Source organism: Sphingopyxis sp. USTB-05, from assembly GCF_023822045.1.
Classification (GTDB): Bacteria; Pseudomonadota; Alphaproteobacteria; order Sphingomonadales; family Sphingomonadaceae; genus Sphingopyxis.
On sequence record NZ_CP084712.1, the window covers coordinates 858,958 to 973,625 of the forward strand.

Here is a 114,668-nt window from a genome sequence, read left to right on the forward strand (position 1 = left end):
AAATATTTGAGCGTTTCGCGCGCCTCCTCCGGTCCCGATGGTGACTCGATAACCCCTTTTGCTCTTGTGACGGCATCGCGGGTCGCGTGCCCGTAGCGTTCGACTATCTCCTCGGCGCAGGCCCGATAGAGCCCTTCCTTGTTGCCGAAATAATAGCTGAGAGGGGGCAGCGTCGTATTGGCCCGTTCCGCTATGCGGCGCGTGGTCGTGGATTTGAAACCCGCCGCCCCAAACTCGACCAGCGCAGCCTCCAATATGCGTTGACGCGATTGGTCGCCTTTGCGCGAAGCGTTCGATACCGCGTCCCTTCCGGGTTGCGCAACGGGTGCCTCGACCGATTCTCCCATCGCCATGATCGACCTCGAACCCTCCGTCATTTTGTGCGCCCCTTGGGTAAAGCAAATCTCCGTCCCTTGGCAAATTTCTGATTTGTGCCGGATTTCCGTGGTTTTGATAGTTCTCAAAAAATACTTAGAATGCTATTGATCTTGCTCGGCTCAAAATATATCAATTGATACATAATGAAGACGGTCATGGAGTCGAGAAGCGAAAATGCGCCTTTCGACCGGTGGCTGCGAACGAGGGAGAGAGGGATGAAACGCCACCATCGAGCCGTAACGGCACTTGCCACCGGAGCCCTGATGATGGCTGCCGCCGTCCCGGCGGCGGCACAGGAAGCCGAAGCGACCGGCGCGAATGATGCGACCAGCGCGGCGGGCAGCGAAGATATCATCGTCACCGCGTCGCGCCGTCCGCAAACGCTGCAGGAAGTGCCGATTTCGGTCGGCGTCGTCACGGGTGCCGCGATCGAGCAGCAGGGGCAGCGCCTGTTCACCGACCTCCAGTCGTCGGTTCCCAATCTTCAGATCGACAATACCAACGGCAATTACGCGATCACGATCCGCGGGCTCGGATCGGGCGCAAACAATCTGGCATTCGAACAATCGGTCGGTCTGTTCGTCGACGGTGTCTATTCCAGCCGCGCGCGTTCGCTGCAGGTGCCGTTCCTCGACGTCGAACGCATCGAAGTCGTTCGCGGGCCGCAGGGCGCGCTTTTCGGCAAGAACACAAATGCCGGCGCGATCAGCATGGTGACGCGCCGGCCGACCCGGGATTTCGAGGCCGAGTTCCGCGCCGGCACCGAACTCGCCGAAGGCGGCATGAATTTCAGCGGCTATCTGTCGGGCCCGATCAGCGACACGCTGAGCGTCCGGCTGAGCGGCGGCGCAGGGCAAGCGGATGGCTATATCGAAAACCGGCTGACGGGGTTCGACGACAATGGCTCGAAATACCGGTCGGGGCGTGCCCAACTCTTGTGGGAGCCGAGCGACGATCTGGAGGTCCTGTTCAAGGTTGAGGGTTTCCGGAACGAGATCAACGGTTCGAACGCGGTCTACAACAATATCGGCAACGCCAACTGCAACCTGTGCAACGTCATTCGAAACGCCAGCGGCGGTGCGGCGGCGCAGGACAAGCCTGGTTTTTGGCGGTTCAGCCGCGGCTTTCCTAAGGAATATGACGTAACCAAATCGCGGACCGGCGCAATGACGGTCAACTGGACGCCGGGCGATTGGACGATCGGGTCGGTCACTGCCTATCAGGCCGTGGATTCGGAACGGACATTCAACACCATTCCGGGGCCGATCAATCTGCTCAATACGCTGCAGGCCGAGGAGAGCAGCCAGTTTTTCCAGGAATTGCGCGTCTCGCGCGACGTCGCGGCGGGCATCAATCTCGCGTTCGGCGCCACCTATACCGATGCCGATCTCGATATCCTGCAACTCATCAGTTACAACGGCAATCTGGTGGGGACGACGTTGCCTCAGGCCGAAGGGAAGCGCGGCTTCACCCAGACTTCCTGGTCGCTTTCGCCCTTTGCAATCGTCGAGGCGGAACTGACCGATGCGCTGACCTTCAGCGGCAGCCTGCGCTACAGCTACGAAAAAAAGGAAGCGCGCGGGACCAGCACCAACGTCGGCCCACGCATCCCCGCGAACAATCTCGACTTCGACATCACCGGCAAACGGACTGAAAAGCTTTGGGATTATTCGCTGCGTCTTCGCTATGAATTCAGCCCGCAGGTCTCGACCTATGTCAGCTATGCGACGGGAACGAAGGGTGGGGGCTTCCTGTCGAACGACGGCCTGCTGCTGTATAACATCCGCAACAACAACGGCCGGTTCGACTTCGACGACGAACGGGCGCGGGCATGGGAACTTGGCACCAAGATGCGCTTGTTCGACCGCCGGCTCGACCTCGACATCGCGCTGTTCCGCACGCGTTTCGCCAATCTTCAGGTCTCGTCGTATAACGGCACCGCCTTCATCACCGGCAACGCTGCCAAGGCGACCGCGCAGGGTGTCGAGGTCGAGGCCCGCTATCGTCCGAATTCGGTCGTCAGCCTCGGCGCGACAGGGGCGTATCTGGACGCGAAATATAATGACTATCCAGGCGGTCCCTGCCTGTACAACGCCCCAGCGACCTGCACGCCCGCGACGAACAACCTTTCGGGCGTGCGCCTGACGCGCGCGCCCGAATGGAAGGCGTCGGGATATGTGCAGTTCGACGTGCCGGTGAGCGATCACCTGATCGTCAGCGCTCGCGGCGCCGCCGACTACACTTCGACCTCCTATTTGCAGGGTGACATGAACCCGCTGAACGCGCAGCCGGGTTATACCAAGTTCGACGCCCGCCTCGCGATCCGCAAGGAAGACGGCGCCTGGGAACTTGCGCTGGTCGGGCGCAACCTGACGAACGAGGTGACGTTCAGCCAGGCGATCAACACGCCGCTGCTGAACGGGAACAGCCATGTCGTGATGATCAATCCGCCGCGGACGGTCAATCTCGAGGCGGTTCTTCGCTTCTAGCCAATATGGATTTTGACATGGAAAGGTCGCGAGATGGTCTGGACTGTTGATCGCCGCACATTTGTTGGCGGCATGGGCGGGGTCGGGGCACTCGCGGCGTCAGGCGCGCGGGCGAGCGCGCGCGGGGCGGACGGACGCAGGCTCAACGTCCTGATGATCGTCACCGATCAGGAGCAGAGCATCGCTAGCTTTCCGCCCGGATTGCTGGAAAAATTGCCAGGGCACCGCGAACTCATGGCGCGCGGGCTGCTCGTCGAAAATTATCATGTCCAGACGACGCCGTGCAGCCCGTCGCGCTCCACGATCTTCACCGGGCATCACACACAGCGCACCGGAATCTATCTGAATTCGAGCGGCGCCGACGATCCCGTGCTGCCTACCGACCTGCCGACGCTTGGCCATATGATGCGCGCCGCGGGATATTACACCAGTTACAAGGGCAAGTGGCACCTCTCGCCCATCAACGAAAAGCGGAACTGGAATCAGGTGTCGGGCATGATCTATCCCGCCACCGAGAAGGCCATGGAGGAATATGGTTTCGACGATTACGGTTTCGACGGAGAGGCGGTCGGTCTGACCTGGGACGGATACCGGCACGACCAATATATCGCGGCGGACGCTTCGCGCAGCATCCTCGACTTCAAGGGGCAGGGCAAAGCCGGGGGCAAGCCGTGGTTCATGGTGGTCGGTCTGCTCAATCCGCATGACATCATGTTCTATGACGCGACTGGAAAACAGACTGAGACGCGCGCGCACCCCTATCTTCTGGGCCCACTTCGCCGCGAACCGGGCGACCCGCTCTATGCCGAAGACAATGGCTTCGAACTTCCCGCGAGCTTCTACCGCGACGATCTGAGCGGAAAGCCCGAGGCGCACCGGGCTATCGCAGCGTCGAATGTTCGCACCTATGGAACGATGGATATTGACGACGAGGCATCATGGCGCCGCTTCCGTAACTATTATTACAACTGCATCCGCGACGTCGACCGCCGGATCGGTCAGCTTTTGTGGGCGCTCGAGACGAGCGGCCAGCTTGAGAACACGGTCATCGTCTACACCTCCGACCATGGCGAGCGTGCCGGGGCGCACGGGATGCGGCAAAAGGGCGGCACCATCTACCGCGAAGAGACCAACGTGCCGATGATCATCGTCCACCCCGACGTTCCAGGAGGCCGCCGTTCCCGCCGCCTGATGAGTGCGATCGATATCGCGCCGACGCTGCTCGCGCTCGGCGGCAAGGATGCGGGCTGGCGGAAAGAACATTATCCGGATCTGCCGGGCGTCGATGCGACGCCGCTGCTCGCCGATCCCGAGGCGCGGACGGAGCGCGACATCCGGGGACATCTGTTCAACTATGCGGTTGCCTATGGCTGGGCCCCAAAGGCAGGCCAACCTGCGACCGCTCCATTCACTGACCGTTTCGACCTGTCACGCCGACGTTTGCACCGCGGCGTCCACGACGGCCGCTGGAAGTTCGCGCGCTATTTTGCGCCCGAGCATCATCAGCACCCGCGAAACTGGAAGGAATTGTCGGGGAACAACGACCTGGAACTATATGATACGCAGGCCGACCCGAACGAATTGATCAATCTTGCGTCGCGTCCGGATCAACGGCGCAACCTGTTGCGCCTGAATGCCATGGTCAATGCGCTAATTGCCCGAGAGGTCGGAAGAGACGACGGAAGGGAATATCCGGGACCGGTGGATCTATATAATCGCGCCTTGCCCATCTGAAACGGCCGACCGCTACCTATCGATCAGACTTCATCGCCCAATATCTGCGCCCGAATTTCACGTTTCAGGACCTTGCCTACTTTCGATCGCGGCAGGTCGGGCCAGATTTCTAGTTCCTTCGGCGCCTTGACGCTGCCGATTGCCGTTTTGACATGCGCGATGATCTCGTCCGCACCAGCGCTTTGTCCTGTGCGGAGCTGGACGACTGCGCACACGCGCTCGCCCCATTTGTCGTCGGGCAGGCCGAACACCGCGCCGTCCTGAACCGCCGGATGCGACAGCAGCGCTGCCTCGACCTCGGCCGAATAGACGTTGAAGCCGCCGGTGATGATCATGTCCTTGGCGCGGTCGACGATATAGAGGAAATTGTTGGGGTCGAGGTAGCCGATGTCGCCGGTGCGGTGCCAGCCGTTCAGCGTCGCCTCTGCGGTGGCCTCCGGGTTCCGGTAATAGCCGTCCATCACCAGGCTGCCCTTGACGACGATCTCGCCGCGCTCGCCCTGCGGCAATTCGCTGCCGCCTGCATCGACGATCGCGACGCGGACGAGCGGCCCGGGCTTGCCCGCCGACGACAGGCGATGGCGCGCGACGGATCCGTCGGGGTTCAGGTGATCCTTCGGCGCCATCATCGAAATCATCATCGGGGCTTCGGTCTGACCGAAGAGCTGCGCCATCACCGGGCCAAGCTTGTCGATCGCTTCCTCCAGCCGCGCGGGCGATATCGGAGCGGCGCCGTACCAGAAGCACTGCATCGCCGAGAGGTCGGTAGCGGGCAGCGCGGGATGGTCGAGCAGCATGTAGATGAGCGTCGGCGGCAGAAAGCTGTGCGTCGCGCGGTGCCTTGACGCCAGCGCCAGAAATTCGCCGATATCGGGGTATGGCATGATCACGATCTCGCCGCCATGCGCCATGATCGGGAAAGCGAGCACCCCGGCCGCATGGGTGAGCGGCGCCATCGCCAGATAAACGGGCCGGCCCTCGAACGGATAGCCCATCAACGTCAGTGCGGTCATCGCCTCGAGATTGCGATTGGTGAGCATCACGCCCTTGGGATGCCCGGTCGTGCCGCCGGTGCCGGGAAGCATCGCAAGGTCGCTGACGGGCGCTGCCGTGAATGGGACGTCGGCGACGCCCGCCAGCCACTGGTCGAGCGATGGTGCGAAGGGCTGTTCGGCGTCGAGGCAGACGAGCAATTCGAGTTTCGGCAGCTCCCTTCGCAGCACATCGACGAGGTCGGCGAACTTCGAATGAAAGAACAGCGCCGCGCAGTCGAAATTGTCGAGCACGAAGGCGTTTTCGGCCGCTTCGTTGCGCGGGTTGATCGGGCACCACACCGCGGCGGCGCGCGAAATCGCGAAGACGCAGGCAAAGGCGACGGGGTCGTTGCCCGACAGGATCGCAACATGCTTGCCGGGCACGATGCCCGCCGCGTGCAATCCGCGCGCGACGCGGTGGGTCAGAGCTTGCACCTGCCCATAGGACAGGCTTTCGCCGTCCATCGTCAGGCAGGGGGCATCGGGACCCAGCGACGCCCCCTTGTCGAGCCAGTCAACCAGCCGCATCGCCACGCTCTCCCTCAATCGTCGACCGTGACGATCGGCTTGAGCACCAGTCCGAACTGGCGCAGCACGCCGAGGATTTCATGGTGACCGAACGCCTGACACGCCGATGCGAAACCGACGCGGCGTGGCGGCTGCTGGAGCAGGTTCATCGCGCACCAGGCCTGCATCAATCCCGTCTGCTTGTAATTGCTATTGCCGTGGATCAGCACATGCGCGCGGCCGAGCGGGCCGGAGGCGTGGACCGAATCGATGCTGGTGTTGAGCCGCGGATTTTCGCGCGGCGGCATGTCGCCCTGCACCGATTCCGCCATCTTCGCGAGCGCCGCTTCCTGTTCCTTGAAGGGGAGTGGCTTGATGTCGGTATCGATCATCTTGGTCATCGCGACGACATTGTCCATGACCTCGCGCGCAAAGACGCCGCCATAGACCTTCACGGTCGAAACGCGCGGATCCTGCTTGAACCAGATCGGGTGCGAGGTACCGCCCCACGGCAGGGTCAGCGCGGTGGCGTGCTGGCCCGGCACATGGCATTCGGTCGCGGTCAGCGTCGGCCATTGGACATATTGGTTGTTCTCGAGATAATACCAGTCGGCCTTCAGGATCGTGAAGATCGTCTGGACCGAGGCATAGGTCGGGAAGCCCTTCCACAGCACGAGCATGTCGAGCGTATCGAGCCCGGGCGCCTGTTCGAGTGCGATATTCGCCGCAATCTCGCCGGTCGTGTACATTTGCGCAACGCAGGGAGAGAGGAGCAATCCCTTCTTCGCAAAGGCGTCGCCCCATTTTTCCTGTGCCAGCAGCATCCAGTCCTGCTCGCCGGTGGTGTCGAGATAATGGACGCCGGCGGCAAGGCAGGCCTCGACCGTCTCGGGACCATATTTGATGAAGGGCCCGACCATGTTGCACACGACCTTTGCGCCCTTGAACAGCTTGGTCAGTGCCGCGACGCTATGCTCGACCTCGACGACCTCATAATCGGCGGTCTCGATGCCGGGGACCTTGTCCATCACCTCCTGCACGCGTTTCTTATCGCGCCCGGCGGCGATGAAAGGGATGCCGAGTTCGCGTAGATATTCGCAGACGAGGCGGCCGGTGTAGCCCGAGGCGCCATAGACGATGACCGGTTTCTTGCTCATTTCCCAAATTCCCTCTGAATGATTGGCCCTCAAACGGCCGTGTAGCCGCCGTCGACGATCAGTTCGCTGCCACACATGTAGGCGGCGTCGTCGCTGGCGAGGAAAAGCAGCGGGCGCGCAATCTCGCGCGTGGTCGCCATGCGGCCGAGCGGGATCGCGGCGGCTGTTGCGGCGGCGAAGCCCGCCGCTTCGTCGCCGAGCGCGCCGACCGCGTCGGCAACCAGCTTGGTCTCGCAATAGCCGGGGTGGAGCGAATTGATCCGCACCGGCCAGCCCTTGCGCGCGCAATCGACCGCGACCGCCTTGGTCAGCATCGCGACGCCGGCCTTGCTGGCGTTGTAAGCGGGGAAGAGCGGCTCGGCGACGTTCGCGGCGATCGAGGCGACGTTGACGATCACGCCGCCCTTATCCTTCATCGCCTCGATGCCGGCGCGAACGCCGAGGAAGACACTCTCCAGATTGACGGCCATCAGCCGCTGCCATTCGGCGAGATCGGTATCGACGACCGATTTCAGGAAGCCCATTCCAGCGTTGTTCACAAGGATATCGAGCTTGCCCTCGCGTGCGATGACGTCCGCGACCAGTGCGGCCCACCCTGTCTCGTCGGCGACATCCTGCTTTCGGGCTTCGGCCTTGTGACCGTCGGCGCGGATCGCGGTCGCCGCCGCTTCGGCTTCGTCGCCATCGATATCGGTGATCGTTACAGACGCGCCTTCGCGAGCGAACTCCTGCGCGGCTGCCAGTCCGATCCCGCGCGCGGCGCCGGTGATCAGCACGCTCTTACCGGTAAAACGCATCATGACATGCTCCAAAATTATGGGGTCAGCAACAAATCGGGGACGGCGGGCTGAGGGAGGGGGCGCCCGCCGGTCCCCTGGCGTCGGCGATCAGAACTTGAACGTCGCCTCGACGCCGTAAGTGCGCGGTGTCCCGCGGTTCAGATAATCGAGCCCGAAGACATCGATATTGAGGCCGTAGGTGTAATAATATTTGTTGGTCAGATTCTTGACCCACGCGCTGACCGACAGATTTGCGTTCGCCTGATAGGTCAGCCGACTGTTGACCAGCCAATATCCCGGATTGCCGCAGGTAAAGGCGACGCCCGCGGGGCGAACGGCCCCTGGCGCTCCGGGGCGATCGCAGGGATCGAGCCCGTAATCGCCAAAGGCGTCGAAATAATATTTGCCCATATAGCTCGCGTCGCCGCGCAGGGTCAGCTTGCTGTCGCTTTGCTCGAAAATATCCCAGTCGAACCCGGCGTTGAAGGTGACCTTTGGCGCGTTGGGGAACGGGTTGCCGTTCACGTTGCGCGTGAATTGGGTCGCCGGATCGTTCGGGTCGACGACATTGCCCTTATATTTGCTGTTGAGATAGCCGAAGGCCGCATTGAGCTGCAGCCCATCCATCGGAACGACGGTCAGCTCGGCCTCGCCGCCCCAGACGCGGCCGTTGGCGCTGCGCGTAAACGTCGTCGCGCCGACGACCTGCGTCGTCTGCTGGTTCGAATAATCATAATAGAAACCGGCGAGGTTGAGCTGGACGCGGCGATCGAGGAACTGGGTTTTGATGCCGCCTTCATAGGCGTTCACCTTTTCGGGCTTGATATAATAGACCTGATTGGTTCCCTGATAGGCGAGGCCGTTGTAACTGCCGCTGCGATAGCCGCGGCTATATTGCAGATAGCCCATGATATCGTCGGCGAACTCATAGCTGATGTTCGCGCGACCGGTCAGGCGGTTCGCCTTTTCCTGCATGTTCATCTTCGGCAAATTGGGGTTGTAGGTGGCCGAATAGGGGATCAGATTGGTGGCTGGCGTTACCCCGTCGAGCGCATAGATGAATGTGCTGCCGTTGCGGAACTGGACCTTGTCCATCGTGTAGCGGAGACCGACGGCGACGGTCAGTCTGTCGGTCGCCTTCCAGGTCAGGTCACCATAGATGGCCTTGGATGGGCGGCGGACGTCGAAATTCTGTTCGCCCAGGATCGGGCCAAAGGGTCCGGCGCCTGCGGCCAGACATCCTTGATAATAGGCGCCGCCCGCCGGAAAATTGCCCGTGTTGTTGATCGCGGCGTCGGTCTGGTACGCGACCAGCGTGCGGGCATCAAAAAAGCCGTTCGGGTTGACGACGACCGGGGCGCAGAAGCCCGGCGACGTCGGGGTGAGCGTCGGGTCGAGCGCGAAGGCAGGCAAGGTGCGGATGGAGTCTGGGGTGCCGATAGCGGCATTATTGTAACCGCCCGGAACGCCGAGCCCCAGCAGCATCGGCCGGAGCGCCCCAAAGAAGTCTGGTTGATTCCGGGTCTTGATGGTGTCCCGACCATAATAGAGCCCCCCGACGAAATCGATGCTGTCGTCGGAATAGTTCAAGCGCAGATCTTGGTTGAAATTCTTGCTCGTGCTATTGAATCGGATCGAGCACACGTCCAGCGGCGAACCGTCGCAATCATTGGGGGAAATGCTGTATTTGCCGGTGTCATATCCGGTGATCGAGGTCAGCGTGAAATAGTCGTTGAGTTCCATCGCGATGTTGAGCGCGACACCTCTGGATGAGGAGAGCGACTTGCCGCCCTGATCGGCGGATACCTCATTCTTCCCTAGCGCGCGGCCACCGTTCTGGGCCGGATTGAAGCGCGAATAGCCCACAATATCTTCGCCATTCGCGAACTGGCCGAGCGAATAGGCGTTGGCCGTCCACGGATCGTCCTTGGCGGCATAGGCCTTGAGGTTGATGTCGAGCGTGTCGCTGGGCTTCCAGCGCAGCGAAATGCGGCCCGCGATCGAATCGGTGGTAGCGACTTTTCGATCCTGCGCCGGATTATATTGCCAGCCACCGCCCTTCGCGACGGTTCCGGCCACGCGCACACCCAACACGTCGGGGATAAGCGTCTTGTCGAAGCCGCCTTCGATCGTCTTGGTGTTATAATTGGCATAGCCGAGCGTGAAATAGCCTTCGTCGCCCGACAGTCCCGGCCTTTTGGTAAAGAAGCTGATCGCGCCGCCGGTCGTGTTGCGGCCGTAGAGCGTGCCCTGCGGTCCGCGCAGCACCTCGACGCGGTCGATGTCGTAGAGCTGCCCACCATGGCTGGCGCGGAAGCTCTGATAGACTTCGTCGACATAGACGCCGACCGGGGACGCCGTGGACGCCGAAAACTCATTGGCGACCGAAATTCCGCGCAGCGAGAAGTTCGGCTGCGTCTTGCCATAGGGTGTCGAGATTTGCAGGCTCGGTACCGCGCCCATCAGGTCGGAGGTCTCGTTGATCCCGCGTGCCTCCAAAGCATCGCCGCCGATGGCCGAGACCGCGGCGGGAACGTCCTGAAGATTCTGCGCTCGTTTCTGTGCAGTTACGACGATTTCGGCGATCCCGCCGCTGTCAGAGGTTCCGCCGTCTGCGGGCGGCGCTTCCTGCGCCGACGCGGCAGCGGGCCATCCGATCAACATGGTGGTGGACAGGCAAGTCGCCAGAAAAGCCTTGTTGGTCACGCTTTCTCTCCCGTCGTTCGACCCCGTTCTGTGCGGCGTCTTCGTCAACGGACGCTATGGCGCGCGTCCGTTCGGCGACAGGCAAGGCGGCGGGGGGAGCGATGGGGGGGATGCGCAGCTCTGCTTGCCCCCGGAAGTTCAAGGCACTAGCCTTGGCGCAACAATTCGGAGGACAGCGAATGACCGTCCAGCCGGGATCGAGGACAGAGCCCACAGCCCTTTTGCGCGCGGTGCCGAGCGACGGCATCATGCCGCCGCCCGGCCGCCAGTTCGTGCCGCCGCGCTTTCCGGCCGACCTGGCCGGCCTCGACGGGCAGCGACGCTGGCTCGATCGACTGGCGGAGCATGAGGCCTGCGCGGTGCAGGCCCCTGCGGGCTATGGCAAGAGCGCCTGGTCTGCGGCGCTTTTCGCCGAGGCGCAGGCCGCTGGCTGGCGTACGGCCTGGTTGACGATCGATGCCGACGGCCATGCGGATGCCGCGGGGCTGCTGTGCGGGGCTTTTGCCTATGCGCACGATGAAACGGCGACCGCCATGGAAATTGCCGACGCTCTCGCCATGCGGATCGACGCGAGCGACCGGCCGTTTCTGCTTGTCCTCGACAATGCCGATCGGCTCATAGACGCACGCGCGCATGCTATCGTCGAATGCTTGATGCGACATCCACCTGCGCATTTGCGGCTGCTTCTGGCGAGCCGGGCACAGCACGGCATCGCGCTGGGCGATGCCCCGGCGCGGGGCGTGGTCCTCGCTATAGGTCGCGCCGAGCTCGGCCTGTGCGACGCCCATGTACAAGGCTTTCTCGACCGGGCGGGCGTGCCGTTCGATGCGCGCGAGGTCGCGGCGCTCAATCGCTTCATCGAGGGCTGGCCCGCCGCGCTGCGGTTGCTGGCCCGGCAGCCCGACCGGCTCGCGGCCATGGTTCGGGAAAGGCAGTGGGACGCGCTCGCGCGCTGTCTGATGCCGCTCGTCGATCCGCCGGTCGACGCATTGCCCGCGTCAGCGGCGCAATTGCTGCGACGTTGTGCCGTGGCGCCCCGCCTTGATGCCGATCTGTGCCGCTTGCTGGGTGGCGACGGCGCGGTGACATTGAGCGAGCTGAGTAGCCGAGGCGTATTTCTGGAGCCCTTGGAGGACGGAGGCTATCGCCTGCATTCGGCGGCGCGCGCCGCGATGGCGCAGCGTTTCGGAACCGACGAAGTGGCGCAGTTGTGCCGTGTCGCCGGACGCCATTACGCGAGCCGCGGGATGATCGGCGAAGCGATCGATCAGATGTTCGCCTGCTCCGATCTGGCCCAAGCTGCGGCGCTCGTTGCCGATGCCGCTATGCCGATGATCGAACGGGGCGATATCGGCCGGGTTCGTGACTGGATCGATCGTTTGCCGCCCGAGATGATTGCGGGATCGTCGGGGCTGGCGCGCGCTGCAAGCTGGCTGGCGGTGCTGCAGGCCGGCGATCTTACGAAGCAGGACGCTATGGACGCCGCAGAGGCGCGGGTGCTCCACCTGCTGCACCGCGCGCATGGCGGAGATAGGCCCGACGAGGTGATCGAGGCCTGCGACCGAATTCTGGCAGACCCCACCGGCTTGCCTGATTTTGCCGTGAACATCGTCCGTGCAACGCTTGCGCTCGGCGCGTTGCGGCGCGGCTTGTTCGGACTGGTCCACGATGCCGTGCGGCCGCTGATGCTGCACGGCGCTGGACGGACACTTGACCTGCCCGGAGCTCTCGCTGCAGTTGCGAAAGCGGGTGTTTCGCGCGCTCAGGGGCAGCTTGGCGAGGCCGAACGATTGCTACGCGAAGCAAGAGCGCGGCTGCACGATATCGGGCTGGCGTCGGCGCTGATCGACGCAGCGCTTGCACGCTCCTGCTACGAGCGTGACGCCTTCGAGGCTGCGGCGGACCTGGCCGCCGGCGCGTTGCCGCACCTTGAACGAAGCGCTTTTCAGGACGCGCTTGTCCATGCTTTTCTCGTCGCCATTCGCGTGGCGGCGGGAGCGGGGCGGGGCGATACCGCCGCCTCGCTGATCGACCGCGCCGAACTGATCGCATTCGCGCGCGACTGGGCACCGCTCAAGGCGCTGTGTATTGTTGAGCGAGCGCGGCTTCGTCTGCCGCAAACGATCGATGCCGAAGCGGTCGTTGCGATCGGCGACGAGGAAGGGGCGGCGCTCGACCCGCTCTCGGCGTCGGCGCGCGCCTTTGCAATCCTCTCCGAGATGCGCGCTTATGAAGCGATTGCGAGCGGCGACCGTCCGCGGTTGACCTCGGTCGCGGAGCGACTGCTACGGCTCGCGTCGAACGGCGACGATGCCGAACTGCGCGCCACCGCGACGCTGTTCAACATCCTACCGCAACTGAGTGGCCGCTGCGACAAGATGGTCGAACTCGAAACCGTGCGCTTCCTCAATCACGCCGCAAGCTCCGGATTCCGGCGGACGATCGTCGATGTGCTCGACGTCACCGGTGTCCGCGCCGTGCAGAATTTCTGCAGCGAAGCTTACATGTCCGACTGCTTTCTCGGGTTACTGAAACTGGCCGAACCGTCGCGCCGCAATCCCGCGCTCGAAGGCGGATACAGCGCCGCCCCGGGCGAGGCCTTCTCTTTCCTTACCGAGCGTGAGATCGAGATTCTGAGCGCGCTCAATGCGGGCGAATCCAACAAGGAGATCGCGCGGACGTTGCACCTCGCGCCCGAAACCGTGAAGTGGCATCTCAAGAACATCATGCGCAAACTGCGGGCGGGCAGCCGGGAAGAAGCGGTGGCGAATGCGGCGACGCTGGGACTGAAACTGATCGAGCACCAAAGCTGACGTTTTGGCGCTTTCATACAATCGAGAATCGAGACGTCCCGCTAATCGCGGCGTGCGACCCAGGAGAGCTCTTCCTCGCAAGAGGACAGAAATCTTCATCTGGCGCCCGCCGGTTCTTCTGGCGGGCGCTTTTTTTTTGAAGAAGATGAGGGCTAGCGAACGGGCGTTCGATCGATCCCCGCAACAATTCCCGCAGGTCGCTCTGTTCCCTGATCGCCGCAAATCGCCGCCTCAAGCCTGCAAATCAGGGGGATGTCGCTCGGGCGAGAAGCCCGCTTGTGTGTCAGCTGCTGGCTGACATCGACGAGTTCGCGCGATAACCCTCAACGGCGAGCAATAGGCCTTCGATTTCGGCCGCAACGATCTTGATGCGCAGATCGTCCTGACCGTCCGGCCGGCCCTTGAACTTGAGGTCCCAGCTTTCGCCGCGATCCGTGATGGCCTTGAGAAGGTCTTCGTCGACCGAGAACACTAGCTTCATCGTAAGTGCGCAGTCGCCGGTGAAGTCGCTGTTGGGGCACATGGTGTCGTCGCTGCGGAGGGCACGGTCGAGCGGGCGTGCGACGAGACGGCCGTCGCGATCCTCGAAATGGACCACATCATATTGCCTTTGCGAACCCCGATAGCGCAGCGATTGATGAACTTCGAACCGGATATCGCCAGTTCGTTTGTCGATGTGAGCTTCGACGTGGCCGTCGGCCCAGGTCGAGCCGTTGACGCGGCGTTCCTTACGGAAGCTGTCGCGGGTGGATATGATGGTCGAGAATTCGAGGTCGTCGTCATCGACCGTCGTGGTAGAGCGGAAGCCTTCGGCGTCCATTTTGGCGAGTTGGCTCGGCACCGGGGCGGCGTTTGCAGCAGCGGAGGGAGCCAGCAGCATCGCGGCGACACCGGAACAAAAACGCGAAAGGCGCACCAATATACTCCTCGACATCAGCCGGCCCGGTACGGAACGACGGTCGCGGTTCCGGGCGGATGCGCGTTTAGCTAGTGCTCCTACCATGCAGCCGCTTGTCGCAAATGTTACGAAATATTTCTGGCAAGAGCGCGGGCGCTTGGCATCAGCGTTCGTAACGATTTGTTTCTGTGACGATGAGGCGTTGCCATTCTGGGACAAGCTGCGGGGGCGACATTGACGTTGACGCATCGCCCCCTACGTGGCGCGCATGCTTTCTTGCTCTCCCTCGCTCACTCCTTCCTTTCTTCCTCAATCCTCCACGACCGCTCCGACCGTCCTCCTGGTGGAAGACGATCCGCCGCTCAGGACTTTGACCGCCCGCGCGCTTCAGGAAAATGGCTATGTCGTTCGGCCCGCCGCAACGGCCGCCGAGATGTGGGCGACGTTCGAGGCTGGTCCGATCGACCTCATCCTGCTGGACATCATGCTGCCTGGCACGAGCGGCATCGACCTTTGCAAAATGATCCGGCAGCGGAGCAGCGTTCCGATCATCTTCATCAGCGCCCGGGCGAGCGAAACCGACCGCGTCGTCGGCCTTGAACTCGGCGCGGACGACTATCTGGCCAAGCCCTTTGGAACGCGCGAACTCATCGCCCGCATCCGCGCCGTGCTCCGCCGGGGAGTGACCGAAGAGCGCCGTGCCGTGCCGTCCAACCGGGCCGAGTTCGACGGTTTGACGGTCGATTTCGCCCGCCGTCAGCTTTTTTCGCGCGATGGCGCGATGATTCCTCTTACCGGCGCGGAGTTTGACCTGCTCGCGAGCTTTCTCAGTCACCCGCTGCGCGTGATCGCGCGTGAGCGATTGATCGAATTGTCACGCGCCCGCATCGGCGACTCCTCTGACCGCAGTATCGACGTGCTCGTCAGTCGTCTGCGCCGCAAACTGACCGATGATGAGAGGCCGGCGCCGTTCATCACCGTGCGCGGCGTAGGCTATATGCTGAATGCCAGCGTCAACCGGATCTGATGGTCGCGCGCCCATCGCCAGGACTGATCGGTCGCATCGTCGGAATCATCCTGCTGACGGTGATGCTGGAGTTTGTCGTCAGCACCCTGCTGTATGAACGAGCCGGCGAGTTTTCGATCAAGGAGGATGAGGCGCGGCGGCTGGCCGAGCATCTGGTGATCGTGCAGCGCCTTGTCGACGAGCGCCCACCGACCGAGCGTCCGGCGATTGCGAGTTACCTTTCAACCGATCGTTATAAGGTCGAGTGGCAACGATCGGCACCCGATCGCCACATGCTTTCCGCCGAGTTACGGCAGATGCGTGACCAAGTGGTGGAATGGGAGCCGGCACTAGCGAGTGCGGGTTTGCAATTGCAACTGGCCTCGCCCGTCAGCAACGACAAGGTGGCCGGCCAGATCATTCTGGCGGATGGCAGCTGGGTTCATTTCAAGATGTACGGGCTCGAGACCGGCTGGGGCTTGAAGTTCAACCGCATCATGCTGGCGCTGATACCCGCCATCGCATTTGCCATTTTAGGCGGTTTGCTCGTTCGGCAAACGCTGCGCCCGCTTAGGACGCTGGGTCACGCGATAGAGAGTATGGGGCAGGGCGAGCGTATCGTCGTGCGCGAGGAAGGGACGAACGAGGTTCGTCACTTGATCCGAGCCTTTAACCAGATGCAGGATCAGATCAGCCGTATGATCGCGGATCGCACACAGGCGCTCGCGGCCGTCGGACATGATTTGCGTACGCCGCTCGCGCGGCTCCAACTTCGTATCGACGGATCGGAGGACACCGATCTGCGCCTCTCTTCCGAGCGCGATATTGCGGAAATGGAGGGGATGATTGCTTCGGTCCTCGCCTATCTTGGCGGTGACGAGGATTCGGACGCGTCGATGCGGGTCGATCTGGGCGTTCTCGTTGCGACGCTGGTGGACGACATGACCGATCATGGTCACCGGATAAGCTATCAGGGACCGGATCACCTTATAGCGATGGTCCGACCCAATGGGTTCAAGCGGGCGATCACCAACCTGATCGAGAATGCCATTCATTATGGCGAAGATGTTCGGGTGGGCCTGGCGAGCGAGCCGGACAGGATCGTTCTTCACGTCGAAGACAACGGTCCCGGCATCCCCGAGGAATCGCTTTTGGACGTGCTGGAACCTTTTGTCCGGCTCGACGCTGCGCGCAGCCGCAATACCAAGGGGCTTGGTCTGGGCCTCGCGATTGTTTCGCGGATGGTGGAGCGCGAGGCCGGCACGCTCACCCTGACCAATCGGGCCGAAGGCGGCCTGCGTGCCGAGATTGCCTTGCCTCATCCCAGATCAGCCAAGCCTGCGCCCCGCCAGCAATAATTCCTTACATTGATGCTGCGCCGCAGCAATCGACGCCGCTTATCTGCCTTCGTCCAACGGTCGGGACCTTGTCCCGCCGCCCCCCAGCGAAGGAGTATCGGAATGAACGAGCTGATCGGACGCGTCTTCCATTTTGAAAAGCAGGTTTTCCCCAGCAATCTCGATCTGTACGCAAAACTCGCCACCGACGGGCAGAGCCCGAAGGCCTTGATGATTTCCTGTGCCGATTCCCGCGTCGTGCCGGAACATATCATTCAGGCGCAGCCCGGCGATCTGTTCGTGTGCCGTAATGCCGGCAATATCGTGCCGCCCTTCGCGACCGCAAATGGCGGCGTTTCGTCGACGGTGGAATATGCCGTGCTCGCGCTCGGCGTACGCGACATCATCGTTTGCGGCCATTCGGATTGCGGCGCCATGAAAGCGCTGGTGCATCCCGAAAGCCTGGACACCATGCCCAATGTCGCTGCCTGGTTGCGTCACTCGCATGCCGCCCAGCGCGTCGCGGCGGAAGGGTATCCGGAGGCTGAAGACCATCAGCGCGTCCGGATCGTCGCGATGGAGAATATCGTGGCCCAGATCGCGCATCTGCGCACCCACCCGTCGGTGGCGTTGGGCATCGCGCGCGGCGAGATCTCGCTGCATGGCTGGTTCGTCGATATCCATGCCGGTGCGGTACTTGGGCTGGACGGCGAAACGGGCCGCTTCGTGCCGATGCGCGACGATCGCCCCCTGCCGGTAGCGCTCGCCGCCGGACCGCGCCGCGCCGCCGACACGCTGCCGCTGGTTGCTGCGGAGTGAACCCGATGACCGCTTCGCCCTTGCCCTCGAACTGGATGGCGCGGGATTTGACCGCGTCCGTCGTCGTATTTCTGGTCGCGATGCCGCTTTGTATGGGCATCGCTATCGCGTCGGGTGTGCCGCCCGAAAAGGGCCTCATCACCGGCATTATCGGCGGGATCGTCGTTGGCCTGCTCGCGGGATCGCCGCTGCAGGTCAGCGGCCCCGCAGCGGGCCTTGCGGTCATCGTTTTCGAGATTGTCCAGCGTCACGGTCTCGCGGCGCTGGGACCGATCCTCGTCGTTGCTGGCCTTATTCAGTTTCTGGCCGGCGTGATGAAACTAGGCGGCTGGTTCCGCGCCATCTCGCCCGCCGTCGTCCATGGGATGCTGGCCGGCATCGGCGTGCTGATCGTCGTTGGGCAGTTCCACGTGCTGTTCGATGCCCAGCCGCTTGCCAGCGGGCTCGAAAACCTGCTGGCGATCCCCGGGCGCGTGCTGGGGCTCGACGGACCGGCCGTTCCGGCGCTGTTTATCGGCATGGTCGCAATCGGCTGTACCCTCTTGTGGGACAAGATGCGCCCCGCCGCGCTTCGCCTGCTGCCCGGCGCATTGATCGGCGTCGTTCTTGCCACGCTGATCGCTTCGTTCGCGGGGCTCGACGTAGCACGCGTTAATGTACCCGAATCGATCACCGCGGCGATTACGCCGCCGACGATGGAGGGACTCAGCGCGATGCTGACCCCGACATTGATGGTGACGGCGATCGCGATCGCGTTCATCGCCAGCGCTGAAACATTGCTTTCGGCTGCGGCGGTCGACCGGATGCACGACGGCGTGCGTACCGACTATAACAAGGAATTGCGTGCGCAGGGCGTGGGCAACCTCCTTTGCGGTGCTGCCGGAGCATTGCCGATGACCGGCGTGATCGTCCGCAGTTCGGCGAACGTTCAGGCGGGGGCCGTGACGCGTATGTCAGCGGTGCTGCACGGGATCTGGATTCTTGCACTGGTCGCGGCGATGCCGTGGCTGCTGCGCCAGATTCCGATGGCCGCGCTCGGCGGGATCCTTGTCGTCACCGGCTGGAAACTAGTCAGTCTGCGGCATGTACGTCACCTCCTGAAATCGCACGGCCCGCTGCCGGCGGTGATATGGGCGGCAACGCTCGTCATGGTGGTCGCGACCGACCTTTTGACCGGCGTCCTTGTCGGTCTGGCGCTGTCGCTCATCGAGATCGTCCCCAATATGCGGCGGTTGAAACTCGACGTCGATCAGACGGAACATGACCATGGTCACGAACTCCGGCTCGCCGGCGTTGCGAGTTTCGTCTCGTTGCCCAAACTATCCTCGGCGCTCGACGCGCTGCCGGTCGATCAGCGCGTTCGCATGAACCTCGCAGGCCTTCGGTCGGTCGATCATAGCTGTGCGGAACTGATTTCCGAATGGTGGCAGCGTCGCCGATCAAGGGGAGGCGAGGTCGAGATTCACGGTGCACAGGGGCGCCTTGCTACCTTGCTCGCGCACTGAAGATAGTCCGGGCCATCGCGCTGACCGGTATCGGGAAGGCCAAGTCTGCGGCTGCGGGCTTGGCCTTTTCTCGGCCGCGCCTCGAAGTCTGTCGCAGCGGACTGAAATCGCCGCCCCAAACCCGCGGTTCACGCTCCTTGTGGCACGAGAACCCCTTTCCAAGCGCAGCCATGGCACAACGGCACTTTTGCCATGATTCCAATTGGCTCGTTAGCGGCCTGTCCATCCATTATGCGGCCCGCTTCCCGCACGCTTAAGATCGCCTGCTAAAAAATCGGTGATCGTCGGTAAGCGACGAGATGTCGTCGTCGAGGGTGCTATTTGTCCCACGTGGTGGATGCTCCTCGACCGCTCCGGCAATGAAGGCGCGCGATCATCCGGTCGAACTCATAAGCGAAGTCGACTTGGGCCTCGACCGCACGAAATCTTTGCTTCAGGTCCGCGATCCTCAGAAGCGAAGCCGAATTCGCTTCGCGGTCGCGCCCATCGAGATCGGCGCGATAGGCCATCTCGATGACGAACAGGCGGACAAATTCGGCAAGAGCCGGCAGCCTCATCTCACGAAACCCGGCCCGAGCCGCGCCCCAGTTCAGGACCTTCGCGTCGGGTGGCACCGCGATCCTGCGATCTCCGGTCATGAAGCTAACCACGACCGCCGTGTTCCAGATCAGGATGTCGGCATTGCTCATCCTGTCCGCGCCGCCCGCAGATATCCTCTGTGCGATGTCGCGTAGCGCCGCCTCCGCTGTGCCGGAACGGCCAGGGTCGGCGGTTGCCGGCGCCGGGGTGCGAGCGAGAGGTTGCGCAAATCTGCGCGCAAGCAACGCTAGCAGCATAGAGGCAGCGTTGGCACGAGCATGCCGGGAAGGACGGGTGCGGCGTGGGCGCTGCGCCGCACCAGCGCGTTGCTTCGCGCTAGCCGGGCTTGTTGCGATGCGTCCTGCCGGTCCGCGACGGTGACGCCGCGATAGGAGGTCTCCCCGCAAAGGAAAGCCTCGCGCGCGCCATTCGCCTCGATCGGTGCGGCGGCGGGCAGAAGCTGCCAGGGCAGCGCGTCCGCGACGTCGCCGCCCATGAGCCGCGTGATGAGCGGCACGAGGAAGAGGCGCGCGATCGTCAGGGCTGCGGCGGGATTTCCAGGCAGTCCAATGATGTGGGCCGCTCCGGCCCTTCCGTACCACACCGGCTTTCCGGGCTTTATGTCGACATCGGCAAATGCAATTTCGAAGCCGAGCGGAGCGAAGGCGGCGCGGCCAAAGTCGCGATCGCCGCGCGATGCGCCGCCGAGGACGACGATGATATCGGATGCCGTGTCATGTTTTGCGCGCGCGATAGCCCCAGGATCGTCGGCAAGTCGGGCCTTCGCAACCACGTCGGCGCCAGCCGATCGACATAGTAATTCAATCGCGGCGGTCAGGCTGTCCGGGATCGAAAAGGCCGCGTCTGCTGCAGAGCCGGGGGCAAGTATCTCGTCTCCCGTCGTGAGAAGCAGGATGCGCGGGCGCCGCGTAACTGTGAGCCGACTATAGTCGCCCGCCGCGGCAACTATCGCGGTTGCGGGTGTGATCTTAGCGCCTGGTCGCAGGAGCAACTGCCCCCGCGCAAAGTCCGAGCCGTGTCGCCGGATGTGCGGCTTGCCGCGTGGCGGGCCCTCGATCGTCACGACGGCATCGACCTCGCGGCAATATTCGATCATGACGACGCGGTCGGCGCCGCCGGGCAGGGGAGCGCCGGTCATGACGCGGACTGTCTCGCCCGCTCCGATCTCGCCAGCGTCGCCGCTGCCTGCATAGCTGATCCCGATTTGCGTCAGCGTCGACGCCCCATCGACGAGATCGCACGCGCGAACCGCGTAGCCGTCCATTGCCGCGCAATCGAAGCGGGGGGAGTCGAGGCGGGCATGGACGGGATCGACGAGATGGCATCCCCCTGCATCGACCAGCGATAGGGTGATCGCCTCGAGCGGGACCGCATGGGCGACCAGAATCGCCAGAGCCATGTCATAGCTGATCGAGGCGGCGCATTCGGTGGCGGCGGTCATGGTGCCGAGTTTAGTCATGCGTCGTCTGCGCCATATTCTCGAAACTGGCAGGGGTGAGTTCCGCCAAGGCAACGGCCGCGCCGATGAGGATTAGCGTCGGAGCATCGGCAGCGAAGGATTTGACCGCCAGGTCAAGCAGATCGAGCCGCGTCGCCAGTCGCCGTTCCTCGGGCGCGCTGACATGGCACGCGATCATCACAGGCATTGCACCGGGCATTCCCGCCCGCATGAGTCCGCGCATGATCTCGCCGGCCGCCTCGCGTCCCATATAGAAGGCGAGGGTCGAGGCGCCCTGCGCAAGCGAGGCCCAGTCGATGTCGAGCGCGGCACCGCGCTTGCTGTGTGCCGTGACGAAGCGGACGTCGCGCGCCACGCCGCGGAGCGATAGCGACATGCCGGCAGAGGCGGCGGCGGCGCTCGCGGCAGTGACGCCGGGACAGATGCGGACTTCAAAGCCTGCCTCATGCAGCGCAGATATTTCTTCGGTCGCGCGGCCGAACAGGGTCGGGTCGCCGCCTTTGAGGCGAACGACGCGCTTGCCCGCACGCGCGGCGGTTACAAGCAGTGTGTCGATGGTCGCTTGATCCTTCGAGTGGCGGCCCGAGCGTTTGCCGACGCTCACGCGCTCCACCTGCGCTGGGATCAGCGCGAGCACGCCGTGGCCGACCAGCGCATCGTAAAAGACGACGTCGGCCTGCTCGATCAGTCTGACGGCTTTCATCGTCAGCAGTTCGGGATCGCCTGGACCGGCGCCGACCAGCCACACCATCCCGGGTGCAAAGTCGTTACGCTGCATCGCTCTTCTCCTCGGTCAGAATGCGCGCGAGCGCCGGTCGGCATGAGCCGCAATTGGTCCCAGCGCCGATCGCGGCCCCGATCGCCGAAACTGCGGCGAGATTCTGGTCGCGGATCGCCGCGACGATCGTCTTCAGTCCGATGTCGAAGCAGACACAGATCACCGGGCCGCGGTCGGCCTGAACGCCGGGCGCGCGGCCCGCGAGCAGCGTCGGCGCGACCTCGGGAGCGGAGAGCTGTGCGATCAGCCAATCGCGCGGCGGCAGTTCGCCACTCTCGGTGACGAATAGGGCGCCCGCGAGGCGGCCGTTCGCGACGATGGCGATGCGGCGCGTGCCGCGCGCGGCGTCCTGCGCCTCGATGCGTTCACCTTTTGGAAGCAGGGCTTCGACGGATTTGAGGTCGCCATTTCCCGCAACTTCCCACATCACCCCCGACGGCACCGCAACGCGCGTTGCCCACAGGCAGCGTGGGGTGTCGGAAAGTTCGCGCGACAGGAGCAGGAATCCGCGCCATTTGGAGGTGACGGCGGCGATCGACGCCGGAGTGCGCTTGAAACCTGGCTGGCCCGATACCGGATCGACGAGCGGACGCGGGAGCAGACCGGTACGCCCGCCACTCGACGTGCGGTCCGTCCAGTGGATCGGCACGAATAGTTCGCCCGGTCGCTGACCGCTGCTAAAGGCGACGCGATACAGGGCGGCGCCCTGCGGGGTTTCCACCCGCGCGAGGCCGCCGTCGGAGAGGTCCAGGCGGGCGCCGTCGTCGGGGTGCACCTCGACGAGCGGCTCGGCGCGATGTCGCGCGAGCTTCGGCGCAAGCCCGCTGCGCGTCATCGTATGCCATTGATCACGATAACGCCCGCTATTGAGCGTCAACGGCCACTTGGCGAGCGGTTCGGGCAGCGGCTTTTGCGCGACCGGAACGAGACGCGCGCGGCCATCCTCGGTCGAGAAATGCCCGTCGGCGAAGGGGTGCTCGCCGCCCCAACGGAAAGGCTCCATCGCATCATAGGCGGCGTTGCCCCCTTGCGCCGCGCCGGGCAGCGCGAACATCCGGGTGCCGTCGTTATCATAGTTCGAGAGGCGGCAATGTTCGCGCCAGATATCGGCGGGCCGGTCATAAGCAAAGGCGGTCTTCCAGCCCATCCGCCGCGCGACTTCCTTGACGATCCACCAGTCGGGCATGGCCTCGCCGGGCAGCGGGAAAAGCGCACGCTGGCGGCTGATCGTTCGGTCGCTGTTGGTGACCGTGCCGTCCTTCTCGCCCCATGCGGCGGCGGGCAGCCGGACGTGCGCGAAGGCGCCGGTATCGGTTTGCTCGATCACGTCGCTGACGACGACGAAGGGGCAGGCGGCGAGCGCTTCGCGCACCCGGTTCGCGTCGGGCATCGACACGGCAGGGTTGGTCGCCATCACCCACAGCGCCTTGATGCGTCCCTCGCCGACGGCGCGGAACAGGTCGACCGCCTTGAGTCCGGGCTTTTCCGCCATCGTCGGCGCGGCCCAGAAGCGCTGAACGCGCGCGCGGTTTTCGGGGGCGAAGTCCATATGCGCAGCAAGCGTCGAGGCGAGCCCGCCGACTTCGCGCCCGCCCATCGCATTGGGCTGGCCCGTGATCGAAAAGGGCGCCGCGCCCGGCTTGCCGATGCGGCCGGTTGCGAGATGGAGGTTGAGAATCGCGTTGACCTGATCGGTCCCGGCGGTCGACTGATTGATCCCCTGGCTGAACATCGTTACCGTGCGCGGATTGGCGGCGAACAGCTCATAGAAACGCCTGAGGTCGGCGACGGGCACGTCGCAGGTGCGCGCCATCGACCACAGGTCGTTCCCCTCTCCAAGCTGGTCCCAGAAGTCGGCGGGCACCGCGACATGCGCAGCGAGATAGGCTTCGTCGACGATATTCGCTGCGCGGCAATGATGAAGCAGACCGGTCATCAGCGCGACGTCGCTGCCCGGGCGGATCGCAAGGTGAAGGTCGGCCTCTTCGGCGGTTTCGGTACGGCGCGGGTCGATGACGACAAGCTTCGCACCCGCTTCGCAGCGCGCGCGGATGCGTTGATAGACGATCGGGTGGCACCAGGCGGTGTTCGATCCGACAAGGATGATCAGATCGGCGGCGTCGAGATCATTATAGGTCGCCGGAACGATATCCTCGCCAAACGCGCGCATATGACCCGCAACCGCGCTCGACATGCAGAGGCGCGAATTGGTGTCGATGTTCGCGGTGCCGATGAACCCCTTCATCAGCTTGTTCGCGACATAATAATCTTCAGTGAGCAGCTGGCCCGAGACATAGAAGGCGACGCTGTTCGGGCCGTGGCGCGCGATCGTCTCCTTGAAGCGCTTCGCGACAAGGTCGAGCGCGCGGTCCCAGCTTGCGCGCTTCTTGCCGATCATCGGATGGAGCAAGCGCCCTTCCAGCCCGACGGTTTCGCCGAGATGGGTTCCCTTCGAGCATAGTCGTCCGCGATTGGCGGGATGGTCGGGATCGCCCGCGATCTCGACCGTCCGTCCGCCCTTCACCGTCGCGCTGATCCCGCAGCCGACGCCGCAATAGGCGCAGGTCGTGCGGATCGGGTCCATCAGGCTGCGGCCTTCAATGTGCTGGCACGGCAGATGAGGACACGGCCGCCGTCGATCTTCACCGGCACCGTCGGCGTGCAGCCCTTGTCGTCGCCAAGCGCTTCGCCGCTCGATAGGCTGATCCGCCAATTGTGCAGCGGGCAGGCAACTGCGCCGCCATGGACGATGCCCTGGCTGAGGCGCCCATGTTTGTGCGGACAGCGGTCGAGCAGCGCGAATATCTTGCCCTCGGCGGTGCGAAACACCGCGATATCGTCGCCGCCTTCGACCTGCACGGTGCGGCTGCCGCGCACCGGGATCTGGTCGACCCAGCCGATGTCGAGCCATTCAGCGGTCGTCATGTCTCCATCTCCTCCAAAAATGCACGTTCCTGCGGGATGAAGCGCGCCATCGGTGCATGATGCTCGGCCTCGGCACCCTCGGCGCGCTGCGCCCAGGGATCGTCCTGGCTGAAGCTTTGCGAATAGAGGAAACGCGCGCGGAGCGCCTCGCGGCCTGCTTCGTCATCGACGATGCGCGCCTTGATATAGTCGACCCCGACGCGCTCGATCCAAGGTGCGGTGCGTTCCAGATAGCGCGCTTCTTCGCGATAGAGCTGGATGAAGGCCGCGCAATAATCCATCGCCTCCTGCTCGGTCGCGACCTTGCAGAGAAGGTCGGTAACGCGGACGTGAATCCCGCCATTGCCGCCGACGTGCAGCTCATATCCGCTGTCGACGCAGACGATGCCGAAATCCTTGATCGTCGCTTCGGCGCAGTTGCGCGGGCATCCCGACACCGCGATCTTGAACTTGTGCGGCATCCAGCTGCCCCAGCTCATCCGCTCGACCTTCACGCCAAGCCCCGTCGAATCCTGCGTGCCGAAGCGGCACCATTCGGATCCGACGCACGTCTTCACGGTCCGCAGCGACTTGCCATAGGCATGGCCCGACACCATTCCTGCGGCATTAAGGTCGGCCCAGACGGCGGGCAGATCCTCTTTCCTGATTCCGAATATGTCGAGCCGCTGACCGCCGGTGACCTTGACCATCGGCGCGTTGAACTTTTCGACGACGTCGGCGATCGCGCGGAGCTCGCGCGGATTGGTGAGCCCGCCCCACATGCGCGGCACGACCGAATAAGTGCCGTCCTTCTGAATATTGGCGTGCAGCCGTTCATTGACGAAACGGCTTTGCTGATCGTCGACATAATCGCCGGGGAGCGCGCAGAGCAGATAATAATTGAGCGCTGGCCGGCATGACGAGCAGCCGTCGGGGGTGGTCCAGTGCATCTTCTGCATCACTTCGGGGATCGAGCGCATGGCCTGCGCGACAATCTCGCGGCGGACATCGTCGTGGCCGAAGCTCGTGCATTTGCACATCGTTTTTGGCCCGCTCTGCACATCGTCGCCGAGCGTCAGCGCGAGCAGATTTTCGACGAGGCCGGTGCAGGAACCGCAACTCGCCGACGCCTTGCAGGTGCCGCGCACCGCGTCGAGGCTATGCGCCCCCTTGGCGATGCATGACACGACCTGACCCTTGGTGACGCCGTTGCAGCCGCAGATTTCCGCATCGTCGGAAAGCGCCGCAACGGCGGCCTTAGGGTCCGCAGCGCCTCCTCCCGAGGCGAAGGCCTGACCGAAGATCAGCATGTCGCGAAGCTCGGACACGTCTTCCTGGCGTTTGAGCAGGTCGAAGTACCAGCCACCATCGGCGGTGTCGCCATAGAGCACCGCACCGACGATGCGGTCGTCGCGGACGATCACGCGCTTGTAGACGCCGCGGCTGGCGTCGCGGAGGACGATATCCTCGCATCCGTCACCGCCTGAAAAGTCGCCCGCCGAAAAGACGTCGATCCCCGACACCTTGAGCTTGGTGGACGTGACCGAGCCGCGATAGCCGCTCGGCTGTTCGACCAGCCCGTCTGCGAGGCTGCGGCACATGTCCCACAGCGGCGCGACGAGGCCATAGACTTGCCCGTCATGCTCGACGCATTCGCCGACCGCGAGCACCGCGGGATCGCTCGTCACCATATGGTCGTCGACCTGAATGCCGCGTCCGACAGCCAGACCGGCGTCGCGCGCGAGCGCGGTCGAAGGGCGGATGCCGACCGCCATCACGACCAGGCTGGCGGGGATCAGCGTTCCGTCCTTGAGCCTCACGCCCTCGACCTTACCGTCGCCGATGATTTCGGCGGTGTCGGCGCCAGTCAGGATCGTCTGGCCGCGGCCTTCCAATGCCTGTTTGAGCAGCCAGCCCGCGGCTTCGTCGAGCTGCCGCTCCATCAGCGTCGGCATCAGGTGGATGACGGTGACTTTCATGCCGCGCAGGGTCAGCCCATGCGCCGCTTCGAGCCCGAGCAGGCCGCCGCCGATCACCACCGCGTCGCCTCCGGCATCGGCCGCGGCGAGCATCGTGTCGACGTCATCCATGTCGCGGAACGCGATCACACCGGGCAAATCCTTGCCGGGCACCGGGATGATGAAGGGATCGGAGCCAGTGGCGATCAGCAGCCGGTCATAGCGTTCGGTGGTGCCGCCGCGCGTCGTCACCGTCTTGGCATGGCGGTCGATCGCGACGACCGGATCGCCTGCGATCAGCGCAATTCCGTTCGACGCATACCAGTCGGCGTCGTTGATCACGATATCGTCGAAGCATTTCTCGCCCGCGAGGACGGGGGACAGCATGATGCGGTTGTAATTGACGCGCGGTTCGGCGCCGAAAATCGTCACGCGATAGCGGGCAGGATCGCGCGCGAGCAATTCCTCGATCGCGCGGCACCCGGCCATGCCATTGCCGATGACGATCAGATGCTCGCGCGCGTCGGCGGCACGGTCGATTGGGCGGTGTTCCATCAGAGCGTCCAGTCCAGTTGAAGCCAGAATTTTTCCGTGTCGGTGGCAAAGCCGTCGGCGTCGTAATTGGCGTAGCGCGCCGACGCGGTGCATTTGCCGAGCTTCGCGCTCGCGAGCAGGTCGATCTCGTCGCCATAGGCACGGCTCGCCCGGTCGCTGCGATAGTCGTGATAGACGGCTTGCAGCGTCACGGCGTTCAGCGGGCCGACGGCCTTCCAGCTCCAACCGGCGCTTGCATAAAGATCGCGCACGCCGTCGGGCGGGGTGATCAGAAACTTGTCCGCCCATCCCTGAAATTTGAAGCCGGTGGCAAGTGGGGTCTGAAAGCTGGTCAGCGCGGCCCCGTCGTCAGCACCGAGTATCTCATATCCGGCGCCGACACGGGGGCCTCCGAGATCGGCGGTAATGTCGGCGAGCCAATAGTCGGCCGCATAGTCGCTGGGATTGCGGTGCCAGTCCGACTGGCGCGCATAGCTTAGCTGATAGGCGAGCTTGGCTTTGCCAACCGGCTGGCTGCCCTCGAACCGAAGGCCATAGCTCTGGCTCGACAGGCGATAGCCTTGCATCGCCGCTTCGTCCTGGTCGACGAGATAGGCGAAGGCGGCGAGTTTGCCCGCGGGTGTCGCGACGCTGAGATTGCCGAAGAGATTGTCGCCCGACACGGCCTGTTGCCGCGCGCCTGCGCCGTCGATCCCCCAGATCGTCCGCACGCTCCAGGCATAGGCGAGGTCGGCCTTCACCCCTTTCACCGGCGCTATTTCGGCGCGCACGGCGTCGAAGCTCTGGCCGTTCTGGCGGAAGGCGACCGAGCCGACGAAGCGCTCATCATCGAACGCGAGGCGTTGGCGTCCGGCCGTTAGTGTAAAGGCCGGCTGGCTGAAACGAAGCTGCGCGCGTGAGAGCGCAATATTCTGCGGATCGGCGATCAGCGGTCGCGCGGCGGGGCCGTGCAGCCCGTCGAAATAGTCGTCGGCGATCGCCACATTGCCTTGGCCTTCGATCAGCGCCGACCACGGACCGGACTTCGCTTCGATTCCGGCACGGACTCGAAGGGTGAGGGCATCGGCGTCCGCCGCGAGGCCGTCCTGACCAACGCTTTCATAACGCAGTCGCGCTTCGCCGAGCGGCTTCAGCGCGACGTCCTGCGCCTGCGCCGCCCCGGCTGGCGCGAGCGCCAGAAGCAGGATGAGGGTGCGGTCCATGTTTAGATCCGCACGCCTTCGGCGGCACCCCATGTCGCGCGCCATTGGCCTTTGACGAACATCAGCCCGACGAGTGCGAGCAGCGCGAGCCCGGCAAAGATGTAGAAGCCGGGAGCAAAGCTGCCGCTCCACTGTTTCGCGATGCCGAGCGAGGAGGCGAGATAGAAGCCGCCTACGCCGCCCGCCATACCGACCAGCCCGGTCATCACGCCGATCTCGGCCGAAAAGCGCTGCGGCACGAGCTGGAACACCGAGCCGTTGCCGGTGCCGAGTGCGAGCATCGCGATGACGAACAGTCCGAGCGCGGCGGGAAGCGTGTCGGCCTGCGGTACGCCGGCCAGCGCAAGCGCCGCGACGACGAACACCGCCATCAATGCGCGCACCCCGCCGACCCGGTCGGCGAGCGCGCCACCCATCGGCCGCACCAGCGACCCCGCGAAGACGCACGCCGCGGTGCAATATCCCGCCATCACGGGGGTCAGGTGGAACTGGTCGGTGAAATAGATTGGCAGCGACGCGGCGAGCCCGACGAAGCCGCCAAAGGTCACCGCGTAAAAGGCCATCAGCCACCAGGCATCGACCGTCTTCAGCGGCTCGAAATAATGAACGAGCTTCTTTGGGGCAGGCGCGTTCGGCGCGTCCTTCGCCATGGCGAGATAGATGAAAAAGACGATTGTCAGCGGGATGCACGCAAGACCGAGGACGGCATTCCAACCGAACAGCTTGGCGAGGCCGGGCGCGAACAGCGCCGCGAGTACGGTTCCCGAATTGCCCATGCCCGCGAGCCCCATCGCCTTGCCCTGATGCTCGGGCGGATACCAGCGGCTGGCAAGCGGCAGGGCGATGGCGAAACTGGCGCCCGCAAAGCCGAGGATGATACCGAGTGCCAGCGTCCCGGCGAAGCTGTGAACGCCCATCAGCCAAGCCGTGAACAGCCCGGCGATCACGATGATCTGGCTGATGGCACCCGCGCGCTTCGGCCCGATGCGATCGACGAGCAGGCCGTTGACGACGCGCAACACCGCGCCGGCGAGCGTCGGCACCGCGACCATCAGCCCTTTCTGCGCAGGCGTCAGTCCCAAATCTTCGGAGATTGCCGGAGCGAGCGGCCCGAGGATCACCCACACCATGAAGGCAAGGTCGAAATAGAGAAAAGCGGCGACCAGCGTCGGCCAGTGGCCGCTGGTCCAGAAGTTCGACTTGGGCGCCATCCCGGCGCCTCCGGTTGCTGTCGTCATCGTCCGTCCCCTTGTGCGACGGGCAATAAAAAAGCCGCCAGGACGGCGGCCACGCGGGCGCATCCTGACGGCTTCATTGCCTGTTGGAGTGCAGGGAAAGGCTCCCTGCCTGCCGCGCGGACCGGTCCCTCCGTTGGAACCGTAGCCGCTTTGTCTCGCCCCGGCATCCTTGCCGAGTGCGTCAAGACTGCCTGATTCGCTCTATCCGCGCAACCGGTTATTTCGCACGTGCAGCATAATCTCGAAACCTAAGGAAGATCAGAGATATAGCTGTTGATATCATCGGGATCAAAGGCGCGTCCGTCGAAGAAGCGGTCGCTGCCAAGCGTCAACCGGCCTTGGGTCGACCCCGCTCCGATCGGTTCATCCAGCCCGCCTTCAAGCTTCGAACTCGCACCGGGGAGAGGCGCGCCAGATCCGGCAAGGGCAGCACGATAAACATCGGGACGGAAGACATTGCTGGCCGCCGTGGCGGCCTGGTTGTCGAATGCCATATCGTCCCAACGGACCATCTGAGAATAGAGCCACGCCGCCTGACTGCGCCAGGGAAAATTCGCTGCCTCGCGGTACTGGAACATGAAGTCTGGATAGTGGATCGGCGCGCCACCCGGTACCACCCGTATGCGGTCGGTGATAGCGCGGAGTATGGCATCGCGCGGTGCGTCGAGATATTCGGGACGAGCCAATATGTCGGCGCTTTCTTCGGCAGCGCCCGGCTCAATGAAGTGCGCCGCTGCAGCGTGCAACGCGCGGACAAGCGCCTCGACAGCATCGCGCCGTTCGTCGAGCACCGTCTCGCGCATCGCGAGCACCTTCTCGACACCGCGTCGCCAGATCTGCGCCGTCGCGAGGGCGATATGGCCAACGCCTCGTTCGACCGCGATCGAGTTCCACGGCTCGCCGACACAGATGCCGTCCACTTCGCTCGCCGCTAGCGCATCGGCGGCAAAGGGAGGGCTGGTGACAACGATCTCTACGTCGAGATCGGGGCGGATGCCGACGCCTGCAAGCCAGTAGCGCAGCATATAATTGTGACTCGAATAGCGGTGTACGACGCCGAAGCGCAGCCGTTTGCCCGCCGCGATCCGCGCCTCGGCAACGTGCTTCAGGGCCGCGCCGATCAGGATCGGGTCGCCAAGTCCGTCGGCGAGGCCGACCTCCGACGCAAGCTTCGCCGAAAAGGTGACCGCATTGCCGTTGAGCCCGAGCACGAAGGGTACCGCGAGCGGGACCGCCGGACGGTCACGTCCCAGCGTCGTCGCGATCGCGAGCGGAGCGATCATGTGCGCCGCATCGGTATGACCGTAGAGCAGACGGTCGCGGACTGTAGCCCATGTCATGTCGCGAATCAGTTCGAGCTTGAGGCCCTCCGTTTCCGCAAATCCCAGCTCGTGAGCGAGGATCGGCAGCGCGGCATCGACGAGCGGCAAGAATCCGATACGGATACGCTCGATGGTCATTCCATGTCTCCCATCAGCGCTTCGCTGGTCACGATCGCCTCCGCGATTTCCGAGATGCGACGGTTAGTGCGCATCGCCTGGCCGCGGAGCAACGCATAGGCTTCGGGCTCGTCGATCTGGCGCCGCTTCATCAGGATCGCCTTGGCCCTGTCGATCACCGCGCGCTCGGCCAGTGCGTTCTTGGCATCGTCCAGCTCGCGTTGTAGCGACGAAAAGGCTTGGAAACGTCGCACCGCCAGGTCGAGCACGGGCTTGATACGCTGCTGCGAAAGACCGTCGACGACATAAGCGGAAACTCCCGCGTCGATCGCAGCAAATGTGGACTCCGTATCGCTTTGATCGACGAACATCGCAATCGGCCGCGAAAGCGCGCGCGACATGGCGAAGAAATCTTCGAGCAGGTCGCGACTTGGATTTTCAAGGTTGATCAGGACGACCTCGGGGGTCGCCGCCTCGATCTGCGCGACCAGAGGACCGGCGGGATCGATCAGCACGAGATCATCGAGGCCAGCCTCGCGCAGGCCGTCGGAGATGATGGCGGCGCGCGTCTTGCTTGTGTCGATGATCGCGATCCTCATGATCGCGCCTTTACGCTGCAGCGCACAAATCTGCTAGCTGGTTTCTTATTTGTGTATGTTTCAGGCTGGCGGATGACGGCTTCTTGAAATTATCGTCCGAAAGCTGACAGTCTCCAACCGGTCAGCATCTGTTTTGAACAAGCTAATCCGCGCATCAATCAAGCGCGCCTTTGGTTTGGACCCTTTCAGGCGCCTCACCTAGAAATCGCATCAACCTGGTCGCGTTTGGCGGCCGTTGGCGGTAATCGCAAAGGAGAGGCTTGATGGATCCGGTGGCAATGGGGCGGAAGTTGGGCGAGGGTTTGCTTTCCTTTCCCGTGACGCATTTCGATGCAAACGGTGCATTTGACGAAGCTCCCTATCGCGAACATTGCGCCTGGATGCTGGATCATGAACTTGCTGGCCTGTTTGCGGCGGGCGGTACCGGCGAGTTTTTCTCGCTGACGCCGACCGAGGTCGTGGACGTCGTTCGTGCCGCCGTTGCCGAAGGGAAGGGCAAGGTGCCCGTCATTTCAGGCTGCGGCTATGGTACGGCTATCGCGGTCGAGATCGCACGCGGCGCTGAAAAGGCGGGGGCCGATGGTCTGCTGCTGCTGCCACCCTATCTGGTCGGATCGAAGCAGGAAGGGCTCGCGGCCCACATCGAGGCGGTGTGCAAGGCCACCGGGCTGGGCGTCATCGTTTATAACCGCGACAATGCGATCCTCGACGATGAGACGCTGGCGGGCCTTTGCGATCGCAACCCCAACCTGGTCGGTTTCAAGGATGGCGTCGGCGATATCGAACTGATGACACGCGTCTATGCCCGCATGGGAGACCGCCTGACCTACATTGGCGGACTTCCGACCGCCGAGACCTTTGCGACGCCCTACCTCACCATGGGCGTGACCACATATTCGTCGGCGATCTTCAATTTCATGCCCGAATGGGCGCTCGACTTTTACAAGTCGGTGCGCGCGGGCGATCAGACCGAGGTCATGAATCAGCTTCGGCAGTTCGTGCTGCCCTATATCGCGCTTCGTAACCGTGGCCGCGGCTATGCCGTGTCGATCGTCAAAGCGGGCTGCCGCGTCGTCGGACGCGATGCCGGGCCGGTGCGCTCGCCACTTACCGACCTCAGCGCCGCCGAAGAGCAGGAGCTGCGCGCGCTGATCGAGCGCGCTTCGCCAAAGGCTCTTTCAGCGGCGGCTTGACCGGATTAGGCTGGGCCATGTTCGAACTCAGCCAACTTCGCTGCTTCGTCGCCGCTGCCGAGGAACTCCACTTCGGCCGCGCGGCACAGCGGCTCAATATGACCCAGTCGCCACTCAGCCGGCAGATCCAGCTGCTTGAGCGAATCCTCGACGTGACATTGCTCGAGAGAACCAGCCGCAATGTCTCGTTGACGCCTGCGGGGCGCGTGTTTCTGATCGAGGCGCGGCGGATCGTGCGCCTGGCAGAAAGTGCCTCGCTGTCGGCGCGCCGCGTCGCGAAGGGCGATGCTGGCAAGGTCGGTATCGGTTTCACCGCCGTGTCGGGCTATACGCTGGTTCCGCGTATCGTGACGCAGGCGCGCGCCACTCTGCCCAATATCGAACTCGAACTGCGCGAGATGGTGACCAGCGACCAGACCGATGCGCTGCTGACCGGCCTTATCGACATCGGTTTCGTCCGCCCGCCCGTTGAACGCGGCGAGTTCAACTCGATCCTCGCGCTCAGCGAACCGCTCGTCGTCGCGCTGCCGCTCGGCGATCCGCGGCAGGCGCAATCGGTGCTCGAACCTGCCGACCTCGATGACAAGCCGCTGATCATGTATTCGCGGCAGGGCGCAGGCTATTTTCATGACCTGCTGGCGCGTATCTTCGACGAGGCAGGCGTGTCGCCGCACTATGTCCAGCATGTGACGCAAATCCATTCGATGCTGGGGCTGGTACGCGCGGGGCTGGCCGCTGCGGTGGTCCCGCGCTCTTCGATGGGGCTGCATCCCGACGACGTGCAGTTCCGCGAGCTGACCACAACGCCTGAGCAGCCGGTCGAACTTTACATGGCTTGGCGCCGCGACAACGCCAATCCGGCGACCGAACCGATGCGACGCCTGTGCATGGAGGTCATGGCCGCGTGATCGCCCGCCGCCAACTGATGGCGGGTGCGGGGGCGGCGATGCTGCTGCCGCCGGCAGCGTGGGCCAAGGGAGGCGGCGACCCGGTTGCGATGACGCGCTACGGCCGCGTGCGGGGCCTTCGCGAGGCGGGTGTGCTGGCGTTTCGCGGTGTCCGCTACGGCGCCGACACCGCGCCGCGCCGTTTCGAACGCGCACTCGCACCGACGCCTTGGCGGGGCATTGCCGACGCGACGGTCTATGGTGCGGCGGCGCCGCAGACCAAGGCCAGCGAGCGCATCAGCGAGGACTGCCTGTTCCTCAACATATGGACTCCGGCGCTCGACGGCGCACGGCGGCCGGTGATGGTTTATCTGCACGGCGGAGCGCACGCACATGGGTCGGGGTCGGATCCGCTCTATGACGGCAGCAATCTCGTCCGGCGCGGCGATGTCGTCGTGGTGACGCTCAACCACCGGCTCGCGGCGTTGGGCTACGCCTATCTGGCCCGGCTCGGCGGGCCGGCGGAGTCGGGCAATGTCGGCAATCTCGACATCATTTTCGCGCTGCAATGGATCCGCGACAATATCGCCGGCTTCGGCGGCGACCCGGGCCGCGTGATGATCTTTGGCCAGTCGGGCGGCGGCGCGAAAGTCGTGACGCTGATGGCGATGGAAGAGGCGCGACCACTGTTCCACAGCGCCGCGACCATGAGCGGTCAGCATGTGACCGCGGCCGGTCCCAATCACGCGACCGAGCGTGCGAAGGCGTGGATGGCAAAGGCCGGTGCGGCGTCGTTCGACGATTTGCGTACCTTGCCCGTCGAACGCCTGATCGAGGCGATGGGGATGGCCGATCCGCTTGAGGGGAAGGGCGAAATAAGCTTCACCTCAACGCTCGACCATCATGTCCTGAAGCGCCATCCCTTTTACCCCGGCGCTCCGCGTGAGGCGGCTTCGATCCCCCTTATCGTGGGCAATACCCATGACGAGACGGGGTTGTGGATCGCCGAAACGCTCAAGCGCGGCGACACCGACTGGGACAATCTGCCGACCCGGCTGGAGCGCGAGATCGTCAAGGATGTCGACCCGGTGTGGCTCGCCGAACGATATCGTGCGCTCTATCCCGATCGGACGCCGGGGCAGATATTGCTCGCGGCATCGACGGCGGCGCGGTCGTGGCCGGGGCATCTGATCCAGGCCGAGGAACGCGCGCGAATTGGCGCGCCGACGTGGATGTATCAGCTCGATTTTCCGTCGCCCGAGGCGGGCGGCGTGCTTGGCGCATTCCACACGCTCGACATCGGGCTGGTGTTCGACAATGTGCAGCTTGCCGAGGCGCGCACCGGGAACAGCCCGCAGGCGCGGACGCTGGCTGGCCAGATGGCCGATGCCTTCGTTCGGCTTGCGCGGAGCGGCGATCCCAATGGCGGCTCGCTGCCCCTCTGGCCGCATTATGACCTGGACGCGCGGGCGACGATGATCTTCGACCGCGAGGTTCGGGTCGAGAATGACCCGCGCCGCGCCGAGCGCGAATTGCTGTCGGTCGCGCCCTATATCAAGCCGGGCGGCTGAAGCCTCAGCGATCCCAGGGAAAGGCCAGGGTGGGCCGATTGGCGTAACGCGCCATCGCAAGTTTGAGCTGCGTTCCGCATCCCGGTTCGAGCCGTAACGCAAAATCGCGACCGCCGACATGCCGCTTGCCGCCGTCCCATTCCACCGTGTCGATGCGATGTTCGGCGTAGGTGCCGCCCTGTATGATCAGGTTCCGCGGCGCGGCGCCGATGTTGATCAACGTCACCTCTGTCTGCGTGTCGCCGAGGCTGTGGACGAGCGCCGCCACATCGTCGGGAACGCCGGCACGCCGCCGGTCGGCGTCGAAATAGCGCAGGCGACAATGGAGCGGCACGCCCCCCTGCGGTGCGGTCGTCGGCGACCATGGCGGCCGGGCGATATGGAGGCCGCCCGTCATCGTCTGGATCAGCGCTTTCGCGGCCGCCGGGTTAATCCCGAGCGTCCAGTCCGCGAGCCGCTCGTCGGGCGCGGTCTTGTCGGCTTCGGCGATCGCGACGCGCTTTGCGACATGATCGAGATCTGCTTGCAGCGCCTGTTCGGGATAGGCCGCGTTCCGGCCTTCGAGGAAGTCGATCCACGGATGGCTGCCCGCTGCCTCGCGGTCGGCGGCTTCCTGCGTCGCGTACCAGATTTCGAAGCCGTTGGTGCGATAGGGGCCGGGCTTCCACCCGTACCAGCCGTCGGCATTATGCATCGTCGGCGCAGACATCACGCCATCGACCAATTTGCTCTGTTCGTTGATCCGCACGTTCATCTCGCGCCACAGGCGGAGGTAGTCGCGATCGCCGGAGAGCAGCAGGGCGTTGAAGAATGTCGTGATCGACCGCGGCACACGGTTGCGATTTTCGCGCTCGCCGGTTTGCGGAACGACGGGCGAGAAACCCCAACCATAAACACCCTGCCACCAGTCGGCACCGACGCTTCCATCGGCGGCAACGCGGCTCGGCAATATGCCGTTATTGGCGCGGGCGCGCTCGGCCCAGGCCGTCAGATAGTCGAGCGCCCAGCGCCGAAACCGGTCACCGGCACCGAGCGCATAGGCATTGAGGCCAAGTGTCGTGGCTTGCAGGTTCAGCGGATTGTCGCCGGCGACATCGCCATATTCGGCATAATGCGCCAGGAATTGCGCGTAATCATCCTCGCCATGTTCCAGGTGGAAACGCTCGGCGTCGAAGGGATCGCCCGCCCAGTCGAGCGCTGTGACCGCGCCGGGCGCCGGGCCGCGGCTGCCATTCATCAGGCTGCGCATGACGCGGTGGCGCGGGTCGTAATTGGCGACGCTGCGGTCGCGTCCCGTGTACAGATCGGCGAAACGGCGCGTGCGGTCGAACAGCTTGCGGTCGCGCGGCGCGCTCATGCCCATGACGTTGAAGGTCGTCAGCCCCTCGGCATTATGCTGCCAGTCCATCCGGACGGGGAATTCGCGATAATACATGCCCTGGCGTGCGATTGCGACGTCGACGGTCTTTGCGGCGGTATATTGGCGGATATGCCCGTCCCAGAAACGCTGCGAGAGGCTAAGCAGCTTGTCGGAGCCGCCGAGCGCGTGGAGCGTTATCCAGTCGTTCGTCGCCTCGGCCGCATCGTCGGGGCCGTCGTTGGCGCCCCAGCGTGCAAAGATTTTCAGCGCGTCGTTCGCATCGACATATTTCGCGTAGAACGCCTCGCATGCCTCGGCATTCGCCTTGAGCAGGCGGCGCTGCAACCTCGCCCAGCCGGGCGCCGCCATCGGCGTCGCAATCCGCACCGCACGGGCCGGCCCATTGGCGAGCGCTTTCGGCGCCGCGAGAAGAGTGCCGCTCGCTACAAGGAACGTCCGGCGCGAAAATGTCATACGGTCAGTTCCAGGCGGCGGATCGGACCGACGATCCAGACATAGGCGACGATCGTCAGCAGGCAGTGGATCGCGACGAAGGCGAGCGCGAGGTCGAATGAGCCGGTCGCCGCGACGATATAGCCGACCACGATTGGCGTCACGATCCCGGCAATGTTACCGAACATGTTGAACACGCCTCCCGACAGACCGGCGAGCTGTTTGGGCGCGACATCGGCCATCACCGCCCAGCCGAGCGAGGCCACACCTTTGCCGAAGAACGCTATCGCCATCAACGTGATGACCAGCCATTCCTGCTCGGCCCAGACGCAGGCGAGAATTGCGGTGGCGAGCAGCATCCCGATGACGAGCGGCGTCTTGCGCGCCTTGTCGAGGTTCCCGCTGGTCTTGAGGATGCGGTCTGAAATTACCCCGCCTGCGAGCCCGCCGATGAAGCCGCATGCCGCCGGCAACGCCGCGGCGAACCCTGCCTCCATAATGTTGAGGCCGCGCTCCTTGACCAGATAGATCGGGAACCAGGTGACGAAGAAATAGGTCAGCACATTGATGCAATATTGGCCGAGATAGATTCCCAGCATCATCCGGTTCGATAGCAGCAGCCGGAAATTGGGCCATGAGAAGGCCGGTGCCGTCTTGCTGCGATCTTCCATCGAAACCTGTCCGCCGCCCTCGCGGATATGATCGAGTTCGGCCTTGTTGACGCGCGGATGCTGTTCGGGGCCATGAATCTGGCTGACGAAAAGCAGCGCCGCCAGAATGCCGAGCGCACCCATCGTCCAGAATACCGAGCGCCATCCATGTTCGTGGACGAGCCACCCCATCAGCGGCGCAAAGGCGACGAGCGAGAAATATTGGGCGCTGTTGAAGATCGCCGAAGCGGTGCCGCGTTCGGCGCCGGGGAACCATGCGGCGACCAGCCGCGCATTGCCGGGGAAGGACGGTGCTTCGGCAAGGCCGACGAGGAAGCGCAGCAGGAAGAGCGTGGTGACGGCGGCGAGGCCGGGGATAAAGCCGACGAACCCCTGTGCCGCGGTGAATAGCGACCAGATGAGGATGGCCGAGGCGTAAACGCGCTTCGTACCGAACTTGTCGAGCAGTGCGCCGCCCGGAATTTGCGCCAGCGCATAAGCCCATGCGAATGCCGAGAGAATATAGCCGGTCTGGATCGGGCTCAGCGCGAGTTCGCGCGAAGCCTCTTCGCCCGCGATCGAAAATGTTGCGCGATCGGCATAGTTGATCGTCGTGATGACAAAGATCAGCGCAATGATCCAATAGCGCGTTCTCGTCGGCTTTTCGGCGTCCTGGATCATGATCCTCTCCCTGATGACCGGAAGCACTCGCGGCTTTTACGGTGGAGTGACGCTAGCGACTGCAGCTTCGCCGGTCCAAGCTGAAAGTTGGAACGATCCAGCCAAGTCATGGCTCGATCATTGCCGCAAAGTGCGCTTTGCAGCCAATCGGTGCGCGATCGGCAATGATCAATGCTTGATTGAGGTTGGCTTTATGGGGGCTACTGGCGTTAGCCGTTGGACATTCAAACCGTACGACTTGCCGCACGACGGCAAGCAGGAGAGGGGATTACCGATGGCAACTTCCGCAATGAGCAACATCAAGATCGGCCTTTTCGCAGGGGCGGCATCCTTGGCGCTCGTCCATCCGGGCGTGGCACAGGCACAGGATGCGGCCGCTGCCGAGCAGGCCGAATCGGCCGGTACTGCGGAAGCTGCCCCCGAAGGCGCCGGCGAGGAAATCATCGTCACGGGCTTTCGCCAGAGCCTCACCAGCGCGCTCAATATGAAGCGCAACGAAACGGCCTCGATCGACGCGATCAAGGCCGAGGATATCGCCGAATTTCCCGATCTCAACCTAGCCGAGTCGCTTCAGCGCATTCCGGGCGTCGCGATCAGCCGCGTGAACGGCGAAGGCCGCAACATCTCGGTCCGCGGCCTTGGCCCCGAATATACGCGCGTGCGCATCAACGGCATGGAAGCGATCGGCACGAGTGGAGGCACCGACAATTCGGGCGGGGTCAATCGCGGCCGCGGTTTCGACTTCAACATCTTCTCGTCGGACCTGTTCAACAGCCTTGCGGTCCGCAAGACGGCGAGCGCGGAGGTCGAAGAGGGCTCGCTCGGCGCCACCGTCGATCTGCAGGTCGCGCGCCCGTTCGACTTCAAGAAATCCACCGCGGTGCTTTCGGTCCAGGGAAGCTATAATGATCTCGCCCGCAAGCTGACCCCCCGCTTCTCGGGGCTCGTTACCGTCTCGAACCCCGACGAAACCTTCGGCGTGCTTGTCTCGCTCGCTTATGAAGAGCGCCGGATCCGCGAAGAGGGCGCGAATATCACGCGTTGGACCTATGGCGGTTTCAACGGCGGTTTCAGCCCACAGTCGACGCTGCAGGGGTACACGCCGGCGCAGATCAACAACGGCACCAACCTCGACACGGCGCTGTTCCATCCGCGCATCCCGGGTCTCGTCAGCTATGACATCAACCAAAAGCGGCTTGGCGCGGCGGTATCGGTGCAGTTCCGTCCGTCGGACAGCACGCTGATCTCGATCGACGGCCTTTATTCGCGTCTCGACGGCACCCGCGCTGAAAGCCAGTTTCAGGCGATTAGCTTCAGCCGGTCGGGCACCGGAAAGCCGCAGACGATCATCCGCTCGGGCGTCGTCGACGCGAACAACAACATCATCAGTGGCACATTCGACAATGTCGATCTGCGCACCCAATCGCGCTACGATGTCCTCAAGACCGACTTCCACCAGCTCACCGCCAACCTCGAGCAGGAATTCGGCGACAAGCTGAAGTTCACCGGCCTTGTCGGTCATTCGAAATCGGCGTTCCGCAACCCGGTGCAGACGACGGTCACGATCGACGCGGCGAACACCAATGGTTTCTTCTATGATTTCTCGTCGCGTTTCCCGACGATCAGGCCGGGCGTCGACGTCGCCAACCCCGCGACCTTCGCCTTCACCAACGGCACGTCCGAAGTCCGCATCCGTCCGCAGACGGTCGACAACAGCTTCACCACGGCAAAGGGTGCGCTGGCGTGGGAGGCGAGCGATGTCATCACGCTGAAGGCCGGTGTCGACTGGCGCCGCTTCACCTATGACTCGACCGAACGCCGACGCTTACAGGGCGAGACGGTCGTTACGACGCTTACCCCTGCACAGCTCGCGCCGCTGACGAGCGTCTATTCAGGGTTCGGCCGCGGGCTCAATCTGCCCGATGGCACGATCACCAGTTGGGTCGTCCCCAACCTCGACGCGTTCCTCGCGGCCCTCAATACGCCGACGAACCCGACCTACGCGACTGGCGGCATCGAAAATGCCACGGCGCGCGGTTCGTTCATCACGGTGGAGGAGAAAGACCTCGGCGCGTGGGGCATGGCTGAATTCAACCTGGAGAGCGCGGGGCTCCCGCTGCGCGGCGACATTGGCGTACGCTATGTCGACACCAAGCAAAACTCGACCGGCTATGCGAGCCAGGGAGCGGCAATCAACCTGGTCGAAGCGAACCGATCCTACGGTCGCTGGCTGCCGTCGGCCAACCTCGTCTTCGACGTGACCGATAATCTGCTCGTGCGGGTCGCGGCGGCGAAGACGATGTCGCGCGCAGGAATCGCCTCGATTACGCCGGGCGGCAATCTCAACGTGTCCGGTGGCAACCGCACCTTCAGCTCGGGCAACCCCGACCTCAAGCCGACCGAGTCCGACAATCTCGACCTTAGCGTCGAATGGTATCCGACGCCTGGCGCCATCTATGCCGTCTCGGGCTTCTACAAGAATATCGGGACTTTCGTTCAGTCGCTCAGCACCTCGGTGCCCTTCGCCGACCTCGGCCTTCCGGCATCGCTGCTGACCGGCACCACGGCGTCGCCGACCGACATCTTCATCGTCAGCCAGCCGGTCAATTCCAGCGGCGGCAAGCTGAAGGGTTTCGAAGTCAATGTGCAGCAGCCCTTCAATTTCTTCGATGGTTTCCTGTCGAACTTCGGCGTGCTGGCAAACTACACCTATGTCAGCTCGAATATCGAATATCTGACTTCGGCGAATGGCAGCACATCGGTGCGTGCGCCCCTGGTGGGCCTGTCGAAGCACGCCGCGAACGCGACGCTATATTATGAAGATTCGAAATTCTCGGTCCGTGGGTCGGCCTCCTATCGGTCGAAATATCTCACCGCGGTTCCGGGCACCGAAGGCAATGCGTGGAACGGCACGAACAGCACGTTGAATTTCGACGCGCAGCTTTCCTACGCGATCAACGACCGGCTCAAGCTGAGCCTCGAAATGATCAATCTGACCGACGAGAAGAATGATCAATATGTGGACGAGACGAACCGCCTGAGCGTGCTCACCCACAGCGGCCGGCAGTTCAACTTCGGCCTGCGTTTCAGCCTGTAACGGAAGGGAATGAGGGTGATCGACGGCAGCATATTGATCGGACGCGCGACGCGGCGGAGCAAAGAAAGCTTCCACGCCTATGATCCCGCGACCGGTGCCGTCGTCGGTCCCGCCTTTGGCATCGCAAGCGCGGCGGACGTTGCCGACGCCTGCGCGCTCGCCGCGGACGCCGCAGGGCCCTTTGGGTCGCTTACCCCCGCCGTCCGTGCCGATTTTCTCGATGCCGTGGCCGCTGCGATAACCGATATCGGCGATGTGCTGATCGAGACCGCGATGGCCGAAACCGGCCTGCCGCGTGCCCGCCTGGAGGGGGAGCGCGGCCGGACGACCGGCCAATTGCAATTGTTCGCTGCGGTTGTGCGGCAGGGCGATTGGCTCGACGCGACGCTCGACAGTGCGTTGCCCGACCGCGTCCCGCCGCGTCCGGCGCTGCGGCGAATGAACTTGTCGTTGGGGCCGGTCGCGGTCTTTGGCGCGTCGAACTTCCCGCTCGCCTTCTCGGTCGCTGGCGGTGACACGGCTTCGGCCTTTGCCGCCGGCTGTCCGGTCGTGGTCAAGGGGCACAGCGCGCATCCCGGCACGGGCGAACTGGTCGCGCGTGCGGTGCAAAAGGCGGTTGCCGACTGCGGTCTTCCCGAGGGCGTGTTCTCCTATCTGCCGGGCAAGTCGCACGCGCTGGGGTCGGCGCTGGTCGCCGATCCGCGGATCAAGGCGGTCGGCTTCACCGGATCGCGCGGGGGCGGACTGCACCTCGTCGAAATCGCGCGCAAGCGCAAAGAACCCATTCCCGTCTATGCCGAGATGAGCAGCGTAAACCCGGTAATCATCCTCCCGGGGGCACTTGCTGATCGCGGCATTGAACTGGCCGGCGCCTTTTCTTCCTCCCTTACACTCGGCGCCGGCCAATTTTGTACCAATCCCGGGACGATCGTCGCGGTCGACGGTCCGGCCCTTGATGCATTCGTCGGCGCGGCCGCCGCGGCCCTGGCCGATGTGGAGCCCGCCACGATGCTTAGTGCCGGAATCGCTTCGGCTTATGCCGACGGCGTGGCCGCGCTCGATCGCAACGCAGCGGTTGAGCGCGCCTCCGCAGAGCGCGGTGCCGGGCATAACCGCTGCGTACCGGCGCTGTTCGAAACGACTGCAGAGGCTTATGCCCGCGATGCGTCGATCGGCGACGAGGTGTTCGGAAGCGCCGCGATCGTGGTGCGCTGCCGCGACATCGCCGAGGTTGCAGCGGTTGTCGCGGGCATGGAAGGCCAGCTTACCGCGACGATCCATATGGACCAGCGTGACATGGAAATGGCGCGGCCGCTCGTGCCGCTGCTCTCCGACAAGGCGGGGCGTCTGCTGGTCAACAGCTGGCCGACCGGCGTCGAAGTGACCCATGCCATGGTGCATGGCGGGCCGTTCCCCGCAACATCCGACAGCCGGTCGACATCGGTGGGGTCACTGGCGATTGCGCGTTTCCTGCGCCCTATGTGCTTCCAGAACCTACCGGAGGACATGCTGCCGCCGGCACTTCAGGACAGCAATCCGTGGCACCTTTCGCGGCGCATTGATGGCGAATTGCGCGCCCCTGCTGCCACACTCGCAAACGCGTAAGTCGAACCGGATATCATCTCGTTTATACGGAAGAGGGCGTCATGAGCATTATTTTCGCACTGCTTCTCGCAGGCAATCAAACGGCGCCGATGGTCGTCGTCGATGAGGCGGATACGGTGCAGGAAGGGCCGGCCCCGCACGGCAAGATCGGGCAATCGACGGCATGGCGGATCAGCGATGCGGTTCCGTCGCCACGCAGCTTCGAATTCAGAAAGCGTCAGCTTCACGTGGGTGCAGCGATCGGGATCCATCCGATCGACCATGATGAAATCTATTATGTGCTGTCGGGCACCGGCACCGTCCATTCGGACGGAGAGGAGAGGGAACTGCGTTCGGGCATGGCGGCTTGGCTGTATAGCGGCGCCAGCGTCGGAATTCGCCAGACGGGCGATGTACCGCTCGTCCTCATAATTGCCTATCCTAACAGGCCGCAACGCTGAAGCGATTGGCCAGCGCTAGCGAGTGCCAAGCGAATTTACTGAAAACCTTCTACTTTCCTCATTCCCACTCAATCGTGCCCGGCGGCTTCGACGTGTAGTCGTACACCACGCGGTTGATGCCCTGGACCTCGTTGATGATGCGTGTTGCGCAGCGGCTCAGGAAGCTTGCGTCGAACGGATAAATGTCGGCGGTCATGCCGTCGGTCGAGGTGACCGCGCGGAGAGCGCAGACATGGTCGTAGGTCCGTCCGTCGCCCATCACGCCCACCGTCTTTACTGGCAGCAGTACCGCGAACGCCTGCCAGATCGCGTCGTAAAGGCCGGCATTCCGGATCTCCTCCAGATAAACGGCGTCGGCCTTGCGAAGAATGTCGCAACGCTCCTTGCTGACCTCGCCCGGGATACGGATCGCGAGGCCGGGGCCGGGGAAGGGGTGGCGGCCGACGAAGATGTCGGGAAGGCCGAGTTCCTTGCCGAGCAGGCGCACTTCGTCCTTGAACAACTCGCGCAGCGGTTCGACGAGCTTCATGTTCATGCGCTCGGGCAGGCCGCCGACATTGTGGTGGCTCTTGATCGTGACGCTCGGCCCACCGGTGAAGCTGACCGATTCAATAACGTCGGGATAAAGTGTGCCCTGCGCGAGGAAGTCGGCGCCGCCGATCTTCTTCGCTTCCTCCTCGAACACGTTGATGAATTCGGCGCCGATGAACTTGCGCTTCTTTTCGGGGTCGGTGACGCCGGCAAGGCCCGCCATAAACCGTTCCTCGGCGTCGACGACGACGAGCGGGATGTTGTAATGATCGCGGAACAGGCGCTCGACCTGTTCGCGTTCGTTCATGCGCAAAAGGCCGTGGTCGACGAAGACACAGGTGAGCTGCTCGCCGACCGCCTCGTGGATCAGCACCGCCGCGACCGCGCTGTCGACGCCGCCCGACAGGCCGCAGAGCACGCGCTGGTCGCCGACCTGCGCGCGGATTTCGGCGATCTTGGTGGCGCGGAATTCGGCCATCGTCCATTCGCCGCTGCACCCGCAGACGTGGCGGACGAAATTGGCAATCAGCTTCGCGCCATCGGGCGTGTGGACGACCTCGGGATGGAATTGCGTGCCATAATAGCGGCGCTCGTCGTCGGCGATCAGCGCGAAGGGCGCGCCGTCGCTGACTGCGACGATGCGGAAGCCGGGGGCAAATTGCGTGACCTTGTCGCCGTGGCTCATCCACACCTGATGGCGTTCGCCGACTTCCCACAGCCCATCGAACAACACGCAGGGTTCGGTGACGGTCAGGAAGGCGCGCCCGAATTCGCCGTCGCGCTCACCGTCGGCGCCGCCGGGCTCGACCTGCCCGCCGAGCTGCTGGCTCATCACCTGCTGGCCGTAACAGATGCCGAGGATCGGCAGGCCGCTGTCGAAGATCGATTGCGGCGCGCGCGGGCTGCCGCTCGCGGGGACCGACGCGGGCGAGCCCGAGAGGATCACGCCCTTCGGCTGCATCCGTTCGAGTGCCGCCTCGGCGGCGTTGAACGGGACGATCTCGCTATACACGCCGGCTTCGCGGACGCGGCGGGCGATGAGCTGGGTGACCTGTGACCCGAAGTCGATGATCAGGATCGATTCAGGCGCGGCGGAAGAGTCTGGAGTCGTCATGGGTGGCCGATAAGGGTGAAGGCGCATGCTGTCCAGCGGTCGATATGAGGCGCCCATCGAACGACGATGGCCTCGACACATTGTTGCGACAATTGCGCGACATAGATGAACCGCGAACAAAGCGCGGCGTCATCGAGGGTTCAGCGCTCTCATGCGAAGAAAAAAACGAAGACAGAAAAGAAACAAAAAGGCTCTCCCATGAATAACATTCGCCTGACCATTTCCGCACGCGCTGCCTTGCTCGCCGCAGGTGCCTCGTTCGCGCTGCCCGCGATGGCCGAGGCGCCGATCGGTCCGCCGATCGCGGCGGCGGTCGCCGAACAGCCGGCGGAAGCCGCGCCCGCGGCGCCCGAAACGGTCGAAGATGCCTATGACGATTACAGCGAGGACGAGATCGTCGTCACCGCGCCGCGTCTCGCCGGCCAGCTCGATACCGACATCAAGGCCGAGGCCGAACTCGATGAGGCGGCGATCGCGAGCTATGGCGTGTCGAACGTGTCCGAACTGCTCGATGCGCTTGCGCCGCAGACGCGTTCGGGCCGCGGGCGCGGCGGCGGACGGCCGATCATCCTCGTCAACGGCCGCCGCATCGGCGGCTTCGGCGAGGTGCGCAACCTGCCCCCGGAAGCGATCGCCAAGGTCGAGGTTTTCCCGGAGGAAGTCGCGCTGCAATATGGCTATTCGGCCGACGAGCGCGTCGTAAACATGGTGCTCAAGCCCAATTTCCGCCAGGTCGCGATCGAAGGCGAGGGCGGCATCCCGACGCAGGCCGGACGTTTCCAGAGCGAGATCCAGCCGAGCTTTCTTGCGATCGGTGAAAACGGCCGCCTCAATGTCAACGCGGGCTGGGATCACAAATCGATGCTGCTCGAAAGCGAGCGGAACCTCGATTACGACGATCCGGCGCAGGCTGCCGAAGCCCCGGCGCGCAGCCTTCTCGGCGCGTCGGACGAATATTCGATCGACGCAACGGTCCAGCGCAGCCTGAACAAGACGACCGATGCATCGATCAACGTGCGTTGGGACCAGACCGATACCCTGTCGCTGCTCGGTCCGGGCGTCGGCGGCGTCGATGACCCGCTCGAACGCCACAGCCGCGCGCGCAATCTGACCTCGACCGCCAGCGTTAACGGCATGCTTGGCGACTGGCGCTGGTCGGTCTCGGGCAACTATGCCGATGCCGATCAGTTGACCTTTACCGATCGCATCACCGGAACCCGCGACCGTTTCGAAAGCAGCCAGCAGACCTTCGGCGGCAACGCCAATCTGTCGGGCACGGTGACCGACGGATGGGCGGGGCCGATCCGCCTGTCGATGACGGGCAGCTATTCGGGGCTGCGTTTCGACAGCCGCTCCGACAATGCGAACGGAATAACGACGACCGACCTCTCGCGCGATTTGCCGGGTGTGTTCGGCTCGTTGACCGTGCCGCTCCTCGATCCCGAATATGAGGTGGGCAACATCGGTCGCGTCTCGCTGACGCTCAGCGGTCAGGTACAGAATCCAAGTGATTTTGAGGCGCTCAAAAGCTGGGGCGCGAACCTCAACTGGGGCGTGACCGACAATCTCTCGCTGATCGCCAGCTTCAACCAGGACGAGGCGGCGCCGGGCATCCAGCAACTCGGCGCTGCGCCGCTGGTGACGCCCGCAGTCACCTATTATGATTTTTCGACTGGGCAGACGGTGCAGATTACGACGACCACCGGCGGCAATCCCTTCCTGCTTGCCGAACAGCGCCGCGACCTCAAACTGGGGCTCAACTGGTCGCCGCCGATGGTTGAGGGGCTGAATTTTTCGATCAATTACAACCGCAACAAAAGCTATGACACGGCGAACAGCCTGCCCTTGCTCACGCCCGAGATCGAAGCGGCCTTCCCTGATCGCGTCACGCGCGATGCCAATGGCGTTCTGCTCGCGATCGACCAGCGTCCGGTCAATTTCGACCAGTCGGAAAATTCGCAGATTCGTTGGGGCCTGAACTTCGGCAAAAGCTTCGGCCAGCAGCGCGGCCCGGGCGCAGGTGGTCCCGGTGGCGGACGTCCCGACGGTGCGGGTGCGCGCGAAGGTGGCGGTGGCCCCGGAGCGGGTCGCCAGCGCGGCGGCGGTGGGGGACCGCGCATGGGTGGGCGTGGTCCGGGCGGCCCCGGCGGAATGTTTGGCGGCCCTCAAGGCGGGCGTTGGCAGGTGTCGCTCTATCATACGATCAAGCTGACCGACACGGTGCTGATCCGTCCTGGTGTACCCGAACTCGACCTTCTGAACGGGTCCGCGACGGGCAGCGGCGGCGGCAGCAACCGCCACCTGTTCGAACTCGACGGCGGGCTGTTCAACAAGGGTATGGGCGTACGGCTTAGCGCCAAATATGACAGCGGCAGCACGGTGACCGGCGGCAGCGCGGGTGATTTGAAGTTCGGCGATCTCGCAACCTTCAACCTGCGCTTCTTCGTCGATCTGGGTCAGAAGCCGAAGTTGACCGAGAAGCTGCCGTTCCTGAAAGGGTCGCGCCTGCGCCTTGCGGTCGACAATATCTTCGACGCGCAGCGCAAGATCACCGATCAGAATGGCCGCGTGCCGCTGAACTACCAGCCGGGCTATATCGACCCCTTGGGCCGCTATATCGAGCTGGAGTGGCGCAAGACCTTCTAGGTGGCGAGCCGTGCGCCGGCGATGGCGTCGCGCGGCGGTTCGGAGGGCACGAACGTCAGCGCCTTGGCGAACTGTGCGGTACAGCTTGCCCAGCTATACCGTCTGCCCAGCGCTTCGGCGTCGGCACGGTCACAGGCTAGTGCGGCATCGATCGCGTGGCCGAGATTCTCGTCGAGCGCCCCGGCGCCTTCGCGCACGATATCGGCGGGGCCCGGTACCGGATAGGCTGCCACCGGGGTTCCGCAGCTCATCGCCTCGATAATCACGAGGCCGAATGTGTCGGTGCGACTCGGAAAGACGAAAACGTCGGCGCCCGAATAGGCCGCAGCCAGCGCGTCGCCGCTTAGTTTGCCGAGGAACAATGCATCCGGATGCCGCGCCTTCAATTCGGCGAGCGCGGGTCCTTCGCCGACGATGACCTTGGTGCCCGGACGATCGCAATCGAGGAACGCCCCGATATTCTTCTCGACCGCAACGCGGCCGACATAAAGCTGGATTGGCCGCGCCAGCCCCGCATAAGCCGGATGCGGAGCGCGATCCGGACGGAACAGCGCGTGGTCGACCCCGCGTTCCCACATCATCGTCTGAACGAGACCCTGTTCGGCGAGCTCGCGCGCTAGGCTGCGCGTTGCGACCATGATGTGCCGCGCGGGACGGTGGAACCAGCGGATGAAACGCCACACGAAAGCGGGCGATACCGGCAGCCGCGCCGCTACATATTCGGGGAAGCGCGTGTGATAGGCGGTGGTGAAGGGAAAACCATTGTCGAGGCACCAGCGCCGCGCCGCCATGCCGAGCGGGCCTTCGGTCGAGATATGGATCGCTTGCGGTGCAAAGGCGCGGATGCGTCGCCCGACCTTGCGCCGCCCCGCCAGGGCAAGCCGGATTTCGGGATAGGAAGGGCAGGGGAATGAGCGGAACAGGTCGGGCGAGATGACCCCGACCTCATGTCCTGCGGTACGCAGTTCGCCGATCGTCGCCTGCAGCGTGCGGACGACGCCGTTGACCTGCGGCTCCCACGCGTCGGTGACGATGAGGATTCTCATGCAGCGCGCGCCGGGGCGGGCAGTTCGAGCGGCGTCGGCGCTGTCCGGCTCGCGACCTCTTCGGCCCAGTGCAATATCTCCATCGTGCCGTCATGATGCTCGACCAGCGCGGTGCAGCCTTCGACCCAGTCGCCGTCGTTATAATATTCGGTGCCCTCGATCTCGCGCATCTCGGCGCTGTGGATGTGGCCGCAGACCACCCCATCGACCCCGCGCGAGCGCGCCGCGTGCGCGACAACTTCTTCGTAGCGGCCGATGAACTGGACGGCGTTCTTGACCTTGTGCTTGGCGACCATCGACAGCGACCAATAGGGCAGGCCGAAAGCGCTGCGGATGCGGTTCACGACCACATTGCACTTCATCAGCGCGGTGTATGCGGCGTCGCCGACAAAGGCGAGCCAGCGGTGCGCCAGCATCACCGCGTCGAATTCGTCGCCATGGACGACGAGCAGCTTCTTGCCGGTCGCAGTTTCGTGGATCGCTTCGCGGCGGATCTCGACGCCGCCGAAATCGAAGCCGTCGAACGGCTTGACCATCTCGTCATGGTTGCCGGGGACATAGACGACGCGCGTGCCGCGCTTTGCGCGCTTCAGCACCCGCCATACGACGTCATTATGCTCGGGCGGCCAAAAGTGACGCTTCTTGAGCCGCCAGCCATCGATGATGTCGCCGACCAGGTACAGCGTCTCGCAATCGACATGGTCAAAGAAGTCGATCAGCAGCGGCGCGTTGCAGCCCCGCGTGCCGAGATGGATATCGCTGACCCATACCGCGCGATAGCTACGGCGTTCGCCGATCACGCGTTCGGGAATATGCGGGTCGCTGGTGAACGGGTCGGGAAAACGCGCGGGGATGGGCAGGGTCGAAATCGTGGCCATGTCACACTCCGTAGGCAGCCTCGGGCTGCCCACGGCCTAGACAGGAGTTTTGTTACAACGTTCGACTCAAACTAGCGACAATTTGAAGAAAGTTTGAAGGCGCTTCGGTGACGTTGCCTATTTGACACATATTCGGTTAACCATGATCCAATCAGGTTCGTCGGATCACCAAATTCCGGATCTCGCTCATATCTTCCATCGCGAAACGCACGCCCTCGCGGCCAAGTCCGCTGTCCTTCACGCCGCCATAAGGCATGTTGTCGACGCGGTAGGAGGAGACATCGTTGACGACGATGCCGCCGACGTCGAGATGATCCCATGCTTCGAGCACCTTGTGGATGTCACGCGTGAACAGCCCGGCCTGCAGGCCGAATTTGCTGTCGTTGACCTCGACCAGCGCGGCCTCCCAGTGGCTGAATTTCGACAGGATGACGACCGGGCCAAAGGCTTCCTCGCGCACGACATCGGTGTCGGCCGGGACATTTTCGAGCAGTGCCGCTTCAAGCATATTGCCGTCGCAGCCACCGCCCGCGAGCAAGGTCGCGCCGGCCGCGACCGCGTCGTCGATCCAGCCTTTCAGCCGCTGTGCTTCCTTAACCGAAATCATCGGGCCGATGAACGTGTCGCGCAGCTTGGGATCGCCTGATTTCAGCGTCTTGACCTTCGCAGTGAGCATGTCGCGGAACGTGTCGTAGATCTCCTCATGGATGATCACGCGCTGCACATGGATGCAACTCTGCCCCGACTGATAATAGCCGCCGAAGATGATGCGCGCGAGCGCATGGTCGAGGTCGGCGTCCTTGTCGACGACCACAGCAGCGTTGCCGCCAAGTTCGAGCACGACCTTCTTTTTGCCCGCCTTGGCCTTCAGATCCCATCCGACACCCGGGGATCCGGTGAAGCTAAGGAGTTTCAGGCGCTCGTCGGTGGTGAACAGGTCGGCGCCCGCGCGGGTCGCCGGCAATATGCTGAACGCGCCCTCAGGCAATATGTCGCACTCGGCGAGCACCTCGCCCATGATGATCGCGCCCAAAGGCGTCAGCGACGCGGGCTTCATCACGAACGGGCAGCCCATCGCGATCGCGGGTGCGATCTTGTGTGCGGCCAGGTTCAGCGGGAAGTTGAAGGGGGAGATGAAGCTGCACGGGCCGATCGGCACGCGCTTCCACATTCCCATATAGCCCTTGGCGCGCGCCGAAATGTCGAGCGGCTGGACCTCGCCATAGTTGCGCGTCGCTTCCTCGGCGGCGATGCGGAAGGTGTCGATCAGGCGCGTGACCTCGCCCTCGCTGTCGGCGATCGGCTTGCCCGCCTCGACGCACAGGGCATAAGCGAGCTCGTCGAACCGCTCCTGAAACCGTCCGACGCAGTGGGTTAGCACATCACGCTTCTCGAAACTCGCGAGCCGCGCCATCGGCTCGGCGGCGCGCACGGCGCCCGCGATCGCTTCGTCGATCACATCGGGCGTCGCGAGCGCGGTCCGAAACGCAACCTCGCCGGTGAATTTGTCGATCACCTCAAGATCGGTGTTCGGCTGCACCGCCTTGTTGTTGAGATAGAGCGGATAGACGTCTTTCAATTTCATTTTTCACCTCTCCGTTCCCCGGCGAGCCGGGGCCCAGGGCTGGAACGCGCGACGATGGCGCAATGGCGCTCTGGACCCCGGCTTTCGCCGGGGAACAGGAAGCAGAGTTTACAGCTCCTTCGACAGCTTCTTGATGTCGATGTTCAAAATCTGGTCATTCTCTGAATAATCGACCGGGCAGTCGATCAGATGCACCCCCGGAGTATCGCGCGTGTGGGCCAGAAGTTCCTTGAGGTGCGCGGCGCTCTCGACGCGGTGTCCGTGCGCGCCATAGCTTTCGGCATATTTGACGAAATCGGGGTTGCCATAGGTCAGCCCCCAGTCCTTGAAGCCCATGTTGGCCTGTTTCCAGCGGATCATGCCATAGCTGTTGTCGTTGAGGATCAGCACGGTGATGTTGAGCCCCAGCCGAACCGCGGTCTCCATCTCCTGGCTGTTCATCATGAACCCGCCGTCGCCGCAGATCGCCATGACCTTGCGCCCCGGATAGATCATCGCCGACATCATCGCCGACGGCAGGCCCGCGCCCATTGTCGCGAGCGCATTGTCGAGCAGCACGGTGTTGGGACGATAGGCGGTGTAACCGCGCGCGAACCAGATTTTATAGACGCCATTGTCGAGGCAGATGATCCCGTCGTCGGGCATCGCGTCGCGGATCGACTGAACCAGATGCGGCGGGAAGATCGGGAAGCGCTCGTCCTTCGCCAGCGGCGCGGTGTGATCGACCTCGCCCTGCCGATAGGCGAGCAGATGGTCGAACTTCCAACTGCCGTTGGGAACGATGTCCTCCTTCATCTGCCATACCGCATTGGCGATATCGCCGATCACTTCGATGTCGGGGAAATAGACCGGATCGACTTCGGCGGTCTTGCTCGACACATGGATCACGGTTGGGCCGCCGCGCTGCATGAAGAAGGGCGGCTTTTCAATGACATCATGGCCGAGGTTGACGATGCAATCCGATGCTTCGACCGCACGGTGGACAAAGTCGCCCGATGACAGTGCAGCGCAGCCGAGGAATTTCGGGTGGCGCTCGTCGATCACGCCCTTGCCGAGCTGCGTCGTCAGGAAGGGGATGCCGGTCTTTTCGATGAACTGCAGCAACATGCGGCCGGTCATCGTGCGGTTCGCGCCCGCGCCGATGACGAGGACGGGCGAGGTCGCGTTTTCGAGCGCCTTCACCGCTTCGCGGATCGACTTCACATCGGCGGTCGGGCGGCGGACATGGCTGCGCTTTAGCGGCAGGCTGTCGGTATGCTCGTCGGCGATATCTTCGGGCAGCTCGATATGGACTGCGCCGGGCTTTTCTTCCTCGGCGAGGCGAAAGGCTTCGCGAACGCGGCTCGGAATATTGTCCGACGACGCCATCTGGTGGGTGAATTTGGTAATGGGGCCCATCATCGCGACGACGTCGAGGATCTGGAAACGGCCCTGCTTTGATTTCTTGATCGGCTTTTGCCCGGTGATCATCATCATCGGCATGCCGCCAAGCTGCGCATAAGCCGCAGCGGTGACGAAGTTCGTCGCGCCGGGCCCCAAGGTCGCAAGGCAGACCCCGGTCTTGCCGGTGTGGCGCCCATAGGTGGCGGCCATGAAGCCCGCGCCCTGTTCGTGCCGCGTCAGGATAAGCTTGATCTTGGTCGAGCGCGACAGGCTGTCGAGAAAGTCGAGATTCTCTTCGCCCGGAACGCCGAAAATATATTCGACGCCTTCTTCTTCCAGGCACTCGATGAACAGGTCGGATGCTTTTTTCATGCTACAGTCGCCCCCTCAGCAGCGCACCCCATGGTGCGGCTCCAAGTCATGCCGGCGACCCCTCAGCATAATATTAATGCACCGGCTCCCGTCGTAAGGTCGCGAGTCCCTGCTGCACCGGGAAGGGTTTGTAACGAGGGGGGAAGGGGTTGTCATCCGGCGATACGGTAATCCCATTTCCAGCGGTAAGTCGGTCGGTCGATGTTTTGCAAAAGGATTGCAAAGTATAAAACCGACCCTATCCAATCGTTCCAGGGGAGTTTGAATTTCAAAGGGGGCGCAATGCACAAATTGACGATAGCGATGTTCGGCGTAGCGATAATGATCGCGCCTGTCTCGGCATCAGCGAAAGAAAAAGAACCCAAGCCCGTTGAACTGAGTGCAGTTGAACTCGCGGCACTGCAAAAACGAGAAATTCCGGCGGGAGTTGATATAGTCTTCCGTTCGTCCATCTCCGCTTTGCAGGAGATGGGTTATGTCAATATCAACGCGAGCAAGGATGCGGGGACGATCACGGCAGAGACCGATGCGAAATCGAAGCTTGTCTACAATATATTTTGGGGTTTCGGTAAAAAGAAGCTGACCCAACTTGCTTCGGTTTTCGTCGAGCCTATTTCGCCGACCCTGACGCGCATGTCGATAAAATTGCAAACGGTCGAGGCTAAGGCGCGTATGGGTTCATCCTATTCCGACGGCAAGCCGGTTGCATTTGCTGAACCCTATAATGCCTTTTACGCCGACTTCGAAAAGGCGCTGTCGGTGCGGACCGCCGAAGCTGCCGCGCCGGTGGCGGAACCTGCTGCGACGCCAGCTGCGATTCCGGGGGGATCGACGCAATAGATGCCAATTGAATCCGGGTGCGGCGTCGCGTTGGCGCCGCGTCCGGATTGCTCTCAATCGATGTCGAACAGCCCCGCGAGCTGTTCGACCATCGTGCCGCCGAGTTGTTCGGCATCCATGATCGTCACCGCGCGGCTGTAATAGCGCGTCACATCATGCCCGATGCCGATCGCGCAGAGTTCAACGGGCGAGCGATTTTCGATCCATTCGATGACCTGGCGCAGATGCTGGTCCAGATAGGCCCCATGGTTCACCGATAGCGTGCTGTCGTCGACCGGCGCACCGTCGGAGATCACCATCAGGATCTTGCGTTCCTCGGGGCGGCCGATGATCCGGCTGTGCGCCCATGTCAGCGCCTCGCCGTCGATATTTTCCTTGAGCAGCCCTTCGCGCATCATCAGCCCAAGCGACTTGCGCGCGCGGCGATAGGGCTCGTCGGCGGGCTTGTAGATGATGTGGCGCAGATCGTTCAGGCGACCGGGATGCGCCGGGCGGCCTGCGGCGAGCCAATCCTCACGGCTCTGTCCGCCTTTCCACGTCCGCGTCGTAAAGCCGAGGATTTCGGTCTTCACACCGCAGCGTTCGAGCGTGCGCGCGAGGATGTCGGCACTGATCGCCGCGATGCTGATCGGTCGTCCGCGCATCGACCCTGAATTGTCGATCAGCAATGTGACGACGGTGTCGCGGAAGTCGGTGTCGCGCTCGATCTTGTACGACAGCGACTGGCCGGGCGAAACGATCACGCGCGCCAGCCGCGCCGCGTCGAGCTGGCCTTCTTCCTGATCGAAGTCCCACGCGCGGTTCTGCTGCGCCATCAGCCGGCGCTGGAGCCGATTCGCGAGCTTGGTCACCGCGCCCTGCAGATGTGTCATCTGCTGGTCCAGATAGGCGCGCAGACGCGTCAGCTCGTCGGCGTCGCAAAGCTCGGTCGCGGCAATGATTTCGTCATGCTTTTCGGTGAAGCGGACATAGTTGAAATCGGGAATGTCGCTCGGCAGGCGGTTGGGGCGTACCGGCAGCATGCCCTCGTCGCCTTCGCCGCCCATTTCGGGCTCGCCGTCGGCTTCCATTTCCTGCGCGTCGGGGTCGCTGTCGCCGTCGTCGGCTTGATCGCCCGCCATTTCGGCGCGCGCGTCGACCTGGCTTTCGCCGGCGCCGCCGTCTTCGCTTTCCTGCTCTTCCTGGCTTTCTTCGGCCTCGCTCTCGTCCTGCTCGCCGCCGTCCTCGCTGCCTTCTTCGAGCGGCTCGTCGCTGTGGATCAGGTCGAGGTGACGCAGCGCCAGCTTGGCGGTCTCGGCAAAAGCGGCCTGATCGTCGAGCAGCATCGACAGCGCGGTCAGGTCGCCGCCCGCTTCGTTGGTGATCCACTCGCGCACCAGCGACAGGCCGGTTTCGGTCCCCTGCGGCGCCTGTTCGCCGGTCAGGGCCTCGCGCAGCATCAGTTCGAGCGCGCTGGATAGCGGGACATCTTCGCGGTTCTGCGCGCGGCTGATCGGATCGCTACGCATCCGCATCGCGAGGCTTGCGGACAGGTTGCTGCGCATGCCGTCCATATGGCGCGCACCCAGCGCCTCGATCCGCGCGCGCTCCATCGCGTCGAACGCCGCCGCGGCGAGCGGCTCGGCTGGGCGCGCCGACGCGTGCAATTTCTCGCTGTGATGCTTCATGCGCAAAGCATAGGAATCGGCAAAGCCGCGCGCTTCGGCGACCTGATCGGCGGGCAGCGTGCGCGACGGGGTCGGCACCTTGATCGCCTTGCCGATCTGGGCTGGCGCGTCGGCGGTAAAGCCGACCTCGACCTCGGCATCGCGCGTCACTGCACGGGCGACACTCGACAGCGCGGCCTTGAAATCGTCGAGAGGAGATTGGGCAGTCATTTCGAGTCGGCTCTAACCAGCTTTGGCGCGGGAAGGAAGAGGATGAGGGCACGCATATGGGCACACGCATATTAGAATCGTCACCCCGGGCTTGATCCGGGCGAGGAAGACGGATTGAGTGCGGTCATAGCTAAGCTCGCTTGACCTCTCGCAGCCGGGAGAGCATCCGCACCCTCATGTCCTCCCCCTCACTCTCCCCGATGAAAAAGCCCTGGATCGTCATCCTCTGCGCGGCCTTCATCGTCACGCTCGCCATGGGCGTGCGTCAGTCGTTCGGCCTCTTCCTGCCGCAGATGAGCGTCGATATCGGCATCAGCCGCTCCGACTTCGGGCTCGCGATGGCGTTGCAGAACCTGCTCTTCGGTCTCGTCCAGCCCTTCGTCGGCGCGCTCGCCGACAAGCATGGCGCGGGCCGCGTCGTGCTCGGCGGGGCGCTGCTTTACGCGCTCGGGCTGATCGGCGCGGCGCTTGCGACCGACGCGATCGGGCTGCACATAAGTTTCGGCTTGCTGATCGGCATGGCGCAGTCGGCGACGACCTTCGTCGTCGTGCTCGGCGCGGTCGGGCGCGTCGTCAGCCCCGAAAAGCGCAGCAGCGCGTTCGGCATCGTCACCGCGGGCGGATCGCTCGGGCAATTTCTCGTCGTGCCGCTGGCGTCGATGCTGCTTGGCGATATCGGCTATCATCAGACCTTGTGGATCATGGCGGGGCTCGTCGCGCTCTGTGGTTTGCTCGCGATCGGTGTCTCCGGCCGTACCGATACGCCCGGGACGCTGCAGGCGGAAGAACAGACCGCCCGCGAGGCTTTGCGCGAGGCGGCCGTTCATCGCGGATACTGGCTGCTGAATGCGGGCTTTTTCGTCTGCGGCTTTCATATCGCCTTCATCGCGACGCATCTGCCCGCCTATCTCGACGACAAGGGGCTTGGCATAGAAATCGGTGCGCAGGTGCTCGCTCTCGTCGGCCTGTTCAACATCCTGGGCTCCTATGTGTTCGGCCGCGCCGGCGACTTTCTGCGCCAGAAATATGTGCTTTCGGCGCTCTACACCGCGCGCTCGGCGGTTATTGCGCTGTTCCTCTTCCTGCCGCTCAGCCATGCGAGCGCGCTCGTCTTCGCTGCCGCAATGGGTTTCCTCTGGCTCGGCACCGTGCCGCTGACCAGCGGCATCGTTGGGCGCATCTTCGGCATCCGCTATCTCTCGATGCTCTACGGCATCGTCTTCCTCAGCCACCAACTCGGCAGCTTCTTCGGCGCGTACACCGCTGGGCTGATATTCGACGCCACCGGCAGCTATAACATCGCGTGGGGCTTTTCGATCGCGCTCGGGCTCTTCGCCGGGATCGTCCACCTGCCGATTGCCGACGCACCGGTCAAACGGCTGCAACCGGCGTGAGGCTCGCGCGGCAGGACTGGATCGCGCTCGCGCTCTTCCTGGCTGTCGCGGCGGGCGGTTTGTGGCTGTGGACGGGCGAGGGGCCGGTCGTCTGGTTGACCAACTTCGCCATCATGTGCGGCTTTTAGGGCCTCACTGCGGCTCTTCGACCTCGGGCGTCCGCTGACAGATCGCGTCGTCGCCATTCTTGGGTATCACGGGATCGGGAAGCAGGCGGAACACATGCGCCCATTGAGTCGCGACCCGTTCGGGCCGCGTACGCTTGTTTGCGACGACGTCGATGAAGTCCCAGCACACCACTCCGCTGCGCAGAAAATTGCTGTGCCCGGTCGATCCGCGCGACACATCGGTCGTGTCGATTACGGTCAGGCCGGGGCGCGATACGGGGTAGCAGCGCTCGGGCAATCCCTTGGCCTTGAGCTCGGCCGCCTCGAACGGATCGAAACAATAGGGTGAGCCAAGTCGCGGATAGCCGTGAATCGCACGCGACGCGGCGAGCGCCTTGTCGGCGCGTGAGGTATAGACGGTGATCCGGCGGTTATTGGCGACGCGCCGCGCCGACAGGACCTCCTCCTCGATATCGCGTTCGAATGTCTCGCGGTCGATATCGGGCGAGGCGAGGATGATGTTCGAAATATTGCTGCTGTCGGCGCTGCTCGATGTGCGATCCACATAGGAAATCGCCGGGATCACCAATCGCGCGCCGAGCGAGTGCGAGACGACGACGATCTCCTTCACCCATGTCTGTTCGGCGAGCGACTTCAGGAAATCGCGGAAATTGCGGACGTCGTGATACATGTTCGTCTCGTCGACGACGTAACTCAATATCTTGCCCTGCGACGGCCAGCTATATTCGATGATCGGCCCGTCAAAGCCCGTCATGCGCGCGATCTGCGCCGCGTCCTTGGACGTCGTCGAGAAATTTTCGCGGTAGCCGTGGATATAGAGCAGGACGCGCCCCTGCTTGCGGTCGGTCTCCGCCTGCAGCGCGCGCCACCATTCGGCCGAGGTCTGGAAGGCGAGCGGCGCGAGCAGCTTTTTCTTCTTGCCGACAATCACTTCGCGCGGGGCGTTGAAGCGGCCGTAGCGCATATGGTCGCCGCGATGGCGGAGCAGTTCGATCTCGGGTGTGCGGCAGTCCGGGAGGCGGCTCGTCGCGAAGAAATAGGGCAAGGCTTCGCCATCGACTACGGCGCCCGGCTGCGCGGTGCAGCGCGGGTCGGCGACATAGTCCGCGTGGCGGATTTTGCCATAATCGACCGCCGCGATGCTGCATCCGCTGAGCGGGACAAGCGCGAGTGCGGCGAGCAGGGATTTCGATCGCATGGAGGGCTTCATCTTTGAAAAACCTGACACATCGCGCGACGCTGGCAGAGGGGAGGGGGCATGGGAAGTCGGAAAATCGATCCGGCAAAGAGTGTTGATCGAATAATACACTTCGCCTATCCCTGTCCAGCGCCGTTCGTTCGGTGTGTTCACAGGGGAGGATTTCGTGACGGCTTTCACCGCCTTGCTGCTGACGATGGCCGCGCCCGCAGCTTACACACCGCCGTTCGACCCACGCCAGCTTAGGGATAATGTCGCGGGAACGCCGGGCGAACTGCTCGTGCTCGGCACGCCGCATCTGTCGGAACTGCCCGACAGCTTCAAACCCGAAAGCCTCGATCCGCTGCTGGTGCGCCTAGCTGAATGGAAGCCGGCGATCATCACGATCGAGGGGCTTTCGGGCACCGACTGCGAACTGCTGATCCGCTACAAGCCGCTCTATCCTGGCGCGGCGGATTATTGCTGGGACCCGAGCTCGGCGCAAAAGATCGTTGGGCTCGATATGGTGGCGGCGACGGTCGAGGCCGACAGGTTGCTCGGCGCCTGGCCCCCAAACCCGACGCCCGCCGATCGCCGCCGCCTCGCCGCGCTGTTTCTCGCGGGGGGCGAGCGGCCATCGGCGCTCGTCCAGTGGCTGCGGCTTTCGCCGAGCGAACGGCGCGCCGGCGACGGCCTCGACGCCACGCTTGTCGCGGTGCTCGACAAGGCAATCACCGGGCGTAACGAGAATTTCCTGATCGGCGCCGCGCTCGCGGCGCGGCTGGGGCTCGAACGCGTGTATGCGACCGACGATCATAGCGCCGACGCCGTCACTGCCTCGCTCGACAAGGATCCGGGTTATGGCGCGGCGCTCCAGCGGATCTGGGACAATCCGGCGGTGAAGGAGCGGATCGCCGCCGACAAGGCGGTCGCGGCAAAATTGGACGGCGCCGGCGTGCTTGCGCTCTATCGCGACTATAACGACCCTGCGACGATGCGGCTGGCGTTCGATAGCGATTTTGGCGCCGCGCTGGCCGATACCAGTCCCCAGAAATATGGACGCCGTTACACCGGCTGGTGGGAGACGCGAAATTTGCGCATGGTCGCGAACATCCGCGCCGCGATGGCGGTTCGGCCCGGAGAGCGCACGCTCGCGATCGTCGGCGCATCGCACAAGGGCTATTTCGAAGCCTATCTCAATATGATGCACGACGTCCGGCTGGTGGACGCCGCGACCATATTGAAATGACCGCTTAGCGGGCGACGACGCTTTCGGGCAGGTCTTCGCCGAAGACGCGCTGATAATATTCGGCGACGATCATCCGCTCGGCCTCATCGCATTTGTTGAGGAAGCTCAGGCGGAAGGCGAAGCCGATATTGTTGAAGATCGCGGTATTCTGCGCCCAGCTGATCACCGTACGCGGCGACATGACGGTCGAGATATCGCCGTTGATGAAGCCCTGGCGCGTCAGATCCGCAACCTTCACCATATTGGCGACGGTCGTCTCGTCGGTGTTCGGAACCTTGGCGAGGATGATCGCACTTTCGGTAGCGGCCGGCAGATAGTTCAGCGTGACGACGATGTTCCAGCGGTCCATCTGGCCCTGGTTGATCTGCTGCGTGCCATGATACAGCCCGCTCGTGTCGCCGAGGCCGACAGTGTTCGCGGTCGAGAACAGGCGGAAATGCGGGTTCGGACGGATTACGCGATTCTGGTCGAGCAGGGTCAGCTTGCCTTCGGTTTCCAGCACGCGCTGGATCACGAACATCACGTCGGGGCGGCCGGCATCATATTCGTCGAACACCAGCGCGGTCGGGGTCTGCAGCGCCCAGGGGAGCAGGCCTTCGCGGAATTCGGTGACCTGCTGCCCGTCGCGCAGCACGATCGCGTCGCGGCCGACAAGGTCGATGCGGCTGATATGCGCGTCGAGGTTGACGCGGATACACGGCCATTTGAGGCGCGCTGCCACCTGTTCGATATGCGTCGATTTGCCGGTTCCGTGATAGCCCTGCACCATCACGCGGCGGTTGTATTTGAAGCCCGCAAGGATCGCGAGTGTCGTGTCGCCGTCAAAGACATAGGCGGGGTCGAGGTCCGGAACGCGCTCGTCCGCTTCGCTGAACGCCGGCACTTTCATGTCGATATCGACGCCGAAAACCTCGCGTGCATCGACCTCGACATCGGGCGCCGCAAGCAGCGTCGAGCCATGGTGGTCGGGAAGGCTGTTCGGGATATCGGTCATTTTGTCTGTCCAGCGATAAGTCAGGGAGAGTCGCCGCGCGGCGGCGCTTCGCCGTCGCGGTATCGTCATGGGTTGCGCCTTGCAACGCCTTTTCAGAGGAGGCCGAGCGCCTTCATCACCGCCGACTGGTCATAATAGGGACGTTCGCAGACGATCTTGTCGCTGCCGGAGGCGAATTCGAAACTTGCGGCCATGCGAATGCGGAATGCCTTGCCCGTGGGCTCGATCGTGCGCACGCCGAGCTTCAGCGGGCCGAGATGCGTGCCGGTCAGCCAGAATTCGACGAGCACTGTGCTCGTGCCCTCGTCGGCAGCGATCGCGATGACCTCGTTTGCCTGATCGGGGAAGGGTTCGCGCGATGTAGCGAAATAGGATCGCACTGCCGCTTCGCCATCGAAGATCGTGCCGGGACCCATTAATTCATAGCGTGGATGGTCGAAGGTCGCGAGGACGCCGTCCCAATCATGCGTGATCTCCAGCGCCATATGGCGGCGCACCACTTCGATCCGTGCTTCGTTCAGGTCGGTCATTGTACCTCTCCTATGCGAAAGCCTTGCTCTTTCTCAGCAACTGATAGGCTTCGACTACCGCACCCAGCCGCGCTTCGAAACTGCGATCGCCGCCATTTCGGTCGGGATGATATTTGCGGACAAGCTCGCTATAGCGCCGCCGCAGGGCTGCACGGTCGGCGTCGGCGGGCAGGGCCATCAATTGCATCGCGTCATGTTCTTCGCGTGACAGGCCCGGATTTCGGGCCTCGCGCCGCGCCTCGTCCATTCGCTGGCGAAAGCGAGCGCCGAGCGCGTCCATCGGGTCTTTGAAGTCGGCCCAGCGCGGCGGCAGGTCGGCGCTGCCGGCGGGGCGAAAGGCGCGGCTTTCGGTTTCCCAGCCGGCGGTCGGCGACTGCGCCGCCATGATCTGGTCGGCGCTCATGCCTTCGAAGAAATTATAGCCCGCGTTGAATTCGCGCACATGGTCGAGGCACAGCCAGCGATAGGGCGGCGGCCCGTCGGGCGAGCGGTGCGACGATACGGGCGCGCGAAACTCCCCCGCCTCACGGCATCCTGGGGCGGCGCAGCGCTCTTGGCGCGGAACGCGGCCATGAAAACGGGTGGGGCGAGCGGAAGACGGCACGATATGCTTTCGGAATCGAGAGTGAGGATCTGATCTTTGGGAGGCCTTATAATTTGGCGATGGAGCGCTTATGGTCAACCCCATGAGCAACAAAGGCCCTGTGCAGCAAGAGATGGAAAGCCTGCTTGGCGCAGCCTTTCCCGACGCAAATTTCATCCTCAGCAACGACAGCGCCAGCCATCACGGCCATATGGGCGACGACGGCAGCGGCGAATCGCATTTCAGCCTGACGATCGAGTGGGCGGGCTTCGCGGGGCAAAACCGCGTTGCGCGCCAACGTGCGGTGAACAAGGCGCTCGGCGACCTGCCGGGCCAGCGCGTCCACGCGCTCGCGATCAGGGCGACCGCACCGGGAGAATGACTATGGTGGGCAAGGTCAATCTGGCGGATGCCTTTGCGAAAATTCCCGACGCGTGGAACCCGCGCGTCGCCGGCGACATCAATGATTTTCAGGTCAAGCTGGTCAAGCTCGACGGCAAGTTCGACTGGCACCATCACACGCAAGAGGACGAACTCTTCCTCGTCGTCGCCGGCCGGATGAAGATGGCGTTTCGCGACCATGAGGTGATCGTCGAGCCCGGCGAGTTCATCATCGTCCCGCACGGCATCGAACATTGCCCGGAGGCGCTGGACGGCGAATGTCATGTCGTCCTGCTCGAACCCGGCACGACGCGCAACACCGGCAATGTCGATACCGAAAAGACCCGAAAGACGCTGGAAAGGCTCGACTGATGTTTACCGTCATCACCCCCTCGACCCACGATATCGGCGCCTTTGACGTGCGCCGTACCTTGCCGAACAAGGCGCGGACGATGGTCGGCCCCTTCATTTTCGTCGACCAGTTCGGCCCCGCGCATTTCGATATCGGGCAGGGGATGGACGTGCGCCCGCATCCGCATATCAACCTGTCGACTTTGACCTATCTGTTCGAGGGCGCGATCGATCATCGCGACAGCCTGGGCACTTACGCCACAATCCGTCCGGGTGCGTGCAACCTGATGACTGCCGGGCGCGGCATCGTCCATTCGGAGCGGACGCCGCTGGCCGAACGCGCGAGCGGTTCGGGGATTTCGGGTATGCAGACCTGGCTCGCGCTTCCCGACGGCAAGGAAGAGATCGACCCGGCATTCGAACATGTGCCCGCCGACAAATTGCCGCTGGTCGAGGATGGCAGCGTGTCGGCGCGTGTCATCATGGGCAGCCTGTGGGGCGTCACGGCGCCGACGACGCAGCATAGCGCCACCATCTATGCCGACATATTGATGAACGCGGGCGCGAGCCTGCCGATCGATGCGGAGGCCGACGAACGCGCCGTGCTCGTCGCGATCGGCGACGCGAGCCTCGATGGCGAGCGGCTCGAACGCTACAGCCTTTATATCCTCAAGCCCGGTCAGGCGATGACGCTCCGCGCCGAAACCGACGCGCGCGTGATGCTGCTCGGCGGGGAGGCATTCAAAACGCCGCGCCACGTCTGGTGGAATTTCGTCAGCTCGTCGCGCGACCGGATCAACGAGGCGAAAGCGGAGTGGAAGGATCGCAAATTCCCGCTGGTCCCTGGCGACAGCGAGGAATTCATCCCGATCCCCGAAGTACCGAAGACGGTGAGCTATCCTTAGAGGCCCGCTTTCTGCCGATTGCGGCCCCCCCCACACCCTCGTCACCCCGGACTTGATCCGGGGTCCCGCTTGAGACGGATCCGGAGCGCGCGCAAAAAAGCCGGATCCCGGGTCAAGCCCGGGATGACGAGAGCGAAGAACGACCGGAAACTAACGACGGTAATGTGTGCCCCGGCGAAGGCCGGGGTCCAGAGCGGCAATCCGCACAGCTAGGCTTTCCAATGCCCTGGGCCCCGGCCTTCGCCGGGGCACAACATAGTAGCAAACGTCAGCTCACCACCCCAATCCGGTCATTCGCTGCCGAACTTGATGGAACGGCCGAAAACGACCGGGAGCGGACGCTCCACCCAATCTAAACCGTTCGCATCGAGCGAAGTCGAGATGCCCCTCGGGCTGGGCGTTTCGTCGATGGGTGTCTCGACTTCGCTCGACACGAACGGAGAAAGGGCGGAGCTCAAAGTGACCGGTTGCAGACCTCATCATCATCGTCACCCCGGACTTGATCCGGGGTCCCGCTTGAGGTCGAAGCCGGTGAGTGCGTCAAAAAGCGGGATCCCGGGTCAAGCCCGGGATGACGAGAGCGAAGAAACGACCGGAAACTAACGACGGCAATATGTGCCCCGGCGAAGGCCGGGGTCCAGGGCGGCAATCCGCACAGCTCGGCTTTCTAAAGCCCTGGGCCCCGGCCTTCGCCGGGGTACAACATAGTAGCAAACGTCCGCTCCCCACCCCAAAACCGTCGCGCCGGGTTTCCCCGTCTCCTTCGCCCAATCGCCCCGCCTTTTGTTGCAGCTTGCCAGGCTCCCCAATCCCCGCCAGATTGGTTTTGAAAAGAAACCAAAGGAGCGGAATGGATGATCGGCGATTTCGAGCAGCAGCGGGTGATGCTTTCGACCGGGGTCGAACTCGACGTCGTCGATATGGGCCCGAAAGATGCTCCGGCGCTGATCTTTCTCCATGGCTTTCCCGAATCGCATCGCACCTGGCGCCACCAACTGCCGCACTTCGCGGACCGCTTTCGCTGCATCGCGCCCGACCAGCGCGGCTATCGCGGGTCGTCGAAGCCACAGGACGTCGAATCCTACACCCCCGACAAGCTGATCGCCGATATTTTCGCGCTCGCTGATGCGCTTGGCGTCGATAATTTCACCGTCGTCGGTCACGACTGGGGCGGCGCGATCGCATGGGGTGTTGCATTGGGCGGCCAGCCGGGCGGGCTGCATCCGGCATGGGCGGGGCGCGTCACGCGCGCGGTCATCGCCAACGCGCCGCACCCCGGGATATTTCAGCGACTTCTCCTGACGAACGAGGGTCAGCGCGCCGCGAGCCAATATATTCGCACCTTCCGCGATTCCGCGAGCGATGCGATCATCGAGGACCATGGCATCGCCGGAATCCTGGCCCATGCTTTCGAAGGACGCGTGCCGAGCGGCGGGGTTCAGCCCCCTGACGAGATTGCCCGCCTGCTCAAGGATTGGGAGGACCGCGACGCGTGCCGCGCGATGATCAACTGGTATCGCGGTTCGCCGGCCATCGTTCCCGCAATGAATGAACCTTATGCCGAACCACCCGCGGCGCCGTTCCCGAAACTCAACATTCCCACACTCGTCATCTGGGCACTCGACGATGTCGCGCTGCCGCCGTGCAATCTTGACGGCATCGAAGAGCTTGTTCCCGATGTGACGATCGTCGAAGTTCCGGACTGCGGACATTTCGTGCCATGGGACGCGCCTGATGCGGTCAACCATGCGATGGATGAATTTCTCGCTGCCAAATAAACAAGGCCATCGTTTCGTTCGAAAAAAAGTGGCGGGCGGCGATCGCGCCGCCCGCCGTCGGGGGGGTCTTTGTCTGCGTGTCTGGGGCACGCGTCTATGGTCTCACCCACACCTCTTTGTCTCGGCTGCGACTAGGGCCGAGGACTTTGGGTGGGGCGATTTAACCATATTATTGCGCAATATAGCAGGCTTTCACATTTTCCCATTCTTGCCATACTCATGCGATGGAAGTGGGAGAACTCAGGGTCGCCGCGATCGTTGACCGGATCGATGGCCCGTCGAACTGGACGATCGTACGCGATGTCCATGTGCTGATCCTGTATGAGGCAGGGAGCTATCACTGGCTCGAAACCTGGCAGGGTGATCGGCGGACCTCGCTCGGCGATCCGCTGCCCGGCGAAATGTGGTTGATCCCCGCGGGCCAGACCTATCGCGCGTCGGCAAAGGGCGGCGCGGTCCGTATGGTCGAAGTCGAAATTCCGACCTCGCGGCTGACCATAGCGCCCGAAACGCGGGCGCTGGCCGCTCATCATGACCTTGCGCTCGCCGCGTTGGTCCGCGCGCTGTTGGCGGGCGATGCCTTGGCGGGCGATGCGCTGACCGCGATCCTTGCGAGGACCGTCGAGAATATGGCCGGTCGTGCCGAGACGCCCGCGATTGCCCAGCGCATCAACGATCTGATGGCCTTCATCCAGACACAGCTCGAAGTGCCGTTGACCGTCGAGGATATGGCAGCCGAGGCCGGCATGTCGGTGAACAGCCTGATCGTCCATTTCGCGCGCGCGACCGGGCGGACCCCCGCGCAATATGTGCTGCGGCAGCGGCTTCGTCACGCCTGCTGGTTCCTGATGAACCGTCCGCTCTCGATCGCCGAAATAGCCTTCGCGACCGGATTTTCGAGCCATGCGCATCTCTGCGCGATCTTCCGCCGCAAGATTGGCATGTCGCCGGGCGAGTGGCGCCGCCGGCATCGATCCTATATCGTCGAAGCGGAGGGGGAGGCGTAAATATGTCGCATACGGTGATGATGCTGCTGGCCGGGCTGGGCCTGTTGATCCTGCTGCGCCTGACGATCGGGGATGCCGCGCGCGCGACGCGCCTGTTCCTCGTCCTGTGGCTGCTCGTCGCGATCGGCAATATGCTCGTCGGCGTGCTCCATGCGGGCTATGGCTGGGCCGAGGAAGCAGGGATCGCGCTGGTCGTTTTCGGCGTGCCGGCAGCGGTCGCGCTGCTCGCGCGCCGTTTCTCGCGCTAATTCTCGGGGCGTAGCAAACAGCCGCTGGCACCAGCATAGCGCGCGCTGCGCGAGGCGAGCAGCGGCACGCTGCCGGTTACGGTCCGGGTCGCGGGATCCTCGCTCAGCGATATCATTTCCATGCCGGGCTCGAAGTCGCTCTGGCAGCTTTCGAGGCTGCGGCCCTGAACATAGCGGCACGAACAACCGACCCGCGCGGCATAGGCGGAGCCGAGTTCGGCCTGCGCCTTGAACGACGGAAATTTCCAGATCGCGAAAATTGCGAGCAGCACCGCAAGCCCGATCGCCCACGGCAAACAGCCGCCCCAGCGGCTCTGTTTCTTCGGCGAGGGGGCGGGGGCCACGGGCGGCGGCACGGCGGCTGGCGTCTCGCCCGTTGTCGGCCCGGTCGGATTGATGTTATTCACTTGATCCATGATCACGAAAAAACGGCTGCTGGCAAGTGCTGCCCTCGCGATGCTCGGCGTCTGGTCGCTGACGCAGGCGGCAGGGCAGGGGAATATGGCGCCCGCCTCGCCTGCACCGAAGTTCGGAGCATCGCTTGACGGCGTGGCGGCGGTAGAGACGCCGCGGGCCCTGCCTGCGCTGCCCGCCGCCAGCCGCGCGCATGCCGATGCGCTGTTCGCCGATGTCGACGACGTCGGTCAGACGCGCGCGCTTCTGATACTCCGCGACGGGGAGCCGATCTATGAGCGTTACGCCGCGGGTTTCGGTCCCGAATCGAAGCTGATCAGTTGGTCGATGGCAAAAAGCATCACCGCGGTGCTTACCGGTTTTCTCGTCGCCGATGGGCAATTGTCGCTCGACGGCCCGGCGCCGGTCGCGGCCTGGCAACGTAGCGGAGACCCGCGCGGCGCGATTACGCTTCGAAACCTGCTCCATATGTCGTCGGGGTTGGAGCATGTCGAAAGTGGCGATCCGGTTTGGCAGGGCGACACCGTCGCGATGCTGTTCGGCGGCGGTGCGGGCGACATGGCGGGCTTCGCCGAAGCGAAACCTGCGGCGGCACAGCCCGACGAGGTCTTCAACTATAGTTCGGCGACCAGCGTCATCCTGTCGGACATAATCGCCGATACGCTGACCCCGTCGCGGAACCCCGATGCGCGCCGCGATGCGATGCGCGATTTCATCGGCGGCCGGCTGATCGAGCCGCTCGGCATGACCAGCCTGACGCCCGAGTTCGACGCGCGCGGAACGATGATCGGCGGATCGATCATGCACGCGACCGCGCGCGACTATGCAAGGTTCGGCGAATTCCTGCGCAATGGCGGCGTCGTGGACGGCCAGCGGCTGTTGCCCGAAACCTGGATAAAATTCATGCTCACGCCCTCGGCGAACGATGCGGGTTATGGCGGCCATATCTGGCTCAACCGCAAGCGGCCCGCGGGCGTGACGCCGGCGTTATGGCCCGATCGCGGCCCGAACGACCTGTTCGCGTGCATCGGGCATCAGGGGCAATATATCATCGTCTCGCCGTCGCAGCGGCTGACCATCGTGCGGCTGGGCATCACGACCGATGACCAGTTCCCCGCGCTGCGTCGGCATCTGGCGGATCTGACGGCGGCGCTTTGAGGGTTCGGGGTGGGGAGCTGCGGTTGCCTTACTCCACTTCCGTCATCCCGGGCTTGACCCGGGATCCCGCTTTTGGAGCATTCACCGGTATCGGTATCAAGCGAGACCCCGGGTCAAGCCCCGGGGTGACGATGACAGATAGACGGCTTCGGGTCGAAACCTGCCTTACAGCAAAAAGTCGCCAACCACCGTCGTGACGCAGGTGCCCGTCAGCTCGACCATGTCGCCGTCGAGGCGGCAGCCGACATGGCCCCCACGCGCGCTCGCTTGATAGGCGGCGAAATGGTCGCGGCCGAGGCGCGTCGTCCAATAGGGCGTCAGCACGCTGTGTGCCGATCCCGTCACCGGATCCTCCGGAATGCCCGCGCCAGGTGCAAAGGCGCGGCTGACGACGTCGGCGTCCGACACATCGCCGCCGCCCGGCGCGGTCGCGATATAGAGGATGTCGCCCTTGCTCAGCGCCGCAAGATCGGGGGTCAGCGCGCGAACCTCTTCGGCGCTGTGATAGACGATCAGCGCATAGCCGCCGTCATGCCACAGCGTTTCGACCACATTGCCGCCCATCGTGCGCACGATGTCGGGCATCGGTTTCGCCTCCGGGCGATAGGCGGGCAGTTTCATCCGGTAACCCCCGTCGTCGCCGTTGCGCGCGACGGTCAGGCGGCCGGCCTTGCGCGTGCGAAAATGCATGTCGTTCCGCCACTGCGCCGCCGACAAGAGGACGTGCCCGCTCGCGAGCGTCGCATGGCCGCACAGGGCGACTTCGATTGTCGGGGTGAACCAGCGCAGTTCATAATCGGCTTCGTTGCTCTCGTCGGGAACGAGGAAGGCGGTTTCGGCGAGGTTGTTCTCGGCCGCGATGGCCTGCAGCGTCGCATCGTCTAGCCATTCCTCGAGCGGCATGACCGCAGCGGGATTGCCGGTAAAGGGACGGTCGGCAAAGGCGTCGACCTGCGTGATCGGAAGGCGGCGTGCAGCGCTCATGGATACAGCAATCCTTTCGTCCAGCCCTCTCCGGCGCGCCGGAACTGCGTGCGCTCGTGCAGGCGGTGTGCGCGATCCTGCCAGAACTCGATAGCCGAAGGATTAACGCGCCAGCCCGACCAGCGCGGCGGACGCGGCACGTCCTGCCCCTCGAACCGCGCCTGCATTTCTTCGAAGCGCGCCTCGAACGTCTCGCGGCTATCCAGCGGTCGCGACTGGTCGCTCGCCCACGCGCCAAGCTGGCTGTCGCGGCTGCGCGTTGCGAAATAAGCGTCGGCGATCGCGTCGTCGACGGGCGTCACCGCACCTTCGATACGAATCTGCCGGCGCAGCGATTTCCAGTGAAAGAGCAGCGCGACATGCTGGTTCGCCGCCAGCTCGCCGCCCTTGCGGCTGTCGAGATTGGTGTAAAATATGAAGCCGTCGGGACCATGCCCCTTCAGCAAGACCATGCGAAGCGACGGATGTCCGTCGGGCGTCGTCGTCGCGAGTGCCATCGCATTGGCGTCATTGGGTTCGCTGGCGCGCGCTTCGGAGAACCAGCTATCGAACAGGGCAAAGGGATCGTCGCTCATCCGCGCGGTCATAATGCGAGCAGTTGGCGGTGAGCAAGCAATAAGCCCTCCGCCGCAGGGGAGGGCTTTGCTTGCGCGGAACTTGACCTGCAGCGGCACATTACCACATCGACGTGCAATCGGGCTTCACGCCCAGTCACTTATCGGGCTACAGGAGCAAAATGGCCGATCCCTATTCCACCCTGGGCGTTGCGAAGAGTGCAAGCGAAGCGGAAATCAAATCCGCGTACCGCAAGCTCGCCAAGGAATTGCACCCCGACAAGAACAAGGACAACCCAAAGGCGTCGGAGAAATTCTCAGACGTGACCAAGGCGTATGACCTGCTGTCGGACAAGACGAAGCGCGCGCAATATGACCGCGGCGAAATCGATGGCGAGGGCAATCCCGCGATGCCCTATGGTTATGGCGGTGGCGGCGGTTTCCGCGGCGATCAGCGTACGGGTCCGGGCGGTTTCAGCGGTTTCGGCAACGAGAGCGCCGATTTCGGCAATATTTTCGAGGGTCTGTTCGGTGGTCGCGGCGGCGGCGGCGGCGGGCCGTTCGGTGGTTTCGGCGGACGCAGCGCACCGCCGCAAAAGGGCGCCAACGTCGCCTATCGCCTGTCGGTGTCGTTCGTCGATGCCGCGACGCAGGCGCCGCAACGCATCGCGCTTTCCGACGGCGCGACGATCGACCTGAAATTGCCTGCTGGGGTCGAGACCGGCACCCAGATGCGCCTTGCCGGCAAGGGGCAGCCAGGACCCGGCGGCACCGGCGACGGTATCGTGACGATCACGGTCAAGGATCATCCCTTTTACGTGCGCGAGGGCGCCAACATCCGCCTCGACCTGCCGGTCAAGCTGAACGAGGCGGTCAAGGGCGCGAAGATCAAGGTGCCGACCGTCGACGGCCCGGTGATGCTGTCGATCCCGGCCGGTTCCTCGTCGGGCAAGGTGATGCGCCTCAAGGGCAAGGGCTTCAGCCAGAAGAGCGGCGGCCGCGGCGACCAGCTCGTCCGGCTGATGGTGGATTTGCCCGCCGACGACGAGGCGCTGGTCAAGCTGCTCAGCGAATGGAACGATCCGCGCGACGTGCGTGCGGAGCTGGGTGTGTGATGCGTGGCTGACGCCGGCGAGAAAAAGATCGTCGCCGCGCTTGAGCGCGAGGTCGCCGAAGAGGTCGGCAAGGAATTTCTGGCCGAGGGCCATTCGCCGCACTCGCCCGAGGCGCGGGCCGAACGCGCCAAACGCGTCAAGCTGCGCGCGCGCGCCGAAGGGCTGATCCATCGCGGGCGTGAGCAATTGGCGCCCGGTACCCGCGCGTACCGGATCGTGCGCCGCGTCGTCGTCGGCACCTACACCGACGGCTTCATCCATGCGGGCAATCTTGCTTATCTTGCGCTGATCGCGCTCTTCCCCTTCTTCATCCTGCTCGCCGCCGCGCTGTCGATCTTCGGCGGCAGCGTCGGGGGCGAGGCGGCCATCGAGGCGGTTTTCTCGACGATGCCGCCCACTGTCGCAAAGGCGCTTTCGGGACCCATCCGTGAAGTCATGACGGCACGTACCGGCATCTTCCTGTGGCTTGGTGCGCTCGTCGCACTATGGACCGTCGGCAGCCTGATCGAAACGGTGCGCGATATCCTCCGCCGCGCCTATGGCACGCATTTCAGCAAGGGTTTCTTTCACTACCGGCTGCTGTCGATCGGCATCATTACCGGCGCGGTCGTCCTGATGCTGCTATCCTTCAGCATGCAGGTGCTGATCGTCGGCGTCGAACAGTTCGTGACCCGTGTGCTGCCCGAGCGATATCAATCCTTCGGCATCGTGCTGATCTCGCGCGGGGTATCGGGCTTTGGCCTGTTCCTCGCAATCTATATGCTCTTTTACAGCCTTACGCCGTCGAAATACCGGCGGCGGCAATTCCCGAAATGGCCGGGCGCGCTGTTCACGACGCTTTGGTGGGTCGGCGTCACGCTCGCTCTGCCGCCGTTGCTTGCCAGCCTCCTCAGCTATGACGCAACCTACGGCAGCCTCGCGGGTGTGATGGTCGCGCTCTTCTTTTTCTATCTCGTCGGATTGGGTATGGTGATGGGCGCCGAACTCAACGCCGCGCTCGTCGAGGTTGAGGATTTGGGCCACGACGCTATTGGGCGCGTCGACGATGTGATTATTGAAAAGACCGGAGACAAAAAATGACGGGTCTGATGACTGGCAAGCGCGGGCTGATTATGGGCCTCGCGAACGACAAGTCGCTGGCATGGGGTATCGCCAAGGCGCTGCACGGCGCGGGTGCCGAACTCGCGATTTCGTACCAGGGCGACGTGATGCTGAAGCGGGTGAAGCCGCTCGCCGACGAACTCGGCTGCGATTTCCTGATCGATTGCGACGTGTCCGATATGGACAATCTCGATGCGGCGTTCGCGACGCTCTCGTCGCGTTGGCCGACGATCGACTTCGTCGTTCACGCGATCGGCTATACCAACAAGGAAGCGCTGCGCGGCCATTATGCCGACGTCACGCTCGACGACTTTCTGATGACGATGAACATAAGCGTCTACAGCTTCACCGCAGTCGCACAGCGCGCCTCGGCGATGATGACGCCTTATGATCCAGAGACGGGCAATGGCGGCGGCTCGCTGCTGACGCTCAGCTACTATGGCGCCGAAAAGGTGATCCCACACTACAACGTCATGGGCGTGGCGAAGTCGGCGCTGGAAACCAGCGTCAAATATCTCGCCAATGATTACGGCCCGCAGGGCGTGCGCGTGAACGCGATTTCAGCCGGGCCGATCAAGACGCTCGCTGCATCGGGCATCGGCGATTTCCGCCTGATCCTGAAATGGAACGAGCATAACGCCCCGCTGCGCCGCAACGTCACCATCGACGATGTCGGCGGATCGGCGCTCTATCTGCTCAGCGATCTCTCCTCGGGCGTTACCGGCGAAACGCATCATGTCGATGCGGGTTATCACACCGTCGGGATGAAACAGGAAGACGCGCCGGACATCTCGCTTGTCTGACGAAATCGGCATCCGCGCCGCGACGGCGACGGATGCCGAGGCTGTCGACACGATTATCCGGGCCGCGTTTGCGGGAACGGACTTCGGCCATCAGGGCGAAGCCGAACTCGTACGCATGATCGAGGCGGACGGCGATGCGCTCGTCTCGCTCGTTGCTGAACGGGGTGGCGCGATCGTCGGGCATATGTTGTTCAGCCGGATGGAGGTCGAGGCCGATGGCGCCGCGCTAGTAGGTGCCGGTCTTGCGCCGGTATCGGTTGTGCCAGGATTGCAAGGGCAGGGTATCGGCGCCGCGCTGATCCGCGCCGGGCTTGAGAAACTCCGCGAACAAGGCGTGGGCATAAGCTTCGTGCTCGGTCACGAAAGCTATTACCCGCGTTTCGGCTATTCGCCGGGCCTCGCCGCGCGCTTCGCATCGCCCTTTGCCGGACCGCATTTCATGGCGATGATGCTGGACTCGGGCGCGGCTTGGCCGCTAGGCGGACGGGCCGAATATGCACCCGCATTCGGCCGGATGGGATAGGGCAATGAGTTTCAACAGCTTCGGACGCGTTCTTCGCTTCACGACATGGGGGGAAAGCCACGGCCCAGCGCTCGGCGCCGTCGTCGACGGATGTCCGCCGCGCCTGTCGCTGTCCGAAGCCGACATACAACCCTTTCTCGACAAACGCCGCCCCGGGCAGTCGCGCCATACGACGCAGCGGCAGGAACCCGATCAGGTCCGCATCCTCTCGGGAACCTTCGAGGGCAAGACGACGGGCACGCCGATCAGCCTGATGATCGAGAATGTCGACCAGCGGTCGAAGGATTATGGCGACATCGCGCAGGCCTATCGCCCCGGTCACGCCGATTACGCCTATGACGCCAAATATGGCATCCGCGATTATCGCGGCGGCGGCCGATCGAGCGCGCGCGAAACTGCGGCGCGCGTTGCTGCTGGCGGTGTCGCGCGGCTCGTGATCCCCGAAGTGCAGATCCATGCTTGGGTCGCCGAAATCGGCGGTGATGCGATCGATCCCGCGAATTTCGATCTCGAGGAAATCGACCGCAATCCCTTTTTCTGTCCCGACCCCGCCGCCGCGCAGCGCTGGGAAGGGCTGATGGACGCCGCGCGCAAGTCGGGCAGTTCTCTGGGCGCGGTGATCGAATGCGCGGCGAGCGGCGTTCCTGCCGGTTGGGGCGCGCCCATCTATGCCAAACTCGACAGCGATCTTGCCGCCGCGATGATGGGGATCAATGCCGTGAAGGGCGTCGAGATCGGCGCGGGCTTCCAAGCAGCACGCCTTCGCGGCGAGGAAAATGCCGATCCGATGCGCCCCGCGACCGACGGCAGCAACCGTCCCGATTTCCTGTCGAACAACGCCGGCGGTATCGCTGGCGGCATTTCGACCGGCCAGCCCGTTGTCGTGCGCGTCGCGTTTAAACCGACCAGTTCGATCCTGACCCCCGTGCCGACGGTGAACAAGGCGGGCGAAGCGACCGACATCGTCACCAAGGGCCGTCACGACCCGTGCGTCGGCATCCGCGGCGCGCCGGTTGTCGAGGCGATGATGGCGCTTGTCCTCGCCGATCATAAATTGCTGCACAGGGCCCAAAACGGCTGATGACCTAGTGGAGTTCGTCGCCGCATTTATCGCGGAGCAAAAGGCGGTTATCGGCCTGTTCGTGCTCGCGGGCATGTTCGCGGCTTTCGTCTGGGAACGCTTCTCGCCGTCGGTCGTCGCGGTTGCCGGTGCGGGTATGATGCTCGCGCTGGGTCTGCTCGATGAAAAGGGTGCTTACGGCGTCTTTTCCAACAGCGCTCCGCTCACCGTCGGGGCGATGTTCATCCTCTCGGGCGCGCTGATCCGTACCGGGGTGATCGACAAGGTCGGCAACTATGTCGTCGACCGCGCGAAGCGAAACCCGCGCCTCGCGGTGATCGAGGTGTTCGGCGGCGGCCTGCTCGTGTCGGGCTTCATCAACAGCACACCCTTCGTCGTCGTCATGATGCCCGTCTGCTTCCGGCTCGCCGAGGCGCTTGGCGTGTCGCCCAAGAAATTGCTGATGCCGCTGTCGGTGATTGCGGTGCTCGGGGGCTGCCTGACGCTGATCGGCACCTCGACCAATCTCGTCGTTGCCGGGATCGCCGAACAGGCAGGGCTCGGCCATTTCGGACTGTTCAGCATTACGCCTTATGGCCTTGCGGTCGCGGCGGCAGGCGTCGTTGGACTCCTGATCATGGCGCGCTTCCTACCGTCGGACTATCCGCGCATCGCCGAAAAGGCGAACGGGGCGGAACAGCTTTATCTGACCGAACTCGGCCTTGGCGAAGATGATCCGGCCATCGATATGTCGCTCGACGCCGCCAGCCTCGGCATTGCGCCGTCGCAGATCGTCGGGGTGCTTGCCGGCGGGCGCCTGATCACGGGGGCGGATGCACAGAATCACCGGCTCGCGCCCGGTAACCGAATCGTCGCCCGGCTCGATGGCGCTGCGCTGATGACGATTCGCAGCGAGAAGCGCTTTGCGATCGGCATCGGAGAGAACCCGGATGCCGAATCGACCGTCGTCGAGGTGACGGTTTCGCCAAGCCACCGCTCGATCGACCGGCCGCTTGCCGAAATCCCCTTCCTCCAGCGCCAGCGGGTCCGCATCCTCGGCGTAACTCGCTTTCGCCATCTTCCGGGGCCGACTTTGTCGGAAAACCGCATCCGCGCCGCCGACCGCCTGCTGATCGACGCCGACGACGCGAACATCGCGCAGCTGCGCGACAATCCCAATCTGATCGGCCTCGCAATGGCGTCGGTCACCGCCTTCCGCCGCCGCCGGGCATGGATCGCGATCCTCGTGATGGCAAGCGCGGTGCTGTTGTCGGCAACGGGCGTCATGTCGATCGGCATCGCCGCCTTCATCGGCGTGGGGATCGTGCTGCTGACGCGCTGCATCGATGCGTCCGAAGCGTGGGGCAGTATCGACGGCGACGTATTGATCCTGATCTTCGCGATGCTCGCGGTTGGGGCTGCGCTCGAACAGGCGGGCTCGGTTGCGCTGATGGTCGGCGCGCTCGAACCGGTGCTGACCGACGCGCCGCAATGGGCAGTGATCGCGATCGTCTATTTCTCGGCATTGTTGCTGTCCGAATTGCTCAGCAACAATGCCGTCGCGGCGCTGATGGGGCCGCTTGTCATTGGCATTGCCGAAGCGACGGGAGTCGCGCCGCAGCCGCTGCTGATCGCGCTGATGCTCGGTGCCTCGGCCTGTTTTGCGACACCGGTCGGTTACCAGACAAACACGCTCGTCTATGCCGCGGGCGATTATCGCTTCATGGATTTCGTGCGCATCGGCGTGCCGCTCAATATACTCACGGGTGTCGCCGGCTGCGCCGCGCTTGCCTTCTGGACACCCTGACCGAGCGATAGGCCCGGCAGCGATTGCCCGCGGCGCGTCACCCTGTTACCCCGCTCGCATAACGATCCGTCCCTGGGGCGGAACAGGGAGTAATTTATGGGCCATCGCCTGACTTTGTACATTCTTATCGGGATGATCCTCGGCGTCATCACCGGCTATCTGGTGCGGGTATATGTGCCCGCCGACAGCGAAGCCTTTGCCTATTGGCTGCGCAGCTTCAGCACGCTGTCGACGATCTTCCTCAACCTGATCAAGCTCGTCGTTGCGCCGCTGATTCTCGGCACGCTTGTCGCGGGAATCGCGCATATGGGCGACAGCTCGGCGCTCGGCCGCATTGGGACGCGCGCAATCGCATGGTTCATCCTCGCCAGCCTGATCTCGATCAGCCTGGGCCTGATCATGGTCAATTTCTTTGAGCCGGGTGCGGGGCTCAACCTCACCGTCGGTGCGCATTCGATTGCAGAGGTTGGCGAGGTCAAAAAGCTCGACCTGTTTGAATTCATCGAACATGTTTTCCCGAAGAATATCTTCCAGGCGATGGCGGACAACAATGTCCTCCAGATTCTTGTTTTCGCGCTGTTTGCGGGCGTTGGCCTGACGGCGATCGGCGAAAAAGGGAAGCCGCTGGTTCGCGGCGCCGAGGCGCTTGCCGAATTGATGCTCCAAATTACCGGCTATGTGATGCGCCTCGCGCCGATCGCGGTATTCGGTGCGCTAGCCGGCGTTGTCGCGAAATATGGCCTCGGCATCCTCGGTACTTATGCCGAACTCGTCACCGAATTCTACCTCTCGCTCGTCGTGCTGTGGGTCATCCTGCTCGGTGCGGGCGCGATCTTCCTTGGCCGCCGGATATTCTCGCTGATCCGCTATATTCGCCAGCCGCTGCTGATCGCTTTCTCGACCGCGTCGTCGGAGGCTGCGATGCCCAAGCTATTCGAACAGCTCGACCGCTTCGGCGTGCCGCGCCGCATTTCGGGCTTCGTGCTGCCGCTGGGTTACAGCTTCAACCTCGACGGTTCGATGATGTATGCGAGCTTCGCGACGCTCTTCATCGCGCAAGCCTATGGTATCGAGCTGTCGATCACGCAGCAGATTCTGATCCTGCTGACGCTGATGGTGTCGTCGAAGGGGATCGCAGCGGTGCCGCGCGCCAGCCTCGTCGTCATCACCGCGACGCTTGCGATGTTCGATCTGCCGGTCGAGGGCGTTGCGCTGATTTTCGCAATCGACCAGTTCCTCGACATGGGGCGCACCGCGACCAACGTCGTCGGCAACGCCGTGGCAACAAGTGTGATCACCAAGTGGGAAGGCATGCTCGAAGAGCCCGAACCCGCCGACCTCGAGCGGCCGCATGCGCCATCGCACACACCGCACCATGGAACCCGTGGGCTCGATCTTCGTGATGACATAGCAGAGGGTGAAAACAAGCCAGCGGCCGATAACGCGTAACGCGCGAGCTTCGGGCCGCCCAACCGGGGGCGAGCAAGGAGCTGAGCCATGGCCGAAGCAGCGGCGATCGACGGGGTGCACCGTGACGAAGCGCGTGCGAGACGGCTGCGCTGGCGGATGCTGGTCGGGTTTCTCGCGGGCCTCATTATAGGGCTTGGCGTTCACTATGGCGCGCCGGATGCGGCGTGGGTCGAAACCGTCACAACCTATGTGACGGGACCGATCGGGCAGATATTCCTGCGCCTGCTTTTCATGCTTGTGATCCCGCTGCTCGTATCGGCGCTGATCGTCGGCGTCGCCGAAATGGGCGAGATGCGGGCGCTGAAATCGGTCGGTTTGCGCACGCTCGCCTATACGGTCGTCGTCTCGGCAATTTCGGTCGTCATCAGCCTTGCCGTCGTCAATTTGCTCCAGCCGGGCGCGGGGGTCGATCCCGCGCTCGCGCGTTCGCTGATGGCCGAGGGGGCGGCGGGCGCGCAGGCGATCGCCGACCGCGCGGGCGAGGCGAAGACCGGGATGGATGCGGTCGTCGCGATCGTCCCCGACAATCTCTTCGCCGCGATGGGCGAGAATGACGTGCTTGCGGTCATGTTCTTCGCGCTTTTCTTCGGCATCGGGTTGATGCTCGTGCGTACCCCGCGGACCGAGACGCTGAAGACTGCGATCGAGGGCGTGTTCGAGGTGGTGATGAAGCTCATCGGCATCGTCATCCAGCTCGCGCCGATCGCCGTCTTCTGCTTCATGTTCAACCTTGCGGCGCAGTTCGGCTGGGACCTGATCATCCGCCTGTCGGCCTTTGTCGGCGTCGTGCTGCTTGCGCTCGCGCTTCAGATGTTCGTCGTCTTTCCGCTGCTGCTCAAGACCCTTGCGGGCAAATCGCCCGTCGCCTTCTTCCGCGAAACGCAGGAGGCGTCCGTCATGGCATTCGCGACCGCCTCGTCGAACGCGACGCTTCCGACCGCACTCCGCGTCGCGCACGACCGCCTCCGCCTGCCCGACAAAGTCGCACGCTTCGTGCTCACCATCGGCGCGACCGCGAACCAGAACGGCACCGCGATGTTCGAGGGTGTCACGGTGATTTTCCTCGCCCAATTCTTTGGCATCGACCTGACGCTCGACCAGCAGTTGGTCGTGATGCTGGTTTGCATTTTGGGCGGCATTGGGACGGCTGGCGTGCCGGCGGGATCGCTCCCCGTGATTGCGCTGATCCTCGCGTCGGTCGGGGTGCCGCCGGAAGGGATTGGGCTGATCCTCGGCGTCGACCGTTTCCTCGACATGTGCCGCACGACGCTTAACGTTGTCGGCGACCTTGTCGCCGCGACGGTCGTTTCGGCGGGCGTGAAAGATCCGCCGCCCGCCGGTCAAGCTTCCTAATTATCGCGGACGCGGCCTTCACGATTGGGCTCCGGCGCCTGGCGTGCCGGGCGTGGTGCCTCGCGCACAACGGGAGCAGGTCGCGCTGCGGGCGGCGGACTCGCGACCGGAGCCGGGCGCGGCCGCCCGGCGCCCGCGCCGCGGTCGGGGCGGCCGCCATTGCCATCGCCGCGGTTCCAGCCGCCGGGGCGGCCCTCCCCGCGATCGGGACGACCGGGATTGCCCGCGGCAGGCGGCGTAGCGGGACTTCCGGGGCCACGGCCGGGCCGTGTGCCACGCGGGCCGTCGGGATTGCCATCACCGCGGCCCCATCCTCCGGGTCGGCCGGGGCGACCGTCGCCGCGGTCGGGGCGTCCGGGATTGCCGGCGGTAGGCGGCGTCCCAGGATTGGCGGGGCCGCGCCCGGGGCGCGTACCGCGCGGGCCGTCATTGTCGTGATCGCCGCGATTCCACCCACCCGGGCGTCCCGGCCGACCGTCGCCCGGTCGCCCGTCGTTGTCGCCGCGGTTCCAGCCGCCGGGGCGGCCCGGCTTCCAATCGCCACGTCCGCCATGATGTTTCCACCAAGCGCGGCGCCCGCCCCAATAATTCAGATATTGGCCGCGCAGCGGATAGCGGTTGCGGTAATTGTCGAACATCCACATCCCATAACCGGGATAATAATAATCGTCGTACCAGCCGCCGCCGAAGCCGATCTGGGCGAAGCCGCCGCCATAGTCCGACGCGTCGTAGCAGTCGTAACCATAGCCATCGTCATAGGCATAGCCGTCGCTATCATAATAGGCGTTACCATAGCGCGCGGCGCAATCGCCGCCCGAGGCATAGCTCGAACCATAGACGTCGCCATAATAGCAGCCGCCGAGCATCGTAGTCGCCAGTGCGCCGAACGCGATGGAGATGGGGCGCTTCAAACTCTTCGCCATGGGCTTGTCCTTTTGGGTCCAACGGTTGCGACCCGTCCACTTGTTGCATGAATTGTACGAGTCGAGTTGAATTTGCGGTGAATGCCGTCAAGTGTTCGGCAACGCCTTACTTGCATCGATGTCAGTAGTTGGTTACGCCTTGTATCGGAACATGATGACGAGGATCGACCGATGAACGCGCCGACGAATATCCAGCCCGCGAACACCCAATGGTCCGAAAAGCGTTTCGGTCCCGATACGCAGCATTGGCTGCCGCGCAACTCGGGCTCGACGCTCGACCATATCCCCGGCGAAGACGGTTTGCCCGTGCTCGGCACCACGCTCGACCAATTGCGCGACTATCCAGGCTTTGCGAACCGGATGGTCGCGAAATATGGCCGCGTCTATCGAAGCAACAGCTTTGGCGGGCGCAGCGTCGCGCTCCACGGTCCCGAGGCGAACGAACTTGTGATGTTCGACCGCGAGAAGATCTTCTCGTCCGAACAGGGCTGGGGACCGGTACTCAACCTGCTCTTCCCGCGCGGTCTGATGTTGATGGATTTTGAAAAGCATCGCGCCGACCGCAAGATATTGTCGGTCGCGTTCAAACCCGAACCGATGCGCCACTATGCCGATTCGCTGAACGAAGGGATTCGCGACCGTGTCGGCCAGTGGAGCGGCAAGACGTTCAAATTCTATCCGGCGATCAAGGAACTGACCCTCGATCTCGCTGCGACCAGCTTTCTCGGTATCCCGTGGGGACCGGAGGCGGACAAGGTCAACAAGGCCTTCGTCGACATGGTGCAGGCGTCGATCGGCGTCGTCCGCGTGCCCTTGCCCTTCACCGCGATGGGCCGCGGCGCAAAGGGGCGCGCCTTTCTGGTGGAATATTTCGGCAAGATGGTCCCCGAACGGCGCGAGGGCACGGGCGAGGATATGTTCAGTCAGATTTGTCGGACGCGCGACGACAATGGCGAATATATGTCGGTCGAGGCGATCGTCGACCATATGAACTTTCTGATGATGGCCGCGCACGACACGATCACCAGCTCGATCACGACGCTCGTCTGGGAACTCGCGCGCAATCCGGAATGGCAGGACAAGCTGCGCGAGGAAATGCTGAGCGTCGCGCCGGCGGGCGAGGGCGTCGGGCATAACAGCCTTGGTCAGCTCGAAATGACCGAATGGGCGTTCAAGGAAGCGCTGCGGCTCGTCCCCCCGGTCCCGAGCTTCCCGCGCCGAGCGCTCAGGGATTTCGAATATGGCGGCTACCGCATCCCCGCGGGCACCTCGGTCGGCGTCAGCCCTGCCTATACGCATATGATGGAGGAGCATTGGCCCGAGCCGGCAAAGTTCGACCCGATGCGCTTTTCGCCTGAGGTCGCGCGTGAGCGGCACAAATATGCGTGGGTGCCCTTCGGCGGCGGCGCGCATATGTGCCTTGGCCTTCACTTCGCCTATATGCAGGCGAAAATCTTCTTCCACCATGTCATCACAACGCACCGCATCATCGTGGCGGACGGCTATGCGCCCGAATGGCAGGTGCTTCCGATCCCGCGGCCGAAGGACGGGCTGACCGTGAGTTTCGTTCCGCTGTGATCTGAGGGCGAAACGACCGGCGCTCCGCCGCAAACGGAGGGGGCCTCTGGCCGATGCCGATGGCTGCCGGAGCGTGAAAATTGCGCTGTTGATAGCGTTCCCATGCGGCTATGCTGCCATTGACTGGGTCGCGTTGAAACCGAGCGGCCTCGGCGTGGGGAGGGCAAATTGGCGTCACATATGGTCGATGAACTGATCCGCGCCGTCAGCGACGTTATCGGCGCGCACGGGCCCGCGGTGAACGCCGCGCAAAGCTACGCGCCCAGCGATTACAGCATCCATTTCTTCCTGCAAATCGCGGTGATCCTGCTCGTGTGCCGCGTCGTCGGCTGGCTCGCGCACCGCTTCATGAGCCAACCGCAGGTGGTCGGCGAGATGATCGCCGGCGTCGTGCTCGGCCCGTCGCTCTTCGGGCTATTCTTTCCCGAATTTCAGGCAGCGCTGTTCCCGAAAGAGACGCGCAATATTCTATACGTCGGAGCGCAGTTCGGCGTCGGGCTCTACATGTTTCTGGTCGGAACGACGCTGCGCCTCGATCATTTCCGGTCGAAGGCGAAGAGCGCGGTCGGCGTGTCCGTGGCGGGCATCGTCGCGCCCTTCCTGTTTGCTGCGGCGATTACTCCCTTCCTGCTCGACATCCCCGGCCTTTTTACCCAGGGGCTGGGCCAAGGCAGCGCGACTTTGTTCATGGGCGCGTGCATCGCACTCACCGCCTTCCCGATGCTCGCGCGCATCATCAACGAACGCGGCCTTGCGAACACCTCGCTAGGCACGTTGACCCTGACTGCCGGCGCTTTCGACGATGCCGTGTCGTGGTGCGTGCTGGCAATCGTGCTTGCGACCTTCGGCGCCGGCGCGGGCGTCGCGCTGCTTGCGATTGTCGGCGGGGTGGGCTTCGCGCTTTTCATGTTCTTCGTCGGCCGCAAACTTCTGATCCCGCTCGGCCGCGCTGTCGAGGCGAAGGGCGAGTTGACGGATGGGTGGCTGGCGGTGGTGTTGATGGCCTATGCGATGGCGGCGTTTTTCATGGACGCGGTCGGCATACACGCGGTGTTCGGCGGATTCCTGCTCGGCGCATGCATGCCGCGCGGGCTGTTGACCGAAGAGATCAAGAAGAAGATCGAGCCGATGACGGTCGTTTTTCTGCTGCCGATGTTCTTCACTTATTCGGGCCTCAACACACAATTGACCACGGTGAACAGCCTGTCGCTGCTGGCGATCGCAGCGGGCATATTGTTCGTCTCAATCGCGGCGAAATTCGGAGCCTGCTGGCTTGCGGCACGCCTTGCGGGGGAAGATAATCGGACGGCGATGGGCATCGGCGCATTGATGAACGCGCGTGGGCTGATGGAATTGATCATCATCAACATCGGCCTGCAAAAGGGAATCATCGGCCCGACCTTGTTCGCGATCATGGTCCTGATGGCGATCGTCACCACTGTGATGGCGGGACCGTTGTTCGAACTGCTCTATGGCCGCAAGGCGCGCGAGCAGGGGGAACTCGGTGCGCTGGGCACCGAAGGGCCCGATGACGCCCGCGCCAAAGAACGGCTGGCCACCGAACCCGCCTGAATCGGCACAAGCGCCGTCATCGAGCGGGACGGCGCTTTCAACGAGCGGAAAATTATGCTGTGCGGGACGAGTGAAGACTCTGCGCCCCTATCTGATCTGGTTCGGCGCCGCGGTCCTTGTGACCATCGGTGCGATCCTTGGCATGCAGTGGGTGCGAGCGCATCCCGAGCATGTTCCGGGGACACGCTTCGAACTCGCGCATCCATGGGGCTGGGCCACGCACCGAAAGCTGGAGACGCTCGCCAGCGACGACACCGCCTGTTTCGCTGCGTTCGACCGTGCGGGGGCGGGCTATCTCAGGCGCCCCGCGATCGGCACTGGCATGTGTCGCGCGAGCCAGCGAATGATCCTGACCAGCAACAAATTCGCGCCGACGATGCGCCCCGCGAATGTCGCGCCCGGCTGCGCGGTCACGGCGGCTCTCATTCTCTGGAATCGCGACGTCATTCAGCCGCTCGCCGAAAAATATTTTGGGCAAAAGGTCGTCGAACTCGAAAATCTTGGCAGCTATAATTGCCGCAAGATCGCGGGCGAGCAGGCGCAGAGCCAGCATTCGACCGCCAACGCGATCGACATTTCGGCCTTCGTCCTTGCCGACGGCACGCGCATCTCGCTGATCAACGACTGGGCGCCCGGCGACAAGCGCAGCGAGTTCCTCCACGAAGTCCGCGACGAAAGCTGCGGCCTGTTCAGCACGATATTGTCGCCCGATTATAATCGGGCGCACGCCGACCATTTCCATCTCGACATGGCGGCGCGGACGGCGGGCTGGACCGTCTGCCGCTAACGCCCGATACGCGGGATGAGCATTCCGACGCGCCTGCGATAGCCGACATAGGCCTCGCCGAAGATGTCGATCAGATCGCGTTCCTCGTAACGGATCGCGATCAGCATATAGATCGACACGCCGACCGCGAGCAGCAGATGCCCGACCGTCATCACCGGCGTCGCCCAAAAAGCGATGAAGAAGCCCGAATAGAGCGGATGGCGGACGAACCTGTAGAAGAAAGGTTGGCGAAGTACCGGCGGCGCTGCCGCACGCTCGCGGAGCGCGAACCAGGCCTGTTGCAGTCCGAACAGTTCGAAATGATTGATCAGGAAGGTGCTCGTCAGCACGATCAGCCAGCCACTAGCGAACAGCAACCAGAGGATCGCGGCGCCCGCACCATGGGTCACGGTCCACACCGGCGCGGTTAGCTGATGCCAGAAGGCCATCAGCACGATCAGCGCCGCGCTGGCGAACAGCACATAGGTGCTGCGCTCGATCGGCACGGGGACGATGCGCGTCCAGCCCGCCTTGAACCCCGGCCGCGCCATCACGCTGTGCTGGATGCCGAACAACGCGATCAGCGCCGTATCGATCAGCGCGGCTTTACCGGGCGATGCCACGCGCGCGAAGTCGACCGTCACCGGCACAAGCGAAAGATTGCCGACGAAGGCGATCAGGTACAAAAAGGTCGCGAAAAAGATCGCATAAGCCACTGCGGCATAAAGCAAATAGAGCGCACGCATCATGACAGCCCCTGCTATTTCAGAGGCGTTATAGCAGATTTCGCGCGGAAATGCGCGCCTAGACGGTAAAGCTCTCGCCGCAACCGCACGCGCCCTTGGCGTTCGGGTTCTCAAACACGAAGCCCGCGGCGAAATCGTCCTCGACCCAGTCCATCGTGCTGCCGATCAGGTAAAGCACCGACGCGCCGTCGATATAGAAGACGCCGCCTGGGGTCTCGATCTTCTCGTCGAACTTCTGCTCTTCGGTCACATAATCGACCGAATAGGCGAGGCCCGAACAGCCGCGGCGCGGCGTCGACAGGCGCACGCCGATCGCGCCCTCGGGCGCCGACGCCATCAGCTTCGCGATGCGCGCTTCGGCTCCGGCGGTGAGGGCGACGGCGGCGGGGCGTGCGCGGGTTTTCGTCTCGGTCATTACAGCATTCCCAGTTCGAGGCGCGCTTCGTCGCTCATATTCTGTGGGCTCCACGGCGGATCCCAGACCAGATTGACCTCGGCATCGCCGACGCCCGGAACCGCACCGACGCGCAATTCGACCTCGGCGGGCATCGATTCAGCGACCGGGCAGTGCGGCGTGGTCAGCGTCATCGTGACCATCACATGACCCTCGTCGATCTCGACATTGTAGATGAGGCCAAGATCATAGATGTTCACCGGGATTTCCGGGTCGAAGATGTCCTTCAGCGCGTTGATCACGGCTTCGTACAGGTCGCCGCCGACCGCGCCGGTTTCTACCGCCGCGGGCTTGGCCGCAAGAAAGCCTTCGAGATAGTCGCGCTTGCGTTCAAGCTTTTCGGGCGCAGTCTCTGCATCCTCGACGCGCGCCTTGGGCGGCGCCTCGACGCTCGCGACTTCTTCAACCTTGATCATCCGATCCTCGCTCATCCGAAAATCCTCTCGACGCGGGCGAGGCCATCGATCAGCGCCGCCACATCGTCGTCATTATTGTACACACCGAAGCTCGCACGCGCGGTCGCAGCTACGCCCAGATGCTCCATCAGCGGCTGTGCGCAATGGTGCCCGGCGCGGATCGCGACCCCGCTTTCGTCCAAGATAGTGCCGATGTCGTGCGGATGAACCCCCGCCATCGCAAAACTCACGATTCCGGCACTGTTTTCGGGGCCGAAGAGCGTGATGCTGTTCTTGCGCGCGAGTGCTTCGCGCAGTGTGCCGACTAGCGACACCTCATGCGCGTGGATCGCGTCGATGCCGATCGCTTCGACATAATCGACCGCCGCCGCAAGCCCGATCGCCTCGATGATCGCGGGCGTGCCGGCCTCGAAGCGGGTGGGGGCGGGGGCGTAGGTCGTCTTGGCGAACGTCACACGGTCGATCATCGAACCGCCGCCCTGCCAGGGCGGAAGCGTGTCGAGCTTGTCGCTCCACAGCACGCCAATCCCCGTAGGGCCGTAAAGCTTGTGGCCCGAGAAAGCGTAATAGTCGCAGCCGAGCGCCGCGACATCGACCGGCAGCCGCGGCACCGCCTGACAGCCGTCGATCAGCAATTCGGCGCCGACGCGGTGCGCGATCTCGGCAGCGCGTGCGACGTCGAGCGGGCTGCCGAGCACGTTCGAGACATGCGCGAAGGCGACCATATTATGTTCGGGGGTCAGCAGCTTTTCGGCGGCGTCGAGGTCTATGCAGCCGTCCGTGGTCAGCGGACACACATCAACCTGCCAGCCTGCAAGCTGCCAGGGCACGATATTGCTGTGATGTTCGAGCATCGACAGCAGTACGCGACCCTTCTTCGGATGCGAATAAGCGACCAGATTGATCGCCTCGGTCGCGCCGCGCACGAATGCGATCTCATTCTCTCGCGCGCCGATAAAGGCCGCAATCCGCCGTCGCGCCGCTTCATAGGCGAGCGTCATGTCGGCCGACCGCGCATAGACGCCGCGGTGAACGGTCGCATAGTCGCGGCCCATTGCGTTCACGGTGGCGTCGATCACCGCCTGTGGCTTCTGCGCGGTCGCGGCTGTGTCGAGATAGTGCCAGCCCGGCGTCAGGCCGGGGAATTGATCTCTAATCCCGTTCGTGTCGAGCGACGTTGAGACACCCCTAATGCGCGCACTACCGTTGGGCATCGCGACTTCGCTCGATGCGAACGGGGACGGGAGGTTGGTCACACCAACTCTCCCAGCTTCGCGAGCGCCAGCGCCTGCAGCTGTTCTTCATCCTCGGCGCCATCGAACACGCCGGCAACGAACGCCTGCAGCATCAGCTTCTTCGCCTCGCCGGGCGGCAACCCGCGCGACTGGAGGTAATAAAGCGCCATGGCGTCGAGTTCGCCGATCGCGCAGCCGTGCGCGCATTTCACATCGTCGGCAAAGATTTCGAGTTCGGGCTTGGCGTTGGCGGTGGCGCTGCGGTCGAGCAGCATCGCCTTCACATCCTGCTCGCTGTCGGTCTGCTGCGCATCGCGCGCGACGGCGACTTTGCCGAGATAGGTGCCGGTAGCGGTCCCGCCGAGCACCGACCGCACGACCTGCAGCGACGTCGCGCCGGGTTCGGCGTGGGTGACGGTGGTGACGATCTCCAGATTCTGCGTACCGCCGCCGATCTGCGCCGCGCCCAGGTGGAAGTCGGCGCCCTCGTGCAGGATTACATTGAGTTCGATGCGGCCATAAGCGCCGCCGATGTTGAGCACATGCAGCGATGCGGCCGCGCCCTTGCCGAGCACCAGGTCGATCTGCCGGATCTCGCCGGCGTCCTGCACGATCGCGCGCGCAAACTTGCCGCCGGCAGGCACGATGATGCTCTCGGGCGCAGGTAGCGGCCATGCCGCGGTAACCGCGTCGATGTCGCTATAGCGCCACGCTTCGTCGCGGCGGGTGGGGAGGGCGGTCATGGCCGGCGCTCCGCCCATTTGCGGCGAAAATCGGCGAGCAGCGTCGATTTGCGCTTGTCGATGCACGCCTTGACCTCGGCCTGGCTCGACGCCCCCTTTTTCACGCAAGCCGCGCTCGTCTTGCAGAGCTGTGCGTCGAGGCGCGCGTTGCCGCTGCTTTCGCTGAGGTCGCAATGGTAACGCCCTTTGGCGTCGCGGCCGACCATTACTGCAAGGCTTCCCAGCTTCTGTGCGATCACGACGATTTCCTCGTCGGTCGGCACTGGTTCGGGCGCCTGCGCAATTGTCAGAAGGGCGAGGGCGAGGATCACGCCGCGATCTCCGCATAGCCTTCGCGTTCGAGTTCGAGCGCGAGTTCGGGGCCGCCAGACTTGACGATCCGGCCGGCGGCGAGGACGTGGACGAAATCGGGCTGCACATAGTCGAGCAGGCGCTGATAGTGGGTGATCAGCAGCACCGCCTTGTCGGGACGGCGCATGATCGCGTTGATGCCGTCGCCGACGACGCGCAGCGCGTCGATGTCCAGCCCCGAGTCCGTCTCGTCGAGGATCGCGAGTTTCGGGTCGAGGATGCCCATCTGCACCATCTCGTTGCGCTTCTTCTCGCCGCCCGAAAAGCCGACGTTCACGGGGCGCTTGAGCATGTCCATGTCGAGCTTGAGCAGCCCCGCCTTCTCACGCGCCAGCTTCAGGAAATCGCCGCCCGACAGCGGTTCCAGCCCGCGCGCCTTGCGCTGGGCGTTCAGGCTTTCGCGCAGGAACTGGACGTTCGACACGCCGGGGATTTCGACCGGATATTGGAAGCCGAGGAACAGGCCAGCCGCGGCGCGCTCATGCGGGTCCATGTCGAGCAGGTCCTGCCCGTCGAATTGGGCCGAACCCTCGGTGACTTCATAACCGGGGCGCCCGCCGAGGACATAGGAGAGCGTCGACTTGCCCGCGCCATTGGGGCCCATGATCGCGTGGATCTCGCCCGCATTGATGGTGAGCGACAGGCCCTTCAGGATCGGCTTGTCGGCGACGGTGGCGTGGAGGTTTTCAATTTTGAGCATGATTAAGCCTGATAGGAATTGATGAGTTCTTTGAGCTTTTCAGCGAGCCCACGTGCTGAATCCACTGTCAGAACCACGATTGTGTCTTGGTCTTCATCCCAGTTCCGCTCTTGGCGAATGGTAATGTTTCCATAAGCGTTGATGTAAGCAGCGACGCCTTGGACGCTGTGCTGAACGACGTCTTCGTTTTCAGCGTTCCACTCAAAATCGTCGCTCATCCGACGCTCCCCTCAAGGCTAATCCCCAGCAATTTCTGCGCCTCGACCGCAAACTCCATCGGCAGTTGCTGCAGCACTTCCTTGGCAAAGCCGTTGACGATCAGCGCCACCGCTTCTTCCTGTCCCAGGCCGCGCTGCATCGCGTAGAAAAGCTGGTCGTCGCTGATCTTGCTCGTCGTCGCTTCATGCTCGACCGTCGCGGTCGGGTTGCGGACCTCGATATAGGGCACGGTGTGCGCGCCGCACGTGCTGCCCAAAAGCAAGGAATCGCACTGGGTGAAGTTGCGCACGCCCTCGGCATTCGGCGCGACGCGCACGATGCCGCGATAGGTGTTGTTCGACTTGCCCGCGCTGATCCCCTTCGAAACGATGGTCGAGCGCGTGCGCTTGCCATTGTGGATCATCTTGGTGCCGGTGTCGGCCTGCTGATAATTGTTGGTGACCGCGACTGAATAGAATTCGCCGACGCTGTCGTCGCCGTTGAGGACGCAGCTCGGATATTTCCACGTGATCGCGCTGCCGGTTTCGACCTGCGTCCACGACACTTTGCTGCGCTTGCCCTGACATAGCGCGCGCTTGGTCACGAAATTATAGATGCCGCCAAGGCCCTCGGCATTGCCGGGGTACCAGTTTTGCACTGTCGAATATTTGATCTCGGCATCGTCGAGCGCGACGAGTTCGACCACCGCGGCGTGGAGCTGATTCTCGTCGCGCATCGGCGCGGTGCAGCCTTCGAGGTAGCTGACATACGCACCCTTGTCGGCGATGATCAGCGTGCGTTCGAACTGTCCCGTATTCTCGGCATTGATGCGGAAATAGGTGCTGAGCTCCATCGGGCAGCGCACACCCTCGGGCACGTAAACGAAGGTGCCGTCCGAGAAGACCGCGCAGTTCAAGGTCGCGAAATAATTGTCGTGCATCGGCACGACCTTGCCGAGCCACTTCTTCACCAGTTCGGGATATTCGCGGATCGCCTCGCTGATCGACAGGAAGATCACGCCCGCGCGCTTCAATTCCTCACGGAAGGTCGTGGCGACGCTGACGCTGTCGAACACCGCGTCGACCGCGACCTTGCGCGCGCCCTCGACACCGGCGAGAACCTTCTGCTCCTCGATCGGAATGCCGAGCTTCTTGTAGACCTCAAGGATCTCGGGATCGACTTCGTCGAGGCTGGAGAGCTTCGGCTTCGCTTTGGGCGCCGCGTAGTAATAGGCGTCCTGATAGTCGATCGGCGGCACGTTGAGCTTCGCCCAGTCGGGCGTCTCCATCGTCTGCCAGTGGCGGAACGCCTTCAGCCGCCAGTCGAGCATCCATTCGGGCTCCTTCTTCTTCGCCGAAATGAAGCGGACCGTATCCTCGGTCAGCCCCTTGGGCGCGAAGTCGGTCTCGATGGTCGAGGACCAGCCATGTTCGTAATCGGCGACTTTTGCCGCGGCATCATGCGCGGCCTGATCCTTGACGGGGAGTTCGGTGTTGTCGGTCATAATCTGATCTCGTCGCCGGCCAGTGCCGGGATCGGCGGAGGGGAGGGGTGTTTCGGGGCGACGCTCAACGTCGCAAGGCTGATGTCCGCCAGCGCGCCGCGCACGGCGCCATTCACGACGCCCCAGTGCGGTTGCACCTTGCAACTGCCCTCTAGCGAACAATCATGGCGCCCTTCGGCGACGCAGGAGGTGAGGGCGATCGGTCCTTCGACCACTTCGATGATGTCGGCGACGCTGATCGCGGCCGCGGGCCGCGCGAGCCGCACGCCGCCGCCGCTGCCGCGCGACGCGACGAGCAGGCCGGCGCGCGCGAGCTGGCTCACCAGCTTCTGCGCGGTCGGTCCCGGGATGCCCGTCTGTTCGGCGAGCATGCCCGCGTGAATCGGCACCGACCCGCACTGGCGGGCGGCGGCGCTCATCAGCACCACGGCATAATCGGCAAGGTTGGACAGGCGCATATTATTTTCCGTCGCCGTTGCGAACGATTCTTAACTGGAGCAAATTACTCCACTTACATAGGCGCGCAATCGCCGCGGCGCAAGCAATCGCGGATATGCGGGGCGATAGAAAAGTTGCCCCAAAAAAAAGGCACCCATCCGGCCAAAGCCAAATGAGTGCCAAGATGAAGGTCTCAAGTCCTCGTCAGAGGATGAGCTCTTCTGGGTCGCAGGGGTGAATTATGCCCCCGCGCTGATTCGCGATTGGATGAAAACGCCAAAACGACGCGGCACGAAATTTTGATGGTTAATGCGTGCCCTAGGGCCAGGCCCTAGGTCTCGGAGACGAGCGGGCTGACCTTGCCCGCGAGTTGTTTGCGGCCCTTCGTCGTCGCCTCGGTATAGCTGGTCGGTTTGCCGAGCTGGCCGGGGGTCGCGCCGGCAAAGCGCTTTATCTCGCGGATCAGGTGCGACTGGTCGTAAAAGGCATCGCCGAGCTGCGCGGAGTCGAGCCCTTCGCCGCGGGCGAGCGCCGAGGCGGCGCGGACCGCGCGATATTTGCGCGCGAGCATTCGCGGCGACAGCCCGTAATAAAGCTTCGTCATGCGCTCGACCGAGCGGATCGACATGCCGGTCGCCTCGACGAGTTCGGGAACCTGCGGCGAGGGCGATGCGGTCAGCCAGCCGTCGACGGTGCGGATGAACCACATCGGCGGCTGTTCGTTGCGGGTCAGCACTTCGCGCGCGAAATTATTGCCGATGACGAGCTTTTCCTCGACCGTCTTGGCATTTTCCAGCGCCGCCGCGACCTCGTCGATCCACGGGCCGAACAGGTCGGCGGCGTCCATCGCACGGTCGGTCAGCTTGTCGGCATCGTCGCCCATCAGCGCCGCCCAGCCCCCGGGCAACATGCCGAATCCGAACAATTGCGCCGGGCAATTGCTGATCGCGCGGACGCGCGCACTTGTCGGCCCGATGATGTTGGCGCGGCAGACGGTCGCGCGATAGCCGTCCTCAAAGACATATTCGCCGTCGGCATTGGTCACGAAACGGAACTGCGGGCGGTCCGCCCGCTCATATTCGTCGAACCGTGGAAGGTTCAGCCGCGCGAAATAGAAGCTCGACACCATTTCCGCCAGATCGGGATCTGGCGGGAAATAGTGCAATTCGAACGGCGCACTGCCGTCCACGCCCACGAGCGAGGAAGAAATATCCGACATCAGACCCAGACCTCTGGCTCCCGTGACCCGGTTGCCTTATTTTTTCTGGATCAAATCATTTGCGTTTCGTCCCCGCGCGTCAAGCGCCAATCGTCAATTTACTTAACCCTTCTGCGCGGCGATCCACATATCGACCCGCCGTTCGAGGACATCGAGCGGTACCGGACCCGATTCCAGCACGACGTCGTGGAAGGTACGGAAGTCGAACTTGTCGCCGAGCGCCGCCTGCGCGCGGCCGCGCAGTTCCATGATCTTGAGCTTGCCGATCAGATAGGCGGTCGCCTGCCCCGGATAGACGATATAGCGCTCGATCGCCTTTTCGATGTCGCCGTCGGGGTTGGGCGTATTGTCCTTCAGATATTTGATCGCCTGCTCGCGGCTCCAGCGCTTGTCGTGGATGCCCGTGTCGACGACGAGCCGGCACGCGCGCCACAGCTCCATGCCGAGCCGGCCAAAATCGCTATAGGGATCGGTATAGAAGCCCATGTCCTTGCCGAGTTCCTCGGTATAGAGGCCCCAGCCTTCGGTGTAGGCGGTGAAGCCGCCGAAGCGGCGGAAGGCGGGCAGGCCGGTGAGTTCGGTTTGTACCGCGCGCTGCAAATGATGTCCGGGAACGCCCTCATGATAGGCCAGCGCCTCAAGCTCGGTCTTCGACATATCCTTGAGGTCGAAAAGATTCACATAATAGATGCCCGGACGCGACCCGTCGGGCGACGGTGAGGAGTAAAAGGCCTTGCCCGCCGATTTCTCGCGGAATGCCTCGACCGCCTTCACCTGCAAATGCGCCTTGGGCAGCGTGTTGAAGAAGGCGGGCAGGCGTGCTTCCATCGCCTTCACCTTGGCATCGACGTCGGCGAGATAGGCTTCGCGGGTCGTATAGAAATATTGCGGGCTGGTGCGCAGGTGCGCGAAGAATTGCTGCAGCGTGCCCTTGAATCCGACCTTCGTCATGATCGCCTTCATCTCGCCATGGATGCGCGCGACTTCGGCGAGGCCGAGGTCGTGGATCTGCGCCGCCGTCATGTCGGTCGTCGTGTAGTTGGCGAGGAGCGCCTCATAATAGGCCTTGCCGTCGGGCAGCCGCCACACGCCATCTTGCGTCGGCGCGCTCGCCTGCTGGCGCTTCATTTCGGCGAGCAGACGGTCATAGGCGGGGCCGGCGCTTTCGGCCCACGCCGTTTTTGCCGCCGCGACCAGCCGCGCTTTCTCGGCGGCTTCGATATCGAGTTTGCCGACCTTCGCGACGATGTCTTCGACCACCGCATTGTCGGGCTTCTGCAGATTGCCGATGTCGGAGATGAGGTACGCATAGACCCACTTCGGCGGCTGGATGCCCTTTTTCGCGCGTTCGGCGGACTGCGCCGACAGCGCATCGAGTATGGGGCCCAGCCCGCGGATGCGCTCGATATAAGCTTCGGCTTCGGCGGCGCTGGCGATGCGGTGGATGTTGATGAGGAAGGCGGGCATCTGACTCTGCGCGCCGTTCATCTGGTCAAAGATATAGCCATGGTCGCGGAACGGAAACAGGCGGTCGGCCCGCGCGGCCTGCGTGTTGAACAGTTCGAACGACAGCGCTTCGTCGGCGGTCAGTCGGGCCGGATCGAAGCTTGCGCGCATCGCGGCCGCCGTCGCTTGCTGAAGCTTGTGGTTCGCGACCGCGGTTTCGTCGGAGACATCGTTCCATTTGCCATAGTCGCCATCACGAATCCCGCGCCGCGCCTTGGCTTCGGGTGAAAGCGAGAGTTGCGCTGCGTCATAATTTTCAAAGAATTGCGCAAGGTTCGCGCCCGCCGGCGCGGCTTCGGGTGCAGCAGCGACGGGTGCCGGCGCTTTCTGCACCGCGGCCGGGGCACATCCCGCCACGGCGAGCAGCACGAGGCCGGTGGACAGGCGAGCGATAATCTTGAGGTGCGACACGAATTTCTCCCGGTTTTTCCGATGCGGACGGGGCTTGCCATAGCGTCCTCGCGCGCGCAATGGCGGGGCCATGTCGCTCTTCGCCTCGCTCACCGATAGCGCTTATGCGCTCGTCCGTCCGGTCGTCCACGCCACCGATGGCGAGGCGGCGCATAACCTTACGCTCAGCGCGCTCCAGCCGCTGCCGCGCGCGCGCCATGCGCTGACCAGCCCGGCGCTCGCGACCGAGCTGGCGGGGCTGCATTTCCCGAACCCGGTCGGCCTTGCGCCGGGTTTCGACAAGGATGCGCGCGTCGCGCATGTCATGCCGCATTTCGGCTTTGGCTTTGTCGAGGTCGGCACGCTGACCCCGCTGCCGCAGGACGGCAACCCGCGGCCGCGGCTGTTCCGCCTGGTCGAGGATCGCGCGGTGATCAACCGTATGGGGTTCAACAATGGCGGGCAGGAGAAGGCGGCCGAACGCATCGCGTGCCTGCGCCGCTATGGCCTGCCCGTGCCGCTGGGCATCAATATCGGCGCGAACAAGGATAGCGCCGACCGCATCGCCGACTATGCCAAGGGTACCACCGCGATGGCCCCGCTCGCCGACTATCTGACCGTCAATATCAGCTCGCCGAACACGCCCGGATTGCGCGCGTTGCAGGACAAGGGCGCGCTGGAGGCGCTGCTGGACGGCGTCGCGGCGGCACAGCCTGCCGGCGCAGGCAAGCCCATATTCCTCAAGGTCGCGCCCGACCTGGAGCCCGCCGATATCGACGACATCGTGGCTGTTGCGTTCGACAAGGGGCTTGCCGCGGTCATCGTCTCGAACACCACGATCGTGCGTCCCGCGCTCGCGTCGCGCCACGCGGAAGAAGCCGGCGGCCTTTCGGGTGCTCCGCTCGCCGAACTGGCGCTGCAACGGGTGAAAGATTTCCGCACCGCGAGCGGCGGCAAGCTCCCGCTCGTCGCCGCGGGCGGTATCTCATCGGCCGAGCAGGCTTGGGACCGGATCCGGGCGGGCGCCACTCTGGTGCAGATTTATTCGGCGATGGTCTACAAGGGCCCAGGCCTCGCGGCGCGGATCGCGCATGGACTGGAGAAGTTCGCGGAGCGCGATGGTTTTGTGCGTGTGTCGGACGCTGTGGGGACGGGCGCGGCCTGAACCTTCCCCCTTGATGGGGGAAGGATACGCAGCCTTGCCGCAGAGCGGCTAGGCTAAGTTGGATGGGGGTGATGGTGCGCCATTGCGCGGCGGCTTCAGGCCGAAAGCACACCCCTACCGCTGCGACTAGCGAACAAGTTCGAAAGTCTCGCTGCCTCCCCCATCAAGGGGGAGGAGGTGGTGTGGGGTTGCCTTGACCGGAGGCGCGCGCCAATGTCGCGCGCATGTTGAAAAGATTCCTCCCTCTCGCCGCCCTTCTTTCCGTCACCGTCTCTTCGCCCGCGCTTGCGCAGGGCGTCACCTCGTCCGCCGATCCGCGTGCGACCGAGGCAGGGCGCGAGATTCTGCATCAGGGCGGGACCGCCGCCGACGCCGCGATCGCGATGGTCGCGGTGCTGACGCTGGTTGAGCCGCAGTCTAGCGGTATTGGCGGCGGCGGCTTCATGGTCCACCACAATGCCAAGGACGGCAGCATCTCGACGATCGACGGGCGCGAAATGGCGCCCGCAGCGGCCAAGCCCGAACGTTTCCTCGGCCCCGACGGCAAGGCGCGCGGCTATATGGATGTCATTCCCGGCGGCCTGTCGGTGGGTGTGCCCGGCAATGTGCGCCTGATGGAAATGGCGCACAAGAAATGGGGCAAGCTTGAATGGAAGGCGCTGTTCCAGCCCGCGATCAAGCTTGCCGAAGAAGGCTTTATCGTCACCCCCGCGCTCAACACCTGGCTCGTCCAGTTCGAGCCGATGTGGAAGGAGTTTCCCGCTCCGAAGGCGATCTATTATGTCGACGGCAAGCCCGCCCCTGTCGGCACGCGCATCAGGAACCCAGCTTATGCCAAGCTGCTCCGCGATATAGCGGCGCGCGGTCCTGAGGCCTTTTATTCGGGTGCCAATGCCAAGGCGATCAGCGACGCGGTCGCCAATGCGCCGCGCCACCCGACGCAGCTCACGGTCAAGGATATCGCCGCCTATAAGGCGAAGGAGCGCCCCGCGGTTTGCACCACCTACCGCGTCTACAAAGTCTGCGGCATGGGCCCGCCATCGTCGGGCGCGACCACCGTTTTCGGCATTCTCGGCATGATCGAGGGCTGGGATATGAAGACGATGGGCAAGGATAATCCGATGAGCTGGCACCTGCTTTCCGAAGCGATGCAGCTCGCCTACGCCGATCGCTCGGCCTATCTCGGCGACGGTGATTTCGTCGATGTTCCGGTGAAAGGCCTGCTCGACAAATCCTATCTTGCCGAGCGCCGCCAGTTGATTTCGCCTTATGGCGCCGCGGGCAAATATGAACCCGGCACGCCGCCGGGCGCGAAGCCGCGCGCCGCCGCGCCGCCGGTGCAGGAACAGGGGACGACGCATTTCGTCACCGCCGACAAGGACGGCAACCTCGTCTCGATGACATCGACGATCGAAAGCATCTTCGGCAGCCAATTGATGGCGAACGGCTATTTCCTCAATAACGAACTGACCGACTTCGACCTCGCCCCGACCGAGGGCGGGGTGCCCACCGCGAACCGCGTCGAAGCGGGCAAGCGTCCCTTGTCCTCGATGTCGCCGACCGTCGTTTACGGCCCCGACGGCAAGGTCGTGCTCGCAGTCGGGTCGGCGGGCGGCAAGCGCATCATCATGCATGTGACGAAGGTGCTGGTCGGCGTGCTCGACTGGGGCCTCGACGCCAAGCAGGCGATGGAGCTTCCGAACCTGTTCTTCGGTCAGCAAGGCGTGCTGATCGAGAATAACGAGGCGGGCAAGGCGATCGCCTCGAAGATGAAACCTTTCGGTTACAGCTTCACCGCGACGAGCCTCGGCTCGAAGCTCAACGCTGTCGAACGCACCGCCGACGGCTGGCGCGGCGCGGCCGATCCGCGCGGCCCCGGCAGTTCGTCGATCGACGGCGCACCGGCGCAGAATTGAACCAACGATAACAGAACAACACACCAAATCTCCCTGGAGAGAGGCAGAATGAAGCTCGTAAATCCCCATCTCGACCATTTTCCGAGTCTGGTCGCGATGTTCTTCGACCGTGCGGGGCGCCGCGGCGAAGATCCTTTCCTGTGGCGCAAGGCCGATCGCTCTTGGCAGCCGCTGAGCTGGCGGCAAGTCGCCAATCAAGTGTCCGCGCTTGCGCACAGCCTGCGCGAACTTGGCCTCAAGGAAGGCGACCGGGTGGTGCTGGTCAGCGAGAACCGGCCCGAATGGTGCATCGCCGACATGGGCATCATGGCGGCGGGTTGCATCACCGTGCCCACCTATACGACCAACACCGAACGCGACCATCAGCACATCCTCGACAATAGCGGCGCGAAGGCGGTGATCGTCTCGACTGCCAAGCTTGCGCGCACGCTGATGCCCGCGGTGATGCGTTCCGAGGCGCATATCGTGATCAGCATGGAAAGCCTGCGCGTCGGCCAGCAGGGCGAGGTTGCGGTCTATGATTGGGAACCGCTCGTGCAGGGGGGCGAGGCATGGCTTGAGGAAACGAAAGCGCGTGGGCTCGCAATGAAGCGCGAGGATACCGCCTGCCTTATCTACACCAGCGGCACCGGAGGCGCGCCGCGCGGGGTGATGCAGCATCATGGCGCAATCCTGCACAATGCAGCGGGTGCGGCCGAAGTGCTCGTCAACGACTTTGGTATCGGCGACGAGGAAGTGTTCCTGTCGTTCCTGCCGCTCAGCCACGCCTATGAGCATTCGGGCGGCCAGTTCCTGCCGATCATGGTCGGCGCGCAAATCTATTATAGCGAAGGGCTGGAAAAGCTCGTCTCGAACATCGAGGAGACGCGCCCGACGATCATGGTCGTTGTCCCGCGCCTGTTCGAGGTGATCCGTGCGCGCATGATCAAGTCGGTTGAGAAACAGGGCAAACTTGCGAACTGGATGCTGCGTCAGGCGCTGCGCGTCGGCGAAAAGGATTATGAGCGGCGCATGGGCGTGCTCGACCGTCCGGTCGACCTTATCCTAGACAAATTGTTCCGGCCCAAGATCGGCAAGCGTTTCGGCGGCCGGATGAAGGCGCTGGTGTCGGGCGGCGCGCCGTTGAACCCCGAAATCGGGGTGTTCTTCCACTCGATCGGGCTGACGCTGTTGCAAGGCTATGGGCAGACCGAGGCGGGGCCGGTGATCAGCTGCAATCGCCCGAGCGCCGGGATCAAGATGGATACTGTCGGCCCGCCGCTGATGAACACGGAGGTGCGCATCGCCGACGACGGCGAAATCCTTGTGCGCGGCGAGCTGGTGATGAAGGGCTATTGGCGCAACAAGGCCGAGACCGAGCGTGTGCTCGTCGATGGCTGGCTCCACACGGGCGACATCGGCCATATCGACGACAAGGGCCGCATCGTCATCACCGACCGCAAGAAGGACCTGATCGTCAACGACAAGGGCGACAATGTCTCGCCGCAGCGGGTCGAGGGCATGCTGACGCTCCAGCCTGAAATCCTGCAGGCGATGGTCTATGGCGACAAGCGCCCGCATATCGTCGCCATTCTTGTCCCCGATCCCGAATGGATGGCCGAATGGGCCGAGGCGGAAGGCTTGCCCAAGGATCTCGAGCGGCTACGCGAGCATGAGAAATTCCGCGGCGCGATCCGCGCCGCGGTCGACCGCGTCAACGGCCAGCTCTCGGTGATCGAAAAGGTGCGCAAGTTCGACTTCGCCGACGAAGCCTTTACGATCGAGAATGAGCAGATGACGCCCTCGATGAAAATCAGGCGCCATATCCTGAAGCAGGTCTACGAAGACAGGATCGCGGCGCTATACAAGGCTTAACTCCTCCCCCTTGATGAGGGAGGCAGCGAGACTTGCCAGCGTGCTGGCTAGTCGCAGCGGTAGGGGTGCGGTCTCGGCCTGAACCGGCGGAGCGATGACGCACCATCACCCCCATCCAACTCCGCCTAATCGCTCCGCGACAAGGCTGCATATCCTTCCCCCATCAAGGGGGAAGAGAACATAAGCAGGCGGGGTTGCGACCCGAAGAGCTCGGCGCAAACCGGTCCCCGCCTGCGACTGAACCTTGGCTCAGCCTTTGTCCCCCGCCGGTTTGCGATAGGGGACGAATTCACCAAAAACACAAGTAGGGCCGCGGATTCCGCTCGACCGGTCGACCAGGTGGAAGAAATCGCCTTCGCAGGTCGACGACCCGAACTGGCGTACCACCATGATGTCGCTGTCCCGCGCAAGACCCGGACAACTACTCTTCAAGTCATTCCTGTATACCAGATTACCGCTGGAACGATAGAGCAAGATGCTATCCGACACGCGAATGGTATCATTACTTCGATAATTGGGAAGGCAGCGGACGGGCGGCCCCGGAACCTTGCCCGCGAGCTGCTTGTCGAGCCGCTCCGCCTGTTTGGGGGTCAGCGCGGCGGCACCGGGCTCGCCCGAACCGGCGGGCGCGCAGCTTGCGACCAGCGGCGCTGCCGCAGTCAACAGCGCGGCAGCCATCAGGTTCAGCTTCGCCATGAATATGCTCCTTGAGATCGGCCATAATAGCCTTTGCGGATGAATAGGTGCTGAAGCGGCATCATGCCGCATCCTTGAGCGCGCGGATACGGCCGAGTTCGGCCGCGCTCGGCGCGCGGAGAAAGGGGTTGGTCGCGCGCTCCTCGCCGATGCTCGTCGGCACCGTGGCCTCGCCGGCGGCGCGCGCGGACTCGACCGCGGCGAGCCGTTCGGCCAGCGCGACATTGTCGGGCTCGACCGTCACCGCAAAGCGTGCGTTCGACAGCGTATATTCGTGCGCGCAGTAAACGCGCGTCGCATCGTCGAGCGTGCCGAGTTTCTGCATATTGGCGAACATCTGTTCGGCGGTGCCCTCGAACAGGCGGCCACAGCCCATCGCGAACATCGTGTCGCCGACGAAGATCGCGGCATCGTGCGTGAAATGATAGGCGATATGGCCGGCGGTATGCGCGGGTACATCCCAGACGTCGGCGACATGTTCGCCCAGTCGCACCTTGTCGCCGCCCTTTACCTGCACGTCGAGCGTCGGGATGCGGGCATATTCGGCGGCGGGGCCGGTGATCGTGCAGCCAGTCGCTTCCTTGATCGCCGCGTTGCCGCCGGTGTGATCGGGATGCCAGTGAGTGTTCCAGATATCGGTAATCGTCCAGCCGCGTTCCGCCGCTGCCGCAAGTACCGGCTCGGCGACGGCGGGGTCGACGACCATCGTCGCACCGCTTTCAGGGTCATGGACCAGCCAGACATAATTGTCGCTGAGGACGGGAATTCGGACGATGTCCAGCGCAGCCATGATATCTCCTTTCCAGCGTCTCGCCCCTTCAAGACGGAGCGGCGGCGCCGGGGCCTTGGTCTGCCTGCTCAGCCCAGAAGGGCGTCATATCCCCGCTCGTTGAACTCGATCAGGCAGAATCCGTTGCCGAAAGGATCGGCGAACATCGCCTGTCTGCCATAGGGAAGATCCAATGTCTCGCCTTCCTGCACCGCGCCTGCGGCAAGAGCTCGCTGGGCCGCGTCGTCGAGGCTGGCGACCGAAAAGTCAGGATGCACCGGCGTCCAATGCCGGTTGTAGCGGCGGAAATCGCCGCCACGGGGGCCGATCGTCGACCCGGCGGGCTTGGCGATCAGATAGATGGGCACCTCGCACCCGGTCAGTTCGACGATATCATCGTCGAACCGCCGGGCCGCGGTCAGCCCCAGCGCATTTATATAGAAATGCTCGCCAGCGGCGAGGTCGGGCACGTCGATATTGATCAACAGGCCCGGCATCGCGCCGCTCCTACCAGGCGCCGGTGTTGGGCATCGACGCCCAGGGTTCCTGCGGCGGCAGATGGCCTTCCTGCAGCAGTTCGACCGAAATGCCGTCGGGCGAGCGCACGAACGCCATATGGCCGTCGCGCGGCGGGCGATTGATCGTCACTCCGGCGTCCATCAGCCGCTGGCAGGTCGCATAGATATCGTCGACGCGATACGCGAGATGACCGAAATTGCGCCCGCCCGAATATTCCTCGGGCGCGCTGCCGTCGGCGGGCGGCCAGTTATAGGTCAGCTCGACCTCGGCCATGTCGCCCTGTCCGGGGGCGGCGAGAAAGATTAGCGTGAACCGGCCTTGTTCGCTGTCGAAACGGCGCGTTTCCTCCAGCCCGATCAGCTTGAAGAAATCGACCGTGGCGTCGGGATCCGATACGCGGATCATCGTGTGAAGATATTTGGTCATCCGCCCATATTAGGCGCGAAGGGGGCGATCTTCAAACGCTTCGAACAGGGATACGAATGCATCGGGCACCGGGGCGGTTGCACCCTGTGCCTCTTCGACATGGACGCTGACTTCCAGCCCCGTCGCGCGCAGATCGTCCTTTCCGGCGCCGTGCAGTTCGAACAGGAAGGTCATCGAACTGCGGCCGACGCGCGAGCAGCGCACGCAAATGTCGATTTCCTCGTCGAGCAGGATCGGCACCTTATAATCGACCTCGGCACGCGCGACGTGGAATTCGGGGCTGTCATTTGCGGGCCAGCGATCATAAACCCCCGCCGCGCGCCAATATTCGGTGATGCCGATATCGAAATATTCGAGGTAACGGCTGTTGAAAACCACGGCCTGCGCGTCGATCTCGGCATAGCGGACACGCTTTTTGACGCTGAATTTGAAATCGCTGCGGGCCATGATGATCCTCTAGTTGGTCGCGAGCCGCGCGACGGTGTCGATAAGCAGCGCGATATCGGTGTCGCGCGACAGGCGGTGGTCGCCACCCTTGACCAGCGTCACCTGCACATCCGCGCTCGCAAGCGCCGCCGACAGGCGCAGGCTGATATCGGGTGGTACGTCGCCATCCTCTTCGCCGTGGAGCAGGCGAACAGGGCAGGCGAGGGGGATTTCGGCCGCTAGCAGCCGGTTCGCCTCGCCCGACTGGAAAAAGCCGCGCGTCGTCACATAGGGTTGGTCGCTGTACGGCGTTTCCTCGACCAGCGCGCCCTCGGCGAGGATGATCGCCTTCTCGGCATCGCTGAAACCCCAGTCGGTAAAGTCGGGCGCCGCGGCGATCCCGACGAGCCCCGCAACCCGGCCCGGCCCGTCGCGCTGAACAAGCGCCAATGCGGTCAGCAGCATCAGCCACCCGCCCATTGACGATCCGACGATGATCACGGGTCCCTCGGCCTTCGCATCGATCAGGTCGAGCACATCGCCGCGCCAGTCGAGCAGGGTCTGGTCGGCGAAAAGGCCGTCCGACAATCCGCAGCCGGCGTAATCGAGCAGCAGGCAGGCATGGCCCTCGGCCGCCGCCCAGTCGAACAATGCGGTCGCCTTGCCGCCCGCCATGTCCGACATATAGCCGGGCAGGAAGACGATCGTCGGGCCGGCACCCGGCGTATGGCGATAGGCGAGCCGCGGGCGGCCCGAACGGTCGAGATAGCTGGGTACGGTAGGGTCGCCCATTCTCTAATTCCGTTCGTGTCGAGCGAAGTCGAGACACCCATCGGGATAGCGCGAGGCCGAGGGGCATCTCGACTTCGCTCGATGCGAGCGGGATTCAGGCGTACCAGTAGGGCGCACGCGGATCAGATGACCCAGTCGATCGTGCTCATCTGCATGACGGCCTGCCCCTTGGCGCGCCGCTTTTCGACCATGATATGGTTGAGCCGCTGGATCGTGTCGCTGCCGGTCGTGATGCACCAGCCGGGAACGACCGCATGGACGAGCGCGCAGAGGCCGCCATAGATCATCGTGACGCCAAATTTCGACGCGACGCCGAAATGTTCGATGTAATTTTCATCGACGCTCTTCGGATGGTCGACGAACAGGCGATTGAACATGGGGGTGGCTCCTTTTCGGCTGTCGTCGCCCTAGCGGCGGCCGGCGAGTCCCGCAAGGCCGGCGCGGCTGATCACTCGATCAATCGGCTCGGCCAGCCGATGCGCACCAGCGTCTCGTCGGGGTCGGAAAGCGCGAATTCATACATTCCCCACGGCTTGTGCGTCGGCGTTTTTATGGGGCCGAGGATCGCGTCGCCGACGACCTCCGCAAGCTCGGCAACGCTGTCGGTGTAAAGGTAGAGGCCAAACGGATTCTGATTGCGTTCCGGCCAGGTCGGTCCCGATTCATTGGTCAGGTGAAGCTGCCATCCCTTGCCGTCGTCGAGCAGGCGATAGGTGCCGTAATCGCTGACGACCGACAGGCCGAGTCTTTCGTAAAAGGCTGTGCTCGCATCGAGATTGCTGCACGGCAAAATCGCCACGATGCTGTGGGTCGGATCGGTCATGCTGGCAACTCCATCAAGGGCGCCCTATTTATGACGGGCAACGCCCCCGAACACAAACCTTGCCCGAACGTCGCACCCCTTGCGGCGGCGCAGCATGACTGGCAAAGGGGCGCCCGCACTTTTGCGCAAGAAAGGCCCGTTTTTCGATGTCCGACATGATCCGCGTCACCCTTCCCGATGGCTCTGCCCGTGAAGTCGTGCGCGGGACTACCGCGCTGCAGATCGCGGCCGACATCGGCCCCGGCCTTGCCAAGGCCGCGCTCGCCGCGAAAATCGACGGTGAACTGCGCGACATCATGCGCCCGCTGGACGAAGACACGAACCTGTCGCTGGTGACGAGCCGCGACGAGGCCGATGCGCTCGAACTCTTTCGCCACGACTACGCGCATGTGCTGGCCGAGGCGGTGCAGAACCTGTTTCCAGGGACGCAGATCACCTTCGGCCCGTCGACGGGCGACGGCTTTTATTATGACTTCGCGCCGACCGCCGAGCATGGCCCGTTCCGCGACGACGAACTGCCGCTGATCGAGGAGGAGATGCGCAAGATCATCGCCGCCGACCTGCCGCTGACGCGCGAGGTTTGGGAGCGCGACAAGCTGATCGCCAAATGGGCCGCCGAGGGTGAGAGCTTCAAGGCCGAATGGGCGGCCGAGCTGCCGCAGGGCGAGGAACTGACTGTTTATCGCAGCGGCGACGGCTGGATGGACATGTGCCGCGGCCCGCACCTCGCCTCGACGGGCAAGCTCGACCCCGCCGCGTTCAAGCTGACGCGCGTGTCGGGCGCCTATTGGCGCGGCGATCAGAAGAATGCGCAATTGAGCCGCATCTATGGCACCGGTTGGCTCAACAAGAAGCAGCTCGCCGAGCATCTCGTCCGGCTGGAAGAGGCCGCAAAGCGCGACCATCGCAAGATCGGCCGCGAGATGGAGCTGTTCCACCTGCAGGAAGAGGCGCATGGCAGCGTCTTCTGGCACCCCAAGGGCTATCGCATCTATCGCGAGCTTGAGGCCTACATGCGCCGCGCGATCGACGGCTCGGGCTATCAGGAGGTCAAGACCCCGCAGGTGATGGACGCCAAGCAGTGGGAGCAGTCGGGCCACTGGGGCAAATATCGCGAGAATATGTTCGTCATCCCCGACGAAGTCCCGAACATCGAGGACGAAGGTCCGATCGTCTCCGACGGCGCCGAATGGATGGCGCTCAAGCCGATGAACTGCCCCGCGCACGTCCTGATCTTCCGTCAGGGGATGAAGTCGTATCGCGACCTTCCGCTGCGCATGGCCGAAATGGGCTGCTGCCACCGCAACGAGCCGCATGGCGCGCTGCATGGCATCATGCGCGTGCGCCAGTTCACGCAGGACGACGGCCATATCTTCTGCCGCGAAGATCAGATCGTCGAGGAAGTGCGCGCCTTCTGCCAACTCCTTGACCGCGTCTATCGCGAACTCGGCTTCGAAAAATATGCGGTGAAGCTCGCGCTGCGCCCCGAAAAGCGCTTCGGCACCGAGGAAATGTGGGACAAGGCCGAGGCGGAACTGCGCGAAGCCGTCGCGCGCGCGGGCATGGCGAATGACGATTATGGCTGGGAAGAACTGCCGGGCGAGGGTGCCTTTTATGCGCCCAAGCTCGAATTCCACCTGACCGACGCGATCGGCCGGACCTGGCAGTGCGGAACGATCCAGTCCGACCGCGTGATGCCCGAGCGTCTCGATGCGAGCTATATCGGTGAGGATGGCGAGCGCCATCGCCCGGTAATGCTCCACCGCGCGATCCTCGGCACCTATGAGCGTTTCATCGGCATATTGATCGAACATTTCGCCGGCCGCTTCCCGACCTGGCTCGCGCCGGTGCAGGCCGTCGTCGCGACGATCGTCAGCGACGCCGACGAATATGCCAAGGACGCGGTCGCCCAGCTCACGGCGGCGGGCATCCGCACCGACATCGACGTCCGCAACGAGAAGATCAACTATAAGGTCCGCGAACACAGCCTCGCCAAGGTTCCCTATCTGCTGGTGGTCGGCAATCGCGAAGCGGAGGAAGGCACCGTCGCGATCCGCACCCTCGGTCAGGACGGCCAGCGCATCATGCCGCTCGCCGAAGCGATCGCGATGCTGAAGGGTGAGGCGACCCCGCCCGACCTGCGCAGTTGATCGCGCCCGAGAAGCGTCGTCCGCGCCGATGGCTGCGCTGGCTGTTGCTGCTGGCGTTCGTCGGCGCGGCGCTTCTCGCCAAGGGCTATTGGAACGCGACGCGCGATCCGCTGATCCGCAGCGCAAGCGTCGAAGTGGGCGACTGGCCAAAGGGGCAGGGACCAGTCAGGATCCTGTTGCTCTCTGACACGCATGTCGCCGGCCCCGACATGCCGCCCGCGCGGCTGGCGCGGATCGTCGGCGAACTCAACCGGCTGAAGCCAGATCTGGTCCTGATCGCGGGCGACCTCGTCAGCGAAAGGCGCGGCGCCACGCATATTTACACGCCTGCCGAGGTGGTGGCACCGCTTGGCGGCCTTCGCGCGCCATTGGGCGTCGTCGTCGCGCCGGGCAATCACGATCATTGGTTCAAGCCCGACGCGCTGCGCGGCGAACTCGAAAAGCTCGGCATTCGCGTGCTACAGAATGAAGCCGTCAAGATCGGACCGCTGGTCGTCGGCGGAGTCGACGATGATTATTCGGGGCATGACGATGTACCCGCCACCTTCGCGGCGATGGACCGGCTCGGCGCCGGCGTGCCGCTGCTGCTGACGCACAGTCCTGACATCGTTCCCGACCTGCCACGCCCCGTCGCCGCGGTCTTCGCGGGCCACACGCACTGCGGCCAGATTCGCTTCCCCTTCATCGGCGCCTTGACCTATGTTTCGCGCTACGGCGACCGCTTCGCGTGCGGCGATATCGACGACAAGGGCCAGCGCGTCTTCGTCGGCGCCGGACTTGGCACCAGCCTGTTGCCGCTCCGTTTCAACACCCCGCCGGACGCTTGGCTCGTCACGCTGGGGCCCAAGGCCGCCGCGAAGTGACCGATCTTGCGCATCTCGCCGGACTCGCCCCATGGACCTTCGCCGGCGCCGCAGCGATGACGTTCGGCGCCGCCTTCGTGCGCGGCCTCACCGGTTTCGGCATGGCGATCATCCTCGTGCCCTTGCTCGGGCTGATCATGCCGCCGGGCGAGGCGGTGGTGCTGGGCATCCTGCTGCAATTGCTGATCGGCCCGGTCGGTTTTCAGCGCATCGCCGCCGGTGCCGACCGCCGCACCGCATTCCCGATCGGCGTGCTCGCGATGCTCGCGACGCCGCTAGGCATGCTTGCGCTGAAGGCCGTGACGCCTGACATCGCCCGCTTGCTGATCGCGATCATCGCTATCGCCGCCTTCCTGCTGATCCTGATGCCGCAGCATCCCGATGGCCATAAGCCGGGGCGGATGTCGATCGGCCTGACCGGCATCGCCTCGGGCATTCTCACGGGCTTTGCCGCAATGCCGGGGCCGCCGGTCGTGCCCTTTTACCTGCGCCAGCGGATCACGCCCGATGTCGCGCGCGCCTCGATGATGCTCGTCTTTTTCGCCACCGCGATCGCCGGGACGCTCGCCTCGCTCTGGCTCGGCCTCGCCACGATGAAGCTCTTCATCCTGTCGCTGTTGCTCTTTGTCCCGATGGCGCTCGGCGACCATGTCGGAACGCGGCTGTTCGGCCGCGTGCCCGTGCCGGTGTGGCGCGGCATCGTTGCAGTAGTCCTCGGTATCGCCGGCCTGTCGGCGCTGCTCCGCCTGCTGAACTAGAGGCTGCGCAGCGCCTGCGCGGGTTTCGCCGACAAGAGCGGCCAGCTTCCCGCAATCCCGATCAGAAAGGACAGCCCTGCGCCGCCGAGCAGGGTCAGGCCGACGATCAGCGGGTCGGGCGCGAAGTCGAAATCGAACAATTGCGTCACGACATACCACGCGCCCGCAAGGCCCAGCCCCAGCGCCAGCACCGCAAGAATGCCCGCGAGCACCGCATATTCCATGCCCTGCGCGCCGAGTATCTGACCCCGCGTCGCGCCCAGCAGCTTCAGGATCACGCTATCGTAAACGCGCCGCTCGCGGCTCGCCGCAATCGCGCCGATCAGCACCGCGATCCCGGCCAGGATCGCGATGCTCGCTGCCGCGGCGATCGCCTGGCTCATCTGCGTCAGCAGCGTCGTCACCTGCGACACGACATCGCGCACCGCGATCAGTGAGGCCGACGGGAAAGCGCGCGGGATGCTGCGCGAAAGGGCGGTTTCGGCTTCGGGCCCAACGGCCACGGTCGCGACCATATTATGCGGCGCCGCGTCGAAAGTGCCGGGCGAGAAGACGAGCACATAGTTCAGCCCGAAATTGTCCCAATTGACGGTGCGGAAGGATGCGACCTTCGCTTGCACTTCGACCCCAAGCACATTGACCGACAGCGTATCGCCCAGTTTCAGCCCGAGCGAGGTGGCCACCTCCTGCTCGACGCTGACCAGCGGCGGGCCCTTGTAATCGGCCGCCCACCATTGGCCGCCGACCAGTTCGCTGCCGTTCGGAAGCACGGGGCTATAGGTCAGCCCGCGGTCGCCGCGCAGCACCCACGCGCCCTCCGGCAGTTCGGCAAGCTCGTCGACGCGCTGGCCCGCAAATTCGGTGACGCTGCCGCGCAGCGCCGGAATCATGTTGATCTCCGCCTTGGGGTCGGCCCCCGTCACCATCGTCCGAAAGCGCGCGGTCTCGGTACGCGGCACGTCGAGTACGAAAAAGCTCGGCGCGCGCTGCGGCACGGTCGACCGGATTTCGGCGGTGATGCTCGTCTGAATCGCCGCGAGCGTCACGAAGAGCGTGAGCCCCAGCCCCAGCGCCACGACGAGCGCGCCGGTCGCAGCGCCGGGGCGGTGCAGGTTCGCGAGCGCCAGGCGGAACAGCGGGCGTTTCGGCCGCGGCAGGCGGCTCGCGGTGCGCCGCACCAGCCAGCCAAGCCCGACGAGAATGAGCAGCAGTCCGATCGCCGCCCCGATGAAACCGAGCGCGAACAACGGCTCGCGCGCGGTGCCGACCGCCAGCGCGATGATCGCCGCGAGCGCTGCCGCGACGGCAACGACCGTCTGCCGATCGATCCGCGCCGCGCCGCTCACCGTCGCGCGGTAAAGCCCGGCGGCGGGAACGTGCCGCGTCGCCGCAAGCGGGGGCAGGGCAAAGGCGATCGCGATCAGCAGGCCATAGGCGGCGCTGACGGCAAGCGGCAGCGGATAGATGGCAACGCCCGGCTTGACCGGCAGCACATCGCCCGCAATCGCGCCGATGATCGCGGGCGCAAGTGCGCCGACGACCAGCCCGGCGATGATCGACACCGCCGCGACCGCGAGAATCTGCAGTCCGTAAATGCGCGCCACCGTGCCGCTGTCGGCGCCCAGCACCTTCAGCGTCGCAAGGCCGGGGCGCTTGCCCGCAAGATAGCTCGCGACGCCATTGCCGACGCCGATCCCGGCAATCACCAGTGCGGCGAGACCGACGAGCGACAGAAACTGGCCCATGCGCTCGATAAAGCGCCGCGTGCCGGGCGCACCGTTGCTGCTGTCAGTGATGTCCCATCCCGCATCGGGGAATTCGGCGGTCAGCGCCTTGCCGACCGCTTCGGGGTTCGCGCTATCGGGCAGGCGGACGCGATATTTGCTTTCGTAAAGGCTGCCCGGCTGGATCAATTGCGTCGCGGGCAGGTCGGAAAGGCCGATCATCGCGACGGGACCAAGCGTGAAGCCTTCGCCCAGGCGGTCGGGTTCTTCGGCGATGATGCCGTCGATCCGGAATGTCTTTTCGCCGAACTTCACGTCACCCCCGACTTGAAGGTCGAGGCGAGAGGCAAGGTCCTTGCCGATCCAGATGCCGCCCGCCGGTGGTGGGCCCTTACGTGCGCCGCTTTCCAGCCGCATCGTGCCATAGAGCGGATAGGCGCCGTCGACTGCTTTCAGTTCGGAAAGCAGCGCCTCGCCGTCGGGATCGTTCGCCATCGCGCGCAGCCGCACGGTTGCCGAGGGCGTGCCGACGCGGCGAAAGCCGGCCATTTCTTGAGGAGTGGCCTCGCGCTGCGGCAGGCTGAATTCGACATCGCCGCCAAGGATCGTCTGCCCGCGCACTTCGAGTTCGGAGGTGATGCCGCGCGTCAGGCTGCCGATCGCCGCGAGCGTCGCGACGCCAAGGAACAGGCAGACGGCGAGGAGGCGCAGGCCGCGGATACGCGTCGCAAGGTCGCGGCGCGCGATCCGCCAGAGTGTAGCGAGCGGGAGCATCAGGGCAAAACCTCCAAGACCCGTTCGCATCGAGCCCTGAGCGCGCGTACCGCGGGCAGTCGAAGGGCTCGATGCGAACGGCGCTGGGGAGAACTCACGCCGCCCGCTCTTCGATTTTCCCGTCGTGCATCACGACCACGCGGTCGCAATGTTCGGCGAGTTCGGGGTCGTGGGTGATGATGAGCAAAGTCGCGCCCAGCGCGGCGCGGCGCGCAAAGATCAGTTCGATGATCGACTGGCCCGTCGCGGTGTCGAGATTGCCCGTCGGCTCGTCGGCAAAGATGATGGCGGGCGAACTTGCCATTGCGCGCGCGATGGCAACGCGCTGCTGTTCGCCGCCCGACAATTGCGCGGGATAATGTGTGAGGCGGTGGCCCAGGCCGACGGCTTCGAGTTCGGCGGCGGCGCGGCCGAACGGATCGGCAATCCCGGCGAGTTCGAGCGGCACGGCGACATTTTCCAAAGCGGTCATGGTCGGGAGCAGGTGAAAGGCCTGCAGCACGATGCCTATGCGGCCGCGCCGCGCGCGCGCCAGATCATCCTCGTCCATCGTCGCGAAATCGAGCCCCGCGACGTTGATGCTGCCGCCGTTGGCGCGTTCGAGCCCCGCGAGCACCGCCATCAGCGAGCTTTTGCCCGACCCTGACGGTCCGAGCAGCGCGACCGAGGTGCCTGCGGGAACTTCCAGATCGACGCCGCGCAAAATTTCGACAGGGGCCTTGTCGCTTCCGAGCGTCAGCGTCACATTATGGGCGGCGATCGCCAGGTCTGGCGAAGGTCGAGGCGCGTCGGTCAAGAAGGGACCCTTTGAAATGAGAACGGCCGGATGGCGCTCTTTGTTGATATATGGTTGCGCAATTGCGCTTTGCCAACCGCTCGCCGCGTGCGGATCGGCGGAAAACCCGTCGGCTTCGACCAATGACAAGGTCGCGGCGAAAACGGCGCCGGTGATCCCCGCCGACGCACCGCTTGTGATCGCGTTCGGCGACAGCCTCTACGCGGGATACCAGCTTGGCCCAAAGGAAGGCCTCGCGCCGCAATTGCAGGCCGCGCTTGCGGACGACGGCGTCGTCGCGCGCGTGCAGAATGCGGGTGTCTCGGGCGACACGACCGCCGCGGGGCGCCAGCGCCTGACCTATGTGCTCGACAATGCAAAGACAAAGCCCTCGCTCGTCGTGCTCGGCCTCGGCGGGAACGACATGCTGCGCGGCATCGGTCCCGACCAGACGCGCGCCAATCTCGACGCGATGCTCGCCGAGCTAAAGAAGCGTGATATTCCGGTGTTGCTCACCGGCATGTTGGCCGCGCCGAATCTCGGCAGCGACTATGCGAAGAAGTTCAACCCCATCTACCCCGAACTCGCGTCGAAATATGCGGCAAGCTTCTATCCCTTCATCCTCGACAATGTCGTCACCGACAAGGCGCTGATGCTCGGCGACAATATGCATCCCAATGCCAAGGGGGTGACGGTGGTGGCCGAGGGACTGGCGCCGCTGGTCGAACAGGCGCTGCCGAACGCGGGCTAACTCCCCCGCGGCCCGAACAATATGATCGCCGCGCCGCCCAGGCACACGGCGGCGCCGATCAGGTCCCAGCGGTCGGGCTTCGCACCTTCGACCGCCCACAGCCACATGAGCGCCGAGACGATATAGACGCCGCCATAGGCCGCGTAGGTGCGCCCCGCATGCTCGGCATCGACCAGTGTCAGCAGATAGGCGAACAGCGCGAGCGCCGCCATGCCGGGCGCGATCCACCAGATGGACTTGCCGAGCCGGAGCCAAGCCCAGAAGGCGAAGCAACCCGCGATTTCGGCCAGCGCGGCCCCGATATAGGCAAAGGCAGTCATCGCCCCACCGTGGCGCGCGCGCGACCGAAATGGAAGAAGATGATTGTCGACGCCGCGCAATTGTCCGCTCTGGGATGGGCAGCGGACGTTCAGTCACTCACTTCCGTCATCCCGGGCTTGACCCGGGATCCCGCTTTTTGAAGGCGCTCACTGGTTTCGACCTCAAGCGGGACCCCGGATCAAGTCCGGAGTGACGACGAAAGATAGGGCGGCTCCCGGTCGAAACCCGCAATCCAAAAGAAAAGGGGCGACCCGCAGGCCGCCCCTTCTTTGTCATTCGCTGTTCCGAAAGGATCAGAAAGCGAAGCCGACGCCGACGACGAAGGTGTCGAAGTCGCCGAAGTTGTTGATGAACTGGTGACGATATTCACCCTTGGCATAGAGGTTCTGGCCCAGCTTGTGCTGGTAGCCGGCGCCGACGTACGGATCATCGACGTCGCCGAAGGTGTAGCCGCCGGTGGCGTAAAGCTTGCCGTTCGCACCGATCTTGGCGCCCGCGCGGCCGCCGGCCGAGAACTGGACCTTCGCGCCGTCGACGAGGACCTTGTCACCCGCGATTTCGGCACCGAGGAAGGTCGAGCTGCCGAGGTCGAAGTCATAACCGGCGGCGGCGCCGAGGGTGGCTTCGTCCTGGCCATTGCCGGTGATCAGACCGCCGCGGACTTCCACGCGGCCTTCGCCGCCGGGTGCTGCGAGTGCGGGGGTTGCAACGATGGCCGTCAGGAGAGCGGCTGCAACTGCGAATTTCTTCATGTTTTTTTCCTTCTGCTTTTAATCGGGTCACGCCCTTTGGGTCGCGACCGACCCCGTAAATGGGGCTCGCGGCTGTCGCTGCAATGAACGGATCGTTCAGAATGTGACAATTTTCTTACCTGTGTTATTTTTACCACACAGTATAGAATAGGTATGCGACCGCATAGCCCGGAAAACCGTGCATTTTGAACGCAGCTATTATGGTGAAGGGCGGCGCGGAGGCGCCTTTTGCCGGCAGCCTAGCCCAGCGCGGCCTGCTTCTCTTCGGCTATCCGGTCGAGCTCGGCACGAGTCGGCTTGGTCGCCGCGCTCTTCAACTGGCCGCACGCGGCCATGATGTCGCGTCCGCGCGGGGTGCGCACCGGTGCCGAAATCCCCGCCTTGAAAATCAGGCTGCTGAACGCGCGCACGCGTTCGGGCGTCGAACATTCATAAGGGGCGCCGGGCCATGGGTTGAAGGGGATCAGGTTGACCTTTGCGGGCAGCTTATACTGCTTGATCAGCCGGACGAGCTCGCGCGCATCCTCGTCGCTGTCATTCTTGTCCTTGAGCATCACATATTCGAAGGTGATGCGCCGCGCGTTGTTCGCGCCGGGATAATCGGCGCACGCCTGCAACAATTCCTCGATGCCATATTTGCGATTGAGCGGGACGATCTCGTCGCGGATTTCCTTCGACACCGCGTGGAGCGACACCGCTAGATTGACGCCGATCTCTTCGCCCGCGCGCGCCATCATCGGCACCACGCCGCTGGTCGACAGCGTGATACGCCGCTTCGACAGCGCCAAGCCGTCGCCGTCCATCACGATCTTGAGCGCGCCCTTCACCTCGTCGAAATTATAGAGCGGCTCGCCCATGCCCATCATCACGATGTTGGTAAGCATTCGTCCGTCGGCGGTATAATGACCAGCCTCGTCGTCGGCATCGTCGTCCTCGGGATCGGGGCCGAAGCCCGCCATCGTTCCCTTGGGCCATTCGCCGAGCGCGTCGCGCGCGAGCAGAACCTGCCCGACGATCTCGCCGGCGCCGAGGTTGCGGACGAGACGCATCGTCCCGGTGTGGCAGAAACGGCAGTTGAGCGTGCAGCCGACCTGGCTCGACACGCACAGCGTTCCCCGATCGGCGTCGGGGATGAAAACCATCTCATATTCCTGGCCGTCGGCGGCAGCGAGCAGCCATTTGCGCGTACCGTCGTTCGATGCCTGCGCCTCGCGCACCGTCGGGCGGCCGATGATGAAGCGGTCGGTGAGCCAGGGCCGCATTGCCTTGGCGATATCGGTCATCGCCTCGAAATCGGTGACGCCGCGGTGATAGATCCAGTGCCAGATCTGCTTGGCGCGCAGCTTCGCGGCCTTTGCGTCCAGACCCGCTTCGACCAGCACTCCGCCGATCGCGTCGCGCGTCAGTCCGACCAGGTCGATGCGGTTGCCGCCGCGCAAGGGAACGGTGCCCGTCGTGACGGGGTCGATATGGCCAGGAATCTGCATGATGCGCGGCCATATAGTGGGGAAGGGGCAAAAGAGCAATCTTCCGGCATCGATCCTCCCTGTCGCGCAGCGATGGGGAGGGGGACCGCGCCCGTAGGGCGTGGTGGAGGGGCCGCGACGCCGCGTTATAGCCCCTCCGTCAGCGCTTCGCGCTGCCACCTCCCCATGGCTTCGCCACGGGGAGGATTGTCTGAGCTTACAACGCCTTCAGCCGTTCCAGCACCTGCGGCACCGTCCCGCTCGCCTCGGCATTACGCAGCGGCAGGACATTCTGCACCAGGATTTCCGCGGGCGTCGGCTCTACGGCAAACAGCGCCATCACCTCGTCGGCGAACTCATCGAGCGGCATATAACCCTCGCGCGTCGATTGTCCCGGCGTCAGGTCGGTGCGGACGGCGGGCGGCGCCAGTTCGATCACTTCGACCTTGCCTTCCAACTGGATACGCAGCGCGACCGAATAGCTGTGGACCGCGGCCTTGGTCGCCGAATAGGTCGGCGCCTTGGGGAAGGGCACAAAGGCGAGCCCTGATGTCACATTGACAATCGCGCTGTCCGCCTGCGCCGCCAGATGATCGACCAGCGCATCGATCAGCCGGATCGGGCCGAGGATGTTGGTCACGACCGTCGCTTCGGCCTGCGTCAGGTCGCGCTTCGCGCTTACGTCCTCGGCATTCATGATACCGGCATTGTTCACCAGCACGTTGAGGCTCGGAAATTTCGCGACGATCTCTTTCGCGAAGGCCGCGATCGCATCGGCATCGGTGACGTCGAGCGACACCGCCGTCATATTCGGCCGGCCCGCGATCGTCGCCTCCAGCTTTGCGGCATTGCGCCCGGTGACGATGACCGTGTTGCCCGCATCGTGCCAACGCTGCGCGAGCGCCAACCCAATGCCCGAACCCCCGCCGGTGACGAGGATGGTGTTGCCTGTGGTTTTCATATTTGCCTCCTTTGGGGGTGGTGAGAAGGCCTAGATATCCCCATACTCTCCAAAAGAAAGTAGGCACCCAAAAGTGCC

101 protein-coding genes (1 of these 101 running past the window's edge) are annotated in these 114,668 nt (G+C 63.8%); 43 read left to right on the forward strand and 58 right to left on the reverse strand.

The window, feature by feature from the left end:
• Positions 1–347, reverse strand: the 5' portion of a protein-coding gene (locus KEC45_RS03720; protein WP_252171496.1) for a CerR family C-terminal domain-containing protein. Its footprint begins 343 nt before the window's first position; 347 of the gene's 690 nt are visible here — the first part of the coding sequence; its start codon is at positions 345–347; its stop codon lies beyond the left edge, outside the window.
• 246 nt (positions 348–593) lie between these two features.
• Here KEC45_RS03720 and KEC45_RS03725 point away from each other — a divergent pair, with 246 nt between their 5' ends.
• On the forward strand, positions 594–2,867 hold the full coding sequence (locus KEC45_RS03725; RefSeq protein WP_193749179.1) for a TonB-dependent receptor: 2,274 nt from the start codon (positions 594–596) through the stop codon (positions 2,865–2,867).
• Positions 2,868–2,900: 33 nt separating this feature from the next.
• Positions 2,901–4,601, forward strand: a complete 1,701-nt coding sequence (locus KEC45_RS03730) for a sulfatase-like hydrolase/transferase (protein WP_062182944.1) — start codon at positions 2,901–2,903, stop codon at positions 4,599–4,601.
• 23 nt (positions 4,602–4,624) lie between these two features.
• Here the strand turns inward: KEC45_RS03730 and KEC45_RS03735 are convergent, their stop codons facing one another.
• From KEC45_RS03735 to KEC45_RS03750, 4 genes are all read right to left on the reverse strand, one after another.
• Positions 4,625–6,163 (reverse strand): AMP-binding protein, encoded by a 1,539-nt coding sequence (locus KEC45_RS03735; protein WP_062182941.1) that lies wholly within the window; start codon positions 6,161–6,163, stop codon positions 4,625–4,627.
• A 14-nt stretch (positions 6,164–6,177) separates the two neighbouring features.
• The gene (locus KEC45_RS03740) at positions 6,178–7,299 is read right to left on the reverse strand and encodes a DUF5938 domain-containing protein (RefSeq protein WP_062182938.1); all 1,122 of its coding nucleotides are present in this window, start codon (positions 7,297–7,299) and stop codon (positions 6,178–6,180) included.
• Positions 7,300–7,328: 29 nt separating this feature from the next.
• Positions 7,329–8,099: a glucose 1-dehydrogenase gene (locus tag KEC45_RS03745; RefSeq protein ID WP_062182936.1), complete on the reverse strand. Its 771-nt coding sequence runs from the start codon at positions 8,097–8,099 to the stop codon at positions 7,329–7,331.
• 87 nt (positions 8,100–8,186) lie between these two features.
• Entirely contained in the window at positions 8,187–10,784 is a 2,598-nt protein-coding gene (locus KEC45_RS03750) for a TonB-dependent receptor (protein WP_238586704.1), read from the reverse strand.
• Positions 10,785–10,963: 179 nt separating this feature from the next.
• Between KEC45_RS03750 and KEC45_RS03755 the strand changes: the two genes are divergently transcribed.
• Positions 10,964–13,597, forward strand: coding sequence for a LuxR C-terminal-related transcriptional regulator (locus KEC45_RS03755; protein ID WP_252171497.1), 2,634 nt, complete (start codon positions 10,964–10,966; stop codon positions 13,595–13,597).
• A 283-nt stretch (positions 13,598–13,880) separates the two neighbouring features.
• Here KEC45_RS03755 and KEC45_RS03760 read toward each other — a convergent pair whose 3' ends face one another.
• Positions 13,881–14,744: a hypothetical protein gene (locus KEC45_RS03760; RefSeq protein WP_252171498.1), complete on the reverse strand. Its 864-nt coding sequence runs from the start codon at positions 14,742–14,744 to the stop codon at positions 13,881–13,883.
• Between the two features lie 19 nt (positions 14,745–14,763).
• On the opposite strand from KEC45_RS03760, the gene KEC45_RS03765 reads away from it, so the two are divergent.
• The 4 genes from KEC45_RS03765 to KEC45_RS03780 all read left to right on the forward strand — a co-directional run bounded on the left by KEC45_RS03765 (position 14,764) and on the right by KEC45_RS03780 (position 19,162).
• Positions 14,764–15,522, forward strand: coding sequence for a response regulator transcription factor (locus KEC45_RS03765; RefSeq protein WP_062182927.1), 759 nt, complete (start codon positions 14,764–14,766; stop codon positions 15,520–15,522).
• Positions 15,522–16,859 (forward strand): ATP-binding protein, encoded by a 1,338-nt coding sequence (locus KEC45_RS03770; RefSeq protein ID WP_062182924.1) that lies wholly within the window; start codon positions 15,522–15,524, stop codon positions 16,857–16,859. Before KEC45_RS03765 ends, KEC45_RS03770 begins: the two co-directional genes overlap by 1 nt.
• Positions 16,860–16,961: 102 nt before the next feature.
• On the forward strand, positions 16,962–17,657 hold the full coding sequence (locus KEC45_RS03775) for a carbonic anhydrase (protein WP_062182921.1): 696 nt from the start codon (positions 16,962–16,964) through the stop codon (positions 17,655–17,657).
• A gap of 5 nt (positions 17,658–17,662) precedes the next feature.
• The gene (locus tag KEC45_RS03780) at positions 17,663–19,162 is read left to right on the forward strand and encodes a SulP family inorganic anion transporter (protein ID WP_062182918.1); all 1,500 of its coding nucleotides are present in this window, start codon (positions 17,663–17,665) and stop codon (positions 19,160–19,162) included.
• Positions 19,163–19,479: 317 nt separating this feature from the next.
• Here KEC45_RS03780 and KEC45_RS03785 read toward each other — a convergent pair whose 3' ends face one another.
• The 10 genes from KEC45_RS03785 to KEC45_RS03830 form a co-directional block, all read right to left on the reverse strand.
• Positions 19,480–19,851, reverse strand: a complete 372-nt coding sequence (locus KEC45_RS03785) for a hypothetical protein (protein WP_062182915.1) — start codon at positions 19,849–19,851, stop codon at positions 19,480–19,482.
• 137 nt (positions 19,852–19,988) lie between these two features.
• Positions 19,989–21,221: a molybdopterin molybdotransferase MoeA gene (locus tag KEC45_RS03790; protein ID WP_083435851.1), complete on the reverse strand. Its 1,233-nt coding sequence runs from the start codon at positions 21,219–21,221 to the stop codon at positions 19,989–19,991.
• Entirely contained in the window at positions 21,214–21,999 is a 786-nt protein-coding gene (gene cobA / locus KEC45_RS03795) for a uroporphyrinogen-III C-methyltransferase (protein ID WP_062182910.1), read from the reverse strand. Before cobA ends, KEC45_RS03790 begins: the two co-directional genes overlap by 8 nt.
• Positions 21,989–24,583, reverse strand: coding sequence for a nitrate reductase (locus KEC45_RS03800; protein WP_062182907.1), 2,595 nt, complete (start codon positions 24,581–24,583; stop codon positions 21,989–21,991). Before KEC45_RS03800 ends, cobA begins: the two co-directional genes overlap by 11 nt.
• Positions 24,583–24,924 (reverse strand): nitrite reductase small subunit NirD, encoded by a 342-nt coding sequence (gene nirD, locus KEC45_RS03805; protein ID WP_062182904.1) that lies wholly within the window; start codon positions 24,922–24,924, stop codon positions 24,583–24,585. Before nirD ends, KEC45_RS03800 begins: the two co-directional genes overlap by 1 nt.
• Positions 24,921–27,416, reverse strand: coding sequence for a nitrite reductase large subunit NirB (nirB, locus tag KEC45_RS03810; protein WP_062182901.1), 2,496 nt, complete (start codon positions 27,414–27,416; stop codon positions 24,921–24,923). Before nirB ends, nirD begins: the two co-directional genes overlap by 4 nt.
• Positions 27,416–28,618: an alginate export family protein gene (locus KEC45_RS03815; protein WP_062182898.1), complete on the reverse strand. Its 1,203-nt coding sequence runs from the start codon at positions 28,616–28,618 to the stop codon at positions 27,416–27,418. The genes nirB and KEC45_RS03815 overlap by 1 nt, the downstream gene beginning before the upstream one ends.
• A gap of 2 nt (positions 28,619–28,620) precedes the next feature.
• Positions 28,621–29,856: a NarK/NasA family nitrate transporter gene (locus tag KEC45_RS03820; protein WP_062182895.1), complete on the reverse strand. Its 1,236-nt coding sequence runs from the start codon at positions 29,854–29,856 to the stop codon at positions 28,621–28,623.
• A gap of 248 nt (positions 29,857–30,104) precedes the next feature.
• Positions 30,105–31,316: a CmpA/NrtA family ABC transporter substrate-binding protein gene (locus KEC45_RS03825; RefSeq protein ID WP_062182892.1), complete on the reverse strand. Its 1,212-nt coding sequence runs from the start codon at positions 31,314–31,316 to the stop codon at positions 30,105–30,107.
• A complete protein-coding gene (locus tag KEC45_RS03830; RefSeq protein ID WP_062182889.1) occupies positions 31,313–31,894 on the reverse strand; it encodes an ANTAR domain-containing response regulator in 582 nt (193 codons plus the stop codon). The genes KEC45_RS03825 and KEC45_RS03830 overlap by 4 nt, the downstream gene beginning before the upstream one ends.
• Before the next feature lie 263 nt (positions 31,895–32,157).
• Here KEC45_RS03830 and kdgD point away from each other — a divergent pair, with 263 nt between their 5' ends.
• Genes kdgD through KEC45_RS03845 form a run of 3 tightly spaced genes read left to right on the forward strand, consistent with a single transcriptional unit; the run spans position 32,158 to position 35,545 of the window.
• Positions 32,158–33,087: a 5-dehydro-4-deoxyglucarate dehydratase gene (gene kdgD, locus KEC45_RS03835; RefSeq protein ID WP_062182886.1), complete on the forward strand. Its 930-nt coding sequence runs from the start codon at positions 32,158–32,160 to the stop codon at positions 33,085–33,087.
• 17 nt (positions 33,088–33,104) lie between these two features.
• Entirely contained in the window at positions 33,105–33,995 is an 891-nt protein-coding gene (locus KEC45_RS03840; RefSeq protein WP_062182883.1) for a LysR substrate-binding domain-containing protein, read from the forward strand.
• Positions 33,992–35,545, forward strand: coding sequence for a carboxylesterase/lipase family protein (locus tag KEC45_RS03845; RefSeq protein WP_368389961.1), 1,554 nt, complete (start codon positions 33,992–33,994; stop codon positions 35,543–35,545). Before KEC45_RS03840 ends, KEC45_RS03845 begins: the two co-directional genes overlap by 4 nt.
• Before the next feature lie 4 nt (positions 35,546–35,549).
• Here KEC45_RS03845 and KEC45_RS03850 read toward each other — a convergent pair whose 3' ends face one another.
• Together KEC45_RS03850 and KEC45_RS03855 are read right to left on the reverse strand one after the other, a co-directional pair.
• On the reverse strand, positions 35,550–37,379 hold the full coding sequence (locus KEC45_RS03850; RefSeq protein WP_062182879.1) for a hypothetical protein: 1,830 nt from the start codon (positions 37,377–37,379) through the stop codon (positions 35,550–35,552).
• Positions 37,376–38,689, reverse strand: coding sequence for an MFS transporter (locus KEC45_RS03855; protein WP_062182876.1), 1,314 nt, complete (start codon positions 38,687–38,689; stop codon positions 37,376–37,378). Before KEC45_RS03855 ends, KEC45_RS03850 begins: the two co-directional genes overlap by 4 nt.
• A 274-nt stretch (positions 38,690–38,963) precedes the next feature.
• Here KEC45_RS03855 and KEC45_RS03860 point away from each other — a divergent pair, with 274 nt between their 5' ends.
• Genes KEC45_RS03860 through KEC45_RS03870 form a run of 3 tightly spaced genes read left to right on the forward strand, consistent with a single transcriptional unit; the run spans position 38,964 to position 43,831 of the window.
• Positions 38,964–41,786 (forward strand): TonB-dependent receptor, encoded by a 2,823-nt coding sequence (locus KEC45_RS03860; protein WP_062182874.1) that lies wholly within the window; start codon positions 38,964–38,966, stop codon positions 41,784–41,786.
• Between the two features lie 15 nt (positions 41,787–41,801).
• Positions 41,802–43,391 carry an aldehyde dehydrogenase (NADP(+)) gene (locus KEC45_RS03865; protein ID WP_252171499.1) on the forward strand — a complete coding sequence of 530 codons (1,590 nt, stop codon included), beginning with the start codon at positions 41,802–41,804 and terminating at the stop codon, positions 43,389–43,391.
• A 41-nt stretch (positions 43,392–43,432) separates the two neighbouring features.
• On the forward strand, positions 43,433–43,831 hold the full coding sequence (locus KEC45_RS03870) for a cupin domain-containing protein (RefSeq protein ID WP_062182868.1): 399 nt from the start codon (positions 43,433–43,435) through the stop codon (positions 43,829–43,831).
• Positions 43,832–43,889: 58 nt separating this feature from the next.
• Here KEC45_RS03870 and guaA read toward each other — a convergent pair whose 3' ends face one another.
• On the reverse strand, positions 43,890–45,476 hold the full coding sequence (guaA, locus tag KEC45_RS03875) for a glutamine-hydrolyzing GMP synthase (protein WP_062184229.1): 1,587 nt from the start codon (positions 45,474–45,476) through the stop codon (positions 43,890–43,892).
• 198 nt (positions 45,477–45,674) lie between these two features.
• Here guaA and KEC45_RS03880 point away from each other — a divergent pair, with 198 nt between their 5' ends.
• Complete coding sequence (locus KEC45_RS03880) at positions 45,675–48,122, forward strand: TonB-dependent siderophore receptor (RefSeq protein WP_252171500.1); 2,448 nt, start codon at positions 45,675–45,677, stop codon at positions 48,120–48,122.
• On the opposite strand, the gene KEC45_RS03885 is transcribed toward KEC45_RS03880, so the two are convergent.
• The 4 genes from KEC45_RS03885 to KEC45_RS03900 form a co-directional block, all read right to left on the reverse strand.
• Positions 48,119–49,168, reverse strand: a complete 1,050-nt coding sequence (locus tag KEC45_RS03885; RefSeq protein ID WP_062182863.1) for a glycosyltransferase family 1 protein — start codon at positions 49,166–49,168, stop codon at positions 48,119–48,121. The genes KEC45_RS03880 and KEC45_RS03885 overlap by 4 nt on opposite strands.
• The gene (locus tag KEC45_RS03890) at positions 49,165–50,046 is read right to left on the reverse strand and encodes a UDP-2,3-diacylglucosamine diphosphatase (RefSeq protein WP_062182861.1); all 882 of its coding nucleotides are present in this window, start codon (positions 50,044–50,046) and stop codon (positions 49,165–49,167) included. The genes KEC45_RS03885 and KEC45_RS03890 overlap by 4 nt, the downstream gene beginning before the upstream one ends.
• Positions 50,047–50,197: 151 nt before the next feature.
• Positions 50,198–51,631 carry an aldehyde dehydrogenase family protein gene (locus KEC45_RS03895; protein WP_062182858.1) on the reverse strand — a complete coding sequence of 478 codons (1,434 nt, stop codon included), beginning with the start codon at positions 51,629–51,631 and terminating at the stop codon, positions 50,198–50,200.
• 108 nt (positions 51,632–51,739) lie between these two features.
• Complete coding sequence (locus tag KEC45_RS03900) at positions 51,740–53,386, reverse strand: acetolactate synthase large subunit (RefSeq protein WP_062182855.1); 1,647 nt, start codon at positions 53,384–53,386, stop codon at positions 51,740–51,742.
• Positions 53,387–53,668: 282 nt separating this feature from the next.
• Between KEC45_RS03900 and KEC45_RS03905 the strand changes: the two genes are divergently transcribed.
• Positions 53,669–54,226, forward strand: coding sequence for a hypothetical protein (locus KEC45_RS03905; RefSeq protein WP_062182851.1), 558 nt, complete (start codon positions 53,669–53,671; stop codon positions 54,224–54,226).
• Positions 54,227–54,279: 53 nt separating this feature from the next.
• Here KEC45_RS03905 and cobT read toward each other — a convergent pair whose 3' ends face one another.
• Entirely contained in the window at positions 54,280–56,103 is a 1,824-nt protein-coding gene (gene cobT, locus KEC45_RS03910) for a cobaltochelatase subunit CobT (RefSeq protein ID WP_062182849.1), read from the reverse strand.
• Between the two features lie 200 nt (positions 56,104–56,303).
• Here cobT and KEC45_RS03915 point away from each other — a divergent pair, with 200 nt between their 5' ends.
• Positions 56,304–57,497, forward strand: coding sequence for an MFS transporter (locus KEC45_RS03915; RefSeq protein WP_202966800.1), 1,194 nt, complete (start codon positions 56,304–56,306; stop codon positions 57,495–57,497).
• Complete coding sequence (locus tag KEC45_RS21850) at positions 57,494–57,625, forward strand: hypothetical protein (RefSeq protein ID WP_274520260.1); 132 nt, start codon at positions 57,494–57,496, stop codon at positions 57,623–57,625. The genes KEC45_RS03915 and KEC45_RS21850 overlap by 4 nt, the downstream gene beginning before the upstream one ends.
• A 4-nt stretch (positions 57,626–57,629) precedes the next feature.
• Here KEC45_RS21850 and KEC45_RS03920 read toward each other — a convergent pair whose 3' ends face one another.
• Positions 57,630–58,823 (reverse strand): alpha/beta hydrolase, encoded by a 1,194-nt coding sequence (locus KEC45_RS03920; protein WP_062182843.1) that lies wholly within the window; start codon positions 58,821–58,823, stop codon positions 57,630–57,632.
• Between the two features lie 166 nt (positions 58,824–58,989).
• On the opposite strand from KEC45_RS03920, the gene KEC45_RS03925 reads away from it, so the two are divergent.
• A complete protein-coding gene (locus KEC45_RS03925; protein WP_238586702.1) occupies positions 58,990–60,051 on the forward strand; it encodes a DUF5694 domain-containing protein in 1,062 nt (353 codons plus the stop codon).
• A gap of 4 nt (positions 60,052–60,055) precedes the next feature.
• On the opposite strand, the gene cobS is transcribed toward KEC45_RS03925, so the two are convergent.
• From cobS to KEC45_RS03940, 3 genes are all read right to left on the reverse strand, one after another.
• A complete protein-coding gene (cobS, locus tag KEC45_RS03930; RefSeq protein WP_062182839.1) occupies positions 60,056–61,045 on the reverse strand; it encodes a cobaltochelatase subunit CobS in 990 nt (329 codons plus the stop codon).
• Positions 61,046–61,137: 92 nt separating this feature from the next.
• Positions 61,138–61,575, reverse strand: coding sequence for an ester cyclase (locus tag KEC45_RS03935; RefSeq protein WP_062182836.1), 438 nt, complete (start codon positions 61,573–61,575; stop codon positions 61,138–61,140).
• A 10-nt stretch (positions 61,576–61,585) separates the two neighbouring features.
• Positions 61,586–62,179: a J domain-containing protein gene (locus KEC45_RS03940; protein ID WP_238586701.1), complete on the reverse strand. Its 594-nt coding sequence runs from the start codon at positions 62,177–62,179 to the stop codon at positions 61,586–61,588.
• Between the two features lie 112 nt (positions 62,180–62,291).
• Between KEC45_RS03940 and KEC45_RS03945 the strand changes: the two genes are divergently transcribed.
• From KEC45_RS03945 to KEC45_RS03970, 6 genes are all read left to right on the forward strand, one after another.
• Entirely contained in the window at positions 62,292–62,540 is a 249-nt protein-coding gene (locus tag KEC45_RS03945) for a BolA family transcriptional regulator (RefSeq protein WP_062184221.1), read from the forward strand.
• Positions 62,541–62,542: 2 nt separating this feature from the next.
• Positions 62,543–62,911: a cupin domain-containing protein gene (locus KEC45_RS03950; protein ID WP_238586700.1), complete on the forward strand. Its 369-nt coding sequence runs from the start codon at positions 62,543–62,545 to the stop codon at positions 62,909–62,911.
• Positions 62,911–63,795, forward strand: a complete 885-nt coding sequence (locus tag KEC45_RS03955) for a pirin family protein (RefSeq protein WP_252171501.1) — start codon at positions 62,911–62,913, stop codon at positions 63,793–63,795. The genes KEC45_RS03950 and KEC45_RS03955 overlap by 1 nt, the downstream gene beginning before the upstream one ends.
• An 854-nt stretch (positions 63,796–64,649) precedes the next feature.
• A complete protein-coding gene (locus KEC45_RS03960; RefSeq protein WP_062182827.1) occupies positions 64,650–65,573 on the forward strand; it encodes an alpha/beta fold hydrolase in 924 nt (307 codons plus the stop codon).
• 230 nt (positions 65,574–65,803) lie between these two features.
• Entirely contained in the window at positions 65,804–66,580 is a 777-nt protein-coding gene (locus KEC45_RS03965) for an AraC family transcriptional regulator (protein WP_252171502.1), read from the forward strand.
• A 2-nt stretch (positions 66,581–66,582) separates the two neighbouring features.
• A complete protein-coding gene (locus KEC45_RS03970) occupies positions 66,583–66,828 on the forward strand; it encodes a hypothetical protein (RefSeq protein WP_062182821.1) in 246 nt (81 codons plus the stop codon).
• On the opposite strand, the gene KEC45_RS03975 is transcribed toward KEC45_RS03970, so the two are convergent.
• Positions 66,825–67,244: a hypothetical protein gene (locus KEC45_RS03975; protein WP_193749175.1), complete on the reverse strand. Its 420-nt coding sequence runs from the start codon at positions 67,242–67,244 to the stop codon at positions 66,825–66,827. The genes KEC45_RS03970 and KEC45_RS03975 overlap by 4 nt on opposite strands.
• On the opposite strand from KEC45_RS03975, the gene KEC45_RS03980 reads away from it, so the two are divergent.
• Positions 67,243–68,400: a serine hydrolase gene (locus KEC45_RS03980; protein WP_062182818.1), complete on the forward strand. Its 1,158-nt coding sequence runs from the start codon at positions 67,243–67,245 to the stop codon at positions 68,398–68,400. The genes KEC45_RS03975 and KEC45_RS03980 overlap by 2 nt on opposite strands.
• Before the next feature lie 165 nt (positions 68,401–68,565).
• Here KEC45_RS03980 and KEC45_RS03985 read toward each other — a convergent pair whose 3' ends face one another.
• Positions 68,566–69,384 carry a PhzF family phenazine biosynthesis protein gene (locus KEC45_RS03985; RefSeq protein ID WP_062182815.1) on the reverse strand — a complete coding sequence of 273 codons (819 nt, stop codon included), beginning with the start codon at positions 69,382–69,384 and terminating at the stop codon, positions 68,566–68,568.
• The gene (gene pdxH, locus KEC45_RS03990) at positions 69,381–69,959 is read right to left on the reverse strand and encodes a pyridoxamine 5'-phosphate oxidase (protein ID WP_062184215.1); all 579 of its coding nucleotides are present in this window, start codon (positions 69,957–69,959) and stop codon (positions 69,381–69,383) included. The genes KEC45_RS03985 and pdxH overlap by 4 nt, the downstream gene beginning before the upstream one ends.
• Positions 69,960–70,120: 161 nt before the next feature.
• Here pdxH and KEC45_RS03995 point away from each other — a divergent pair, with 161 nt between their 5' ends.
• From KEC45_RS03995 to KEC45_RS04030, 8 genes are all read left to right on the forward strand, one after another.
• Positions 70,121–71,053 carry a DnaJ C-terminal domain-containing protein gene (locus KEC45_RS03995; protein WP_252171503.1) on the forward strand — a complete coding sequence of 311 codons (933 nt, stop codon included), beginning with the start codon at positions 70,121–70,123 and terminating at the stop codon, positions 71,051–71,053.
• 3 nt (positions 71,054–71,056) lie between these two features.
• Positions 71,057–72,133: a YihY/virulence factor BrkB family protein gene (locus KEC45_RS04000; protein ID WP_083435849.1), complete on the forward strand. Its 1,077-nt coding sequence runs from the start codon at positions 71,057–71,059 to the stop codon at positions 72,131–72,133.
• Positions 72,130–72,957, forward strand: coding sequence for an enoyl-ACP reductase FabI (fabI, locus tag KEC45_RS04005; protein ID WP_062182809.1), 828 nt, complete (start codon positions 72,130–72,132; stop codon positions 72,955–72,957). The genes KEC45_RS04000 and fabI overlap by 4 nt, the downstream gene beginning before the upstream one ends.
• Positions 72,950–73,480: a GNAT family N-acetyltransferase gene (locus KEC45_RS04010; RefSeq protein ID WP_062182806.1), complete on the forward strand. Its 531-nt coding sequence runs from the start codon at positions 72,950–72,952 to the stop codon at positions 73,478–73,480. The genes fabI and KEC45_RS04010 overlap by 8 nt, the downstream gene beginning before the upstream one ends.
• A 4-nt stretch (positions 73,481–73,484) precedes the next feature.
• Entirely contained in the window at positions 73,485–74,561 is a 1,077-nt protein-coding gene (aroC, locus tag KEC45_RS04015; RefSeq protein WP_062182803.1) for a chorismate synthase, read from the forward strand.
• 7 nt (positions 74,562–74,568) lie between these two features.
• On the forward strand, positions 74,569–76,347 hold the full coding sequence (locus tag KEC45_RS04020) for an SLC13 family permease (protein ID WP_062182800.1): 1,779 nt from the start codon (positions 74,569–74,571) through the stop codon (positions 76,345–76,347).
• 96 nt (positions 76,348–76,443) lie between these two features.
• Positions 76,444–77,796, forward strand: a complete 1,353-nt coding sequence (locus KEC45_RS04025) for a dicarboxylate/amino acid:cation symporter (RefSeq protein ID WP_062182797.1) — start codon at positions 76,444–76,446, stop codon at positions 77,794–77,796.
• A gap of 48 nt (positions 77,797–77,844) precedes the next feature.
• A complete protein-coding gene (locus KEC45_RS04030; RefSeq protein WP_252171504.1) occupies positions 77,845–79,170 on the forward strand; it encodes a dicarboxylate/amino acid:cation symporter in 1,326 nt (441 codons plus the stop codon).
• Here the strand turns inward: KEC45_RS04030 and KEC45_RS04035 are convergent.
• Positions 79,167–80,093, reverse strand: a complete 927-nt coding sequence (locus KEC45_RS04035) for a hypothetical protein (RefSeq protein WP_062182791.1) — start codon at positions 80,091–80,093, stop codon at positions 79,167–79,169. The genes KEC45_RS04030 and KEC45_RS04035 overlap by 4 nt on opposite strands.
• A gap of 171 nt (positions 80,094–80,264) precedes the next feature.
• On the opposite strand from KEC45_RS04035, the gene KEC45_RS04040 reads away from it, so the two are divergent.
• The 3 genes from KEC45_RS04040 (at position 80,265) to KEC45_RS04050 (ending at position 84,030) form a co-directional block, all read left to right on the forward strand.
• Positions 80,265–81,671 (forward strand): cytochrome P450, encoded by a 1,407-nt coding sequence (locus KEC45_RS04040; RefSeq protein ID WP_083435848.1) that lies wholly within the window; start codon positions 80,265–80,267, stop codon positions 81,669–81,671.
• A 180-nt stretch (positions 81,672–81,851) separates the two neighbouring features.
• Positions 81,852–83,243: a cation:proton antiporter gene (locus KEC45_RS04045; RefSeq protein WP_252172015.1), complete on the forward strand. Its 1,392-nt coding sequence runs from the start codon at positions 81,852–81,854 to the stop codon at positions 83,241–83,243.
• A 70-nt stretch (positions 83,244–83,313) separates the two neighbouring features.
• Positions 83,314–84,030: an extensin family protein gene (locus tag KEC45_RS04050; RefSeq protein WP_062182786.1), complete on the forward strand. Its 717-nt coding sequence runs from the start codon at positions 83,314–83,316 to the stop codon at positions 84,028–84,030.
• Here KEC45_RS04050 and mddA read toward each other — a convergent pair.
• The 12 genes from mddA to KEC45_RS04110 form a co-directional block, all read right to left on the reverse strand.
• A complete protein-coding gene (gene mddA / locus KEC45_RS04055; RefSeq protein ID WP_062182783.1) occupies positions 84,027–84,758 on the reverse strand; it encodes a methanethiol S-methyltransferase in 732 nt (243 codons plus the stop codon). The genes KEC45_RS04050 and mddA overlap by 4 nt on opposite strands.
• A 55-nt stretch (positions 84,759–84,813) precedes the next feature.
• Positions 84,814–85,170: an iron-sulfur cluster assembly accessory protein gene (locus tag KEC45_RS04060; RefSeq protein WP_062182780.1), complete on the reverse strand. Its 357-nt coding sequence runs from the start codon at positions 85,168–85,170 to the stop codon at positions 84,814–84,816.
• Positions 85,170–85,640, reverse strand: a complete 471-nt coding sequence (locus KEC45_RS04065) for an SUF system Fe-S cluster assembly protein (RefSeq protein ID WP_062182777.1) — start codon at positions 85,638–85,640, stop codon at positions 85,170–85,172. The genes KEC45_RS04060 and KEC45_RS04065 overlap by 1 nt, the downstream gene beginning before the upstream one ends.
• Positions 85,637–86,839, reverse strand: a complete 1,203-nt coding sequence (locus KEC45_RS04070) for an aminotransferase class V-fold PLP-dependent enzyme (RefSeq protein WP_152682454.1) — start codon at positions 86,837–86,839, stop codon at positions 85,637–85,639. Before KEC45_RS04070 ends, KEC45_RS04065 begins: the two co-directional genes overlap by 4 nt.
• Positions 86,840–86,877: 38 nt before the next feature.
• Positions 86,878–87,603 (reverse strand): SufD family Fe-S cluster assembly protein, encoded by a 726-nt coding sequence (locus KEC45_RS04075; protein ID WP_083435936.1) that lies wholly within the window; start codon positions 87,601–87,603, stop codon positions 86,878–86,880.
• Positions 87,600–87,914 carry a hypothetical protein gene (locus tag KEC45_RS04080; RefSeq protein ID WP_062182771.1) on the reverse strand — a complete coding sequence of 105 codons (315 nt, stop codon included), beginning with the start codon at positions 87,912–87,914 and terminating at the stop codon, positions 87,600–87,602. The genes KEC45_RS04075 and KEC45_RS04080 overlap by 4 nt, the downstream gene beginning before the upstream one ends.
• Positions 87,911–88,654 (reverse strand): Fe-S cluster assembly ATPase SufC, encoded by a 744-nt coding sequence (gene sufC, locus KEC45_RS04085; protein WP_062182769.1) that lies wholly within the window; start codon positions 88,652–88,654, stop codon positions 87,911–87,913. The genes KEC45_RS04080 and sufC overlap by 4 nt, the downstream gene beginning before the upstream one ends.
• A gap of 2 nt (positions 88,655–88,656) precedes the next feature.
• The gene (locus KEC45_RS04090) at positions 88,657–88,872 is read right to left on the reverse strand and encodes a hypothetical protein (protein WP_062182766.1); all 216 of its coding nucleotides are present in this window, start codon (positions 88,870–88,872) and stop codon (positions 88,657–88,659) included.
• A complete protein-coding gene (gene sufB, locus KEC45_RS04095) occupies positions 88,869–90,356 on the reverse strand; it encodes a Fe-S cluster assembly protein SufB (RefSeq protein WP_062182763.1) in 1,488 nt (495 codons plus the stop codon). The genes KEC45_RS04090 and sufB overlap by 4 nt, the downstream gene beginning before the upstream one ends.
• On the reverse strand, positions 90,353–90,814 hold the full coding sequence (locus tag KEC45_RS04100) for an SUF system Fe-S cluster assembly regulator (RefSeq protein ID WP_252171505.1): 462 nt from the start codon (positions 90,812–90,814) through the stop codon (positions 90,353–90,355). The genes sufB and KEC45_RS04100 overlap by 4 nt, the downstream gene beginning before the upstream one ends.
• Before the next feature lie 311 nt (positions 90,815–91,125).
• Positions 91,126–92,013 (reverse strand): helix-turn-helix domain-containing protein, encoded by an 888-nt coding sequence (locus KEC45_RS04105; RefSeq protein WP_062182757.1) that lies wholly within the window; start codon positions 92,011–92,013, stop codon positions 91,126–91,128.
• Between the two features lie 102 nt (positions 92,014–92,115).
• Positions 92,116–93,930 (reverse strand): DUF885 family protein, encoded by a 1,815-nt coding sequence (locus KEC45_RS04110; RefSeq protein ID WP_062184203.1) that lies wholly within the window; start codon positions 93,928–93,930, stop codon positions 92,116–92,118.
• A gap of 70 nt (positions 93,931–94,000) precedes the next feature.
• On the opposite strand from KEC45_RS04110, the gene KEC45_RS04115 reads away from it, so the two are divergent.
• From KEC45_RS04115 to KEC45_RS04125, 3 genes are all read left to right on the forward strand, one after another.
• Positions 94,001–95,074, forward strand: a complete 1,074-nt coding sequence (locus tag KEC45_RS04115) for a quinone-dependent dihydroorotate dehydrogenase (RefSeq protein WP_252171506.1) — start codon at positions 94,001–94,003, stop codon at positions 95,072–95,074.
• 224 nt (positions 95,075–95,298) lie between these two features.
• Positions 95,299–96,990, forward strand: coding sequence for a gamma-glutamyltransferase (gene ggt, locus KEC45_RS04120; protein ID WP_062182751.1), 1,692 nt, complete (start codon positions 95,299–95,301; stop codon positions 96,988–96,990).
• A 48-nt stretch (positions 96,991–97,038) separates the two neighbouring features.
• Positions 97,039–98,844: a long-chain fatty acid--CoA ligase gene (locus KEC45_RS04125; RefSeq protein ID WP_252171507.1), complete on the forward strand. Its 1,806-nt coding sequence runs from the start codon at positions 97,039–97,041 to the stop codon at positions 98,842–98,844.
• Positions 98,845–99,093: 249 nt separating this feature from the next.
• Here KEC45_RS04125 and KEC45_RS04130 read toward each other — a convergent pair whose 3' ends face one another.
• From KEC45_RS04130 to KEC45_RS04165, 8 genes are all read right to left on the reverse strand, one after another.
• Positions 99,094–99,540 (reverse strand): hypothetical protein, encoded by a 447-nt coding sequence (locus tag KEC45_RS04130; RefSeq protein ID WP_238586699.1) that lies wholly within the window; start codon positions 99,538–99,540, stop codon positions 99,094–99,096.
• Between the two features lie 61 nt (positions 99,541–99,601).
• Entirely contained in the window at positions 99,602–100,330 is a 729-nt protein-coding gene (gene gloB / locus KEC45_RS04135) for a hydroxyacylglutathione hydrolase (protein ID WP_062182741.1), read from the reverse strand.
• Positions 100,331–100,398: 68 nt separating this feature from the next.
• On the reverse strand, positions 100,399–100,806 hold the full coding sequence (locus KEC45_RS04140) for a VOC family protein (protein WP_062182738.1): 408 nt from the start codon (positions 100,804–100,806) through the stop codon (positions 100,399–100,401).
• A gap of 10 nt (positions 100,807–100,816) precedes the next feature.
• Entirely contained in the window at positions 100,817–101,254 is a 438-nt protein-coding gene (locus KEC45_RS04145; RefSeq protein ID WP_062182735.1) for a VOC family protein, read from the reverse strand.
• Positions 101,255–101,263: 9 nt separating this feature from the next.
• On the reverse strand, positions 101,264–101,701 hold the full coding sequence (locus tag KEC45_RS04150) for a thioesterase family protein (protein WP_062182732.1): 438 nt from the start codon (positions 101,699–101,701) through the stop codon (positions 101,264–101,266).
• A 9-nt stretch (positions 101,702–101,710) separates the two neighbouring features.
• Positions 101,711–102,472 (reverse strand): alpha/beta fold hydrolase, encoded by a 762-nt coding sequence (locus KEC45_RS04155; RefSeq protein WP_062182729.1) that lies wholly within the window; start codon positions 102,470–102,472, stop codon positions 101,711–101,713.
• Positions 102,473–102,594: 122 nt separating this feature from the next.
• Entirely contained in the window at positions 102,595–102,849 is a 255-nt protein-coding gene (locus tag KEC45_RS04160) for a DUF6356 family protein (RefSeq protein ID WP_062182726.1), read from the reverse strand.
• A 71-nt stretch (positions 102,850–102,920) separates the two neighbouring features.
• Positions 102,921–103,295: a VOC family protein gene (locus KEC45_RS04165; RefSeq protein WP_062182723.1), complete on the reverse strand. Its 375-nt coding sequence runs from the start codon at positions 103,293–103,295 to the stop codon at positions 102,921–102,923.
• Positions 103,296–103,441: 146 nt separating this feature from the next.
• Here KEC45_RS04165 and thrS point away from each other — a divergent pair, with 146 nt between their 5' ends.
• From thrS to KEC45_RS04180, 3 genes are read left to right on the forward strand one after another with little or no spacing between them, the layout of a single operon-like run.
• Positions 103,442–105,445, forward strand: a complete 2,004-nt coding sequence (thrS, locus tag KEC45_RS04170; RefSeq protein ID WP_252171508.1) for a threonine--tRNA ligase — start codon at positions 103,442–103,444, stop codon at positions 105,443–105,445.
• Complete coding sequence (locus KEC45_RS04175; protein WP_238586698.1) at positions 105,442–106,308, forward strand: metallophosphoesterase; 867 nt, start codon at positions 105,442–105,444, stop codon at positions 106,306–106,308. The genes thrS and KEC45_RS04175 overlap by 4 nt, the downstream gene beginning before the upstream one ends.
• Positions 106,305–107,066, forward strand: a complete 762-nt coding sequence (locus KEC45_RS04180; RefSeq protein WP_062182717.1) for a sulfite exporter TauE/SafE family protein — start codon at positions 106,305–106,307, stop codon at positions 107,064–107,066. The genes KEC45_RS04175 and KEC45_RS04180 overlap by 4 nt, the downstream gene beginning before the upstream one ends.
• Here KEC45_RS04180 and KEC45_RS04185 read toward each other — a convergent pair.
• Positions 107,063–109,564, reverse strand: coding sequence for an ABC transporter permease (locus tag KEC45_RS04185; RefSeq protein ID WP_062182714.1), 2,502 nt, complete (start codon positions 109,562–109,564; stop codon positions 107,063–107,065). The two genes, KEC45_RS04180 and KEC45_RS04185, sit on opposite strands and share 4 nt — an antisense overlap.
• Positions 109,565–109,658: 94 nt before the next feature.
• On the reverse strand, positions 109,659–110,360 hold the full coding sequence (locus KEC45_RS04190) for an ABC transporter ATP-binding protein (protein ID WP_062182711.1): 702 nt from the start codon (positions 110,358–110,360) through the stop codon (positions 109,659–109,661).
• A gap of 16 nt (positions 110,361–110,376) precedes the next feature.
• Between KEC45_RS04190 and KEC45_RS04195 the strand changes: the two genes are divergently transcribed.
• Positions 110,377–111,090: an arylesterase gene (locus tag KEC45_RS04195; RefSeq protein WP_062182707.1), complete on the forward strand. Its 714-nt coding sequence runs from the start codon at positions 110,377–110,379 to the stop codon at positions 111,088–111,090.
• Here KEC45_RS04195 and KEC45_RS04200 read toward each other — a convergent pair.
• The 4 genes from KEC45_RS04200 to KEC45_RS04215 form a co-directional block, all read right to left on the reverse strand.
• Entirely contained in the window at positions 111,087–111,410 is a 324-nt protein-coding gene (locus KEC45_RS04200) for a YnfA family protein (RefSeq protein WP_062184197.1), read from the reverse strand. The genes KEC45_RS04195 and KEC45_RS04200 overlap by 4 nt on opposite strands.
• Before the next feature lie 294 nt (positions 111,411–111,704).
• A complete protein-coding gene (locus tag KEC45_RS04205; protein ID WP_062182703.1) occupies positions 111,705–112,163 on the reverse strand; it encodes an outer membrane protein in 459 nt (152 codons plus the stop codon).
• Positions 112,164–112,402: 239 nt separating this feature from the next.
• Positions 112,403–113,650 (reverse strand): 23S rRNA (adenine(2503)-C(2))-methyltransferase RlmN, encoded by a 1,248-nt coding sequence (rlmN, locus tag KEC45_RS04210; protein WP_252171509.1) that lies wholly within the window; start codon positions 113,648–113,650, stop codon positions 112,403–112,405.
• A 196-nt stretch (positions 113,651–113,846) separates the two neighbouring features.
• Positions 113,847–114,590: an SDR family oxidoreductase gene (locus KEC45_RS04215; protein WP_062182697.1), complete on the reverse strand. Its 744-nt coding sequence runs from the start codon at positions 114,588–114,590 to the stop codon at positions 113,847–113,849.
• Positions 114,591–114,668 lie beyond the last annotated feature (78 nt).

Excerpts from the sequence above, each read along its gene's own strand:
- KEC45_RS03725 (WP_193749179.1), top strand. The coding sequence starts at position 594 with ATGAAACGCCACCATCGAGCCGTAACGGCACTTGCCACCGGAGCCCTG.
- KEC45_RS03730 (WP_062182944.1), top strand. The coding sequence starts at position 2,901 with ATGGTCTGGACTGTTGATCGCCGCACATTTGTTGGCGGCATGGGCGGG.
- KEC45_RS03735 (WP_062182941.1), bottom strand. The coding sequence starts at position 6,163 with ATGCGGCTGGTTGACTGGCTCGACAAGGGGGCGTCGCTGGGTCCCGAT.
- KEC45_RS03740 (WP_062182938.1), bottom strand. The coding sequence starts at position 7,299 with ATGAGCAAGAAACCGGTCATCGTCTATGGCGCCTCGGGCTACACCGGC.
- KEC45_RS03745 (WP_062182936.1), bottom strand. The coding sequence starts at position 8,099 with ATGATGCGTTTTACCGGTAAGAGCGTGCTGATCACCGGCGCCGCGCGC.
- KEC45_RS03755 (WP_252171497.1), top strand. The coding sequence starts at position 10,964 with ATGACCGTCCAGCCGGGATCGAGGACAGAGCCCACAGCCCTTTTGCGC.
- KEC45_RS03760 (WP_252171498.1), bottom strand. The coding sequence starts at position 14,744 with ATGCGTCAACGTCAATGTCGCCCCCGCAGCTTGTCCCAGAATGGCAAC.
- KEC45_RS03765 (WP_062182927.1), top strand. The coding sequence starts at position 14,764 with ATGCTTTCTTGCTCTCCCTCGCTCACTCCTTCCTTTCTTCCTCAATCC.
- KEC45_RS03770 (WP_062182924.1), top strand. The coding sequence starts at position 15,522 with ATGGTCGCGCGCCCATCGCCAGGACTGATCGGTCGCATCGTCGGAATC.
- KEC45_RS03775 (WP_062182921.1), top strand. The coding sequence starts at position 16,962 with ATGAACGAGCTGATCGGACGCGTCTTCCATTTTGAAAAGCAGGTTTTC.
- KEC45_RS03780 (WP_062182918.1), top strand. The coding sequence starts at position 17,663 with ATGACCGCTTCGCCCTTGCCCTCGAACTGGATGGCGCGGGATTTGACC.
- KEC45_RS03785 (WP_062182915.1), bottom strand. The coding sequence starts at position 19,851 with ATGAGCAATGCCGACATCCTGATCTGGAACACGGCGGTCGTGGTTAGC.
- KEC45_RS03790 (WP_083435851.1), bottom strand. The coding sequence starts at position 21,221 with ATGACTAAACTCGGCACCATGACCGCCGCCACCGAATGCGCCGCCTCG.
- cobA (WP_062182910.1), bottom strand. The coding sequence starts at position 21,999 with ATGCAGCGTAACGACTTTGCACCCGGGATGGTGTGGCTGGTCGGCGCC.
- KEC45_RS03800 (WP_062182907.1), bottom strand. The coding sequence starts at position 24,583 with ATGGACCCGATCCGCACGACCTGCGCCTATTGCGGCGTCGGCTGCGGG.
- nirD (WP_062182904.1), bottom strand. The coding sequence starts at position 24,924 with ATGACGACCGCTGAATGGCTCGACATCGGCTGGGTCGACCAGATCCCG.
- nirB (WP_062182901.1), bottom strand. The coding sequence starts at position 27,416 with ATGGAACACCGCCCAATCGACCGTGCCGCCGACGCGCGCGAGCATCTG.
- KEC45_RS03815 (WP_062182898.1), bottom strand. The coding sequence starts at position 28,618 with ATGGACCGCACCCTCATCCTGCTTCTGGCGCTCGCGCCAGCCGGGGCG.
- KEC45_RS03820 (WP_062182895.1), bottom strand. The coding sequence starts at position 29,856 with ATGACGACAGCAACCGGAGGCGCCGGGATGGCGCCCAAGTCGAACTTC.
- KEC45_RS03825 (WP_062182892.1), bottom strand. The coding sequence starts at position 31,316 with ATGACCATCGAGCGTATCCGTATCGGATTCTTGCCGCTCGTCGATGCC.
- KEC45_RS03830 (WP_062182889.1), bottom strand. The coding sequence starts at position 31,894 with ATGAGGATCGCGATCATCGACACAAGCAAGACGCGCGCCGCCATCATC.
- kdgD (WP_062182886.1), top strand. The coding sequence starts at position 32,158 with ATGGATCCGGTGGCAATGGGGCGGAAGTTGGGCGAGGGTTTGCTTTCC.
- KEC45_RS03840 (WP_062182883.1), top strand. The coding sequence starts at position 33,105 with ATGTTCGAACTCAGCCAACTTCGCTGCTTCGTCGCCGCTGCCGAGGAA.
- KEC45_RS03850 (WP_062182879.1), bottom strand. The coding sequence starts at position 37,379 with ATGACATTTTCGCGCCGGACGTTCCTTGTAGCGAGCGGCACTCTTCTC.
- KEC45_RS03855 (WP_062182876.1), bottom strand. The coding sequence starts at position 38,689 with ATGATCCAGGACGCCGAAAAGCCGACGAGAACGCGCTATTGGATCATT.
- KEC45_RS03860 (WP_062182874.1), top strand. The coding sequence starts at position 38,964 with ATGGCAACTTCCGCAATGAGCAACATCAAGATCGGCCTTTTCGCAGGG.
- KEC45_RS03870 (WP_062182868.1), top strand. The coding sequence starts at position 43,433 with ATGAGCATTATTTTCGCACTGCTTCTCGCAGGCAATCAAACGGCGCCG.
- guaA (WP_062184229.1), bottom strand. The coding sequence starts at position 45,476 with ATGACGACTCCAGACTCTTCCGCCGCGCCTGAATCGATCCTGATCATC.
- KEC45_RS03880 (WP_252171500.1), top strand. The coding sequence starts at position 45,675 with ATGAATAACATTCGCCTGACCATTTCCGCACGCGCTGCCTTGCTCGCC.
- KEC45_RS03885 (WP_062182863.1), bottom strand. The coding sequence starts at position 49,168 with ATGAGAATCCTCATCGTCACCGACGCGTGGGAGCCGCAGGTCAACGGC.
- KEC45_RS03890 (WP_062182861.1), bottom strand. The coding sequence starts at position 50,046 with ATGGCCACGATTTCGACCCTGCCCATCCCCGCGCGTTTTCCCGACCCG.
- KEC45_RS03895 (WP_062182858.1), bottom strand. The coding sequence starts at position 51,631 with ATGAAATTGAAAGACGTCTATCCGCTCTATCTCAACAACAAGGCGGTG.
- KEC45_RS03900 (WP_062182855.1), bottom strand. The coding sequence starts at position 53,386 with ATGAAAAAAGCATCCGACCTGTTCATCGAGTGCCTGGAAGAAGAAGGC.
- KEC45_RS03905 (WP_062182851.1), top strand. The coding sequence starts at position 53,669 with ATGCACAAATTGACGATAGCGATGTTCGGCGTAGCGATAATGATCGCG.
- cobT (WP_062182849.1), bottom strand. The coding sequence starts at position 56,103 with ATGACTGCCCAATCTCCTCTCGACGATTTCAAGGCCGCGCTGTCGAGT.
- KEC45_RS03915 (WP_202966800.1), top strand. The coding sequence starts at position 56,304 with ATGAAAAAGCCCTGGATCGTCATCCTCTGCGCGGCCTTCATCGTCACG.
- KEC45_RS03920 (WP_062182843.1), bottom strand. The coding sequence starts at position 58,823 with ATGCGATCGAAATCCCTGCTCGCCGCACTCGCGCTTGTCCCGCTCAGC.
- cobS (WP_062182839.1), bottom strand. The coding sequence starts at position 61,045 with ATGACCGATATCCCGAACAGCCTTCCCGACCACCATGGCTCGACGCTG.
- KEC45_RS03935 (WP_062182836.1), bottom strand. The coding sequence starts at position 61,575 with ATGACCGACCTGAACGAAGCACGGATCGAAGTGGTGCGCCGCCATATG.
- KEC45_RS03945 (WP_062184221.1), top strand. The coding sequence starts at position 62,292 with ATGGAAAGCCTGCTTGGCGCAGCCTTTCCCGACGCAAATTTCATCCTC.
- KEC45_RS03950 (WP_238586700.1), top strand. The coding sequence starts at position 62,543 with ATGGTGGGCAAGGTCAATCTGGCGGATGCCTTTGCGAAAATTCCCGAC.
- KEC45_RS03955 (WP_252171501.1), top strand. The coding sequence starts at position 62,911 with ATGTTTACCGTCATCACCCCCTCGACCCACGATATCGGCGCCTTTGAC.
- KEC45_RS03960 (WP_062182827.1), top strand. The coding sequence starts at position 64,650 with ATGATCGGCGATTTCGAGCAGCAGCGGGTGATGCTTTCGACCGGGGTC.
- KEC45_RS03970 (WP_062182821.1), top strand. The coding sequence starts at position 66,583 with ATGTCGCATACGGTGATGATGCTGCTGGCCGGGCTGGGCCTGTTGATC.
- KEC45_RS03980 (WP_062182818.1), top strand. The coding sequence starts at position 67,243 with ATGATCACGAAAAAACGGCTGCTGGCAAGTGCTGCCCTCGCGATGCTC.
- KEC45_RS03975 (WP_193749175.1), bottom strand. The coding sequence starts at position 67,244 with ATGGATCAAGTGAATAACATCAATCCGACCGGGCCGACAACGGGCGAG.
- KEC45_RS03985 (WP_062182815.1), bottom strand. The coding sequence starts at position 69,384 with ATGAGCGCTGCACGCCGCCTTCCGATCACGCAGGTCGACGCCTTTGCC.
- pdxH (WP_062184215.1), bottom strand. The coding sequence starts at position 69,959 with ATGAGCGACGATCCCTTTGCCCTGTTCGATAGCTGGTTCTCCGAAGCG.
- KEC45_RS03995 (WP_252171503.1), top strand. The coding sequence starts at position 70,121 with ATGGCCGATCCCTATTCCACCCTGGGCGTTGCGAAGAGTGCAAGCGAA.
- fabI (WP_062182809.1), top strand. The coding sequence starts at position 72,130 with ATGACGGGTCTGATGACTGGCAAGCGCGGGCTGATTATGGGCCTCGCG.
- aroC (WP_062182803.1), top strand. The coding sequence starts at position 73,485 with ATGAGTTTCAACAGCTTCGGACGCGTTCTTCGCTTCACGACATGGGGG.
- KEC45_RS04025 (WP_062182797.1), top strand. The coding sequence starts at position 76,444 with ATGGGCCATCGCCTGACTTTGTACATTCTTATCGGGATGATCCTCGGC.
- KEC45_RS04030 (WP_252171504.1), top strand. The coding sequence starts at position 77,845 with ATGGCCGAAGCAGCGGCGATCGACGGGGTGCACCGTGACGAAGCGCGT.
- KEC45_RS04035 (WP_062182791.1), bottom strand. The coding sequence starts at position 80,093 with ATGGCGAAGAGTTTGAAGCGCCCCATCTCCATCGCGTTCGGCGCACTG.
- KEC45_RS04040 (WP_083435848.1), top strand. The coding sequence starts at position 80,265 with ATGAACGCGCCGACGAATATCCAGCCCGCGAACACCCAATGGTCCGAA.
- KEC45_RS04045 (WP_252172015.1), top strand. The coding sequence starts at position 81,852 with ATGGTCGATGAACTGATCCGCGCCGTCAGCGACGTTATCGGCGCGCAC.
- mddA (WP_062182783.1), bottom strand. The coding sequence starts at position 84,758 with ATGATGCGTGCGCTCTATTTGCTTTATGCCGCAGTGGCTTATGCGATC.
- KEC45_RS04060 (WP_062182780.1), bottom strand. The coding sequence starts at position 85,170 with ATGACCGAGACGAAAACCCGCGCACGCCCCGCCGCCGTCGCCCTCACC.
- KEC45_RS04065 (WP_062182777.1), bottom strand. The coding sequence starts at position 85,640 with ATGAGCGAGGATCGGATGATCAAGGTTGAAGAAGTCGCGAGCGTCGAG.
- KEC45_RS04070 (WP_152682454.1), bottom strand. The coding sequence starts at position 86,839 with ATGCCCAACGGTAGTGCGCGCATTAGGGGTGTCTCAACGTCGCTCGAC.
- KEC45_RS04075 (WP_083435936.1), bottom strand. The coding sequence starts at position 87,603 with ATGACCGCCCTCCCCACCCGCCGCGACGAAGCGTGGCGCTATAGCGAC.
- sufC (WP_062182769.1), bottom strand. The coding sequence starts at position 88,654 with ATGCTCAAAATTGAAAACCTCCACGCCACCGTCGCCGACAAGCCGATC.
- KEC45_RS04090 (WP_062182766.1), bottom strand. The coding sequence starts at position 88,872 with ATGAGCGACGATTTTGAGTGGAACGCTGAAAACGAAGACGTCGTTCAG.
- sufB (WP_062182763.1), bottom strand. The coding sequence starts at position 90,356 with ATGACCGACAACACCGAACTCCCCGTCAAGGATCAGGCCGCGCATGAT.
- KEC45_RS04100 (WP_252171505.1), bottom strand. The coding sequence starts at position 90,814 with ATGCGCCTGTCCAACCTTGCCGATTATGCCGTGGTGCTGATGAGCGCC.
- KEC45_RS04105 (WP_062182757.1), bottom strand. The coding sequence starts at position 92,013 with ATGTCGGATATTTCTTCCTCGCTCGTGGGCGTGGACGGCAGTGCGCCG.
- KEC45_RS04115 (WP_252171506.1), top strand. The coding sequence starts at position 94,001 with ATGTCGCTCTTCGCCTCGCTCACCGATAGCGCTTATGCGCTCGTCCGT.
- ggt (WP_062182751.1), top strand. The coding sequence starts at position 95,299 with ATGTTGAAAAGATTCCTCCCTCTCGCCGCCCTTCTTTCCGTCACCGTC.
- KEC45_RS04125 (WP_252171507.1), top strand. The coding sequence starts at position 97,039 with ATGAAGCTCGTAAATCCCCATCTCGACCATTTTCCGAGTCTGGTCGCG.
- KEC45_RS04130 (WP_238586699.1), bottom strand. The coding sequence starts at position 99,540 with ATGGCGAAGCTGAACCTGATGGCTGCCGCGCTGTTGACTGCGGCAGCG.
- gloB (WP_062182741.1), bottom strand. The coding sequence starts at position 100,330 with ATGGCTGCGCTGGACATCGTCCGAATTCCCGTCCTCAGCGACAATTAT.
- KEC45_RS04140 (WP_062182738.1), bottom strand. The coding sequence starts at position 100,806 with ATGCCGGGCCTGTTGATCAATATCGACGTGCCCGACCTCGCCGCTGGC.
- KEC45_RS04145 (WP_062182735.1), bottom strand. The coding sequence starts at position 101,254 with ATGACCAAATATCTTCACACGATGATCCGCGTATCGGATCCCGACGCC.
- KEC45_RS04150 (WP_062182732.1), bottom strand. The coding sequence starts at position 101,701 with ATGGCCCGCAGCGATTTCAAATTCAGCGTCAAAAAGCGTGTCCGCTAT.
- KEC45_RS04155 (WP_062182729.1), bottom strand. The coding sequence starts at position 102,472 with ATGGGCGACCCTACCGTACCCAGCTATCTCGACCGTTCGGGCCGCCCG.
- KEC45_RS04160 (WP_062182726.1), bottom strand. The coding sequence starts at position 102,849 with ATGTTCAATCGCCTGTTCGTCGACCATCCGAAGAGCGTCGATGAAAAT.
- KEC45_RS04165 (WP_062182723.1), bottom strand. The coding sequence starts at position 103,295 with ATGACCGATCCGACCCACAGCATCGTGGCGATTTTGCCGTGCAGCAAT.
- thrS (WP_252171508.1), top strand. The coding sequence starts at position 103,442 with ATGTCCGACATGATCCGCGTCACCCTTCCCGATGGCTCTGCCCGTGAA.
- KEC45_RS04185 (WP_062182714.1), bottom strand. The coding sequence starts at position 109,564 with ATGCTCCCGCTCGCTACACTCTGGCGGATCGCGCGCCGCGACCTTGCG.
- KEC45_RS04195 (WP_062182707.1), top strand. The coding sequence starts at position 110,377 with ATGAGAACGGCCGGATGGCGCTCTTTGTTGATATATGGTTGCGCAATT.
- KEC45_RS04200 (WP_062184197.1), bottom strand. The coding sequence starts at position 111,410 with ATGACTGCCTTTGCCTATATCGGGGCCGCGCTGGCCGAAATCGCGGGT.
- KEC45_RS04205 (WP_062182703.1), bottom strand. The coding sequence starts at position 112,163 with ATGAAGAAATTCGCAGTTGCAGCCGCTCTCCTGACGGCCATCGTTGCA.
- rlmN (WP_252171509.1), bottom strand. The coding sequence starts at position 113,650 with ATGCAGATTCCTGGCCATATCGACCCCGTCACGACGGGCACCGTTCCC.
- KEC45_RS04215 (WP_062182697.1), bottom strand. The coding sequence starts at position 114,590 with ATGAAAACCACAGGCAACACCATCCTCGTCACCGGCGGGGGTTCGGGC.